This is a genomic window from Variovorax sp. Soil_C_12, assembly GCF_057657375.1.
This window is the reverse complement of the sequence record NZ_JBDGIO010000009.1, coordinates 1-109,555: the sequence shown is the minus strand read 5'-3', so window position 1 is coordinate 109,555 and position 109,555 is coordinate 1. Positions and strand designations below refer to the sequence as shown.

General features: G+C 68.9%; 106 protein-coding genes, 1 tRNA gene, 1 pseudogene and 2 riboswitches (1 of these 110 cut by a window edge). Of the genes and pseudogenes, 42 read left to right on the top strand and 66 right to left on the bottom strand.

Translation table 11 applies throughout. The features are described 5' to 3' along the window. On the top strand, positions 1 to 1,547 hold the 3' portion of the coding sequence (locus tag AC3A6X_RS23295; protein WP_487844430.1) for a M61 family metallopeptidase. The gene continues 247 nt to the left of window position 1, outside the view; only the last 1,547 of its 1,794 coding nucleotides appear in the window; its start codon lies beyond the left edge, outside the window; its stop codon occupies positions 1,545 to 1,547. A 52-nt stretch (positions 1,548 to 1,599) separates the two neighbouring features. After that, entirely contained in the window at positions 1,600 to 2,379 is a 780-nt protein-coding gene (locus tag AC3A6X_RS23290) for an enoyl-CoA hydratase (protein ID WP_487844429.1), read from the top strand. Position 2,380: 1 nt separating this feature from the next. Here the strand turns inward: AC3A6X_RS23290 and AC3A6X_RS23285 are convergent, their stop codons facing one another. Further along, complete coding sequence (locus AC3A6X_RS23285; protein ID WP_487844428.1) at positions 2,381 to 3,535, bottom strand: hypothetical protein; 1,155 nt, start codon at positions 3,533 to 3,535, stop codon at positions 2,381 to 2,383. After that, the gene (locus AC3A6X_RS23280) at positions 3,532 to 4,200 is read right to left on the bottom strand and encodes a sigma-70 family RNA polymerase sigma factor (RefSeq protein WP_487844427.1); all 669 of its coding nucleotides are present in this window, start codon (positions 4,198 to 4,200) and stop codon (positions 3,532 to 3,534) included. The genes AC3A6X_RS23285 and AC3A6X_RS23280 overlap by 4 nt, the downstream gene beginning before the upstream one ends. A gap of 134 nt (positions 4,201 to 4,334) precedes the next feature. Between AC3A6X_RS23280 and AC3A6X_RS23275 the strand changes: the two genes are divergently transcribed. The 5 genes from AC3A6X_RS23275 (at position 4,335) to AC3A6X_RS23255 (ending at position 7,305) form a co-directional block, all read left to right on the top strand. Continuing rightward, positions 4,335 to 5,909, top strand: coding sequence for a vWA domain-containing protein (locus AC3A6X_RS23275; RefSeq protein WP_487844426.1), 1,575 nt, complete (start codon positions 4,335 to 4,337; stop codon positions 5,907 to 5,909). 33 nt (positions 5,910 to 5,942) lie between these two features. Further along, positions 5,943 to 6,019, top strand: a tRNA-Met gene (locus AC3A6X_RS23270). Positions 6,020 to 6,220: 201 nt separating this feature from the next. Then, positions 6,221 to 6,667, top strand: coding sequence for a hypothetical protein (locus AC3A6X_RS23265; protein WP_487844425.1), 447 nt, complete (start codon positions 6,221 to 6,223; stop codon positions 6,665 to 6,667). A gap of 111 nt (positions 6,668 to 6,778) precedes the next feature. Beyond that, positions 6,779 to 7,018 (top strand): hypothetical protein, encoded by a 240-nt coding sequence (locus AC3A6X_RS23260; RefSeq protein ID WP_487844424.1) that lies wholly within the window; start codon positions 6,779 to 6,781, stop codon positions 7,016 to 7,018. Positions 7,019 to 7,101: 83 nt separating this feature from the next. Then, positions 7,102 to 7,305 (top strand): hypothetical protein, encoded by a 204-nt coding sequence (locus AC3A6X_RS23255; protein WP_487844423.1) that lies wholly within the window; start codon positions 7,102 to 7,104, stop codon positions 7,303 to 7,305. A 10-nt stretch (positions 7,306 to 7,315) separates the two neighbouring features. Here the strand turns inward: AC3A6X_RS23255 and AC3A6X_RS23250 are convergent, their stop codons facing one another. From AC3A6X_RS23250 to ruvB, 4 genes are all read right to left on the bottom strand, one after another. Then, positions 7,316 to 8,533: a glycosyltransferase gene (locus AC3A6X_RS23250; protein WP_487844422.1), complete on the bottom strand. Its 1,218-nt coding sequence runs from the start codon at positions 8,531 to 8,533 to the stop codon at positions 7,316 to 7,318. Continuing rightward, the gene (locus AC3A6X_RS23245) at positions 8,530 to 9,408 is read right to left on the bottom strand and encodes a UDP-2,3-diacylglucosamine diphosphatase (protein ID WP_487844421.1); all 879 of its coding nucleotides are present in this window, start codon (positions 9,406 to 9,408) and stop codon (positions 8,530 to 8,532) included. Before AC3A6X_RS23245 ends, AC3A6X_RS23250 begins: the two co-directional genes overlap by 4 nt. 88 nt (positions 9,409 to 9,496) lie before the next feature. Then, complete coding sequence (gene dmeF, locus AC3A6X_RS23240; protein ID WP_487844420.1) at positions 9,497 to 10,453, bottom strand: CDF family Co(II)/Ni(II) efflux transporter DmeF; 957 nt, start codon at positions 10,451 to 10,453, stop codon at positions 9,497 to 9,499. A 12-nt stretch (positions 10,454 to 10,465) separates the two neighbouring features. Beyond that, complete coding sequence (gene ruvB, locus AC3A6X_RS23235) at positions 10,466 to 11,521, bottom strand: Holliday junction branch migration DNA helicase RuvB (protein ID WP_309967657.1); 1,056 nt, start codon at positions 11,519 to 11,521, stop codon at positions 10,466 to 10,468. Positions 11,522 to 11,629: 108 nt separating this feature from the next. Between ruvB and AC3A6X_RS23230 the strand changes: the two genes are divergently transcribed. From AC3A6X_RS23230 to AC3A6X_RS23195, 8 genes are all read left to right on the top strand, one after another. Continuing rightward, positions 11,630 to 12,268, top strand: coding sequence for a CDP-alcohol phosphatidyltransferase family protein (locus AC3A6X_RS23230; RefSeq protein WP_487844419.1), 639 nt, complete (start codon positions 11,630 to 11,632; stop codon positions 12,266 to 12,268). Beyond that, a complete protein-coding gene (locus AC3A6X_RS23225; protein ID WP_487844418.1) occupies positions 12,265 to 14,028 on the top strand; it encodes a bifunctional alpha/beta hydrolase/class I SAM-dependent methyltransferase in 1,764 nt (587 codons plus the stop codon). The genes AC3A6X_RS23230 and AC3A6X_RS23225 overlap by 4 nt, the downstream gene beginning before the upstream one ends. Then, a complete protein-coding gene (locus tag AC3A6X_RS23220; protein ID WP_487844417.1) occupies positions 14,025 to 15,350 on the top strand; it encodes a phosphatase PAP2/dual specificity phosphatase family protein in 1,326 nt (441 codons plus the stop codon). The genes AC3A6X_RS23225 and AC3A6X_RS23220 overlap by 4 nt, the downstream gene beginning before the upstream one ends. After that, positions 15,343 to 15,777 carry a hypothetical protein gene (locus AC3A6X_RS23215; protein WP_487844416.1) on the top strand — a complete coding sequence of 145 codons (435 nt, stop codon included), beginning with the start codon at positions 15,343 to 15,345 and terminating at the stop codon, positions 15,775 to 15,777. The genes AC3A6X_RS23220 and AC3A6X_RS23215 overlap by 8 nt, the downstream gene beginning before the upstream one ends. 26 nt (positions 15,778 to 15,803) lie before the next feature. Continuing rightward, positions 15,804 to 16,499, top strand: a complete 696-nt coding sequence (locus AC3A6X_RS23210; protein ID WP_487844415.1) for a lysophospholipid acyltransferase family protein — start codon at positions 15,804 to 15,806, stop codon at positions 16,497 to 16,499. After that, positions 16,496 to 17,449 (top strand): phosphatidate cytidylyltransferase, encoded by a 954-nt coding sequence (locus AC3A6X_RS23205; protein ID WP_487844414.1) that lies wholly within the window; start codon positions 16,496 to 16,498, stop codon positions 17,447 to 17,449. The genes AC3A6X_RS23210 and AC3A6X_RS23205 overlap by 4 nt, the downstream gene beginning before the upstream one ends. 90 nt (positions 17,450 to 17,539) lie before the next feature. Continuing rightward, the gene (locus AC3A6X_RS23200) at positions 17,540 to 17,815 is read left to right on the top strand and encodes a type II toxin-antitoxin system Phd/YefM family antitoxin (protein WP_487844413.1); all 276 of its coding nucleotides are present in this window, start codon (positions 17,540 to 17,542) and stop codon (positions 17,813 to 17,815) included. Then, positions 17,815 to 18,156, top strand: coding sequence for a type II toxin-antitoxin system RelE/ParE family toxin (locus AC3A6X_RS23195; protein WP_487844412.1), 342 nt, complete (start codon positions 17,815 to 17,817; stop codon positions 18,154 to 18,156). The genes AC3A6X_RS23200 and AC3A6X_RS23195 overlap by 1 nt, the downstream gene beginning before the upstream one ends. Positions 18,157 to 18,239: 83 nt before the next feature. Here the strand turns inward: AC3A6X_RS23195 and ruvA are convergent, their stop codons facing one another. Next, positions 18,240 to 18,812, bottom strand: coding sequence for a Holliday junction branch migration protein RuvA (gene ruvA / locus AC3A6X_RS23190; RefSeq protein ID WP_106557730.1), 573 nt, complete (start codon positions 18,810 to 18,812; stop codon positions 18,240 to 18,242). Between the two features lie 34 nt (positions 18,813 to 18,846). Between ruvA and AC3A6X_RS23185 the strand changes: the two genes are divergently transcribed. Together AC3A6X_RS23185 and ybeY are read left to right on the top strand one after the other, a co-directional pair. Beyond that, positions 18,847 to 19,794 (top strand): PhoH family protein, encoded by a 948-nt coding sequence (locus AC3A6X_RS23185; RefSeq protein ID WP_309967683.1) that lies wholly within the window; start codon positions 18,847 to 18,849, stop codon positions 19,792 to 19,794. Then, positions 19,794 to 20,246: an rRNA maturation RNase YbeY gene (ybeY, locus tag AC3A6X_RS23180; protein ID WP_487844411.1), complete on the top strand. Its 453-nt coding sequence runs from the start codon at positions 19,794 to 19,796 to the stop codon at positions 20,244 to 20,246. Before AC3A6X_RS23185 ends, ybeY begins: the two co-directional genes overlap by 1 nt. On the opposite strand, the gene dtd is transcribed toward ybeY, so the two are convergent. Both dtd and AC3A6X_RS23170 read right to left on the bottom strand, forming a co-directional pair. Then, positions 20,240 to 20,680, bottom strand: coding sequence for a D-aminoacyl-tRNA deacylase (dtd, locus tag AC3A6X_RS23175; protein WP_487844410.1), 441 nt, complete (start codon positions 20,678 to 20,680; stop codon positions 20,240 to 20,242). The genes ybeY and dtd overlap by 7 nt on opposite strands. Continuing rightward, positions 20,677 to 21,612 carry a cation diffusion facilitator family transporter gene (locus AC3A6X_RS23170; RefSeq protein ID WP_487844540.1) on the bottom strand — a complete coding sequence of 312 codons (936 nt, stop codon included), beginning with the start codon at positions 21,610 to 21,612 and terminating at the stop codon, positions 20,677 to 20,679. The genes dtd and AC3A6X_RS23170 overlap by 4 nt, the downstream gene beginning before the upstream one ends. Positions 21,613 to 21,758: 146 nt before the next feature. Between AC3A6X_RS23170 and AC3A6X_RS23165 the strand changes: the two genes are divergently transcribed. Together AC3A6X_RS23165 and AC3A6X_RS23160 are read left to right on the top strand one after the other, a co-directional pair. Beyond that, complete coding sequence (locus tag AC3A6X_RS23165; protein ID WP_487844409.1) at positions 21,759 to 22,232, top strand: FecR family protein; 474 nt, start codon at positions 21,759 to 21,761, stop codon at positions 22,230 to 22,232. Then, a complete protein-coding gene (locus tag AC3A6X_RS23160) occupies positions 22,232 to 22,843 on the top strand; it encodes an OmpA family protein (protein ID WP_487844539.1) in 612 nt (203 codons plus the stop codon). Before AC3A6X_RS23165 ends, AC3A6X_RS23160 begins: the two co-directional genes overlap by 1 nt. 7 nt (positions 22,844 to 22,850) lie before the next feature. Here the strand turns inward: AC3A6X_RS23160 and tyrS are convergent, their stop codons facing one another. Continuing rightward, on the bottom strand, positions 22,851 to 24,083 hold the full coding sequence (tyrS, locus tag AC3A6X_RS23155; protein ID WP_487844408.1) for a tyrosine--tRNA ligase: 1,233 nt from the start codon (positions 24,081 to 24,083) through the stop codon (positions 22,851 to 22,853). Positions 24,084 to 24,240: 157 nt separating this feature from the next. Here tyrS and AC3A6X_RS23150 point away from each other — a divergent pair, with 157 nt between their 5' ends. Both AC3A6X_RS23150 and AC3A6X_RS23145 read left to right on the top strand, forming a co-directional pair. Further along, positions 24,241 to 25,590 carry a peptidoglycan DD-metalloendopeptidase family protein gene (locus AC3A6X_RS23150; RefSeq protein ID WP_487844407.1) on the top strand — a complete coding sequence of 450 codons (1,350 nt, stop codon included), beginning with the start codon at positions 24,241 to 24,243 and terminating at the stop codon, positions 25,588 to 25,590. Positions 25,591 to 25,611: 21 nt separating this feature from the next. After that, positions 25,612 to 26,727 (top strand): anhydro-N-acetylmuramic acid kinase, encoded by a 1,116-nt coding sequence (locus AC3A6X_RS23145; protein WP_487844406.1) that lies wholly within the window; start codon positions 25,612 to 25,614, stop codon positions 26,725 to 26,727. Here the strand turns inward: AC3A6X_RS23145 and AC3A6X_RS23140 are convergent. From AC3A6X_RS23140 to rplM, 5 genes and pseudogenes are all read right to left on the bottom strand, one after another. Beyond that, positions 26,724 to 27,104, bottom strand: a pseudogene (locus AC3A6X_RS23140) (MFS transporter); the annotation flags it as partial. The gene AC3A6X_RS23145 and the pseudogene AC3A6X_RS23140 sit on opposite strands and share 4 nt — an antisense overlap. Further along, entirely contained in the window at positions 27,017 to 27,262 is a 246-nt protein-coding gene (locus AC3A6X_RS23135; protein ID WP_487844547.1) for a hypothetical protein, read from the bottom strand. The gene AC3A6X_RS23135 and the pseudogene AC3A6X_RS23140, both read right to left, overlap by 88 nt. A gap of 64 nt (positions 27,263 to 27,326) precedes the next feature. Beyond that, positions 27,327 to 27,692, bottom strand: a complete 366-nt coding sequence (erpA, locus tag AC3A6X_RS23130; protein ID WP_487844405.1) for an iron-sulfur cluster insertion protein ErpA — start codon at positions 27,690 to 27,692, stop codon at positions 27,327 to 27,329. 131 nt (positions 27,693 to 27,823) lie between these two features. Then, on the bottom strand, positions 27,824 to 28,216 hold the full coding sequence (gene rpsI / locus AC3A6X_RS23125; RefSeq protein WP_106557717.1) for a 30S ribosomal protein S9: 393 nt from the start codon (positions 28,214 to 28,216) through the stop codon (positions 27,824 to 27,826). Between the two features lie 12 nt (positions 28,217 to 28,228). Next, the gene (gene rplM, locus AC3A6X_RS23120) at positions 28,229 to 28,660 is read right to left on the bottom strand and encodes a 50S ribosomal protein L13 (protein ID WP_028249522.1); all 432 of its coding nucleotides are present in this window, start codon (positions 28,658 to 28,660) and stop codon (positions 28,229 to 28,231) included. Positions 28,661 to 28,844: 184 nt separating this feature from the next. On the opposite strand from rplM, the gene AC3A6X_RS23115 reads away from it, so the two are divergent. Then, positions 28,845 to 29,747 carry a 23S rRNA (adenine(2030)-N(6))-methyltransferase RlmJ gene (locus tag AC3A6X_RS23115; protein WP_487844404.1) on the top strand — a complete coding sequence of 301 codons (903 nt, stop codon included), beginning with the start codon at positions 28,845 to 28,847 and terminating at the stop codon, positions 29,745 to 29,747. Positions 29,748 to 29,760: 13 nt separating this feature from the next. Here the strand turns inward: AC3A6X_RS23115 and AC3A6X_RS23110 are convergent, their stop codons facing one another. The 4 genes from AC3A6X_RS23110 to ahcY are packed head-to-tail and all read right to left on the bottom strand — an operon-like array spanning position 29,761 to position 33,493. Then, positions 29,761 to 30,441, bottom strand: a complete 681-nt coding sequence (locus tag AC3A6X_RS23110; RefSeq protein ID WP_487844403.1) for a septal ring lytic transglycosylase RlpA family protein — start codon at positions 30,439 to 30,441, stop codon at positions 29,761 to 29,763. Continuing rightward, entirely contained in the window at positions 30,438 to 31,271 is an 834-nt protein-coding gene (gene metF / locus AC3A6X_RS23105) for a methylenetetrahydrofolate reductase [NAD(P)H] (RefSeq protein ID WP_487844402.1), read from the bottom strand. Before metF ends, AC3A6X_RS23110 begins: the two co-directional genes overlap by 4 nt. Continuing rightward, positions 31,249 to 32,046 carry a TlyA family RNA methyltransferase gene (locus tag AC3A6X_RS23100; protein WP_487844401.1) on the bottom strand — a complete coding sequence of 266 codons (798 nt, stop codon included), beginning with the start codon at positions 32,044 to 32,046 and terminating at the stop codon, positions 31,249 to 31,251. Before AC3A6X_RS23100 ends, metF begins: the two co-directional genes overlap by 23 nt. 19 nt (positions 32,047 to 32,065) lie before the next feature. Continuing rightward, positions 32,066 to 33,493: an adenosylhomocysteinase gene (gene ahcY, locus AC3A6X_RS23095; RefSeq protein WP_309967725.1), complete on the bottom strand. Its 1,428-nt coding sequence runs from the start codon at positions 33,491 to 33,493 to the stop codon at positions 32,066 to 32,068. Positions 33,494 to 33,555: 62 nt separating this feature from the next. After that, a riboswitch (S-adenosyl-L-homocysteine riboswitch) is annotated at positions 33,556 to 33,623 on the bottom strand. A gap of 95 nt (positions 33,624 to 33,718) precedes the next feature. Between ahcY and AC3A6X_RS23090 the strand changes: the two genes are divergently transcribed. From AC3A6X_RS23090 to AC3A6X_RS23080, 3 genes are all read left to right on the top strand, one after another. After that, positions 33,719 to 35,347 carry a peptide chain release factor 3 gene (locus tag AC3A6X_RS23090; protein WP_487844400.1) on the top strand — a complete coding sequence of 543 codons (1,629 nt, stop codon included), beginning with the start codon at positions 33,719 to 33,721 and terminating at the stop codon, positions 35,345 to 35,347. A 208-nt stretch (positions 35,348 to 35,555) separates the two neighbouring features. After that, complete coding sequence (locus AC3A6X_RS23085; protein WP_487844399.1) at positions 35,556 to 36,386, top strand: HAD-IIB family hydrolase; 831 nt, start codon at positions 35,556 to 35,558, stop codon at positions 36,384 to 36,386. 172 nt (positions 36,387 to 36,558) lie between these two features. Further along, positions 36,559 to 37,983, top strand: a complete 1,425-nt coding sequence (locus tag AC3A6X_RS23080) for an FAD-binding oxidoreductase (protein ID WP_487844398.1) — start codon at positions 36,559 to 36,561, stop codon at positions 37,981 to 37,983. A 6-nt stretch (positions 37,984 to 37,989) separates the two neighbouring features. Here AC3A6X_RS23080 and AC3A6X_RS23075 read toward each other — a convergent pair whose 3' ends face one another. Continuing rightward, complete coding sequence (locus AC3A6X_RS23075) at positions 37,990 to 38,826, bottom strand: DUF4399 domain-containing protein (protein ID WP_487844397.1); 837 nt, start codon at positions 38,824 to 38,826, stop codon at positions 37,990 to 37,992. A 119-nt stretch (positions 38,827 to 38,945) separates the two neighbouring features. Then, entirely contained in the window at positions 38,946 to 39,383 is a 438-nt protein-coding gene (trxC, locus tag AC3A6X_RS23070; protein ID WP_487844396.1) for a thioredoxin TrxC, read from the bottom strand. 75 nt (positions 39,384 to 39,458) lie between these two features. Here trxC and AC3A6X_RS23065 point away from each other — a divergent pair, with 75 nt between their 5' ends. Together AC3A6X_RS23065 and hmpA are read left to right on the top strand one after the other, a co-directional pair. Continuing rightward, the gene (locus AC3A6X_RS23065; RefSeq protein WP_487844395.1) at positions 39,459 to 40,304 is read left to right on the top strand and encodes a GNAT family N-acetyltransferase; all 846 of its coding nucleotides are present in this window, start codon (positions 39,459 to 39,461) and stop codon (positions 40,302 to 40,304) included. A 101-nt stretch (positions 40,305 to 40,405) separates the two neighbouring features. Then, on the top strand, positions 40,406 to 41,620 hold the full coding sequence (gene hmpA / locus AC3A6X_RS23060) for an NO-inducible flavohemoprotein (protein WP_487844394.1): 1,215 nt from the start codon (positions 40,406 to 40,408) through the stop codon (positions 41,618 to 41,620). 68 nt (positions 41,621 to 41,688) lie between these two features. Here the strand turns inward: hmpA and AC3A6X_RS23055 are convergent, their stop codons facing one another. The 3 genes from AC3A6X_RS23055 to uvrA form a co-directional block, all read right to left on the bottom strand. Further along, positions 41,689 to 42,645 (bottom strand): tripartite tricarboxylate transporter substrate binding protein, encoded by a 957-nt coding sequence (locus tag AC3A6X_RS23055; RefSeq protein WP_487844393.1) that lies wholly within the window; start codon positions 42,643 to 42,645, stop codon positions 41,689 to 41,691. A gap of 95 nt (positions 42,646 to 42,740) precedes the next feature. Continuing rightward, a complete protein-coding gene (locus AC3A6X_RS23050; protein WP_487844392.1) occupies positions 42,741 to 43,787 on the bottom strand; it encodes a histone deacetylase family protein in 1,047 nt (348 codons plus the stop codon). Continuing rightward, entirely contained in the window at positions 43,787 to 49,927 is a 6,141-nt protein-coding gene (gene uvrA, locus AC3A6X_RS23045) for an excinuclease ABC subunit UvrA (RefSeq protein ID WP_487844391.1), read from the bottom strand. The genes AC3A6X_RS23050 and uvrA overlap by 1 nt, the downstream gene beginning before the upstream one ends. Before the next feature lie 167 nt (positions 49,928 to 50,094). Here uvrA and AC3A6X_RS23040 point away from each other — a divergent pair, with 167 nt between their 5' ends. Further along, positions 50,095 to 51,204 carry an ABC transporter substrate-binding protein gene (locus AC3A6X_RS23040; protein ID WP_487844390.1) on the top strand — a complete coding sequence of 370 codons (1,110 nt, stop codon included), beginning with the start codon at positions 50,095 to 50,097 and terminating at the stop codon, positions 51,202 to 51,204. A gap of 23 nt (positions 51,205 to 51,227) precedes the next feature. Here the strand turns inward: AC3A6X_RS23040 and AC3A6X_RS23035 are convergent, their stop codons facing one another. The 18 genes from AC3A6X_RS23035 to AC3A6X_RS22950 form a co-directional block, all read right to left on the bottom strand. Continuing rightward, positions 51,228 to 51,404 carry a hypothetical protein gene (locus tag AC3A6X_RS23035; protein ID WP_487844389.1) on the bottom strand — a complete coding sequence of 59 codons (177 nt, stop codon included), beginning with the start codon at positions 51,402 to 51,404 and terminating at the stop codon, positions 51,228 to 51,230. A 92-nt stretch (positions 51,405 to 51,496) separates the two neighbouring features. Next, positions 51,497 to 53,191, bottom strand: coding sequence for an MFS transporter (locus tag AC3A6X_RS23030; RefSeq protein ID WP_487844388.1), 1,695 nt, complete (start codon positions 53,189 to 53,191; stop codon positions 51,497 to 51,499). 140 nt (positions 53,192 to 53,331) lie between these two features. Next, entirely contained in the window at positions 53,332 to 53,976 is a 645-nt protein-coding gene (locus tag AC3A6X_RS23025; protein WP_487844387.1) for a 2-hydroxychromene-2-carboxylate isomerase, read from the bottom strand. Continuing rightward, entirely contained in the window at positions 53,973 to 54,230 is a 258-nt protein-coding gene (locus AC3A6X_RS23020) for a DUF1289 domain-containing protein (RefSeq protein WP_487844386.1), read from the bottom strand. The genes AC3A6X_RS23025 and AC3A6X_RS23020 overlap by 4 nt, the downstream gene beginning before the upstream one ends. Further along, entirely contained in the window at positions 54,227 to 54,718 is a 492-nt protein-coding gene (locus tag AC3A6X_RS23015; protein WP_487844385.1) for a YbaK/EbsC family protein, read from the bottom strand. Before AC3A6X_RS23015 ends, AC3A6X_RS23020 begins: the two co-directional genes overlap by 4 nt. Beyond that, positions 54,718 to 55,638: a hydroxymethylglutaryl-CoA lyase gene (locus tag AC3A6X_RS23010; protein ID WP_487844384.1), complete on the bottom strand. Its 921-nt coding sequence runs from the start codon at positions 55,636 to 55,638 to the stop codon at positions 54,718 to 54,720. The genes AC3A6X_RS23015 and AC3A6X_RS23010 overlap by 1 nt, the downstream gene beginning before the upstream one ends. Positions 55,639 to 55,665: 27 nt before the next feature. Beyond that, positions 55,666 to 56,595, bottom strand: coding sequence for a 2-hydroxyacid dehydrogenase (locus AC3A6X_RS23005; RefSeq protein ID WP_487844383.1), 930 nt, complete (start codon positions 56,593 to 56,595; stop codon positions 55,666 to 55,668). 10 nt (positions 56,596 to 56,605) lie between these two features. Next, positions 56,606 to 58,603, bottom strand: coding sequence for an acetyl-CoA carboxylase biotin carboxylase subunit (locus AC3A6X_RS23000; RefSeq protein ID WP_487844382.1), 1,998 nt, complete (start codon positions 58,601 to 58,603; stop codon positions 56,606 to 56,608). 32 nt (positions 58,604 to 58,635) lie between these two features. Continuing rightward, positions 58,636 to 59,637 (bottom strand): biotin synthase BioB, encoded by a 1,002-nt coding sequence (gene bioB / locus AC3A6X_RS22995; RefSeq protein ID WP_487844381.1) that lies wholly within the window; start codon positions 59,635 to 59,637, stop codon positions 58,636 to 58,638. A 26-nt stretch (positions 59,638 to 59,663) separates the two neighbouring features. Continuing rightward, a complete protein-coding gene (bioD, locus tag AC3A6X_RS22990) occupies positions 59,664 to 60,356 on the bottom strand; it encodes a dethiobiotin synthase (protein WP_487844538.1) in 693 nt (230 codons plus the stop codon). Between the two features lie 2 nt (positions 60,357 to 60,358). Continuing rightward, on the bottom strand, positions 60,359 to 61,591 hold the full coding sequence (gene bioF, locus AC3A6X_RS22985) for an 8-amino-7-oxononanoate synthase (protein ID WP_487844380.1): 1,233 nt from the start codon (positions 61,589 to 61,591) through the stop codon (positions 60,359 to 60,361). Further along, the gene (locus AC3A6X_RS22980) at positions 61,575 to 62,969 is read right to left on the bottom strand and encodes an adenosylmethionine--8-amino-7-oxononanoate transaminase (RefSeq protein WP_487844537.1); all 1,395 of its coding nucleotides are present in this window, start codon (positions 62,967 to 62,969) and stop codon (positions 61,575 to 61,577) included. The genes bioF and AC3A6X_RS22980 overlap by 17 nt, the downstream gene beginning before the upstream one ends. Before the next feature lie 187 nt (positions 62,970 to 63,156). After that, positions 63,157 to 63,819, bottom strand: a complete 663-nt coding sequence (locus AC3A6X_RS22975; RefSeq protein WP_487844379.1) for a DUF4126 domain-containing protein — start codon at positions 63,817 to 63,819, stop codon at positions 63,157 to 63,159. Between the two features lie 18 nt (positions 63,820 to 63,837). After that, positions 63,838 to 64,626, bottom strand: coding sequence for an enoyl-CoA hydratase/isomerase family protein (locus AC3A6X_RS22970; protein ID WP_487844378.1), 789 nt, complete (start codon positions 64,624 to 64,626; stop codon positions 63,838 to 63,840). Beyond that, the gene (locus tag AC3A6X_RS22965) at positions 64,623 to 65,132 is read right to left on the bottom strand and encodes a DinB family protein (RefSeq protein ID WP_487844377.1); all 510 of its coding nucleotides are present in this window, start codon (positions 65,130 to 65,132) and stop codon (positions 64,623 to 64,625) included. Before AC3A6X_RS22965 ends, AC3A6X_RS22970 begins: the two co-directional genes overlap by 4 nt. A 16-nt stretch (positions 65,133 to 65,148) precedes the next feature. Further along, positions 65,149 to 66,762 (bottom strand): carboxyl transferase domain-containing protein, encoded by a 1,614-nt coding sequence (locus AC3A6X_RS22960; protein ID WP_487844376.1) that lies wholly within the window; start codon positions 66,760 to 66,762, stop codon positions 65,149 to 65,151. Further along, positions 66,759 to 68,462 carry an AMP-binding protein gene (locus tag AC3A6X_RS22955; protein WP_487844375.1) on the bottom strand — a complete coding sequence of 568 codons (1,704 nt, stop codon included), beginning with the start codon at positions 68,460 to 68,462 and terminating at the stop codon, positions 66,759 to 66,761. Before AC3A6X_RS22955 ends, AC3A6X_RS22960 begins: the two co-directional genes overlap by 4 nt. Before the next feature lie 57 nt (positions 68,463 to 68,519). After that, the gene (locus AC3A6X_RS22950; protein ID WP_487844374.1) at positions 68,520 to 69,692 is read right to left on the bottom strand and encodes an isovaleryl-CoA dehydrogenase; all 1,173 of its coding nucleotides are present in this window, start codon (positions 69,690 to 69,692) and stop codon (positions 68,520 to 68,522) included. A gap of 133 nt (positions 69,693 to 69,825) precedes the next feature. On the opposite strand from AC3A6X_RS22950, the gene AC3A6X_RS22945 reads away from it, so the two are divergent. Together AC3A6X_RS22945 and AC3A6X_RS22940 are read left to right on the top strand one after the other, a co-directional pair. Then, a complete protein-coding gene (locus AC3A6X_RS22945) occupies positions 69,826 to 70,890 on the top strand; it encodes an AraC family transcriptional regulator (protein WP_487844373.1) in 1,065 nt (354 codons plus the stop codon). Between the two features lie 74 nt (positions 70,891 to 70,964). Beyond that, positions 70,965 to 71,162 carry a hypothetical protein gene (locus tag AC3A6X_RS22940; RefSeq protein WP_487844372.1) on the top strand — a complete coding sequence of 66 codons (198 nt, stop codon included), beginning with the start codon at positions 70,965 to 70,967 and terminating at the stop codon, positions 71,160 to 71,162. Positions 71,163 to 71,261: 99 nt separating this feature from the next. Here the strand turns inward: AC3A6X_RS22940 and AC3A6X_RS22935 are convergent, their stop codons facing one another. From AC3A6X_RS22935 to AC3A6X_RS22915, 5 genes are all read right to left on the bottom strand, one after another. Beyond that, complete coding sequence (locus tag AC3A6X_RS22935; RefSeq protein ID WP_487844371.1) at positions 71,262 to 71,954, bottom strand: HAD family hydrolase; 693 nt, start codon at positions 71,952 to 71,954, stop codon at positions 71,262 to 71,264. A 32-nt stretch (positions 71,955 to 71,986) separates the two neighbouring features. Then, on the bottom strand, positions 71,987 to 73,873 hold the full coding sequence (thiC, locus tag AC3A6X_RS22930; protein ID WP_487844370.1) for a phosphomethylpyrimidine synthase ThiC: 1,887 nt from the start codon (positions 73,871 to 73,873) through the stop codon (positions 71,987 to 71,989). A 77-nt stretch (positions 73,874 to 73,950) separates the two neighbouring features. Continuing rightward, a riboswitch (TPP riboswitch) is annotated at positions 73,951 to 74,057 on the bottom strand. A 27-nt stretch (positions 74,058 to 74,084) separates the two neighbouring features. Beyond that, a complete protein-coding gene (locus tag AC3A6X_RS22925) occupies positions 74,085 to 75,065 on the bottom strand; it encodes a VTT domain-containing protein (RefSeq protein WP_487844369.1) in 981 nt (326 codons plus the stop codon). Positions 75,066 to 75,067: 2 nt separating this feature from the next. Next, the gene (locus AC3A6X_RS22920; RefSeq protein ID WP_487844368.1) at positions 75,068 to 75,913 is read right to left on the bottom strand and encodes a DUF3047 domain-containing protein; all 846 of its coding nucleotides are present in this window, start codon (positions 75,911 to 75,913) and stop codon (positions 75,068 to 75,070) included. A gap of 186 nt (positions 75,914 to 76,099) precedes the next feature. Continuing rightward, complete coding sequence (locus AC3A6X_RS22915; RefSeq protein WP_487844367.1) at positions 76,100 to 76,528, bottom strand: YchJ family protein; 429 nt, start codon at positions 76,526 to 76,528, stop codon at positions 76,100 to 76,102. Positions 76,529 to 76,628: 100 nt separating this feature from the next. Between AC3A6X_RS22915 and AC3A6X_RS22910 the strand changes: the two genes are divergently transcribed. Then, positions 76,629 to 77,363 (top strand): helix-turn-helix transcriptional regulator, encoded by a 735-nt coding sequence (locus AC3A6X_RS22910; protein ID WP_487844366.1) that lies wholly within the window; start codon positions 76,629 to 76,631, stop codon positions 77,361 to 77,363. A 7-nt stretch (positions 77,364 to 77,370) separates the two neighbouring features. Here the strand turns inward: AC3A6X_RS22910 and iaaH are convergent, their stop codons facing one another. From iaaH to AC3A6X_RS22870, 8 genes are all read right to left on the bottom strand, one after another. Further along, positions 77,371 to 78,894 (bottom strand): indoleacetamide hydrolase, encoded by a 1,524-nt coding sequence (gene iaaH, locus AC3A6X_RS22905; protein WP_487844365.1) that lies wholly within the window; start codon positions 78,892 to 78,894, stop codon positions 77,371 to 77,373. Between the two features lie 91 nt (positions 78,895 to 78,985). Then, positions 78,986 to 80,116 (bottom strand): acyl-CoA dehydrogenase family protein, encoded by a 1,131-nt coding sequence (locus AC3A6X_RS22900; RefSeq protein ID WP_487844364.1) that lies wholly within the window; start codon positions 80,114 to 80,116, stop codon positions 78,986 to 78,988. 19 nt (positions 80,117 to 80,135) lie between these two features. Continuing rightward, positions 80,136 to 81,383, bottom strand: a complete 1,248-nt coding sequence (locus AC3A6X_RS22895; RefSeq protein WP_487844363.1) for a glutamate carboxypeptidase — start codon at positions 81,381 to 81,383, stop codon at positions 80,136 to 80,138. A gap of 135 nt (positions 81,384 to 81,518) precedes the next feature. Beyond that, positions 81,519 to 82,037 (bottom strand): hypothetical protein, encoded by a 519-nt coding sequence (locus tag AC3A6X_RS22890; protein ID WP_487844362.1) that lies wholly within the window; start codon positions 82,035 to 82,037, stop codon positions 81,519 to 81,521. A 106-nt stretch (positions 82,038 to 82,143) separates the two neighbouring features. Beyond that, on the bottom strand, positions 82,144 to 83,328 hold the full coding sequence (locus AC3A6X_RS22885) for an acetyl-CoA C-acyltransferase (protein WP_487844361.1): 1,185 nt from the start codon (positions 83,326 to 83,328) through the stop codon (positions 82,144 to 82,146). Positions 83,329 to 83,352: 24 nt separating this feature from the next. Then, positions 83,353 to 85,164, bottom strand: coding sequence for a bifunctional isocitrate dehydrogenase kinase/phosphatase (aceK, locus tag AC3A6X_RS22880; protein ID WP_487844360.1), 1,812 nt, complete (start codon positions 85,162 to 85,164; stop codon positions 83,353 to 83,355). A gap of 16 nt (positions 85,165 to 85,180) precedes the next feature. After that, positions 85,181 to 85,897: a carbonate dehydratase gene (gene can / locus AC3A6X_RS22875; RefSeq protein ID WP_487844359.1), complete on the bottom strand. Its 717-nt coding sequence runs from the start codon at positions 85,895 to 85,897 to the stop codon at positions 85,181 to 85,183. A 38-nt stretch (positions 85,898 to 85,935) separates the two neighbouring features. Continuing rightward, a complete protein-coding gene (locus AC3A6X_RS22870; RefSeq protein ID WP_309967846.1) occupies positions 85,936 to 86,331 on the bottom strand; it encodes a MerR family transcriptional regulator in 396 nt (131 codons plus the stop codon). A gap of 97 nt (positions 86,332 to 86,428) precedes the next feature. Between AC3A6X_RS22870 and AC3A6X_RS22865 the strand changes: the two genes are divergently transcribed. The 6 genes from AC3A6X_RS22865 to AC3A6X_RS22840 all read left to right on the top strand — a co-directional run bounded on the left by AC3A6X_RS22865 (position 86,429) and on the right by AC3A6X_RS22840 (position 93,152). Next, positions 86,429 to 87,490, top strand: coding sequence for an MBL fold metallo-hydrolase (locus AC3A6X_RS22865; protein WP_487844358.1), 1,062 nt, complete (start codon positions 86,429 to 86,431; stop codon positions 87,488 to 87,490). A 56-nt stretch (positions 87,491 to 87,546) separates the two neighbouring features. Continuing rightward, positions 87,547 to 88,872, top strand: coding sequence for a leucine-rich repeat-containing protein kinase family protein (locus AC3A6X_RS22860; RefSeq protein WP_487844357.1), 1,326 nt, complete (start codon positions 87,547 to 87,549; stop codon positions 88,870 to 88,872). A 13-nt stretch (positions 88,873 to 88,885) separates the two neighbouring features. After that, complete coding sequence (locus AC3A6X_RS22855; protein WP_487844356.1) at positions 88,886 to 89,779, top strand: pseudouridine synthase; 894 nt, start codon at positions 88,886 to 88,888, stop codon at positions 89,777 to 89,779. Positions 89,780 to 89,879: 100 nt separating this feature from the next. After that, entirely contained in the window at positions 89,880 to 90,512 is a 633-nt protein-coding gene (locus tag AC3A6X_RS22850; protein WP_164255391.1) for a response regulator, read from the top strand. Beyond that, a complete protein-coding gene (locus AC3A6X_RS22845; protein ID WP_487844355.1) occupies positions 90,505 to 92,325 on the top strand; it encodes a hybrid sensor histidine kinase/response regulator in 1,821 nt (606 codons plus the stop codon). The genes AC3A6X_RS22850 and AC3A6X_RS22845 overlap by 8 nt, the downstream gene beginning before the upstream one ends. A 56-nt stretch (positions 92,326 to 92,381) precedes the next feature. Next, entirely contained in the window at positions 92,382 to 93,152 is a 771-nt protein-coding gene (locus tag AC3A6X_RS22840) for an SDR family oxidoreductase (RefSeq protein WP_487844354.1), read from the top strand. Positions 93,153 to 93,159: 7 nt separating this feature from the next. Here the strand turns inward: AC3A6X_RS22840 and AC3A6X_RS22835 are convergent, their stop codons facing one another. From AC3A6X_RS22835 to AC3A6X_RS22790, 10 genes are all read right to left on the bottom strand, one after another. Next, on the bottom strand, positions 93,160 to 94,044 hold the full coding sequence (locus tag AC3A6X_RS22835; protein WP_487844353.1) for a M48 family metallopeptidase: 885 nt from the start codon (positions 94,042 to 94,044) through the stop codon (positions 93,160 to 93,162). A 12-nt stretch (positions 94,045 to 94,056) separates the two neighbouring features. Then, the gene (locus tag AC3A6X_RS22830) at positions 94,057 to 94,812 is read right to left on the bottom strand and encodes a lysophospholipid acyltransferase family protein (protein WP_487844352.1); all 756 of its coding nucleotides are present in this window, start codon (positions 94,810 to 94,812) and stop codon (positions 94,057 to 94,059) included. Further along, positions 94,812 to 95,387: a D-glycero-beta-D-manno-heptose 1,7-bisphosphate 7-phosphatase gene (gmhB, locus tag AC3A6X_RS22825; protein WP_487844351.1), complete on the bottom strand. Its 576-nt coding sequence runs from the start codon at positions 95,385 to 95,387 to the stop codon at positions 94,812 to 94,814. Before gmhB ends, AC3A6X_RS22830 begins: the two co-directional genes overlap by 1 nt. A gap of 13 nt (positions 95,388 to 95,400) precedes the next feature. Continuing rightward, the gene (gene glyS, locus AC3A6X_RS22820; protein ID WP_487844350.1) at positions 95,401 to 97,554 is read right to left on the bottom strand and encodes a glycine--tRNA ligase subunit beta; all 2,154 of its coding nucleotides are present in this window, start codon (positions 97,552 to 97,554) and stop codon (positions 95,401 to 95,403) included. Positions 97,555 to 97,557: 3 nt separating this feature from the next. Further along, the gene (glyQ, locus tag AC3A6X_RS22815) at positions 97,558 to 98,463 is read right to left on the bottom strand and encodes a glycine--tRNA ligase subunit alpha (RefSeq protein ID WP_487844349.1); all 906 of its coding nucleotides are present in this window, start codon (positions 98,461 to 98,463) and stop codon (positions 97,558 to 97,560) included. 128 nt (positions 98,464 to 98,591) lie between these two features. Beyond that, positions 98,592 to 99,662: a type II asparaginase gene (locus tag AC3A6X_RS22810; RefSeq protein ID WP_487844348.1), complete on the bottom strand. Its 1,071-nt coding sequence runs from the start codon at positions 99,660 to 99,662 to the stop codon at positions 98,592 to 98,594. 142 nt (positions 99,663 to 99,804) lie between these two features. Further along, a complete protein-coding gene (gene lnt, locus AC3A6X_RS22805; RefSeq protein ID WP_487844347.1) occupies positions 99,805 to 101,385 on the bottom strand; it encodes an apolipoprotein N-acyltransferase in 1,581 nt (526 codons plus the stop codon). Next, positions 101,382 to 102,260 carry a CorC family transporter gene (locus AC3A6X_RS22800; RefSeq protein WP_106557658.1) on the bottom strand — a complete coding sequence of 293 codons (879 nt, stop codon included), beginning with the start codon at positions 102,258 to 102,260 and terminating at the stop codon, positions 101,382 to 101,384. The genes lnt and AC3A6X_RS22800 overlap by 4 nt, the downstream gene beginning before the upstream one ends. An 84-nt stretch (positions 102,261 to 102,344) precedes the next feature. Beyond that, positions 102,345 to 103,073, bottom strand: a complete 729-nt coding sequence (locus AC3A6X_RS22795; RefSeq protein WP_487844346.1) for an N-acetyltransferase family protein — start codon at positions 103,071 to 103,073, stop codon at positions 102,345 to 102,347. A gap of 110 nt (positions 103,074 to 103,183) precedes the next feature. Beyond that, positions 103,184 to 103,657 carry an Lrp/AsnC family transcriptional regulator gene (locus AC3A6X_RS22790; RefSeq protein ID WP_487844345.1) on the bottom strand — a complete coding sequence of 158 codons (474 nt, stop codon included), beginning with the start codon at positions 103,655 to 103,657 and terminating at the stop codon, positions 103,184 to 103,186. 154 nt (positions 103,658 to 103,811) lie between these two features. On the opposite strand from AC3A6X_RS22790, the gene hppD reads away from it, so the two are divergent. From hppD to phhA, 3 genes are read left to right on the top strand one after another with little or no spacing between them, the layout of a single operon-like run. Further along, positions 103,812 to 104,939 carry a 4-hydroxyphenylpyruvate dioxygenase gene (gene hppD / locus AC3A6X_RS22785; protein WP_487844344.1) on the top strand — a complete coding sequence of 376 codons (1,128 nt, stop codon included), beginning with the start codon at positions 103,812 to 103,814 and terminating at the stop codon, positions 104,937 to 104,939. Between the two features lie 27 nt (positions 104,940 to 104,966). After that, entirely contained in the window at positions 104,967 to 105,779 is an 813-nt protein-coding gene (locus AC3A6X_RS22780) for a transporter substrate-binding domain-containing protein (protein WP_487844343.1), read from the top strand. A 22-nt stretch (positions 105,780 to 105,801) separates the two neighbouring features. Continuing rightward, positions 105,802 to 106,671 carry a phenylalanine 4-monooxygenase gene (gene phhA / locus AC3A6X_RS22775; RefSeq protein ID WP_487844342.1) on the top strand — a complete coding sequence of 290 codons (870 nt, stop codon included), beginning with the start codon at positions 105,802 to 105,804 and terminating at the stop codon, positions 106,669 to 106,671. A 12-nt stretch (positions 106,672 to 106,683) separates the two neighbouring features. Here phhA and AC3A6X_RS22770 read toward each other — a convergent pair whose 3' ends face one another. Continuing rightward, positions 106,684 to 107,571, bottom strand: a complete 888-nt coding sequence (locus AC3A6X_RS22770) for an esterase/lipase family protein (RefSeq protein WP_487844341.1) — start codon at positions 107,569 to 107,571, stop codon at positions 106,684 to 106,686. Between the two features lie 104 nt (positions 107,572 to 107,675). On the opposite strand from AC3A6X_RS22770, the gene AC3A6X_RS22765 reads away from it, so the two are divergent. Both AC3A6X_RS22765 and AC3A6X_RS22760 read left to right on the top strand, forming a co-directional pair. After that, positions 107,676 to 109,367, top strand: a complete 1,692-nt coding sequence (locus AC3A6X_RS22765) for an AMP-binding protein (RefSeq protein ID WP_487844340.1) — start codon at positions 107,676 to 107,678, stop codon at positions 109,365 to 109,367. Next, positions 109,364 to 109,555, top strand: a 192-nt coding sequence (locus tag AC3A6X_RS22760; RefSeq protein ID WP_487844339.1) for a hypothetical protein, incomplete at its 3' end; no start/stop codon positions are given. The genes AC3A6X_RS22765 and AC3A6X_RS22760, both read left to right, overlap by 4 nt.

Below are 109,555 nucleotides of genomic sequence, written 5' to 3'. Positions count from 1 at the left end.
GCAAGCCGCTGGAGCTGCGCTACCAGGTCTGCGCCTTCGACAACTCGGTGCGCACCGCCTGGCTGGACGGCGCGCGCGGCTTCTTCAACGGCACCAGCCTGTGCCTGCGCGTCGAGGGCCAGGCCGATGAGCCGCACGGCATCGAGATCGTCGCGCCCGCTCGCTCGCCGAATGAAGAGCGCTGGTCCTGCGCTACCGCGCTGAAGCCCGCCAAGACCGACCGCCAGGGCTTCGGCAGCTACCTCGCCGCCAGCTACGACGAGCTGGCCGACAGCCCGGTCGAGATGGGCGCCTTCTGGAGTGCCGAGTTCGAGGCCTGCGGCGTGCCGCATCGCTTCGTGATCGCGGGCGCGCCGCCCTCCTTCGACGGCGAGCGGCTGATCGCCGACACGCGCGCCATCTGCGAGACGCAGATGCGCTTCTGGCACGGCGCCAAGGTCGGCAAGCGCGGCGGGCCCAAGCCGCCGCACGACCGCTACGTCTTCATGCTCAACGCCGTGGACGACGGCTACGGCGGGCTAGAGCACCGCCATTCGACCGCGCTGATCTGCACGCGGCGCGACCTGCCGCAGCTCGGCATCAAGAAGCAGGCCGAGGGCTACACCACGCTGCTGGGCCTGGTCAGCCACGAGTATTTCCATACCTGGAACGTGAAGCGGCTACGGCCGGCCGAGTTCGAACGCTACGACTACGGCCAGGAGAACTACACGCAGCTGCTGTGGCTGTTCGAGGGCTTCACCAGCTACTACGACGACTTGCTGCTGCGCCGCGCCGGCCGCCTGGATGACGCGGGCTACCTGCGCCTCGTCAACAAGACCGTCAACCAGGTGCTACAGGCGCCGGGCCGCCATGTGCAGTCAGTGGCGCAGGCCAGCTTCGACGCCTGGGTCAAGTACTACCGGCAGGACGAGCAAACGGCCAACACCACCATCAGCTACTACACCAAGGGCGCGCTGGTCGCGCTGTGCTTCGATCTGACGCTGCGCGCCGAAGGCCAGGCCTCGCTCGACGACGTGATGCGGCTCCTGTGGAAGCGCAGCGGCGGCGGCCCGGTGAGCGAGGCCGACTTCGCCGCGGCGCTCGAAGCCGTCGGCGGCCGCTCGTACGCCGATGAGATCGCGCGCTGGGTCCATTCGACCGAGGAGTTGCCGCTGGCCGAGCTGCTCGGCCGGCACGGCGTCGTCGCCAACGAGGATCCGGCGCAGCGCGCCCAGGAACTGGGCCTGCGCGTGGCGGAGGCCGGCGGCAGCGTGCAGGTCAAGATGGTGCTGCGCGGCGGTGCGGCCGAGCAGGCCGGCTTCTCGGCGAACGACGAATGGATCGGCATCGAGCTGGCCGCCGCCAAGGGCCGTCCGGCACAGGGCTGGCGCATCGCCCGGCTCGACGACCTGGGGCTTTATCTCGGGCCGCTCAAGAAGATCACCGCGATGGTGGCGCGCGACCGGCGGCTGCTTCGGTTGCCGCTCACGCTGCCGACCGGCGTCACCACCTGGCGGCTGGCCGCGCAGGATCCCGCGAAGATCGCGCGCTGGCTGGCACCGCAGTAAAACAGCGCGTTTGACGCGCCGTTCCCGCTTTGTTCCCTTCAAGGAGACCCCCATGAGCTACGAGAACATCGAAGTCCGCACCGAAGCCGGCAAGGTCGGCATCGTGACGCTGAACCGGCCGAAGGCCCTGAACGCGCTCAACGATGCGCTGATGACCGAGCTCGGCGACGCGCTCAAGGCCTTCGACGCCGACCCGGCCATCGGCTGCATCATCGTCACCGGCAGCGAGCGCGCCTTCGCCGCGGGCGCGGACATCGGCGCCATGGCCAGCTACAGCTTCACCGACGTCTACAAGGGCGACTACATCACGCGCAACTGGGAGACCATCCGCAGCGTGCGCAAGCCGGTGATCGCGGCGGTGAGCGGCTTCGCACTGGGCGGCGGCTGCGAGCTGGCGATGATGTGCGACTTCATCATCGCGGCCGACAACGCGCGCTTCGGCCAGCCCGAGATCAAGCTGGGCGTGATTCCCGGCGCCGGCGGCACGCAGCGCCTGCCGCGCGCGGTGGGCAAGGCCAAGGCCATGGACATGGCGCTGACCGGCCGCATGATGGACGCGGCGGAGGCCGAGCGCTCGGGCCTGGTGAGCCGCGTGGTGCCCTACGACAAGCTGATGGACGAGGCGCTGGGCGCCGCGCTCGTCATAGCCGACTTCTCGCAGGTGGCGGTGATGGCGGCCAAGGAATCGGTCAACCGCGCCTTCGAGAGCGGGCTTTCCGATGGCGTGATGTTCGAGCGCCGACTGTTCCACGCGCTCTTCGCCACCGCCGACCAGAAGGAAGGCATGGACGCCTTCGTCAACAAGCGCAAGGCAGCCTTCAAGCACGAATGAGCTAGCGGCTCGGTGCGGCCGGCGCCGTCTCGGGCTCGGCCGGCGGCTGCGGCTTGAACCGCCACTGGGGCGGTGACGATGGCTGCGCCGGCGGCTCCACCGCGTGCTGCAAGGCCTCGCGCAAGGCGGCCAGCGACGACGCCGAGGGCATCCCCGTCGCTGCCGCCCTGCGCCCCTCGCGCCAGCGCACCTGATTGCGACCCAGCTCGAAGGTCGCCATCACATCGCCGTTGCTGCGCTCCAGCGTGACCCGCCATTCGGGCGTGCCCGCCAGTGGCTGCGCGCCGACCGCCGAGATCGCGGCCGATCCCAGCAGGGCGCTGAGGTCCTGCGCCTCCGAACGCGACAGCGTGCGGCTCGCGCCGCCCCGCTGCGTGATGGTGATGCGGCTCCATTGCGAGAGCGCGGAGAAGCTGGGCGGTTCGGGCGATGCAGTGGGCGCGGGTGGCGCAGCGGCAGGCGGAGGCGCGGGCTGGCCTGCGGGCGTGGCGGCTTCCTTCTTTCTCGCCTCCTTCGCGGCTGCGGCGGTGGATGCGGACAGCGCGGCCTCGTCAGCTTGCCGGCGCGCCGGTTCGGAGGGTGCTGGGGTAGGTGCAGGACGTTCCGCCGGACGCGAGGGGCGTGCGCCCTTCGCCGGGGCCGTGGCCGATTCCGCCGGCGCCTCCGGCACAGGCGCCGGCCCACCCGCGATGTCCTGGCTCGATGGCAGTGCGCGCTCTACCGCCTGAGGCGGCGGTGCGGGCGCCGGCGCAGGCGCGGCCGGTGGCGGGGATGCCGGCGCTGCTGGCGCTTCGCTGCGCTGCGCGGGCGCGCTGACCTGCGCCTCTCTGTCGGGCCGCGCGCCGGGCACAGGCTCGCGCTGCCAAAGCACGGTCACCAGCACGCCGATCAGCACGGTCGCAAAGGCGGCGTTCCAGGGCCTGCGCGCACCACCGCCCTGCCCGCCCAGGCCGAGTAAGCGTTGCCACCACGGCCGCGCCGCCGCTTCCGGCTCGGCCGCCGCCGCAAAAGGCGTCACCGCGTCGTGCGCATGGTCGAGGATCGCCTTGCGCAGGCGCCAGTTCGGCGCTGCCGTGTGGTCCGGCGCGTTCAGGAGCGCGCGATGCAGCGCCTCGTCGCGCAGCTCGCCGTTGTCGTCCTTCATCGTGCTGCTCATGCCCGACGCTCCAGCACCACCAGGTAGCGCTCCATGCAGCCGCGCAGCTTCTTGAGCCCGTAGCGCAGGCGGCTGCGGACCGTCTCGAAGTTGATGTCGAGCGTCTGTGCCATCAGCTCCACCGTGAAGCCCTCCTCGTGGTGCAGCAGGAAGGCCGAGCGCTGTTCGTCGGGCAGCTCATCCAGGCAGGCCAGGAGGCGCCGCCCGGCGGCGCGCCAGAAGGCCTGCTCCTCGGCCGAGGGATGCGCGGCATCGGAAGACGCCCCACCCCCGCCCAGGAGGCCGCGGCTGAACAGGCGCGCGGCTTCGAGGCCGTCTCCGTCCTCGTCGTGGGCATAGAAGGCGACTTCGCGCCCGCTCAGGCGCAGGCGGTCCATGGCCAGGTTGTGCGCGATGGTGAAGGCCCAGGTGCGCCAGCTCGCGCCCTGCGGCGAGAAGCCCTGTCGCGCCGCGATGATGCGCATCCAGGTCTCCTGGAACACCTCCTCGACCTCGGACGCCAGCCGCATGCCCATGAGGCGCCGCACGAAGCGGAACAGCGCGCTCTCGTGGCGCGCATAGAGCACGTCGAAGGCGCCCGTGTCGCCATCGGCGTAGGCGAGCATCAGCCGGTCGTCCGGCATGGTGTCGTGGAGGACGGGGTTCGCGGCGGGTGGCGCAAGCATCGGCAGATTTTCACCTCTCCTTCTACGGGCGACGGCGGCGCGCGGGGTTAGCGATAGCTCAAAAAAAATGTCCCGCGTTAACCCGCGGCGCCGGTGCTCGCCGTATCAGCCTGCATCCACAACCGGAGCCGCTGATGACTTCCCGCCCTTCCCACTCTTTCCACTCTTCCCGCCCCTCGCGCCTCTTCCAGCGCTCGCTCGCCGCGCTGCTGTGCGCCCAGCTCCTGCTGAGCGCCTGCAGCGCGACCGAGATCGCGCCCGGTACCGCGCGCTGGCCCACGCCGGCGCCGCAGCCCGAGCCGCCGAGCTTCCCGTCGCAGCAGTGGCCCAGCCCGGTGGTGGCGCGCACGGTGCCGAACTTCGAGGCGCCCTCGGCCACGCACTGCGCGCGCCCGGTCCAGACCTTCGAGACGCCGGGCCGCGTGGCGAGCCAGCGCGACGAAGCGCCGGCCGCGGGTAGCTACGGTACGGGCCGCTCCTCGCTGGCCCGCGAGGAGCGGGCCCGCCGGATGGCGCCCGGCGAGGCTTCGGCGGATGCCGCGGCCGCGATGCCGGCGCCCGCCAGCCCGCCCCCATCCGCCGCCAGGGAAGCGCTGCCCGCCGAGACCGAGGCGGCGCCCCGCTTTGCGCGGCCCGCACCCAGCCCGCAACCCAGCCAGCGCCCACGCCCGGTCCAGGAAATCGTGACTGCCGGCATGGTGGACGACAACGCCGATTTCAGCACCTACCTGGAGTTCCGCCAGCGCACCCAGGTCGCTCATCGTGAACGCGATGTGAGCGAGCGCTACCTGCTGCAGGTGCGCAACCGGCGCGGCGATCCGGTGCCCGATGCCGAGGTGGCGGTGCAGGCCGCGGGCGGTGCCGCCATGTGGGCGCGCACCGACGCGGCGGGCCGCGCCTGGCTGCATCCCCGGGCTTTCGATCCCTCGGGCAGCGCGGTCTATGAGGTGGCCGTGCGCAAGAACGGGCAGCAGGGCACGTCCTTCCTGCGCCGCGGCCAGAAAAGCGCCGTCGAACTCGTGATCGACGAGCCGGCAGCCACGCAACGGGCCCGGCTGGACCTGGTCTTCCTGATCGACGCCACCGGCTCCATGGGCGACGAGATCGGCAAGCTCAAGGCCAGCTTGCGCAGCATCGCCAACGAGGTGGCCCGGCTGCCGAGCCGGCCCGACACCTGCTTCGGCCTGGTGGCCTACCGCGACCGGGGCGATGAATTCCTGGTGCGCCGCCATGATTTCACCAACGACCTGGGCGCCTTCGAGTCCGTGCTCGACGCGCTGCAGGCCAACGCCGGCGGCGACTATCCCGAGGCGATGAACGAGGCGCTGCACGAGACGGTGCATCGGCTGAGCTGGCGCGGCACCGGCGCGACGCGCATGGTGGTGCTGCTGGCGGACGCGCCGCCGCACCTGGACTACGGCGGGCCGCAGTACGACGAGGACATGATGGTCGCGCTCGGCAAGGGCATCAAGGTGTTCAGCGTGGGCGCGAGCGGGCTGGACAAGCAGGGGGAGTACATCCAGCGCCAGATCGCGCAGTACACCGGCGGGCGTTTCGTGTTCCTGACCTACCGGGAGGCGCGCAATCCCGCCAGCGGGCCCGGGCGCGAGACGGTGCACGACGTGAGCAACTATTCGGTGCAGACGCTGGACCGGCTGATCGTGCGGCTGGTGAGCGAAGAACTCGCGAAACTGCCGAAGGCCGGTTGAGGCTTTGGCAAGCCGGGTTATAATTTTGGGCTCGGCTCTTTAGCTCAGTCGGTTAGAGCGATGGAATCATAATCCACAGGTCCGCGGTTCGAGTCCGTGAAGAGCCACCATCCAAAAGAAAGCCTGCTATCAGATCGATAGCAGGCTTTTTTCATGTCGGGGCGTCTGCGGTAGATAGTGCTTGCGCCGCTCGGCGGCTTCGCCCCGGCCCGGTAACCTGGCCATGCTCCGGCAAGCGCCGTGCGCCTTGTCCGACACCCTTTCGCCCGCCGCCTCACACCATCGAACACCGTCATTTGCCGGAGGGCACGATGGATTCCCCCGCACCCGTCCACCACAGCTATCAGCGATTCTTTGCCTGGACTTTCCTGCTGGCGATGGTGCTGGTGTTCGCGCTCGTCTGGATCGAGCTCGCATTCCCGCCATCGCCTGCCCCGCGGCTCACGGCCGTGCCGGCGGCAGCCGCCGGCGAGTTCGACCTGCGTGACCTGCAGCTTCTGCTGACCGTCACGGCGCTGATTGCGGCCTTCGCCTCGCTGACAGGACTGGTCGTGACCACGCCGCTGGCCTGGATCACTCGACGCCGGGCCCGGGTCCGGGCCGCGGTGGAGCTCGCCCTCAAGCGGCAGGATCACATCAACTGGCTGGCGGCCGAACACACGGGCGCCTGGCCGGCGCCCGCCCGGCGCCCACAGTCCCCCGGCAGGCACCGTCGCCACGGCACTTCCGCCCGAAGAGTCCACGGCAACGCGCACTGAACAAGCAGCACAGCGTGAAAAAGCCCGCTCGAAGCGGGCTTCGGAGGCGGGAGCGCCGCACCGGCGCAGGACTATTCCTGGGGACGGAACGCGCTGAGGAACTCGGCGGTCTTGTCCGCCGGCCGCCAAGTCGCCGTCACGGGGGCCGAAACGCCGGAAGCGTTCACCGGCGCGCTGACTGACGGCGCCGTTGCTGCCGTGCCGTTGCTCTTGCAGGCGCTCAAGCCCAGCGCCAAGGCCAGGCTTGCGATTCCCATCCACGCTGTCTTCTTCATGTTTGAGTCCCTCGGTTTCACTCCGCAGCGCGGGCTGCGACTGGCGGCCGATGCTAACCCAAATACTCAAACCTAAGTTCTCTTCTTCGGACAAAATTTAGAAATCAGTATTACTTTTCCGCGTGAGCAATAGCTCGCGATGTAGTTAGTATGTATTACATGATTTTTCGTCGACCGCCCGATGGGGAAGGGTCCCAGGAAGAGTCCGACAGCAGCAGGCTCGCGGCGCTCAACCCCGCGCACCTGACGCACGAGCCGATGCGCCGGAACTGGTCGTGGCTGCGCTTCGCAGTCGGCGTGACGGTGGGCGCCGTCGTGGTCGAGGCGCTCAGGCTGGCGATGGGCCTGGTCCAGGGCGCTTGAGGCGCCCCCCTCAGCGCTGTCCGGACGGCACGGCCGGTTCCGGGATCGGCACCTCGCGAGCCACCCGCGCCTCGGCCTGCGCCAGGATGCCCTGCAGGATGCCCGGCATCTCGAACACCGCACGGTTGTGTACCTTGTCCGTGGCGGCGCGATAACGGTCGAGATCGCGCACCAGTTCCTCGACCGCGCCGGGCACCTTGGCATAGCTCGAGCGCACCAGGCCCACGCCCTGCTCGCGCACCCACTGGGCGTTGTAGCGTTCCTGGGGCAGGGTCCAGCTGTTGCACACCACGATCACCGGCAGATGCAGTTGCACCGCCTCGCTGACGCTGCCGGGCCCCGGCTTGCCGATGAAGAAATCGGACAGCTGCATGTAGTGCGCAACGTCGGGCGTGAAGCCCAGCACCGCCCGCGGCGCCCGCGCCGGCAACGCCCGCAGGGCCTTGGCCAGCGATTCGTTGTGGCCGCAGGCCAGGATCAGCTGCATGTCGGGCAGGCGCTTGGCGATGCCGATCATGGCCTTGGAGCCCTGCCCGCCGAACAGCACCAGGCCGGTCGGGCGGTCCGGGTCCAACCCCAAACGGCGGCGCTCCTCGGCGCGATCGATCGGCTGGGTCTCGTAGAAGGCCGAGCGGATCATCATCCCGGAGGTCGCATGGACGCGGTCTTGCGCATACCCCGCCGCACGCGCCTGCTGCACGGCCTTGGCCGAGCCGCAGACGAAGTACTGGTCCTGCCCCTTCTCGATCCAGAAATGCGGCGGATGGTCGGCCAGGTCGGTGAGCACCGTCACATAGGGCACGCCCGGCAGCGCCGTGGCGACCGACTCGTAGAGCGAGCGGTTGAAGTTGGGGATCAGCGACACGACCATGTCGGGCTCGGTCGCCAGCCAGTGCTGCTGCAGGGGGCGCACCAGCTTCGGCTTGGCCCAGCGGATCACGGCCTGCAGGACCTTGAGCTCGTGCGTCAGTCCCAGCGTCCAGCCGCGGGCGAGCCGCTTGTTGTAGACGTCCTCCGGGTCCATGCCCGTCAGCTTGCGAAAGCCGTCGTTCGGATCGAGCACCTCGCGCAGGTTGACCAGCCGCACGGTCCACGGCAGGCCTGCGCGCTGGATCGCCGCCTCGAGCGCCAGCGCGGAGGCGCGGTGCCCGCCGCCGGCGTTGAAGTACACCAGGTCGACGGTTCGGTGGGCCGCGGAAGGCGGATTCGGCAAGGGCGCCCGCTTCATGCGTGCGCCGGCTCGTGCCGCGAAGCTGCGCGTCCGGCCCGTGTCGTGACCGGCATGTGCTCGGCCCAGTGCAGGATCTCGAGCCTCCCATCGGCATGCTCGGCCAATGCAGTGAGGCTCTCGACCCAGTCGCCGTCGTTGGCGTAGAGGATGCCGTCGATGTCGCGCAGCTCGGCATGGTGGATATGGCCGCACACCACGCCCTGCATGCCGCGCTTGCGCGCCTCGCGCGCCACCGCGCCCTCGAAATCGCCTACGTAGCTGACCGCCCGCTTGACCTTCAGCTTCAGGTACTTCGACAGCGACCAGTAGGGCAACCCCATGCGCGCGCGCAGCGAGTTGAGGTGGCGGTTGAGCTTGAGCGTGAACTCGTAGAGCGAATCGCCCACGTAGGCCAGCCACTTGGCGCACTGGATCACCCCGTCGAACAGGTCGCCGTGCATGATCCAGAGCTTGCGGCCGTCGGCGGTCTCGTGGATCCATTCTTCGGCCACGTCGATGCCGCCGAAGTTGTGGTGCAGGTACTTGCGGGCGAACTCGTCGTGGTTGCCCGGGATGAAGATCACCCGCGTGCCCTTGCGCGCCTTGCGCAGCAGCTTCTGGATGACGTCGTTGTGCGCCTGCGGCCAGTACCAGTGGCGGCGCAGCTGCCAGCCGTCGATGATGTCGCCGACCAGGAACAGCGTCTGGCACTCGGTGTGCTTCAGGAAGTCGAGCAGCGCCTTGGCCTGGCAGCCGGGCGTGCCCAGGTGCAGGTCGGAGATCCAGAGGGTCCGGTAGCGCTGGGGCGGACGCGTGGAGTCGTCCTCCTCCGTACCCAAGGAGGCCTCGGCTGTGTTGCGCCATGCACGAAGAAAAGCGTCATCGCGTTGCATGGGGGGTCATCGTCGCCAGGGCGGATGACGGCGCCATGGCGGCGCAGTGAAGCTTCGGTGACAGGGCCGCGTGCGTTGCGGCGAGGCGTCACGCAGCTGCGTGACAGCGGTGGATCTCGATGGTCGAGTGCCGGATTTCCTCGTGCATCGCGAAGGTGGCCCGCACATCGTCGGGCGTCAGCGTCGACGAATGCGTGACAACGGTGATTGCGCAGGCATAAGCGCCCTGCCCCACGCGCCACACGTGCAGGTCGGCGATGCGGGTCTGCGAATCCGCCAGGCCCTGCTCCACGCCCTCGCGGATCTCCTCGACCACCGGATGGTCCATCTCGCGGTCCAGCAGCACCTTGCCGGTGTCGACCAGCAGGCCGCGCGCCCAGCTCGCGACCAGCACCGCGCCGACGATGCCCATCAGCGGGTCGAGCCAGGCCCAGCCATAGAGCCAGCCGCCGGCCAGCGCCAGGATGGCGAGCACCGAGGTGGCGGCATCGGCCACGACGTGCAGGTAGGCGGAGCGCAGGTTCAGGTCGTGGCCATGGCCGTGCGCGTGCCCGTGATGATGGTGGCCGTGGTCATGCCCGCCGTGGCGATGCGCTCCGCCCAGCAGCCACGCGCAAAGCAGGTTGACCGCCAGCCCCAGCACCGCCACCACGATCGCCTCCCGGTAGTGGATCGGCGCGGGCAACCACAGCCGCTCGAGCGAGCCCACCACCATCAGCACCGCCACGCCGAGCAGGAACAGCGCGCTCGCGAAGCCGCCCAGCACCTCGATCTTCCAGGTGCCGAAGGCGAAGCGCCGGTCGCCCGCGTAGCGCCGCGCCGCCGCATAGGCGAAAGCGCTGAGCCCGATCGCCACCGCGTGCGAGCTCATGTGCCAGCCGTCGGCCAGGAGCGCCATCGAGTTGAACCACCAGCCGGCACCGATCTCCAGCACCATCGCGGCCGCGGTGATCCACATGACGAGCCGCGTACTGCGCTCGGCGGCCCGGTTGTCCTCCTGGAAGCGGTGCTCGTGCTTCCAGCTGCTGAGGTCATGGCTGTGCATGCGGAAGGGCCCTCACTGGCCGAACATGTCGCCGTCGCGCTGCGGCGCGGCGACGCCCAGGTGCCGGTAGGCCGCCAAGGTGGCGATGCGCCCGCGCGGCGTGCGCTGCAGGTAGCCCTGCTGGATCAGGTAAGGCTCGATCACGTCCTCGATGGTGCCCGGCTCCTCGCCGATGCTGGCCGCGATGTTGTCCAACCCGACCGGGCCGCCGTCGAAGCGGTGGATCACGGCCTCCAGCAGCTTGCGGTCCATCAGGTCGAAGCCCTGGGGATCGACGTCCAGCATGGCCAGCGCCTTGTGCGCCAGCGCCTCGGTGATGCGGCCGTCGCCCTTGACCTGCGCGTAGTCGCGCACCCGGCGCAGCAGGCGGTTGGCGATGCGCGGCGTGCCGCGCGAACGGCGCGCGATCTCCAGGCCGCCGGCGTCGTCCGTCGGCACGGCGAGCAGGCCGGCGCTGCGGCGCACGATGCGCGCCAGCTCCTCGGCCGTGTAGAACTCCAGCCGCGCCACGATGCCGAAGCGGTCGCGCAGCGGATTGGTCAGCATGCCGGCACGCGTGGTGGCGCCGACCAGGGTGAAGGGCTGCAGGTCCAGCTTGATGCTGCGCGCGGCCGGGCCCTCGCCGATCATGATGTCGATCTGGTAGTCCTCCAGCGCGGGATAGAGGATTTCCTCCACCACCGGCGAGAGACGGTGAATCTCGTCGATGAAGAGCACGTCGTTGCGCTCGAGGTTGGTCAAGAGCGCGGCCAGGTCCTTCGGCTTCTCGAGCACCGGGCCGGAGGTCTGGCGCAGGTTGACGCCCAGCTCGTGCGCGATGATGTGCGAAAGCGTGGTCTTGCCCAGCCCGGGCGGGCCGAAGAGCAGCACGTGGTCGAGTGCCTCGGCACGGTGCCGCGCCGCGCCGATGAAGATCTCCAGCTGCTCGCGCACCTTGGCCTGTCCCACGTATTCGTCGAGCAGCTTGGGGCGCAGGGCCCGCTCGATCGCCTCTTCGTTGGGCGAGGCAGGTGCGGCGGAGACCACGCGTTGCGGGGCCGGGGCGAAGTCGTCGGTCTGGATGGTCATGGCGTAGGCTGGACGGACAGTTTAGTCGGCCGAACGGCTGGCCGAGGGTTGGCGCAGGGCTTGGGCCGTGCGCCCCTGCGGCAGAATGCGCCACCGAGGAGAGTGAGCGTGTCCATCTACGAGCTGAAGCCGCGATTCCAGGCCCTGCTGCGCCCGCTGGTCCGGCGCCTGCATGCCATGGGCGTGACGGCCAACCAGGTCACGGTCGCGGCTTGCGTGATCTCGGTCGCGCTCGGCCTGTGGCTCTTCTTCGCCGCGCCTTCCGCGGCCGCCTTCGCGCTGATCCCGCTGTGGATGTTCCTGCGCATGGCCTTCAACGCCATCGACGGCATGCTGGCGCGCGAGCACGGCCAGCAAAGCGCGCTCGGCGCCTTTCTCAACGAGCTGACCGACGTGCTCTCGGACGCGGCGCTCTACCTGCCCTTCGCGCTGGTCGCACCCTTCAGCCCCTTCTGGGTCGGCGCCGTGATCGTGCTGGCCGGCCTGTCCGAATTCACTGGCGCGCTGGGCCCCACGGTGGGCGCCTCGCGCCGCTACGACGGCCCGCTGGGCAAGAGCGACCGCGCCTTCGTGTTCGGCGCGCTGGGCCTGTATGTTGCGCTCGGCGGGCCGCTGCCGGCCTGGAGCGCCGGGCTCATGCCGCTGCTGGCCCTGCTGGTGGCATGGACCATCGTCAATCGCATCCGTCGCGCGCTGGCCGAAGCCGGCGCCGCGTCGCGCAGCCGAGGAGACCCGAACCCATCATGAGCGACACCCCCCGCGTGCCACAAGAACACCAATTCCAGACACACGACGGCGTCTCGCTGTTCTACCGGCACTGGCCCGCCACCGGCGGCGCGCGGCGCGGCGCCGTGGTGCTGTTCCACCGCGGCCACGAGCACGGCGCGCGCATGGCCCACCTGGTGGACGAACTGGCCCTGCCCGACTTCGACTTCTTCGCCTGGGACGCGCGCGGCCACGGCCGCTCGCCGGGCCAGCGCGGCTTCAGCCCCAGTTTCGCGACCTCGGTGCGCGACGTGCAGACCTTCATCGAGCACATCGGCAGCGCGCACGGCGTGCCGCCCGAAGACATCCACGTGATCGCGCAGAGCGTGGGCGCGGTGCTGATCGCCACCTGGGCCCACGACTACGCGCCCAGGGTGCGCGGGCTCACCCTCGCCTCGCCGGCCTTCCGGGTGAAGCTCTACGTGCCCTTCGCGCGCCCCGGGCTCGCGCTCATGCACAAGCTGCGCGGCCTCTTCTTCGTCAACAGCTACGTGAAGGCGAAGTTCCTCACGCACGACCCGGAGCGCATCGCCAGCTACGAGAGCGACCCGCTGATCTCGCGGCCGATCGCCGTCAACATTCTGCTGGGCCTCTACGAAGCCGCCGAACGCGTGGTGGCGGATGCCCATGCGATCACGCTGCCAACGCAGCTGCTGATCTCCGGCGCCGACTGGGTGGTGCATCGCCAGCCGCAGCACGACTTCTTCGACCGGCTCGGCAGCGCGGTCAAGCGCAAGCTGGAGCTGCCCGGCTTCTTCCACGACACGCTGGGCGAGAAGGACCGCGGCCCGGCCGTGAAGGCCATCCGCGACTTCGTGCTGGAACTGTTCGACCAGCCCCCGCCGCCGGTGGACCTGCGCGGCGCGCACCTGAGCGGCGCGACCGCCGACGAGTCCCGCGCGCTGGCCGAGCCGCTGCCCGCGCTGTCCCCGCGCGGCGCGTACTGGGGGCTCACGCGCGCGAGCCTGCGCTTCGGCGGCCTGCTGTCGCGCGGCGTCGAGCTGGGCCACAAAACGGGCTTCGACTCGGGCAGCACGCTGGACTACGTGTATCGCAACCAGGCGCAGGGCGCCGGCCCGCTGGGCCGGATGATCGATCGGACCTACCTCGATTCCATCGGCTGGCGCGGCATCCGCCAGCGCAAGCTGCACGTCGAGGAACTGCTGCGCAAGGCCATGGAGCTGCTGGCCGAGCAGCACCGCGAGGTGCGCCTGATGGACATCGCCGCCGGCCACGGCCGCTACGTGCTCGACGCCGTGCTGGCGAGCCCGGTCAAGGCAAGCTCGATCCTGCTGCGCGACTACAGCGACATCAACGTGCGCGACGGCCGCGCGCTGATCGCCGAGAAGGAGCTGCAGGGCAGCGCGCAGTTCGTGCAGGCCGACGCCTTCGACCGCATGAGCCTGGCGAGCGTGACGCCGCGGCCCACGCTCGCGGTGGTCTCGGGCCTGTACGAGCTCTTCCCCGACAACGAGATGGTGAGCCGCTCCCTGGCCGGCGTGGGCGACGCGGTCGAGGACCGCGGCTACCTGGTCTACACCGGCCAGCCCTGGCATCCCCAGCTGGAAATGATTGCCCGCGCCCTCACCAGCCACCGCCAGGGCCAGGCCTGGGTGATGCGCCGGCGCACGCAGGCCGAGATGGACCAGCTGGTCGAGGCCGCGGGCTTTCGCAAGATCGACCAGCGCATCGACGAGTGGGGCATCTTCACCGTCTCGCTCGCGGTGCGCACGGGGCCATGACGAGGCGACCGCGCCCCTGGAAGCGCGCCGCCGCCTGGCTGGCGCTGCTGGGGCCGCTCTTCTACGCCAGCTACGGCTTCGCGAACTGGTGGGCCTCGACCCGCGCCCAGGTGCCGGTGCTGGTCTTCGAGTGGGAACGCAGCCTGCCCTTCTGGCCCTGGACCATCTTCCCCTACTGGACCATCAACGCCTTCTACGCGCTCTCGCTCTTCCTCGCGCGCGACCGCCATGTGCTGGACCGCCACGCGGCGCGGCTGCTGACGGCGCAGGCGGTGGCGGTCGCCTGCTTCATCCTCTGGCCGCTGCGCTTCAGCTTCGGCCAGCCCGCCGTCGAGGGGGCGCCCGCTTTTCTGTTCAACGCGCTGCGCGGCTTCGACCAACCCTTCAACCAGGCGCCCTCGCTGCACATCGCGCTGGCCGTGATCCTGTGGGACTTCTACCGGCGCCTGATCCACGCGCCCTGGGCGCGCATGGTGCTGCACCTCTGGGCCTTCGCGATCTGCGCCTCGGTGCTCAGCACCTGGCAGCACCACTTCATCGACATCCCGACCGGCGCGCTGCTGGGCTTGATTTGCGTGTGGCTCTGGCCGCTGGAGCGCGTGGTGGCGCTGCCGCGTGCGTGGCGGGTCGCGCGCGATCCGCAGCGCTGGAAGCTGGCGGGCTGCTACGCCGCCGGGGCCCTGCTCTTCCTCACCGTCGCGCTGAGCCTCCAGGGCCCGGCGCTGTGGCTGGCCTGGCCGGCCGCGGCACTGGCGCTGGTGGCGCTGAACTACGCGGGCTTCGGCGCCCGCGGCTTCCGGATGGATGGCCATGGCCGCATGCACTGGAGCGCGCGCTGGCTGTTCGCGCCCTATCGCCTCGGCGCCGCCCTCAATGCCCGGCTCTGGACGCGCGGCCTGCCGGGCTCGGTGGAGGTCGCGCCGGGCCTGCGACTGGGCCGGCGGCCCAGCCTGGCCGAATGGGAAGCGGCGGGCCGCCCCCGGCTGCTCGGCCTGTGCGCCGAGCTGCAGTTGCCGCCGGTGCCCCGCGCCCGCTGCGTGCCGATGCTGGACCTCGCGCTGCCGGCCGCCGCGCAGCTGCGACGCGCGGCCGTGGTGATCGAGGGGCTGCGCGGCACCGGCCAGCCCGTCTGGGTCTGCTGCGCGCTGGGCTTCTCGCGCAGCGCGGCCTCGGTCGTCGCCTGGCTGGGCCTGCATGGCGCGGCCGGCAACCTGGCCACGGCGCACGCGGCAGTGCGCCAGGCGCGGCCGCAGATCGTGCTGCGCGCAGGCTGGCTCGCCCTGCTGGACCAGCTGACTTCCGGGAAGGTGCGCCATGAATGACGACGACCGCGCCCTGTGCGCCGCCACCGCCGGCCTGCTCCGGGCCGGCAGCGTGTTGGCCCTGTGGGGCCTCGGGCTCTCTCTGACCTCGGGCCTGGTGCTGGCGCTGACGGGGCGCTCCCTGCCTTCGGCCACCTGGGCCGCCTTCGCCGTCGTCGCGCTGATCGGCCTGCCCGAGCGCTACCTGGCAATGCGCGTGCGTCTCGACGCGGCGCTGTTCGACGGGCTGGCCAGGAGCACGATCGCCTCGGGCCCCGCCATGGACCGCGCACTTGCAACGCTCGGCCTGCGCCGCCGCGCCGACGGCACGCGGCCCCTGGCCGACCGCGTGCTCGGCGCCCGGCAACTCATGCAGCGCCACGGCATCGCGGTGATCGCGCAAACCGTCATCTTCGCCATGGCGCTCGCGATGCAGGACTCGCGCTGAGCCATGGATCGCAAGGAGCCCCGTTCATGAGTTCTTCCGCCCCCGGTCTGCCGCGCCAGGCGGCCGCCGTTGTCTCGGCCTGGCTGATCGTGCTCTTCGCCAAGTTGCTGACCGGCGTACGCGCCATCTGGAGCGGCACGGGCCCCAAGGCCGAGCAGACCCTCTACTTCGCAAACCACACCAGCCACGGCGACTTCGTGCTGCTCTGGGCCACGCTGCCGCCCGACCTGCGCGCCCTCACGCGCCCCGTGGCCGGACAGGACTACTGGGAGGCCTCGGCGCTGCGCCGCTTCATCGGGCGGGACGTGTTCAACGCCCTGATGATCCGCCGCGACGGCAGCGCCGCGCCCGGCAGCGAGGCGGCCCTCAACCCCGTCGACCAGATGACCGAGGCGCTGCAGGCCGGCGACTCGCTGATCATGTTCCCCGAAGGCACCCGCAACATCGGCGAGGACGTGCTGCTGCCGCTGAAGAGCGGCCTCTACCACCTCGCGCGCGCCTGCCCGCAGGTGCGGCTGGTGCCGGTGTGGATCGAGAACCTCAAGCGCGTGCTGCCCAAGGGCATGCTGGTGCCGGTGCCGCTGGCCTGCACGGTGCGCTACGGCGCGCCGATCACGCTGGCCGAGGGCGAAGACAAGGCCGCGTTCATCGCGCGGGCGCGGGCGGCCATGCTCGACCTTCAGCCCGAATACGACCGTGAAGAACCTGATCGATCGCCATGACCGTGACCGCTTCCACCCACGCCACCTGGATGCTGTTCGGCGGCGTCGCCGGCGTCCTGATCCTCGCCTCGGCCATCGGCGCGCTGCTCAAGTGGCGCGTCGCGCAGGGCCAGCCCCATTCGGTGATCGACAACCTCAACGCCCGCGTGAACGCCTGGTGGGTGATGGTCGCCGTGATCGGTGTGGCCTTCGCCCTCGGCAAGGGCGGGGTGATCGTGCTCTTCTACCTGATCTCCTTCTACGCCCTGCGCGAGTTCATGAGCCTGGCCTACACGCGCCGCGGCGACCACCATGCAATCGCGCTGGCCTTCTTCGTCGCGCTGCCGGTGCAGTACTTCCTGATCTGGATCGAGTGGTACGGGCTCTACGCGATCTTCATCCCGGTTTACGCCTTCCTCGTGCTGCCCATCCTCGCGGCCGTGGGCGGCGACACCAAGCGCTTCCTGGAGCGCACGTCCAAGGTGCAGTGGGGGCTGATGGTCTGCGTGTTCTGCATCAGCCACGTGCCGGCGCTGCTGACGCTGCAGATCCCCGGTTTCGAGGGCCGCAACCTGCTGTTGATCGCCTTCCTCGTGATCGTGGTGCAGGGCAGCGACGTGTTGCAGTACGTGTGGGGCAAGCTCTTCGGCAAGCGCAAGGTGGCACCCGAGCTTTCGCCCTCGAAGACCTGGGAAGGCCTGGTCGGCGGCGTCGCCAGCGCCACCGCGCTGGGCGCGGCGCTCTACTGGGCCACGCCCTTCAACCCATGGCAGGCGGCGCTGATGGCGCTCACCATCTGCGTGATGGGTTTCTTCGGCGGCCTGGTGATGTCGGCCATCAAGCGCGACCGCGGCGTCAAGGACTGGGGCACCATGATCGAGGGCCACGGCGGCATGCTGGACCGGCTGGACTCGGTGATCTTTGCGGCGCCGATCTACTTTCATGCGCTGCGGTTCTGGTGGGTCCCCTAGTCCACGCCGCACGCGATGGTGTCAACGTGGCTGAAGACGACCAAAAAAAGACTATATTCAGTCTTGTTTGCCCCCACCCGGAGCTTCGCCATGCGCTACTCGTCTCAAGTCAAGCCGATCAGCTACCTCAAGGCCAATGCGGCCGAGGTTCTCGCCCAGTTGGCCGACCAGCGCGAGCCGCTGGTCATCACCCAGAATGGTGAGGCCAAGGCGGTCCTGCAAGACGTCGCCTCGTTCGAGGAAACCCAGGAAACACTTGCGCTGCTGAAGATCCTGGCGCTGGGCAACCGGGAGGTGGCCGCCGGAAAGGTCAAGCCAGTGGCGGAGGTCGTGGCCCGTCTGCGTGCAAAGCGAGCCAGCGACTGATGGCGGGGAGGCCCTCGCAGTTCGAGGTCCTGCTCACCGAAGGCACCGAGCAGGACTTGGAGTCGATCCACGACTACATCGCACAGTTCGATTGCGTTGCCAGCGCCGACCGCGTGCTGGATCGGTTGATGGAAGTCGTAGAGAAACTGTCGCGTTTCCCGGAACGAGGCAATTACCCCAGAGAACTGCTCGCGCTGGGCATCAGGGAGTACCGGCAGACCTCGTTCAAGCCATACCGCGTGATCTACCGCGTCATCGGCGATCAGGTCATCGTTTACTTGATCGCAGATGGCCGGAGAGACATGCAGTCGGTACTTGCGCGCAGGTTGCTCGGTGCATAGACGCGGGTGCTCCTTCGGAGGGCGATGGCCTCGCCTCCACGTGCACGTCGACCGCCTCCCATCGCGCTTCGACGGAGGCCCTCCTACTTCGCCAGCGCCTTCAACGCCAGCTTGATGCCCTCCCCCACCGCCACGTCCTTCGGCAGTGCCTTGAGCGCCGCCGCCGCCTCGCGATCGCTGTAGCCCAGCGCAACCAGCGCCTGCAGGATGTCGGCCTGCGCATCGGTGGCGGCATGCGCGGGTGCGCCGATGTCGGCGCCCAGCTTGCCCTTGAGCTCGAGCAAAAGGCGCTCGGCGGTCTTCTTGCCGATACCCGGGATCTTCACCAGCCGCCCCGCCTCCTGCAGCGTGACGGCCTGCGCCAGCTCCCCCACGCTCATGCCGCTCAGCAGGCCCAGCGCCGTGCGCGGCCCCACGCCGGAGATCTTGATCAGCTGGCGGAAGGTGGCGCGCTCCTCGGCGGTGCCGAAGCCGTAGAGGATCTGCGCGTCCTCGCGCACCACGAAGTGCGTCAGCAGCGAGACGCGCTCGCCCGTCGAGGGCAGGTTGTAGAAGGTGCTCATCGGCACGTCGACCTCGTAGCCGACGCCGTTGCAGTCCACCACCACCTGCGGCGGATTGCGCTCGGCGAGGATGCCGGTGAGTTTGCCTATCATGGGTGCCCTTTTCGCTTTTGAAAATGAAATCCGCGTGATTCTGCGACACACCTTCGCCCCGCCCAACAACACCCGCCTGGGCCACCTCTGCGGGCCGCTGGACGGGCACCTGCGCCGCATCGAGGAAGCGTTGGACGTCAAGGTCGCGCACCGGCACGAGCAGTTCAAGATCGAAGGCCACAAGGTGAATGCGCAGCGCGCGATGGAGGTGCTGCAGGCCCTCTACGAAATCGCCCAGCGCCCCATCGATGCGGCCGTGGTGCAGCTCACGCTCGCCGGCGACAGCACGCTGGGCGAAGCCGAGGACGGCGCGATCACGCTGGCCACGCGGCGCACCGACTTGCGCGCGCGCACGCCCAACCAGAGCGTCTACCTGCACAACATCGCCGAGCACGACATCACCCTGGGCATCGGCCCGGCCGGCACCGGCAAGACCTACCTGGCCGTGGCCAGCGCGGTCGATGCGCTGGAGCGCAGCGCCGTGCAGCGCATCGTGCTCACGCGCCCGGCCGTGGAAGCCGGCGAGCGCTTGGGCTTCCTGCCGGGCGACTTGACGCAAAAGGTCGACCCCTATCTGCGCCCGCTGTACGACGCGCTCTACGACCTGATGGGCTTCGACCGCGTGCAGAAGGCCTTCGAGCGCAACACGCTGGAGATCGCGCCGCTGGCCTTCATGCGCGGGCGCACGCTCAACAACGCCTTCGTCATCCTCGATGAGGCACAGAACACCACGCCCGAACAGATGAAGATGTTCCTGACGCGCATCGGCTTCGGCGCCAAGGCGGTGGTGACCGGCGACGTGAGCCAGATCGACCTGCCCAAGCAGCAGCTGAGCGGCCTGATCGATGCCGAGCGGGTGCTCAGGCGGGTCAACGGCATCGCCATCACGCATTTCACGAGTGCCGATGTGGTGCGGCATCCGCTGGTGGCCCGCATCATCGATGCCTACGACGGCGCGCGCAAACGCGCGAGCGCCCGCTGATGGCGCTGGCCGACTTGTCGCTCTCGCTGCAGTTCGCGCGCTTTCGCGAGGTGGCCCGCCATCGCGCGGCGCTGCCGCGGCACCGCGTGGCGCGCTGGATCCGCCACGCGCTCGACGCCGACGGCGAGATCACCGTGCGCATCGTCGATGCCGAGGAAGGCCAGCAGCTCAACCGCGAGTTCCGCGGCAAGGACTACGCGACCAATGTGCTGACCTTCGACTATGCGCAGCGCCCGGTGGTGATGGCCGACCTGGTGCTGTGCGCGCCGGTGGTCGCGCGCGAGGCGAAGGAGCAGCGCAAGACCCTCGCCGCCCACTACGCTCACCTGCTGGTGCATGGCACGCTGCACGCGCAGGGCTGGGACCACGAGACGGGCGAGGCCGACGCCGAGGCGATGGAGGCGCGCGAGATCGAGATCCTCGCGGGCCTCGGGATCAAGAACCCCTACTGAATCTGCAGCGGGATGGTGACGGGCCCGTCGTTCACCAGACTGACCTGCATGTCCGCTCCGAACTCCCCCGTGGCGACCTCGGGATGCGCGATGCGCGCCCGGGCAACGAAGTACTCGTAGAGCCGGCGCCCTTCGTCGGGCGGCGCGGCCTGGGTGAAGCTGGGCCGGTTGCCGCCGCTGGCATCGGCCGCCAGCGTGAACTGGCTCACCACCAGCAGGCCGCCGGCCGTGTCCTGCACGCTGCGGTTCATCTTGCCGGCCTCGTCGGAGAAGATGCGCAGCTTCAGGATCTTCGCCAGCATCCGGTCCGCCTGCGCCTCGCCGTCGCCGCGCTCGGCGCACAGCAGCACCAGCAGGCCGGGGCCGATGGCGCCGACGGTCCGCCCCGCGATGTCGACGCGCGCCTCGGCGACCCGCTGGAGCAGCGCCTTCACGAGGGCGTCTCCTCGATCTGCGTCGCGCGCGCCTCCATGCCCAGCGGCAGCAGCTGGATGGTCACGCGCAGCCCGGGCACGGCATCCATCAGCGTCTGCTCGAGGGCGTCACGCAAGCCGGCCGCACGCTGCAGCGTCCAGTCGCCGGGCACATGCATGTGCAGGTCGGCGAAGCGGCGCTGACCGGCCCGGCGCGTGACGATGTCGTCGAAGCGCAGTTGCCGGCCCTCGGGCACGCTGGCGGCGAAATGCTCCAGCGCGGCGTGGAGCAAGGCTTGCGCCTCGGGGTCCAGCGCCTCGTCCATCAGGCCCTGCGACGAGCGCCAGACCAGCTTCACGCCCTCGCGCGCGATGTTGAGCGCCACGCCGATCGCGAGCACCGGGTCGAGCCACAGCCAGCCCGTGAGCCACACTGCGGCGATGCCCACCACCACCCCGGCCGAGGTCCAGACGTCGGCCATCAGGTGCTTCGCATCGGCCTCGAGCGCGATGGAGCGATGGGTGCGCGCGGCGCGGAACAGCGCCAGCGCCAGTACCGCATTCAGTGCCGAGCTCAGCACCGAGAGCGCCAGGCCCCAGCCCAGCTGCTGCAGCGGCTCGGGCGAGAGCAGCCGCACGACCGCCGCCCACAGGATGGCTGCGGCCGCGGCGAAGATCAGGATGCCCTCGAAGCCCGAGGAGAAGTATTCGGCCTTGTGATGGCCATAGGGATGGTCCGCGTCGGCCGGCCGCGCGGCGATCGTGACCATCGCGAGCGCGAACATGGCGCTGGCCAGGTTCACGAAGGACTCCATGGCGTCGGAGATCAGGCCCATGGAATTGGTGAGCCAGCCGGCCACGCCCTTCAACACGATGGTGACCAGCGCGACCGCGATCGAGATGCGCAGCAGCAGTTTCGGGCTCAGCGCCCCGGACGACGGAGAAGGAACCAGGGACGACAAGAAGCGATCAGACAGGGCGCCGCAGCGGGAGGCCGATTATCGGGGCCAGCCGGTGCGGCTCCCGGGTCGCGTACCATCCGCCGGCAAATCGAGCGGTTTTGCTGCAACCCATAATGACTAATAAATGCCTTGCCACGATGCTGTGTGGCCTCCTCCTGACCGCCGCCGGTGCGCTGGCGCAGACGACCCCTGCCGCCGACACGACGGCCACGCCGTCCCTCGACGCGGAGCATGCCGGCATCCTCAAGTCGATACGCGGCACGGTTCTGTTGCTGGGTGCCGACGGCGTCACACGCCCGGCGCAGGCCGGCGATCCCATCGCGCCCATCGAGCGCCTGCAGACCGAGGCCGACTCGGCCGCCAGCCTGGTGCTGCGCGACGGCACGATGATGGTGGTGGGGCCCTCGTCGCGGCTCGATCTCAAGCAGTTCCACTTCGACTCGACCACACGCGAGGGCGGCCTGCTGGTCTCGCTGCTGCGCGGGTCGCTGCGCATGGTCACCGGCCTGATCGGCAAGACGCAGCCCGATGCGGTGCGGGTGGAGACCCAGACCGCCACCATCGGCATCCGGGGCACGGACTTCATCGTGCAGGCGGACGCCACGCCGTGATGGTGCAGCGCCGCCGCCTCGCCCGGCTCGCCACCGCCCTGTCGGCCGTGCTGCTCGCGGCCTGCTCCGCGCCACCCACCACGCGCGTGGTGCTGCTGCCGCAGGCGAACGGCACCCCTTCGTCCGTGGTCGTGCGCGCCAACAACGACGACGAACGGACGCTGTCCGAGCCCTACCAGCGCGCGACGGCCAAGGCCCGCGGCGCCCCGGCGGTCGACCAGGCCGATCCGGCCCGCCTGCGGACCGAGAACCCGGCGCTCTTCGAGCTGCTGCCGCCGCCGGTGCTCAACTACACGATCTACTTCGACATCGGCGGCGCGGTCCTCACCGGCTCCTCGCAGATCGCGATGAACGAGGCGCTCAAGGCGGCGCTGGCGCGCAGCGGCGGCGAGATCGTGGTGACGGGACACACCGACACGATCGGCTCCCCGGCCCGCAACGACGAGCTGTCGCGGCGCCGGGCGGAACAGGTCAGGCAGTTGTTCCTGGCGCGAGGCTTCCCGGCGCATCGGGTCGAGGTGGTGGGTCGCGGCGAGCGCGACCTGGCCATTCCGACGGCCGACGAGGTCGACGAACCCCGCAACCGCCGCGTGGCCATCGAGGTCCGCTGAGGACCGTTCAGCTGAGCGTCACGCGGGCGAACTTGCGCTTGCCGACTTGCACGACGTAGGTGCCGGCATCCAGCTTGAGCCCCTTGTCGCTCACCACGCTGGAGTCCACGCGCACGCCGCCGCCGTCGATCAGGCGGTTGCCCTCGGAGGTCGAGGCCGCCAGGCCCGCCTGCTTGAGCAGCTGCGCGATGCCCAGCGGCGCGCCCGAGAGCGAAAGCTCCGGGATCTCGTCGGGCACGCCGCCCTTGCTGCGGTTGATGAAGTCCTGCTCCGCCGCCTCGGCCGCGGCCGGGCTGTGGAAGCGCGCGGTGATCTCCTTGGCCAGCGCGACCTTGGCGTCCTTCGGGTTGCGTCCGCCCTCGACCTCGGCCTTCAGCGCGGCGATCTCGGCCAGCGAGCGGAAGGACAGCAGCGTGTACCAGCGCCACATCAGCGTGTCCGAGATGGACAGCACCTTGGCGAACATGGTGTTGGGGTCCTCGCTGATGCCGATGTAGTTGTTCTTGCTCTTCGACATCTTCTCGACGCCGTCCAGCCCCTCCAGCAGTGGCATGGTGAGGATGCACTGCGGCTCCTGGCCGTACTCCTGCTGGAGATGGCGGCCGACCAGCAGGTTGAACTTCTGGTCGGTGCCGCCGAGCTCGAGGTCGGATTTGAGCGCGACCGAGTCGTAGCCCTGCATCAGCGGGTAGAGGAACTCGTGCACCGAGATCGACTGGCCGGCCTTGAAGCGCTTGCTGAAGTCGTCGCGCTCCATCATCCGCGCCACCGTGTACTTGGCGGCCAGCTGGATCATGCCGCGCGCGCCCAGCGGGTCGCTCCACTCGGAGTTGTAACGAATCTCGGTTCTCGACGGGTCCAGCACCAGGCTGGCCTGCCGGTAGTAGGTCTGGGCGTTGGCCTCGATCTGCTCGCGGGAGAGCGGCGGCCGGGTGCTGTTGCGTCCCGAGGGGTCGCCGATGGTGGTGGTGAAGTCGCCGATCAGGAAGATCACGGTATGGCCCAGATCTTGCAGTTGGCGCATCTTATTGAGCACCACCGTGTGGCCGACATGGATGTCCGGGGCAGTCGGGTCGAGGCCCAGCTTGATGCGCAGCGGCTGGCCGGTGGCCTCCGAACGCTGGAGCTTCTTCACCCACTCCTCCTGGGGCAACAACTCATCGGTCCCACGAAGCGAAATTTCGAGGGCTCGTCCTACACCATCGGACAGACTTGTGGATGTAACAAAACCCGTTTTCATGAATTATTGCGGCAGTTTTCCGTATGTCAGAAGCTATACTCAGCCCGACTTTTTCAAGCGCCGGATTCTAAGCGGCGCTTCCCGCACCGCCCTGCCGCCCGTCCCGACACGGCCCCTTGCAGCGCGGATTTGCAGAACCTGAGCTGGAATTCGTAGTTTGATCAAGGGCATTTTGGCCGCCGAGGAGGCGCTTGCTTCCCGGGTGGCTTATACATTCCGGACATACCCGCGGCAGATCACGGCGGCCATCGCCGCCCTGCTGCTGTCCGCCGGTGGTGGCGCCTTTGCCGTCGCCTCGCTCGGGCCCGATGCGTCCGAGCTCCCCGTCCAGCAGGTGTTCGAGGCGGTCAAGCCGCTCGCCTTCGCCGACCAGGTGGAAGCGCTCGACACCCATGGCTTCACCCTCTTTCGCACCGAGATCACGCGCTCGAGCGACACCGCCGAGGCGCTACTGCGGCGTCTGGGCATTGCCGACGATGCCGCCGCCGCCTTCGTGCGCGGCAATGCCGAGGCGCGCATGGCGCTGCTCGGGCGCGCCGGCCGCACCGTCACGGCCGAGGCCGCGCAAGACAACAGCCTCCAAAAGCTCAGCGCCCGCTGGATGCCCGACGGCGACGGCGGCTTCAAGCGCGTGGTGGTCGAGAAGGTCGGCAGCAGCTTCCGCGCCCGCACCGAAACCGACGCGCTGACGCCCGGCACCCGTCTGGCCAGCGGCATCGTGCGCAGTTCGCTGTTCGCCGCGACCGACGACGCGCGCATCCCCGATACGGTGGCCAGCCAGCTCGCCGACATCTTCTCGGGCGACGTCGACTTCCGCGCGCTGCGCAAGGGCGACCGCTTCGCCGTGGTCTACGAGACCTTCGACGCCGACGGCCAAACACTGCGCAGCGGTCGCGTGCTGTCGGCGGAGTTCGAAAGCAACGGCAAGCTCCACCAGGCCTTGTGGTTCCAGGAGCCCGGCCAGAAGGGCGCCTACTACCGGCCCAACGGCGACAGCCTGCGCCGCGCCTACCTGAGCTCGCCGGTCGAGTTCACGCGCGTGTCAAGCGGTTTCGCGATGCGCATGCATCCGATCCTCAATAGCTGGCGCCAGCACAACGGCGTCGACTATGCGGCACCCACCGGCACCGCGGTGCGCGCCGTGGGCGACGGTACGGTGGAGTTCGCGGGCACGCAGAACGGCTACGGCAACATCGTGATCGTGAACCATCGCAACAACCAGCAGACGGCCTATGCGCACCTCAGCCGCATCGACGTCAAGGCCGGCCAGACCCTGACCCAGGGCCAGACCGTGGGCGCCGTCGGTTCAACCGGCTGGGCCACGGGGCCGCACCTGCACTTCGAGTTCCGGATCAACGGCGAGTACCACGACCCCTCGACGATCGCCCAGCAGGAAGGCGGAGCACCGATTTCGGCGGGCGCTCGCCCGGCCTTCGAGCGCCTGGCGTTGGCCACCCGCACCGAGCTCGCGGCGGCCTTCTCCGTCGTCCAGGCCAGCGCCGACTAGGCGCATTCACACCGCTGCGGCATGGCTGAAGAACTCTTCATCGGCCTGATGTCCGGCACCTCGCTCGACGGCGTCGACGGCGTCCTGGCCGACTTCTCCGGCGGGCGCATCGCGGTGCGTGCCCATGCGACGGCGAGCTTCCCGGTCTCGCTGCGCGCCGAGCTGATGGCGCTCAACTCCCTCGGCGGCGACAACGAGCTGCACCGCGCCGCGCTGGCCGGCAACGGGCTTGCGCGGGTCTACGCGGGCGTGGTCGAGCAGCTTCTTGCCGACACCGGCACCTCTCCCACGGCCGTGGCCGCCATCGGCGCGCACGGGCAGACCGTGCGGCACCGGCCCGGCGAATTCGACGACGTCGGCTACACCCTGCAGATCAACAATCCCTCGCTGGTCGCGGAGCTCACCGGCATCTGCGTGGTGGCCGACTTCCGCAGCCGCGACCTCGCGGCCGGCGGCCAGGGCGCGCCTCTGGTACCGGGCTTCCACCGGGCGCTGTTCGCCCGCGGCGAGCAGGCGGTGGCGGTGCTCAACATCGGCGGCATCTCCAACCTGAGCCTGCTGCCGGCGGGCGAAGGCACGGTGCTGGGCTTCGATTGCGGTCCCGGCAACGCGCTGCTCGACCACTGGTGCCAGAGCCACATCGGCCAGCCCTTCGACACCGGCGGCCGTTGGGCCGCCACCGGTCGCGTGCTGCCCGACCTGCTTTCGCGCTGCCTGGCCGACGCGTACTTCGCCAAGTCGCCGCCCAAGAGCACCGGCCGCGACCTGTTCAATCCCAGCTGGCTGGCCGCGCGGCTGAGCGGCGCCGCAGCTCAGCCGGCCGACGTGCAGGCCACGCTGGCCGAGCTGACGGCCTTGGTCTGCGCCACCGAGCTGCAGCGCCATGGCGAGGGCATCCGCTTGCTGATCGTCTGCGGCGGCGGCGCGCTCAACGACCATCTGATGACGCGGCTGCGCGCACTGCTGCCTGCGATGCAGGTGCTCTCCTCGGCCGAGCGCGGCCTGCCGCCCCAGCAGGTCGAGGCGGCCGCCTTCGCCTGGCTGGCGCGCAGCACGATGCGCCGCGAATCCGGCAACCTCGCAAGCGTCACGGGCGCGCGCGGGGCACGCGTGCTGGGCGCGATCTACCCGGCCTAGTGCTGGCCCGAGACCTCGGGCTGCTCGGGCTGCACGGTCCGCGCATGCGGCGGCAGATGCCAGAAGATCAGGGCCGAAGCCACGGTGATGAGGCCCATGGTCGTGAAGGTCGCCTGGAAGGCATGCAGCGTCGCCAGGACGCTCGCGCTCCCGAAGACTTCCGAGTAGCCCGCCAGCACCGCGCTGGCAGCCGCCACGCCCAGGCTCATCGCCAGCATCTGCACCATCGATAGCAGGCCATTGCCGCTGCTGGCCATGGCCTCGTCGAGGTCGCGCAAGGTCACGGTGTTCATCGCGGTGAACTGCAGCGAGTTGACCGCGCCGAAGGCCACCAGTTGCAGGATGTGCAGCGCCACCGGCTGTCCGTCAGCGAATAGGCCACCACCACCGACTGGATGCGCAGCGGGCTCTCGCCCAGGCTCGCGGCCATGGCCGGCAGGGCGGTGTTGATGCTCGTGGCGTCCAGCGTCTGCATGAAGAAGCCGACGGCGACCAGCCACAGCAGGCTCTTGCGCGTGGAGACGGAGGTGCTCATGGGAAGAAACGACAGGCAGCAAAAAGCCGCCCGAAGGCGGCTCTTTTGTCTGACGCTCAAGCCATCAGGCGGAGAAGCTGGATCCGCAGCCGCAGGTGCTGGTGGCGTTGGGGTTCTTGATCACGAACTGGGCGCCTTGCAGGTCTTCCTTGTAGTCGATCTCGGCGCCGACCAGGTACTGGTAGCTCATGGCATCGATCAGCAGGGACACGCCGTTCTTGGTCATGGTCGTGTCGTCCTCATTGACGATCTCGTCGAAGGTGAAGCCATACTGGAAGCCCGAGCAGCCCCCGCCCTGAACGAAGACGCGCAGCTTGAGGTCGGGGTTGCCCTCTTCGGCGATCAGGTCGGCCACCTTGGCGGCTGCGCTGTCCGTGAAGACGATCGGGTCGGGCATTTGGGGTTGAACGTTTTCGGCAACGGCACTCATGGAAAGTGGACTCCTGTGGAGGGGCCGAACGGAGCGGCCAACGGGAAGATGCTACTGCAATAACCAAAAAGCCGCCCGAGGGCGGCTTTTTGGCAGTGCGAGCAATAAGCCCAAAGCAATCGGCGGACCGATCAGCGCTTCGAGAACTGCTTGCGGCGGCGTGCCGAATGCAGGCCGACCTTCTTGCGCTCCACTTCGCGGGCGTCGCGAGTCACGAAGCCGGCCTGGCTCAGCACCGGCTTGAGCGATGCGTCGTAGTCGATCAGCGCGCGGGTAATGCCGTGGCGCGTCGCGCCGGCCTGGCCCGATTCGCCGCCGCCTGCCACGTTGACCATGATGTCGAAGGTCTCGACGTTGCCGGTCAGGAAGAGCGGTTGCTTGGCAATCATGATCGAGGTCTCGCGGCCGAAGTACTCGGTGATGTCCTTGCCGTTGACCGTGACCTTGCCGGAGCCTTTTTTCAGAAACACGCGGGCGACGCTGGATTTGCGACGGCCGGTGCCATTGTTCCATTCACCAATCATTCTCAAGGCTCCTTAGAGTTCCAGCACTTTGGGCTGTTGGGCGGTATGCGGATGCTCTGCACCGCCGTACACCTTGAGCTTCTTGATCATGGCGTAGCCCAACGGACCCTTGGGCAGCATGCCCTTGACGGCCTTTTCCAGGGCGCGGCCCGGATGCTTGGCTTGCATGTCGCGGAAGTTGGTGGCCGTGATGCCGCCCGGGTAGCCCGAGTGGCGGTAGTACACCTTGTCAAGCGGCTTGGCGCCGGTGACGCGCAGCTGGGCTGCGTTGATGATGACGATGAAGTCACCGGTATCGACGTGAGGCGTGTAAATGGCCTTGTGTTTGCCGCGCAAACGGAGAGCAACTTCGCTGGCTACTCGTCCGAGGACCTTGTCGGTCGCGTCAATCACAAACCACTCGTGCGTCACGTCAGCGGGCTTGGCGCTGAACGTTTTGGTCATGAGTTTTCCTTGGAAGGAAGTGGTTTGGCGGGCCCTTTTCCACGGTCGGTGTTCCTCTGGTGGGAATCTCTTAGGTGGGGTGACATGCTCCGCCGCGGGGCCGCAAAGCGCTGCGAAGCCCGCGATTATACAAAGAATGACCCAAACGGAGCAACGGCGCGGCCAGGCAGTTACCATCCCCCCCATGTTCAGCTACCGCCACGCCTTCCATGCCGGCAACCACGCCGACGTGCTCAAGCACACGGTGCTGATTGCCGCGCTGGAGCACCTGCTCGAGAAGGACACCGCCCTCACGGTGGTCGACACCCACGCCGGCGCCGGGCTGTACCGGCTCGACGGCGACTACGCCGGCACCAGCGGCGAAGCGGCCGAAGGGGTGCTGCGGCTGGTCTCCGAGACCCAGCCCCAACCCGACCCGGCACCGCTCGCCGACGCCCTGGCGCGCTACCTCGCGGTGGTGCGCGACTTCAATCCCAAGGGCGGCGCGCGCATCTATCCCGGCTCGCCCTTCATCGTGCAGCACCTGCTGCGCGACCACGACAAGCTCAAGCTCTTCGAGCTGCATCCCACCGATTCCCGCACGCTGAGCGCCAACATCGCCCAGCTGGAGGCCGGCCGCCGAATCGTTGTGCTGCACGAGGACGGCTTCGGCAGCGCCACCAAGTTCCTGCCGCCGCCCTCGCGCCGCGCGCTGGTGCTGTGCGACCCGAGCTACGAGATCAAGAGCGACTACGGGCGCGTGCTCGACTTCGTGGCCGAGGCGCTCAAGCGCTTCGCGACCGGCAGCTACGCGATCTGGCACCCGATCATTCCGCGGCCGGAGTCGCACGACCTGCCGCGCCGCCTCAAGACCCTGGCCACCAAGTCCGGCAAGCCCTGGCTGCACGCGACGCTGACCGTCAAGTCGAGCAAGATCCTGACCGACGCGACCGGCGCCACGCACCGGCCGGGGCTGCCCGCGAGCGGCATGTTCCTGATCAACCCGCCGTTCACGCTGAAGGCCCAGCTCGAGGCGGCCCTGCCGCAGATGGCGAAGCGCCTCGCGCAAGACCGCCACGCCGCCTTCTCGCTCGAACACGGCGGCTGAGCCGCACCGGTCTTCAGCGCCGCAGGCGCGGCGGCACCTCGCGGGTACGCCGGGGCGCGGAGTTCCTGGCCGGCTTCGCGGCCACGGCCTCCGGCGGCGGCGCATCGATCACGGCAGGGTCGATCACCGTGTCGCCGCAGCGCGTCGTGTTCTTGTCCGCGATCGACAGCGCCACCTGCTTGATCCCCATCCCCAGCATGCCCAGCGCATCCGCCGCGGCGCGGCTGAGGTCGATGATGCGCCCGGCCGAGTAGGGCCCGCGGTCGTTGATGCGCACCAGCACCTCGCGCCCGTTGACCAGGCTGCGCACGCAGACGCGAGTGTTGAAGGGCAGCGTCTTGTGGGCGGCGGTCATTTCGGTCATGTCGAAGCGCTCGCCGTTGGCGGTCTTGCGCTGGTGAAACTGAATGCCGTACCAGGAGGCGCCGCCGCGCTCGAAGATCTCGCGCGGCCCTGTATCGCCCGGCACGCCGTCGTCCTCCGACGTGCCCGACCCCGCGAGGTCGTAGAGCACCGATGGCACCTGGGAGCGCGGCGGTGCGCCGGGCGGCAGCACGAGCTGGCGTGCCAGCGGGCGCAGGCCGGTCCCGCTTTCGCCGGTCGAAGGTGACGGCGCTGGCGGGGTGGTGCAGGCGGCCAGCGCGGAGGCCGCCAGAACCAGCGCGAGCCCTTTGGCGAGCCAGGCCCCCCTCATCCTTCCCAGCCCAGCCGCTCCAGCAACGCGAGCGTCGCCACCGACTGGTTCATGGTGTAGAAGTGCAGCGCTGGCGCGCCGCCGCTGGCCAGGCGTGCGCAGAGCTCGGTCACCACATCGAGGCCGAAGGCCTTGATCGATGCCGTGTCGTCGCCGAATCCCTGCAGCCGCAGCCGGATCCAGCGCGGGATCTCGGCACCGCAGGCATCCGAGAAGCGCATCAGCTGCGTGGAGCTGGTGATCGGCATGATGCCCGGCACGATCGGCGTGTCGAGCCCCAGCCTGCGGGCCTCCTCGACGAAGCGGAAATAGGCCTCGGGGCTGAAGAAGTACTGCGTGATCGCCGAGTCGGCGCCGGCGTGCACCTTGGCCGCGAAAGCCTGCAGGTCGGCCTCGGGCGAGCGCGCCTGCGGATGCACCTCGGGATAGCAGGCGACCTCGATGTGGAAGTCCCGGCCGGTCTCTTCGCGAATGAAGGCGACCAGGTCGCTCGCGTAGTGAAATTCGCCGCCCATGCCGTAGCCGCTGGGCAGGTCGCCGCGCAGCGCCACAAGCCGCTTGACGCCCATCGCCTTCAGCTCTTTCAGCTGCTCGCGCACCGTGGCGCGGGTCGCGCCAATGCAGGAGAAGTGGCAAGCCGCGTCGACGCCCTCTTCCAAGATTTGGCGCACCGTGCCGAAGGTGCCATCGTGCGTGGAGCCGCCGGCGCCATAGGTCACCGAGCAGAACTCGGGCTGGCGCGCATAGAGCTGCTGGCGCACGGCGCGCAGCTTGGCCGCGCCTTCGGGCGTCTTGGGTGGAAAGAACTCAAAGCTCAACGGAAGGCGCACGGCCGGCTCCTGGTGGGCCGCTCGCGAGAGCGGCATGAATGAAGAATTCGCGGTTGCCGTCGCCACCCGCGATGGGACTGTCGAACCAGCCCCGCACCTGCAGGCCGAGCGCGTCGCAGGCCGTGCGCAGGCGCTGCTCGACCACCGGATAGAGCGAGGCATCGCGCACGATGCCGCCCTTGCCGATCTGTGCCGGCTGCAGTTCGAATTGAGGCTTGACCAGCATCAGAAGTTCGCCCGTCGTGGCGAGCAAGGGTAGCAGGGCCGGCAGCACCAGCGTGAGCGAGATGAAGGACAGGTCGCCGACGATCAGGTCGAACTGCGCGTCTGCCGGCGCTGCCGCGGCCCACGCCGAGGCATCGAGCGCGCGTGCGTTGACGCCCTCGACCGCCGTGACGCGCGCATCGCCGCGCAGCCGCGCATGCAACTGGCCATGCCCGACATCGACACCCACCACATGCGCAGCGCCCTGCTGCAGCAGGCAATCGGTGAAGCCGCCGGTCGACTGGCCGACATCGAGGCAACGCCTGCCGCGCGCATCGATGCCCGCCGCGGCCAGCGCGCCCTCGAGCTTGAGCCCGCCGCGCGACACATAGCGCGCCTCGGCCGCGTCGAGCAGTTGCAGCTCGGCATTCACGGGCAGGTCCTCGGCGTTCTTGGCCACCGTGCGCCAGCTGGTGCCATCGCGCCAGCGCAGGCCGCCCGCGATCAGACGCACGGCCTGCGAGCGCGAGGCCGCCAGGCCGCGTTCGACGAGCAACTGGTCGGCGCGCACGATGCGGCGCGGCTCCCGATCAGTAGCGGTAGGTGTCCGGCTTGTACGGACCGTTCTTGTCCACGCCGATGTAGGCGGCCTGCGCATCCGTCAGCACCGTGAGCTGGGCGCCGAGCTTGGACAGCTGCAGGCGCGCGACCTTCTCGTCCAGGTGCTTGGGCAGCACGTAGACCTTGCCGGCCTGGTAGGCGTCGGGCTTGGTGAAGAGCTCGATCTGGGCGATGGTCTGGTTGGCGAAGGAGGAGCTCATCACGTAGCTCGGATGGCCCGTGCCGCAACCCAGGTTCACCAGCCGGCCCTTGGCCAAGAGGATGATGCGCTTGCCGTCCGGGAAGATCACGTGGTCGACCTGCGGCTTGATCTCTTCCCACTCGTACTTCTCGAGCGAGGCGACCTCGATCTCGTTGTCGAAGTGGCCGATGTTGCAGACGATCGCCTGGTTCTTCATCGCGGCCATGTGGGCGTGCGTGATGACGTCCTTGTTGCCGGTGGTGGTGACGAAGATGTCGGCCTTGTCGGCTGCGTACTCCATGGTCACGACGCGGTAGCCTTCCATCGCGGCCTGCAGCGCGTTGATCGGGTCGATCTCGGTCACCCACACCTGGGCGCTCAGCGCGCGCAGGGCCTGGGCCGAGCCCTTGCCCACGTCGCCGTAGCCGGCCACCAGCGCCACCTTGCCGGCGATCATCACGTCGGTGGCGCGCTTGATGCCGTCCACCAGCGACTCGCGGCAGCCGTAGAGGTTGTCGAACTTGCTCTTGGTCACCGAGTCGTTCACGTTGATCGCGCGGAACAGCAGCGTGCCCTTGGCGCTCATCTCGTTGAGGCGGTGCACGCCGGTGGTGGTCTCCTCGGTCACGCCGATGATCTCGGCCGACTTGCGGGTGTACCAGGTCGCGTCGACGGCCAGCTTGGCCTTGATCGCGGCGTAGAGGATGCGTTCCTCGTCGCTGGTCGGGTTGGCCAGCACGCCCTGGTCCTTCTCGGCCTTCTGGCCCAGGTGCATCAGCAGCGTGGCATCGCCGCCGTCGTCCAGGATCATGTTCGGGCCTTCGCCGGCCGCGCCCTTGGGGCCGAAGTCGAAGATGCGGTGGGTGTAGTCCCAGTAGTCTTCCAGCGATTCGCCCTTGATCGCGAACACCGGCGTGCCGGCGGCCGCGATGGCCGCGGCTGCGTGGTCCTGGGTGGAGAAGATGTTGCACGAAGCCCAGCGCACGGTCGCGCCCAGGGCCTGCAGCGTCTCGATCAGCACCGCGGTCTGGATCGTCATGTGCAGCGAGCCGGTGATGCGCGCGCCCTTCAGCGGCTGGCTCTTGGCGAACTCGTCGCGGATGGCCATCAGGCCGGGCATCTCGGTTTCGGCAATCTTGATTTCCTTGCGGCCCCAGGCGGCAAGGGACAGGTCGGCGATCGCCTGGTCGGCGGTGGATTTGAGAACAGCGCTCATGTTGGCTCCAAACAAGTTTGAATGATGCCGCTGCGGTCGGGGGAAGAACTCACCGCGAGAACAGCGGTTGAGCGTGGTTGCGATGGGATCCGAGCCTCACGCCTGGCGGCGCTGCAACGCTCCTCGGAAGCGGCGGATTTTACCCGAGCGGCGCCCGAACGCCACCGGCATCGATAATTGCGGGTTCGGCCGGCTTCTGCGGCCGCTTTGGATTCCCGCCTCCCCATGTCCTTCGCCTCCGAAACCCGCCGCCGCCGCACCTTCGCGATCATCTCCCACCCCGACGCCGGCAAGACCACGCTGACCGAGAAGCTGCTGCTCTTCTCCGGCGCGATCCAGATCGCCGGCTCGGTGAAGGCGCGCAAGGCCTCGCGCCATGCCACTTCCGACTGGATGGAGATCGAGAAGCAGCGCGGCATCTCGGTAGCCAGCTCGGTGATGCAGATGGTCTACCGCGAGCATGTGATCAACCTGCTCGACACGCCCGGCCACAAGGACTTCTCCGAGGACACCTACCGCGTGCTCACCGCGGTCGACTCCGCCCTGATGGTGATCGACGCGGCCAACGGCGTGGAGGCGCAGACGCGGCGGCTGATCGAGGTCTGCCGCCAGCGCGACACGCCCATCATCACCTTCGTCAACAAGATGGACCGCGAGGTGCGCGAGCCGCTCGACATCCTCGACGAGGTGGAGCGCGAGCTCGGCATGCCCTGCGTGCCGATGACCTGGCCCGTGGGCCAGGGCAAGACCTTCCGCGGGATCATGAACCTGCGCACGCAGGCCATGACGGTGTTCGAGTCGGGCAGCGAGCGCCTGCCGCAGGACTTCGAGACCATCGCGCTGACCGAGCGCGAGACGCTGACCCAACGCTTCGGCACCGACTTCGAGAGCGCCATGGAAAGCATGGAGCTGGCCACCGGCGCCTCGCCCACCTGGGACCGCGAGGCCTTCCTGGCAGGCAAGCAGACGCCCGTGTTCTTCGGCTCCGGCGTGAACAACTTCGGCGTGATGGAAGTGCTCGACGCCCTGGTCGACCTGGCGCCCTCGCCGCGCTCGCGCATCAGCACCACCGTGGTCAACCGCCAGCCGGTGGTGAAGGAAATCCGGCCCGAGGACAAGGATTTCGCGGGCGTGGTCTTCAAGGTGCAGGCCAACATGGACGCCAACCACCGCGACCGCATCGCCTTCGTGCGCATGGCCTCGGGCAAGTACACGCCGGGCATGAAGCTCAAGGTGCAGCGCACGGCGAAGGAACTGCGGCCCACCAGCGTCGTGACCTTCATGAGCCAGCGGCGCGAGGCGGTCGAAGAAGCCTACGCGGGCGACATCGTGGGCTTCACCACGCATGGCGGCGTGCAGCTGGGCGACACCATCACCGACGGCGCGAGCCTGCAATTCACCGGCCTGCCCTTCTTCGCGCCCGAGCTCTTCATGACCGTGATCCTGAAGAACCCGCTGCGCACCAAGCAGCTGCAGCAAGGCCTGGCCCAGCTCGGAGAGGAAGGCGCCATCCAGGTGTTTCGCCCCGAGGTCGGCGGCCCGATGCTGCTGGGCGCCGTCGGCCAGCTGCAGTTCGAAGTGGTGCAGCACCGCCTGAAGGCCGAATACGACGCCGACGTGCGGCTCGAGGGCTGCCAGTACACGGGCGCGCGCTGGATCACGGCCGACACCCCAGCCGAGCTGCGCGAGTTCGTCAACGCCTACCCGGCGCGCATGGCCAAGGACGCGGCCGACACGCTGGCCTTCCTGTGCACCTCCCCGTACGACGTGCGGCTGGCGCAGGAGCGCTTTCCGAAGATCCACTTCCATCCGCTGCGGGAGCACGCAGGGCTGGCGTTGCAGAGCGCCGGCTGACGCAGGCTCAACTGCCCGTCGAAGCGTAGTGGCGCCGCAGCGCGCCCATCACGCCGGGGTCGCGCTCGGAAATGCGGTAGGTCTTGCGGAGCTGGTCGACGAGGATGTGGGGCATGGAAGGGCGCCGCACCGGGCTCGATAGCGCGGCGGGGGCGGGATGCTACACGAAAGCGCCGGTAGGATCGCGACTCCTCGAGGATTCCTTGCCATGACGCCGCAGCTCCCGCCCGCCTCGCCCCAGCACCTGTTGCCGTTGACCCGGTGGGACGCGGCCGCGCGCAGCGCGCTCATCGGCGTGTTCACCGACATCGACGACACGCTGACCACCGAGGGCGCCATCACGCCCGATGCACTCCAGGCCATGGACGCGCTCCACGCGGCAGGCTTGAACCTGGTCGCCATCACCGGCCGGCCGGTCGGCTGGAGCGAGCCTTTCGCGGGCGTCTGGCCGGTCGATGCGATCGTGGCGGAGAACGGCGCCGTCGCGCTGGTGCGCACGGCCGAGGGCCGGATCGAGAAGCGCTACCAGCAGGATGCCGCCACGCGCGCGCGCAACTTCGAGCGCATGCAGGCCGTGCTCGCGCGCATCGAGCGCGAGATCCCCACGGCCCGGCGCGCCACCGACTCGGCCGGGCGGGAATGCGACATCGCCATCGACCACAGCGAGTTCACGCAGCTCGGCGATGCGACCATCGCGCAGGTGGCGGACCTGATGCGCAGCGAGGGCATGCACGCCACCGTCAGCAGCATCCACATCAACGGCTGGTGGGGCGATCACAACAAGCTGGAGGGCGCCCGCTGGATCGTGCGCGAGCTCTGGGCCCGTTCGCTCGACGACGAGACGCAGCGCTGGGCCTACGTGGGCGACTCGACCAACGACGCGCTGATGTTCCAGCACTTCGCCCACAGCGTCGGCGTGGCCAACGTGCGCCGCTTCGAGGCCGCGCTGTCGCATCTGCCGCGCTACGTGGCGCCGAGCGAGCGCGGCGCCGGCTTCGCCGAAGTCGCGGCCGCCATCCTCCAGGCGCGCCGGGCCTGAGAAGCCGAGGCTGGCGGGCGCCATGCCTTCGGGCATTGGACAGCCCCGGGACCACGAACTATTCTGAGCCGAAGGCCCGCCTCGCCAACGGAAGGCTCTGTCTGCATGGACGTCGCAAGAGGCGGTGCGACGCCCGCCCTGCTGCGCGCGTCGCAAGCAAAAGGAGGATTCCATGCCAGACCTGCAACTCAAGTCGCGCGCGGGTGCGAGCGTCAACATCGCCGAATCGGCGCTGGCGGACTTCGGCGCCGCCCTGCGCGGCCGCCTGCTGACGCCGGAAGCACCCGAGTACGACGAGGCCCGCGCCGTCTGGAACGCGATGATCGACCGCCGCCCAGGCCTGATCGTGCGCTGCGCGGGCGCGGCGGACGTGATCGGCGCGGTTCGCTTCGCAAGCGCGCACGATCTGGTCCTGGCGGTGCGCGGCGGCGGCCACAACATCGCGGGCAATGCGGTCTGCGACGGCGGTTTGGTGATCGACCTGTCGGCGATGCGCTCGGTGCGCGTGGATCCGGAGCGCCGCATCGCCCGCGTCGAGCCCGGCGCGACGCTGGCCGACGTCGACCGCGAGGCGCAGGCCTTCGGCCTCGCCACCTCGCTCGGCATCAACTCCACCACCGGCGTCGCCGGCCTCACGCTGGGCGGCGGCTTCGGCTGGCTGAGCCGAAAGCTGGGCCTCACCATCGACAACCTGCTCTCGGCCGATGTGGTGACCGCCGCCGGCGAACTGCTGGAAGCGAGCGACAGCCGCAATCCGGATCTGTTCTGGGCCATCCGCGGCGGCGGCGGCAACTTCGGCGTGGTGAGCTCCTTCGAATTCCGCCTGCATCCGGTGGGGCCGAACGTGCTGTCGGGGCTCATCGTCCATCCGCTGGACGAGGCGCCCGAGGTGCTGCGTTTCTACCGCGACTTCGCTGCCGCGGCACCGGACGAGCTGGCCTGCTGGTTCGTGATGCGCCAGGCCCCGCCGCTGCCCTTCCTGCCGCCCGAGTGGCACGGCAAGGAGATCCTCGCCCTGGCCGTGTGCTACTACGGCGAGCAGGCCGAAGGCGAGCGCCTGCTGAAGCCGCTGCGGGCCGTCGGCCGGCCGATTGCCGACGTGATCGGCCCCACGCCCTTCCTGGCCTGGCAGACCGTGCTCGATCCGCTGCTGGCGCCGGGCATGCGCAACTACTGGAAGTCCCATGACTTCCGGCAGCTCGACGATGGCCTGATCGAGGTCTTCATCGACCACGCGCGGCGCATCCCCGACCCGCAGACGGAGATCGCCTTCGCGCAGTTGGGCGGCGCCGTGAGCCGGGTGGCCCACACCGCCACCGCCTACACCCATCGCGATGCACAGTTCGTGGTCAACGTGCACGGCCGCTGGGCCGACCCTGCCAGGGACGCCGCCTGCGTCGGCTGGGCGCGCGAGCTCTTCAAGGCGGCGACGCCCTTCGCCACCGGCGGCGTGTACGTGAACTTCCTGACGCAGGAAGAGCAGGACCGCGTGCATGCCGCGTACGGCGAGAACTACGCGCGGCTGGTGGCGCTCAAGAACAAGTACGACCCCTCGAACCTGTTCAGCGTCAACCAGAACATCCGGCCCGATGTGTGAGCGCTTTCACGGCACGGTGAAGGCCACCGGCCTGGCGCGTGCCATCGTCGCGCCGTTGCCGTTGTTCAGCAGCTCGACCCGGGCGCTGTAGCTGCCCTTCGGCGGCCGGAGCCAGAGCTCGGTCTGGCCGCCGTCGAGCTCGATGACTTCGGCCTTCTGCCCCGGCCGCTCCAGCGTCAGGCGGAAATGCCCCGTGTCCGGCAGCCTGGGCGCGGCGTGCGAGATGTTGTAGCCGCTCGCGTGCAGCTGGATGCGCAGCGGCAGCTGCACCGTCGTGCGATCGGCCGGGCTCAGCATTTCGATGCGCGACTCGCCCAGCAGGCTGGCCGGGGCGACGCCCTTGTTCTGCCGGCTGACCGTGAGCCGCAGCGGCTTGCTGTAGACGAAGAAGGGAATGTGGCCCTGGTCGGCCAGCACCAGGCGCAGCGAGTAGCTGCCCGGCGGCAGGTCGACCACCGTCTCCATCTGGCCCTTGCCGAAATGGATGTACTGCTCGGTGAAGGGCAGCGGCTTCCTGAAGTCCAGCGGCAGCGGCTGGTTGATCAGCAGGTGGTGATGCCCCGCATGGCCGGCGCTGTGGCCGGCGGGCACGATGCCGCGCATCGACAGCCCGAAGCGCGCCACGAAGGGCGACTCGAGCGTGGCGCCGTCCTTGAGATTGGTGAAATGAGCCTCGGGCGACCAGCTGGGCGGCGGCACCACCCATTTGTGGACCGGGAGCTCGCCGGGCTCGGGCGGGGCTTCGGGCGCCTGCGCGGCAGCACCGCCGGTCAGGAGCACCAGACAGGCCAGCGCGGCCAGGGATCGACTCGCCGGTGCAATCCGACGCATGGAAGCAAACATGCAGGCACCCCCTCCAGGAAGATTGCCGGATTGTCACATCGCCCTCCGAAGCGCGGCGTGTCCGCCGTGTGACGCATGCCACGTTCGCGCGATCTGCGCGAGCGTTCGCGGAAGAAGGCTCAGCCCAGCTGCGCCCGCGTCCAGCGCACGATATCGGCCGTGCCCATCGCGCCGGCCTGGCGGGCGATCTCGCGGCCCCCACGGAACAGGGCCAGGGTCGGGATGCTGCGGATGTTGAAGCGCGAAGCCAGCGCCGGCACGGCCTCGGTATCGACCTTGGCCAGCCGCACCTGCGGTTCGAGCTGCGCCGCTGCCTGCTCGAAGCCGGGCGCCATCTGCAGGCACGGGCCGCACCAGGGTGCCCAGAAATCCACCAGCACCGGGATCTCGTTGCGGCCGATGTGACGCTCGAAGGCCGCCTGGTCCAGCGCGGTCGAGCGGCCGCCGAAGAGCGGGCGGTGGCAGCTGCCGCAATCGGGCGCGCTGCCCAGCTGCGCCTGGCGCACGCGGTTGGTGGTGTGGCAATGGGGGCAGACGATGTGCAGCGATTCGTTCATGGGGGACTCCGGCGCGGTCATTCCGGGGAGCTGGGGCCGGGTGCGGCGAATGCAAGCGGCGCGACAATGCCGCCCATGGAATGCACCATCCGCAACATGCGCCGCGACGAAGTCGCGATGGCGATCGAATGGGCCGCGGACGAGGGCTGGAACCCCGGCCTGCACGACGCCGCCTGCTTCCACGCCGCCGATCCCGATGGCTTCCTGGTCGCCGAATGCGGCGGCGAAGCGGTGGGCTGCATCTCCGCCGTCTCCTATGCCGGCCGCTTCGGTTTCATCGGTCTGTACATCGTGCGGCCCGACTGGCGCGGGCGCGGCATCGGGCTTCGCCTCTGGACGGCGGGGATGGAGCGGCTGTCGGACCAGGTCGTGGGCCTCGATGGCGTGCCCGCGCAGCAGGACAACTATCGCAAGAGCGGCTTCGTGCTGGCCTGGAACAACGTCCGCTTCGCCGGCACGGCCGGTGCCGCAACGCCCGCCGCGGGCGCGCCGATCGTGCCGCTCGCGAGCGTGGACTTCGCCGCGCTGTGCGCCGACGACCGTCGCGTCTTCCCGGCACCGCGCGACGCTTTTCTGCGCTGCTGGACCGCCATGCCGGACGCCACCGGCCTGGCCTGGCTCGCGGAAGGGAAGATCGCGGGATGGGGCCTGATCCGGCGTTGCCGCGAGGGCCACAAGATCGGCCCCCTGGTGGCCGACACCCCCGGGATTGCGAACGCGTTGTACGCCGCGCTGTGCGCCGCCGTGCCGAACGGCGACACGGTGTACCTGGACGTGCCAATGCCCAACGCCGCCGCGGTCGCCCTGGCCCAGGCGTGCGGGCTGCGCAGCGTCTTCGAGACCGCGCGCATGTACGCGGGCCCGGCGCCGGCCTGTGAGTTGCAGCGGGTCTTCGGTATCACGAGCTTCGAGCTCGGCTAGGTGGCTCTCGCCGCGGCGGACAGTGACTTGCCTGCGCGGTGTTGACGCGGCGGCTCGCGCGTCCTATACCGGACGGCTTCGCACCTGAGATGGAGAAATCGATGCTGACGCCATCCACCATTGCAACAGTCAAAGCCACGGCGCCGGTCCTTGCCGAACACGGCTTCACCATCATCCAGCGCTTCTACGAGCGCCTGTTCGAGGCTCATCCCGAGTTGAAGAACCTGTTCAACATGCGCCATCAGGAGCGCGGCGAGCAGCAGCGTGCGCTGGCCGCCGCGGTGCTCGCCTACGCGGTGAACATCGACAACCTGCAGGCGCTCGGTCCCGCGGTCGCTCGCATCACGAACAAACACGCGAGCCTGAATGTGCTGCCCGAGCAATACGCCGTGGTGGGGCAGCACTTGCTGGGCGCCATCAAGGAGGTGCTTGGCGACGCGGCAACCGAAACCATCCTGGGCGCCTGGGCGCAGGCCTATCAGGCACTGGCAGACCTCATGATCGGTGCCGAGGCCGCGCTCTACGACGAGGCAGCGGCACGCCCGGGCGGCTGGCGAGGCTGGCGCAACTTCGTGGTTCGCCACAAGCGGGTTGAAAGCGACGTGATCACGTCCTTCTTCCTCGAGCCGGAGGACGGCCTGGCGCTCGCCGATTTCGAGCCGGGCCAGTACATCAGCATCGTCGTCGATGTGCCGCGCCTGGGTCTGCAGCAGGTCCGCCAGTACAGCCTGTCGGACGCGCCGAACGGAAGAAACTATCGAATCTCCGTGAAACGCGAGAGCGACGGCGACGCGCAGACGGCGGGCTACGTGTCGAACCTGCTGCACGACTTCGTGAAGAAAGGGGACATCGTCAGGATCACGCCGCCCTTCGGTGACTTTCATGTCGACATGAAGGCCAAGACGCCGGTGGTGCTCGTCAGCGGCGGCGTCGGGCTCACGCCGCTGGTGAGCATCATGAAGGCCGTGCTGAAGACCACCGACCGCGAGGTGGTGTTCGTCCATGGAGCGCGCAACGGAAGCGTGCACGCGATGAAGGATCGAGTCAGGGCATCCGCGGACACGAACCCGAAGCTGACGAGCATCGTGTTCTACGACGCGCCGCTGGAGAGCGACGTGCAGGGTTACGACCACGATCATGTGGGCATGGTGGACTTGCGCAAGGTCTCGGATGCCGTCCTCAAGCCGGATGCGGACTACTACGTCTGCGGCCCGCTGCCTTTCATGCGACAGCAGGTGGAGACACTCAAGGCGCTCGGGATCGACGAGGCCAGGGTGCACTACGAGGTGTTCGGCACGGACGTATTCGAGGAATAGGTCCGGGCATCGCGGGGGCCATCGGCAGCGGCTGGGATCGTTGCTTCGAACCCAGCCCCCGCCCGCGCTCACTGCGGCTTGGCCAGCCCCAGCTTCTCGATGAGCGCCTTCTCGCGCGTGAAGGTGGTCTGGGCGAACTTCGTGTAGTCGGCCGTGCTCATGTAGTTGGGCAGCATGTCGTAGCGTCCGAGCGCCGCCACGTAGCTGGGCTCTTCCATCGCCTGCTTGAAGGCGTCGTGCAGCTTCTTCACCACCTCCGGCGGCGTGCCCTTGGGCACGCCGATGCCGAAGGGCGAGCTCTGCACGATGTCGTAGCCCAGCTCCTTCAGCGTCGGTGCATCCGGGAACTTGCCCAGCCGCTTCTCGCCCCAGGTGTTGAGCACGCGCAGCTTGCCGGCCTCCACCTGCGGCGCGAAGCCGGTGCTGTCGGCCGCGGCCATCAGCTGGCCGCTGAGCACCGCCAGCATCAGGTCGGCGCTGCCCTTGTAGGGCACATGCTGCAGCTCGATGCCGGCCTTCTGCGCGACCAGTTCGGTGGTGAGGTGGGGGGTGGTCAGGTTGCCGGTCGAGCCGTAGGTCAGCTTGCCGGGATTGGCCTTGGCATAGGCCACGAAGTCCTTCCAGGTCTTGAACGGACTGTCGGCCGGCACCACGATGCCGAAGGCATAGCCGGTGACGTTGATCACGTAGCTGATGTCCTTCACCGGGTCCCAGGTGATCTTGGTGGTGTAGGGCAGGCGGAACACGCCCAGCGGGGTCTGCCCGACGGTGTAGCCGTCCGGCTGCGCGGTCTGCAGCGCCTGCGCGGGCAGCGTGCCGCCGGCGCCGGGCTTGTTCTCGACCACGATCGGCTGGCCGAGGATCTTCGAGGCGTTGTCGGCCAGCTGGCGCATCGTGATGTCGGTGGGGCCGCCGGCCGGGAAGGCGACCAGGAGCTTGATCGGCTTGGCAGGGAAGCTCTGGGCATGCGCAGCGGCGGCAGCGGCCAGGCCGAGGGCGGCGCACAGGAGGGAACGGCGAAACATGGGACAGCTCCAGAACAGAAGGGAAAGGCCCGCCATTTGGCCGCGAGGCCGTGGTTCGGGCAATCGGGGCCGACCCCTGGCCTGTCGCAGGAGCGTCAGGCCGCCTGCTGCATGAAGCCCTCGAGCACGTTGACCGCGTTGACGCCCACCTCGGCCACCGCATAGCCGCCCTCGAAGACGAACACGGTCGGCAGCCCGGCGCGCGCCAGGTCCGCGCCGATGCGCAGGTAGTCGGTCGTGGCCAGCTTGAAGCCGGCGATCGGATCGCCCTCGAAGGTGTCGAGCCCCAGCGAGACCACCAGTGCGCCGGGCTTGAAGGCGGCAATGCCGGCGAGGGCGGAACGCAGCGCCTCGCGCCACGCTGCGAAGCCGGTGCCGCGCGCCAGCGGCAGGTTGCGGTTGAAGCCCAGCCCGGCGCCGACACCCTGCTCGTCCGCGTGGCCCAGGTAGTAGGGGTATTCGGTGTGCGGGTCGCCGTGGATGCTGGTGAACTGCACGTCGGCGCGCCCGTAGAAGATCGCCTGCGTGCCGTTGCCGTGGTGGTAGTCGATGTCGAGCACCGCCACGCGCTCGACGCCGGCGTCGCGCAGCGCCTGCGCCGCGATGGCCGCGTTGTTGAGGAAGCAGTAGCCGCCGAAGAAATCGGCGCCCGCATGGTGGCCCGGCGGGCGCGTCAGCGCGAAGGCGGCGCGCTCACCCTGCAGCACGTGCGAGGCCGCCGCGAGCGCGCAGCCGGCACCGGCTCGCGCTGCGGCCCAGGTGCCGGCGGTGAGCGGCGTGCCGGCGTCGTAGGAGAACAGGCCCATGCGCGCCGGAAAGCTCGCGGGCAGCACGTCATGGCGGAAGCTGCGGATCGGCCAGTAGGAAGGCAGCGCGTCGCGCTGCGCATTGGCCGGATCGAGGGCGACCCATTCGTCCCACGCACCGGCGAGGAAGTCGAGGTAGCGCGGCGCATGCACGCGGGCCAGCGCGGCCTCGGCGACCTCGGCGGGCGTGTCGATGGCACCGAGTCGGCGCCGCTTCAGTTCCTCCAGCACATAGTCCGCACGCGCCGGCACCTCGAAGCAGGGCACCAGCTCGCCGCGGAACATCTCGACCTTGCCGTGGTGCAGCGCGTGGCGGTCGTTGTAGAAGGTGTGCATCACGCCTCGCGTCGCATCGGCACCGGCGCTGCCTGCACCGGCAGTTGCACCACTTCATGCCGCTGCACGCCGCGCGCCAGCACCGGCGCCAACGCGACCCCCGTGTGCGTGCGCAGCCGCACCACTTCCTCCGGCGGCGCGGCCGCCACCACCCGGCCGCCGCCATCGCCGCCCTCGGGACCGAGGTCGATCAACCAGTCGGCCTCGGCGATGACATCGAGGTCGTGCTCGATCACCACCACGCTGTGGCCGCCGTTGACCAGCCGGTGCAGCACATGGATCAGCTTCTCCACATCGGCCATGTGCAGGCCCACCGTCGGCTCGTCGAGCACATAGAGCGTGTGCGGCGCCTTGTTGCCGCGGCGGGTGACGTCGTCGCGCACCTTGCTGAGCTCGGTCACCAGCTTGATGCGCTGCGCCTCGCCGCCCGAGAGCGTGGGCGAGGGCTGGCCCAGCGTGAGGTAGCCCAGGCCCACGTCCTTCAGCAGCTGCAGCGGATGGCTGATGTTGGGCATGGAGGCGAAGAACTCCACCGCCTCGTCCACCTCCATCTGCAGCACGTCGCCGATGCTCTTGCCGCGCCAGCTCACGGCCAGCGTCTCGGGGTTGAAGCGCGCGCCATGGCAGACCTCGCAGGGCACCTTGACGTCGGGCAGGAAGCTCATCTCGATGGTGCGCACGCCCGCGCCCTCGCAGCCCGGGCAGCGGCCTTCGCCGGTGTTGAAGCTGAAGCGGCCGGGGCCGTAGCCCCGCGCCTTGGCTTCCAGCGTGTCGGCAAAGAGCTTGCGGATGGTGTCCCAGAAACCGATGTAGGTGGCGGGGCAGCTGCGCGGCGTCTTGCCGATGGGCGTCTGGTCGACCTCGAGCACACGGTCGACGGGCTCGTAGCCTTCGACGGCGGCGCAGCCGGTCCATTTGGGGCGCTTGCCGGCAGCGTCGGCGTCGCGGCCGGCCTTGGTCATGCGCTGCACGACGATGGCGTGGACGTTGGCAAGCAGCACGTCGCGCGCGAGGGTGGATTTGCCGGAGCCGCTGACGCCGGTGACGGCGACCAGGCGGTTCAGCGGCAGAGTCACGGTGACGTCCTGCAGGTTGTGCAGGTTGGCGCCGCGAACGGTCAGCCAGCGCAAGTAGTTGACTCCCTCCCCCTCTGGGGGAGGGTTGGGGTGGGGGCGCGCGGCGCTCGTTTTGACGCGCGGTTGCGTAGCGGAGGCCGTGCCCCCACCCCCGCCCTCGCCCGGAAGGGGAGGGAGAAAGACAGTGCGCCTGGGCTGAAGGGGGTGCTTGATGGCATCGCGCAGGTAGCGCCCCGTCTGCGAATCGTGCGCGGCCTCCAGATCGGCCACGCTGCCCTCCGCCACGAGCCGCCCGCCGCGCTTGCCCGCGCTCGGCCCGATGTCGATGATGTGGTCGGCGCGGCGGATGGTGTCCTCGTCGTGCTCCACCACCACCAGCGTGTTGCCCTTCTCGCCCAGCTTGTGCAGCGCGTCCAGCAGGATCTGGTTGTCGCGCGCGTGCAGGCCGATGGTGGGCTCGTCCAGCACGTAGCACACGCCCTGCAGGTTGCTGCCCAGCTGCGCCGCGAGGCGGATGCGCTGGGCCTCGCCGCCGGAGAGCGTGGGCGCGCCGCGGTCGAGGGTGAGGTAGCCGAGGCCGACTTCCTCGAGGAATTCGAGACGGCTCCTGATTTCGGGAACGAGGTCGCGTGCGATCTCGGCCTGGCGCCCGGTGAGCGCGATGTGGTCGAACCAGATGCGGATGTCGGTCACGCTCATCCTCGCGAGCTGCGTGATGGCGATGCCGCCCTCACCCCAGCCCTCTCCCGCAGGCGGGAGAGGGAGCAAATCGGGATCCGTCGCCGCGGCCGCGCGAGTGAGCAAGGCGGGGTCTGCGCCTGCACCCGGGCTTGGCTCCCTCTCCCCTCCGGGGAGAGGGCCGGGGTGCGGGGCATCCCCCCGGGCATCCCCGCCGAACAACACAGCCCGCGCCTTCGGATTGAGCCGCATCCCCTGGCACGTGGGACACGCCACATCGCCCACGTCCTCCACTTCAGGCTCCGCGAAGGTCTGCTCCCGCCCCCGGTTGTCCGCCGCCATCGTCGAATCGTCGTAGACCTTGCGCTGGTCCTTCGTGAGCTTGACGCCGGTGCCCACACAGTCCGGGCACCAGCCATGCTTGCTGTTGTACGAGAACAGCCGCGGGTCCAGCTCGGCATAGCTGGTGCTGCACACCGGGCAGGCGCGCAGCGTGGAGAACACATGAACGCGGCCGATGCCCGCGGTGGCCACGCCCGCCATCATGGCGCCGCGCAGGCCGGTGAGCTCGCTCAGCACATGCACCACGCCCTTGCCGTGCTCCAGCGCGCGCGCCAGGGCCTCGCGCAGCTCGGCCTCCTTCGCCGGCTCCACGTCGAGGCTGGCCACCGGCAGCTCGATGGTGTGCTCCTTGAAGCGGTCGATGCGCGGGAAGCCGGTGGTCGGCAGGAATTCGCCATCCACGCGCAGGTGCGTGAAGCCGCGCGGCCGCGCCCAGTCGGCCAGCTCGGTGTAGACGCCCTTGCGGTTGCTCACCAGCGGCGCCAGCAGGCCGATTTGCTGGCCGCGGAAATTCTTCAGCAGCTGCGCCGCGATGCTGTCGGGCGTCTGCGGCTGCACCGCCGCGCCGTCGTGGATGCAGTGCTGGATGCCCAGCTTGACGTAGAGCAGGCGCAGGAAGTGCCAGACCTCGGTGGTGGTGCCCACCGTGCTCTTGCGCCCGCCGCGCGACAGCCGCTGCTCGATCGCGACCGTGGGCGGGATGCCGTAGACAGCGTCCACCTCGGGCCGGCCGGCCGGCTGCACGATGCTGCGCGCGTAGGCATTGAGCGATTCGAGGTAGCGCCGCTGCCCTTCGTTGAACAGGATGTCGAAGGCCAGCGTGGACTTGCCCGAGCCGCTGACGCCGGTCACCACGCTGAACTTGCCGCGCGGGATGTCCACCGACAGGTTCTTGAGGTTGTGCTCGCGCGCATGGACGATCTGGATCGCATCGCGGCCGGGCGCCTGCTGCTGCAGCGCGCGCGCCGCATACGAGCGCGCGGCGCGCTCCGCCACCTTGTAGGCGCCGGGGCCGATGGCCAGGTCGTAGTCGACCAGCGCGGCGCCGGTCAGCGAGGCGCGGTTCTCGCGCACCTGCTCGGGCGTGCCCACCGCCACCACCTGGCCGCCGCCCTCGCCGCCTTCGGGGCCGAGATCGATCAGCCAGTCGCTGGCACGGATCACGTCGAGGTTGTGCTCGATCACCACCAGCGAGTGGCCGGCATCGAGCAGCTTGCGCAGCGCGCGCATCAGGCGCGCGATGTCGTCGAAGTGCAGGCCGGTGGTCGGCTCGTCGAACAGGAACAGCGTGCCCTTGCGCGCCAGCGGTTGCTTGCTGGCGCTGCCGCTCTTCGCGGCCTCGGCCAGGAAGCCCGCCAGCTTGAGGCGCTGCGCCTCGCCGCCCGAGAGCGTCGGCACAGGCTGACCCAGCTTCACGTAGTCCAGACCGACGTCGACGATGGGCTGCAGCACGCGCAGCACCTCGCGGTCGCCGGCGAACAGCGCCGCGGCTTCGGCCACAGTGAGCTCGAGGATGTCGGCCACGTTGTGGCCGCGTCCGCCGCGCTCGACCTTCACCTCCAGGATCTCGGGCCGGTAGCGCTTGCCGTCGCAATCGGGGCAGCGCAGGTAGACGTCGGAGAGGAACTGCATCTCCACATGCTCGAAGCCCGAGCCGCCGCAGGTCGGGCAGCGCCCGTCGCCGCTGTTGAAGCTGAACTTCGAGGCGGTGTAGCCGCGCTGCCGCGACAGCGTCGCGGTGGCGAAGATCTCGCGGATCGCGTCCCACGCGCCCACGTAGCTCGCGGGGTTGGAGCGCGCCGTCTTGCCGATCGGCGACTGGTCGACGAAGACCACGTCGCTCAGATGATCGGCACCCAGCAGCCGGTCGTGCGCGCCGGGTGACTCGGTGGACCGGCCGAAGTGGCGCATCAGCGCGGGGGCCAGCACGTCCTGGATCAGCGTCGACTTGCCCGAGCCGCTGACGCCGGTCACGCACACCAGCCGCGCCAGCGGGAACTCGACCGTGATGTCGCGCAGGTTGTGCTCGCGCACGCCTTCGAGAATGAGGCGCGCCGTGTTGTCGCTCACCATGCGCTTGAAGCCCATGCCGATCTGCTTGCGACCGCCCAGGTACTGGCCGGTCAGCGTGTCGGCATGGCGCAGCGCGGCGGTGTCGCCGTCGAACACGATCTGCCCGCCGCGTGCGCCGGGGCCCGGGCCCATGTCGATCACGCGGTCGGCGGCCAGCATCACGGCCGGGTCGTGCTCCACCACGACCAGCGTGTTGCCGGCGTCGCGCAGGCGCAGCATGGCCTCGGTGATGCGGTTCATGTCGCGCGGATGCAGGCCGATGCTGGGCTCGTCGAGCACGAACAGCGTGTTGACCAGCGAAGTGCCGAGCGCGGTCGTGAGGTTGATGCGCTGCACCTCGCCGCCGCTCAGGGTGCGGCTCTGGCGGTCGAGGGTGAGGTAGCCGATGCCCACGTCGTGGAGGTAGCGCAGGCGGGTGGTGATTTCCTCGAAGAGGAGCTTGAGGGCCTGGGTCTCCCCTTGTCTTCCTCCCTCCCCCTCTGGGGGCGGGTTGGGGTGGGGGCTCGCGGCGCTTGCAACGCCCGCCTGCCCCCACCCCTGCCCTCCCCCAAAGGGGGAGGGAGTTGCAGCCATGCCATCGAAGAACTGCCTCAATCGCTCGATCGGCAACAGCATCAAGTCATGCAAGCACAGCCCCGGCAGCGCCTCCAGCTGCTCGCGCGACCACTTCACCCCCACCGGCATGAAGCGCTTCGCCGGCGCCAGCACCGCATCCGCGTCCTGCTTGCTGCCGATGCGCCACAGCAGGCTCTCCAGCTTGAGCCGGGCTCCCCCGCAGGCCGGGCAGGGCGTGTAGCTGCGGTACTTGGACAAGAGCACGCGGATGTGCATCTTGTAGGCCTTGCTCTCCAGGTAGCCGAAGAAGCGGCGCACGCCATACCACTGCTGGTTCCACTTGCCGTTCCAGTGCGGCGAGCCCTCGATCACCCAGGCCTGCTGCTCGGGCGTGAGCTTGTTCCAGGGCGTGTCGCGCGGAATGCCCGCCGCCTCGGCATGCCGCATCAGGTCGTCCTGCGCTTCCTTCCAGGCCGGCGTCTGGATGGTCTTGATGGCGCCGGCGCGCAGCGTGAGCTTGTCGTTGGGGATCACCAGGCCCAAGTCCACGCCGATCACCCGGCCGAAGCCGCGGCAGGTCTCGCAGGCGCCCACGGCCGAGTTGAAGGAGAACATCGAGGGGATCGGGTCCGCGTAGCGGATATCGCTCTCGGGGCAGTGCAGGCCGGTGGAGAACTTCCACACTTCAGTCTCGCCGCCTTCCTCCGAGGACAGGGCATGCACGGTCAGCCGCCCGCTGCCGCGCTTCAGCGCCACCTCGATCGCCTCGATCACGCGCGAGCGCTCGGCGCCGGCCATGCGGAAGCGGTCCGCCACCACGTCCAGCACCTTGCGCGGCCCCGTGGGCGTGGCGACCTCGCGCTCGCCCTGCACCCGCGTGAAGCCGCTGGCCGACAGCCATTGCGCCACCTCGTCGGCACTCGTGCCGGCCGGCAGCTCGACCGGAAAGGTCAACACCACGCGCGGATCGCCGACGGCGGCGGCCCTGGCCACCAGCTCGGCATAGATCGAATCCGGCGAATCGTGCCGCACCGGCAGCGCCGTCTCGCGGTCGAAGAGCTGCGCGGCGCGCGCGTACAGCAGCTTCAGGTGGTCGTTGAGCTCGGTCATCGTGCCGACGGTCGAGCGCGAGGAGCGCACCGGGTTGGTCTGGTCGATCGCGATGGCGGGCGGCACGCCCTCCACCTTGTCGACGGCCGGCTTGTCCATGCGGTCGAGGAACTGCCGCGCATAGGCCGAGAAGGTCTCGACGTAGCGCCGCTGGCCCTCGGCATAGAGCGTGTCGAACACGAGGCTCGACTTGCCCGAGCCGCTCGGGCCGGTGACCACCGTCATCTCGCCGGTGCGGATGTCGAGGTCGAGATTCTGGAGATTGTGCTGACGCGCACCGCGTATCCGGATGGAGCCCTGTGTCATGAGTGCCTTGGGGTGGGGCAGACATTCTAGAAACCGGCGCGCGACATCGTGCAAAGGTTCACATGGCCGGCCGTTGGGCAGGGGTTTACGTGGAGAAAACCGGCTGCCAGCGGTGACTAAATGGACGGCGCTTTTGCCTACATCGAACGTATTCAGGAGAAGATTTCATGCACATGCGTCTGCTCTGCGCGGCCGCCCTGTTGGCGCTGGCCAGCGCCCATGCCACAGCCCAGATCCTGGTCGGGCAGACCGCCGGCATCACCGGCTCCGTCGCCACCGGCGTCAACGAGACCATCTTCGGCGCGCAGCTCGCGATCGACGCCGCCAACGCGCAGGGCGGCGTTCACGGCGAGAAGATCGAGATGGTGCGCATGGACGACGGTTTCGACGTCAAGCGCGCCGGCGAGAACGCCCGCGTGCTGATCGAGGAGAAGAAGGTGGTGGCGCTCTTCATGAGCCGCGGCACGCCGCACTCGCAGGCCATCATCCCGTGGATCGACAAGCACGGCGTGGCCCTGATCGGCCCCTCCACCGGCGCCATGGTCCTGCACCGGCCGCTGCAGAAGCATGTGTTCAACGTGCGCGCCACCTACCAGCGCGAGGCCGAGAAGGCGGTGGCGCATCTGCTGACCACCGGCCTCGAGCGGATCGCGGTGGTGCACGTCTCCGACTCCTTCGGGCAGGACGGGCTGGAAGGGGCCATGACCGGCTTCGACAAGGCTAAGGCCAAGCCCGCGGTGGTGCTGTCCGCCGACCGCGACAAGCCCGACTACGCGGCCATCGTGCCGAAGCTCGCGGCCGCCCAGGCCCAGGCCGTGGTGTGGATCGCTTCCAGCACCGTGGTGGCCGAGGGCGTCAAGGCGCTGCGCGCGGCGGGCTCGGCGGCCCAGGTCGTCACGCTGTCCAACAACGCCTCCTCGGGCTTCATCAAGCAGTTGGGCGACACGAGCCGCGGCGTGATCGTGGCGCAGGTCTTTCCCAGCGAGCGCTCCATTGGCCACCCGATGGTCAAGGAGGCGCTGGCGCTGGTGCGCGCCAAGGGCCAGCAGGAGCTGTCGCCGGCCGCGCTCGAGGGCTACGCCTCGGCCAAGGTGCTGGTCGAGGCCCTGCGTCGCGCCGGCCCGAAGCCGACCCGGGCCCGGGTGCTCACGGCGTTGGAGGGCCTGCGCGACTTCGACCTCGGCGGCGGGCTGGTGGTGAGCTACTCGACGCAGGACCACTCGGGCATCGACTTCGCCGATCTTTCGATCATCAGCGACGGGAAGTTCAAGCGCTGAGCGGGCGCGGCGACGCCTTCTCCCTACTTGGATGCGGCGGGCGCCGCAGGCTCCGGCGCGTGCGTGGCATCCCCGCCGTGCTTCTCGCCCGACATGTCAGCCTTGTCCCCCGCCTGCATGAGCACGAAGAGCGAAATGGCGGCGAAGATGACGAAGCCGATGGCTAATTTCCACATGGTCTGAATCTCCTGGATGTTCAACGAAAAAGCCTCGCGCCATGGACACGGCACGAGGCCTCTTTGTTGAACAAAGGGCCGGGGCCCTTTGCTCCGATCAGGCTCGGCAGGCGAGCCTAGTCGTTGGCGTAGATGTCGACGTCCTTGGTCTCGCGGATGAACAGGGTGCCGATCACCAGCGTCATGCCCGCGATGATGATCGGGTACCAGAGGCCGTTGTACATGTTGCCGGTGGAGGCCACGATCGCGAACGCCGTGGTCGGCAGCAGGCCGCCGAACCAGCCGTTGCCGATGTGGTACGGCAGGCTCATCGAGGTGTAGCGGATGCGCGTCGGGAACAGCTCGACCAGCATGGCGGCGATCGGGCCGTAGACCATGGTGACCAGGATCACCAGGTAGGTCAGCAGCACCACCACCATCAGCTTGTTCATCTTGGCGGGATCGGCCTTGGCCGGGTAGCCCGCGGCCTTCAGGTCGTCGGCCACGCCCTTCTTGAAGGCGGCGATCTGCTTGGCCGAGGCTTCGTCGAACTTGTGGTTGACCACGTTGCCGATCGGCGCCTCCACGGTCTTGTCGCCGATCTTGACGACGGCCTTGGAGCCGGGCGCGCCTTCGACGTTGTCGTAGCTCACCGAGTTCTGCACCAGGTAGCGCTTGGCGATGTCGCAGGAGCTCCTGAAGTCGATCTCGCGCGCCACCGGGTTGCCCTGGAAGGAGCATGACTTGGGATCGGCCGTCACCGTCACGCCGGCGCTGGCCTGGGCCTTGGCCAGGTCGGGGTTGGCGTACTCGGTCAGCATCTTGAAGACCGGGAAGTAGGTCACCACGGCCAGCAGGCAGCCGGCCATGATGATCGGCTTGCGGCCGATCTTGTCGGACAGCGTGCCGAAGATCACGAAGAAGGGCGTGCCGATCAGCAGCGCGGCCGCGATCATCAGGTTGGCGGTGGTGACGTCCACCTTGAGCTGCTGCGTCAGGAAGAAGAGCGCGTAGAACTGGCCCGAGTACCACACCACGGCCTGGCCGGCGGTCAGGCCGATCAGCGCCAGGATCACGATCTTGAGGTTCTTCCACTGGCCGAAGGACTCGGCGAGCGGCGCCTTCGAGGTCTTGCCCTCGGCCTTCATCCGCTGGAAGGCCGGCGATTCGGACAGCGACAGGCGAATCCACACCGAGATCGCCAGCAGCGCGATCGAGACCAGGAAAGGCACGCGCCAGCCCCAGGCGCCGAAGGCCTCCTCGCCGAGCCAGGTGCGCACGCCGAGGATCACGATCAGGCTCAGGAACAGGCCCAGCGTCGCCGTGGTCTGGATCCACGAGGTGTAGGCACCGCGCTTGCCGTGCGGCGAATGCTCGGCCACGTAGGTGGCGGCACCGCCGTACTCGCCGCCGAGGGCCAGGCCCTGCAGCATGCGCAGCGCGATCAGGATCACGGGCGCTGCCACGCCGATGGTCGCGTAGCTGGGCAGGAGGCCGACGATGAAGGTCGACAGGCCCATGATCAGGATGGTCACCAGGAAGGTGTACTTGCGCCCGATCATGTCGCCCAGGCGGCCGAACACGATGGCGCCGAAGGGCCGCACCAGGAAGCCGGCCGCGAAGGCCAGCAGCGCGAAAATGAAGGCCGCGCCGGCATCCAGGCCGCTGAAGAACTGCTTGGCGATGATCGCCGCCAGCGAACCGTAGAGATAGAAGTCGTACCACTCGAACACGGTGCCGAGCGACGAAGCGAAGATGACCTTCTTCTCCTCCGCGGACATGGGACGGGGGGCGCTGCGTGGCGCTCCCCGTGAATCAAGTGTGGCTGCCATTGCGTCTTCTCCTAGTTAATCCCACGGCGTGGGGCGTGGTGGATTCTTGGAGCGGCGACTGACCCAGGGCTTTCGCGAAACTGAACCGATGCTGACGATTTAAGGTGAAACCCGCAGCGCGCGTTTCAAGCTGTAAGAAATCAGCGATTGCTGCTGCGCAACAGCGCGGGGCGCCGGGGCGCGCCCTCCCAGTCCGGGCCGTCGAACCAGGTATTGCCGCGCAGATAGTCGCGCAGCATGGCCAGGCCGTCGAAGCCCCAGAACTGGCGGCCGTCGACCTCGCAGGTGGGCACACCAAAGACGCCGCGCGCGATGGCCTCGTCGGTGTTGGCCTTGAGACGGGCCTTGACCTCTTCGCCGCCGGCTTCGCGCTGCAGCCGCAGCCGCGCGGCGAGCGCGGCCAGCCGTGCGGCATCGCCCGCATCGCCACCGCCCTGCCAGACTTCGCGAAAGATCGTCTCGGCGACGTGGCGGTTGATGTCGCCGTCGGTGGTGGTGGCGAGCGCGAGCCGCAGGTGCGGCAGCGGGTCGTAGGGATGGGAGGCCGGCAGCTCGACCGCGATGCCGTGCGCCTGGCCGAGCCACAGCACGTGGCGGTAGGTCCAGGACCGCTTCGCCGGGATCTCGGCCGGCCCGAGCTGGCCGTGGTGCTTCAGCAGCGCGCCCAGCAATACCGGCCGGTAGGCCACGCTGTAGCTCAGCCCTTCGAGCGCCTGCGGCAGCTGCTCGAAGGCCAGGTAGGCGTAGGGCGAGATGAAGTCGAGATGGAAGGTGATGTGCTTCATGGCCGGTCTTCTCCCGCGTTGTTCAAGAAGCCCGCATCCGCGCGCAGCTCGATGGCCCGCCAGACGCTGCGCTTGGTCGCATCGTCCATGCTGCTCCACGCCGCGATCTCGTCGAGGGTGCGCAGGCAGCCTTCGCAGAAGCCGCTGGCCGGGTCCATGCGGCAGATGGAAATGCAGGGCGAGGGCACGTCGCGTGCCGCGTCGCGCGCGGCGACGGCGCGATCGGCCAGGGGATGGAGTGCATCCCCGCTCACACCACGTCCGCGACCGGCGCGCCGGTCAGCGTCTCGAGCTCCTGCGGGCGCAGCTGCACCACCGCATGCGGATGGCCGGCCGCCGCCCAGACTTCGTCGAAGCGGAACAGCTCGCGGTCGATCAGCATCACCGGCGCCGTCGCATGCGCGAAAGGCGAGACGCCGCCGATCGAGAAGCCGGTCGTGCGCTTGACGAAGTCGGCATCGGCGCGGCCCAGCTTGCCGCCGACCAGCGCTTCGACCTTCTTCTCGTCCACCCGCTTGTCGCCGGAAGTCACGACCAGCACCGCCGCCTCGTCGCTCTTGCGGCGGAACACGATGCTCTTGGCGATCTGCGCCACCGAGATGCCCAGCGCATCGGCCGCCTGCTGCGCGGTGCGGCAGGCGTCGTCGAGCATGCGCGGGGCATGGGGATGGCCCCGGTGCTGGAGCAGTCGCGCCACGCGCTGCACGCCTTCGGGAAGGCCGTTGACCTCGGCGCCGCACATCAGCCTGTCCTCTTAATACGGATGGCCTTCGAGACGCGCGAGTTCGGCTCGCGGCCCAGCGCCTGGTTGATGTAGACGCCGGCGTCGATGAGCTTGTCGAGATCGATGCCGGTCTCGATGCCCATGCCGTGCAGCATGTAGACCACGTCCTCGGTCGCGACGTTGCCGGTCGCGCCCTTGGCGAAGGGGCAGCCGCCCAGGCCGCCGACCGAGGTGTCGAACTGCCACACGCCCAGCTCCAGGCTGGCGAGCGTGTTGGAGAGCGCCTGGCCGTAGGTGTCGTGGAAGTGGCCGGAGATGTCGTCGATGCCGTAGTGCGCGAGCGTCGCCTCCAGCGCGCGCCGCACCTTCAGCGGCGTGCCGACGCCGATGGTGTCGGCCACGCCGACGTGCTGCACGCCGATGTCCTTCATCAGCCTCGCCAACATGCCGACCCGCTCGGGCGCGATCTCGCCCTCGTAGGGGCAGCCCACCGTGCAGGACATGGCGCCGCGCACGTAAATGCCCTTCTCGCGCGCCGCCTCGGCCACCGGCCGGAAGCGCTCGATGCTCTCGGCGATCGAGCAGTTGATGTTCTTCTGGCTGAAGGCCTCGCTGGCCGCGCCGAAGACCACGATCTCGTCGGGCCACTCCTCGCGCGGCGCGGCAATCGCGGCCTCGAAGCCCTTCATGTTGGGCGTGAGCACCGAGTAGCGCACGCCGGGCTGGCGCCGGAGGCCGTGCATCACCTCCGCGTTGTCGGCCATCTGCGGCACCCACTTGGGGCTGACGAAACTGGTGACCTCGATCTCCTTGAGGCCGGCCTCCTGCAGGCGATGGACCAGGCCGATCTTGACCTCGGCAGGCACCGCCTGCTTTTCGTTCTGCAGGCCGTCGCGCGGGCCGACATCGACGAGCTTGACGCGGGGTGGGAGTTTCATGGCTTGGCTTCTCGTGAGGGGCAGGTTTCAGTATCCGCGCTTCGGATCGACCACGCCGGCGACGGGCTCACCGCGCTCGATCGCCAGGATCTTGCGGGCGATCTGCGCGACGGAGGCGCCGCGCACCGTGCGTGCCGAACCGTGCGGCGTGACCGTGATCTTCGGATGGCGCCAGAAGGGATGCTCGGCGGGCAACGGCTCGACCTCGAAGACATCGAGGGTCGCGCCGGCGAGCTGGCCGCTGTCGAGCAGCGGAATCAGCTCGGCCTCGACCAGGTGCGCGCCGCGCGCCACGTTGATGAGGTAGCCGCCCGGCTTGCCGCCGTTCAGGCGCGACAGCGTCTGGCGGTTGAGGATGCCGCGCGTGGACTCGGTCAGCGGCAACAGGTTGACCAGCACGCGGGTGGCGCCGAGGAAGGCGTCGAACTGTTCCTCGCCCGCGAAGCAGCGCAGGCCGTCGATCGCCTTGGGCGAGCGGCTCCAGCCGTTGATCGGGAACTCGAACTGCGCGATGGCCTTCGCCACGCGCTCGCCCAGCACGCCCAGGCCCATCACCCCGACGGGGAAGTCCTCGCGCTCCTGCGGCTTGCGAAAGCCCCAGCGGCCCTCGCGCGCATCGGCCTCGTAGAGATCGAACTCGCGGAAATGACGGATCAGCGCATGGCACACGTACTCGGCCATCTGCACCGACATCCCGGCGTCGTCCAAGCGCACGACCAGGGCCTGGGGCGGCAGCCTGAGCTTGAGCAGCGCGTCGACGCCCGCGCCGATGTTGAAGATGCCGCGAAGCCCCGGCTGCTCGTCCATGAAGGCCTGCGGCGGCGACCAGACCACGGCGTGGTCGGCTTGCGGCGCGCCCGGGGTCCAGTTCTGCACGTCGGCGCCGGGCAGGGCTGCGCGCAGGCCCTCGATCCAGGCGTCGGGGCGGTTGTCGGTGAGGCAGACGGTGATTCGCATGCCCGCAAGCTTAAGCCGCAATGCGAAGCAGCTCCGCGCCCTCGGCCACCTGGTCGCCGGGCACGTAGAGCAACTCTTCCACGGTGCCGTCCGCCGGCGCGGCGATGGTGTGCTCCATCTTCATGGCCTCCATCACCGCCAGCGCCTGGCCGCGACTGACCTTGTCGCCGGCCTTGACGGCGAAGGACACGACCTTGCCCGGCATGGGCGCGGTGAGGCGGCCGGCTTCAGCGTGCGTGTCGCCGGCATGGGCCAGGCGGTCCACCGCCACGATGCGGGTCGCGCCCTCGGGGGCGAAGACATGGGTCGCGGCGCCTTCCTCGTACACGTTCAAGGTGCGCCGCAGACCGTTGAACTGGAGCTCGATCTCGCCCGTGGGGAACTGGCCAGTCTCGAGCGCGCCCTCGACGCCGCCGACCTGCAGCCACAGGCTGCCGTCGCGCCGGTAGGTCAGGAGCGCCTGCTGCGCCTCGCCGCGGAACTCGAAGTCGAAGCGGCGCTGGTACTCGCCGAGGCCGCGCCAGCCGTCGCGGCGCGCGTAGGGCTCCGAGGGCGTCGCCGAAGACCGCTCGGCGATCAGCGTGCGCACGATGGAAGACGCCGCCGCCAGCGGGAGACCCAGCGGCTCGCGGTCGAAGAGCACCGCGCGCTCGCGCTCGATCAGCGCGGTGTCGAGCTTGGCATGGGCGAACGAGTCGGTGCGCAGGATGCCTCGGAGGAATTGCACGTTGGTCGCAACGCCCACGATGTGCATCTGCGCCAGCGCCTGGTCGAGCCGCGCCAGCGCTTCCTCGCGTGTCGTGCCGTGCACGATCAGCTTGGCGATCATCGAGTCGTAGAAGGGCGAGATCGGATCGCCCTCGCGCACGCCGTCGTCGATGCGCACGCGGCTGCGCTGGAAGGCCGTGGCGTGAGGCTTGCGGTAGACGCGCAGCGTGCCGGTGGCAGGCAGGAAATTGTTGTCGGGGTTCTCGGCGCAGATGCGCGCCTCGATGGCATGGCCGTTGATCTGCAGCTGCTCCTGCTTCAAGGGCAGCGGCTCGCCGGAGGCCACGCGCAATTGCCACTCGACCAGGTCCAGCCCGGTGATCGCCTCGGTGACCGGATGCTCCACCTGGAGGCGGGTGTTCATCTCCATGAAGAAGAAATTCATGGAGCCATCGTTGCGCTGCTCGACGATGAACTCCACCGTGCCCGCGCCCACGTACTTCACCGCACGCGCCGCGGCCACCGCGGCCTCGCCCATCTCGCGGCGCATGGCGTCCGTCATGCCCGGCGCCGGCGCTTCCTCCAGCACCTTCTGATGGCGCCGCTGCACCGAGCAGTCGCGCTCGAACAGGTAGACGTAGTTGCCCTGCGTGTCGCCGAAGACCTGGATCTCGATGTGGCGCGGGCGCTGCACGTACTTCTCGACCAGCACCGCGTCGTCGCCGAAGCTGTTGATGGCCTCGCGCTGGCAGGAGGCGAGCGCGGCAGCGAAGTCGGCGTGCTTCTCGACCACCCGCATGCCCTTGCCACCGCCGCCGGCGCTGGCCTTGATCAGCACGGGGTAGCCGATGCGCTCGGCCTCGCGCGCCAGCAGCGCCGGGTCCTGGTCCTTGCCGTGGTAGCCGGGCACCAGCGGCACGCCGGCCTTCTCCATCAGCTGCTTGGACTCGGCCTTCAGGCCCATGGCCTGGATGGCCGAGGGCGGCGGGCCGATGAAGACCAGGCCGGCCTCGGCGCAGGCGCGGGCGAAGTCTTCGTTCTCGCTCAGGAAGCCGTAGCCCGGATGCACGGCCTGCGCGCCGGTGGCCTTGGCGGCCTCCAGGATCTTCTCCCAGCGCAGGTAGCTGTCCTTGGGCGCGCTGCCGCCCAGGTACACCGACTCGTCGCAGGCGCGCACATGGTTGGCATGCGCGTCGGCGTCGGAGTAGACGGCGACCGTGCGGATGGCCATGCGGCGCGCCGTGGCGGCGACGCGGCAGGCAATCTCGCCGCGGTTGGCGATCAGGATCTTGTTGAACATGGGCTCGGCTTTCCTTCTTGGGGGGTGGAGGTTCAGGCGTCGCTTCGCATCCCGAGCCGCTCCAGCAGCGCGCGGTCCTTCGCGGCTTGCGGGTTGGCGGTGGTCAGCAGGCGATCGCCATAGAAGATCGAATTGGCACCGGCGAGGAAGCACAGCGACTGCAGCGCCTCGTCCATCTGCTCGCGCCCGGCCGACAGGCGCACCATGCTCTTGGGCATGGTGATGCGGGCGACGGCGATGGTGCGCACGAATTCGAAGGGGTCGAGCGGCTCGGTGCCGGCCAGCGGCGTGCCCTCGACCTGCACCAGGTTGTTGATGGGCACCGACTCGGGGTATGGGTCGAGGTTGGCCAGCTGCGCGATCAGGCCGGCTCGCTCCAGCCGCGATTCGCCCATGCCGACAATGCCGCCGCAGCACACATGCAGGCCGGCGTCGCGCACATGGCCGAGGGTGTCGAGGCGGTCCTGGTAGGTCCGGGTCGTGATGATCTTGTCGTAAAACTCGGGGGCGCTGTCGAGGTTGTGGTTGTAGTAGTCCAGGCCCGCGTCCGCCAGGCGCTGCGCCTGCTCGGCCTCGAGCATGCCGAGGGTCACGCAGGTCTCCAGGCCGAGCGCCTTGACGCCGCGCACCATCTCGATGACGGGCTCCAGGTGCCGTTCCTTCGGGCTGCGCCAGGCCGCGCCCATGCAGAAGCGGGTGGCGCCGTGGTCCTTCGCGGCCTGGGCGGCGGCGAGCACGTCGTCCAGCGCCATGAGCTTGTCGGCCTTCAGGCCGGTGTCGTGGTGCGCGCTCTGCGGGCAGTAGTCGCAGTCCTCCTCGCAGCCGCCGGTCTTGATCGACAGCAGGGTGGAGAGCTGCACGGTGTTGGCGTCGAAGTTCGCGCGATGCACCTGCTGCGCGCGGAACAGCAGGTCGTTGAAGGGCAGCTCGAAGAGGGCCGCGACGCTGTCGACGCGCCACTCGGCGCCGGTGGGAAGGGCGTGCTGCTGCGAGGCCGTGGCCTTGCGGTCGATGAAGCTGATGCTGTGTTCCATGAGCAAGAAAAGTTTCTGTGTCCGGTTCAGGCGGCCAGCGCCGCGGTGCTGCGCAGCGCGCCCAGGTCGAGATGGCGCGCAGCGAGGGCCGCCTGGGGCGAGGCCAGATGCGGCACCACGCCGAGCAGCGGCGCATCCAGGCGCGCGCGCAGGGTTAGCAGGTTGTCGTCGAAGGCCAGCATGCGCGGATCGATGGCGCTGCCGACCCAGCCGGCGAGCACGAGGCCGCGCGCGCGAATGGCCTCGGCCGTGAGCAGCGCATGGTTGAGGCAGCCGAGCCGCAGCCCCACCACGAGCACCACGGGCAGCCCCAGGGCCACGGCGAGATCGGCACTGTCGAAGTCGTCGGCCAGCGGCACGCGGAAGCCGCCCACGCCTTCGACGACCACCGCATCGGCCTGCCGTGCGAGCTGCGCGTAGGCCGAGAGCAGGGGTTGCAGGGCGATGCGCACGCCTTCGTTCTGGGCCGCCAGGTGCGGTGCCATTGGGGCGCGCAACAGATAGGGGCAGCGCAGCGCGAGCGGGGCTTCGACATTGCCGGCGGCCTGCAACCGCTCGACATCGTCGTTGCGCCAGGTGCCGTCGATGAGGTCCAGGCCCGCCGCCACGGGCTTCATGCCGACTGCGCGCAGGCCCGACGCCGTTAACGACGACAGCATCGCGCTGGCGACCAGCGTCTTGCCGACACCGGTGTCGGTGCCGGTGACGAAGCAGTGCATCGTCATGCGGCCTCCTTCCAGGGCTGGGCCAGCACCTGCCCCAGCGCATCGACCAGTCGCGCGACGTCGCCTTCGCCATGGCTGGCCGACAGCGCGATACGCAGGCGCGCCGTGCCGGCCGGCACGGTGGGCGGCCGGATCGCGCCGACCCGCAAGCCCAGGACGTCGAGCTGCGCCGACAGCCGCATCGCGCGTGCGTTGTCGCCCACGATCAGCGGCTGGATCGCGGTCGGCGAATCCGCCAGCCAGGCGCTGCCGTCGGAGGGCAGCACGCGCTGCAGACCCGTGCGCAGTTGCGCGATGCGCGCGTGCAGCTGCGCGCGGCGCCATGCACCCTCCTCGCCTTCGATCAGGTCCAGGCTGGCGAGCAGCGCATGGGCAATGGCCGGCGGCGCGGCGGTGGTGAAGATGTAGGGCCGCGCACGCTGCACCAGATAGTCGATCACGGTGCGATGCGCGGCCACGAAGGCGCCCGACACGCCGGCCGCCTTGCCGAGCGTGCCGATGAGGACGAGCCGCTCGGAGCGCAGGCCCGCCGCTTCCAGCACGCCGTGGCCTCGCGCGCCCAGCACGCCGAAGCCATGCGCATCGTCCAGCACCAGCCAGGCATCGTGGCGCTCGGCCAGCGCCAGCAGCCCGGCCACCGGCGCGATGTCGCCGTCCATGCTGAACACGGCATCGCTGACGATCAGCTTGACCGGCGCATTGCAGGCCGCGAGCTGCGCATCGAGCGCCTGCACGTCGCAGTGCGCATAGCGCTCCACGCGCGCCTTGGCCAGGCGCGCGCCGTCGATCAGCGAGGCATGGTTGAGCGTCTCCGAGAAGATCACCGCCTCGGTGCCGCCCAGCGCGGACAGCACCGCGAGGTTGGCCATGTAGCCGGTGCAGAAGAACAGGCTCTGCGCCTCGGGGATGTGCGGCACCATCCAGTCGGCCAGGCGCTCCTCCAGCTGCGCATGCGCGCGCGAGTGGCCGAGGATCAGGTGCGAGCCCCCGCTGCCCGCGCCGTAGCGCGACGCGCCTTCGGCCAGCGCGGCCGCCAGGGCCGGATGCGCGGCCAGGCCGAGGTAGTCGTTGCTGCTGAAGGCCAGCATGCTGCGCGGCGCCGCAGCGCCAGCCAGCGTGAGAAGCTGCTCGGGGGCGCAGGGCGTCTCGGCGATCAGCCGGCGGCGGCGCAGGGCGTGCGCGTCCAGCGTGGCGATCTCGTGCTGGAGGCGGTCAAGCAAGCGCGACATCGCGGGCCTCCCGGGCAGCATGTGGCGCGGCGACCGCGTCCAGGGTGGCGAGCGTGCCCTCGACGAGGCGATCGATCTCGTGGTCAGCGATCGCGTAGGGCGGCATCAGGTAGACGGTGCCGCCGATCGGGCGCATCAGCAGGCCCTGGTCGCGCGCGGCCAGATGGAAGCGCTCGGCGAAACGCTCGCCGGGCTCCCGCACGTCGAAGGCGGTGATCATGCCGCGCTGGCGCAGGTGCGCGACCGGGCGTGTGCCCAGCCCTTGCTGCAGCCGCCGCAGGATGCGCGCAGCCCGGGCGCGATTGCGGTTCAGCACGTCTTCGCGCTCGAACAGCTCGAGTGTGGCCAGCGCAGCGCGACAGGCCAGCGCATTGCCGGTGTAGGAATGCGAATGCAGGAAGCTGCGTGCCACGTCGTCGTCCACGAAGCTCTGGTAGATGGCCTCGCGCGCCATCACCAACGCCAGGGGCAGGTAGCCGCCGCTGATGCCCTTGGACAGGCACAGGAAGTCGGGCCAGATGCCGGCCTGCTCGCAGGCGAAGAAGCTGCCGGTGCGCCCACAGCCCACGGCGATCTCGTCGGCGATCAGGTGCACGCCGTACCGGTCGCACAGGGCGCGCACGAGGCGCAGGTACTCGGGGTCGTGCATCGCCATGCCGGCGGCGCACTGCACCAGCGGCTCGACGATCACGGCGGCGATGCTCTCGTGCTGCTCGGCGAGCAGCGCGCCGAGCGCATCGGCCGCGCGCCGCGCGACGGCGGCGGCGTCTTCGCCCGGCTGCGCGCCGCGCGCGTCGGGCGAAGGCACCAGATGCGCATCGCCCAGCAGCGGCGCATAGGCATCGCGGAAGACGGCGACATCGGTCACATGCAGCGCGCCCAGCGTCTCGCCGTGGTAGCCCTGGCGCAGCGCCACGAAGCGGCGCTTGCCGCCCCGGCCCGCATTGCGCCAGGCATGGAAGCTCATCTTCAGCGCGATCTCCACCGCCGAGGCGCCGTCGGAGGCGTAGAAGCAGTGGCCCAGCGCGCCGCCGGTCAGCGCGCACAGGCGCTCGGCCAGTTCGACCGCCGGGGCATGGGTGCAGCCCGCCAGCATCACGTGCGGCAGCGTGTCGAGCTGCGCCTTGAGCGCGGCATTGATGGCCGGATGCGCATGGCCGAACAGGTTGACCCACCAGGAGCTGGTGGCGTCCAGGTAGCGGCGGCCGTCATGGTCGATCAGCCAGACGCCTTCGCCGCGCGCGATCGGCAGCGGCGGCACGGCTTCGAGGCGGATGCTCTGGGTGCAGGGGTGCCACACATGGCGCCGGCTGCGCTGCTGCCAGTCGGCATTGCGCGATACGGCGGGTGGCGGATGGGACGGAGAAGCAGGACTCAGCACGGGTACGTTCCTCGTTCGATGGGGCTCGGGCCGCGCATCGTAGGCAGGCCGGCGTACCACCGCAATGCGGCGGTTGCCTGCGAGATGCACGCCGCTTGCGCGACGTTCGCTGCCGTACGAATCATCTTTGCCTCAACGTCGCGCAACGGTCCGGCTTCTTGCCGCCCGTGCTGTTACAAAAAAATCAAAGCTGCCCGTCCTCGCGCCTGCTCAGGCGAAAGGCCGGCGTCACGCCGGGATCGGGGCGGCCGCTGAAGATGCTCGCCAGGCGGCCGAAGAGCGCGCGCAGGAAGCGCCAGCTCTTGCGGATCAACCAGACGGAGAGCGCCAGCAGCACGACGAACAACAGCAGGAACACGAGCGGATGCGCCACCGCCAGCCACAGGCCCGCCGGCACCAGGCCGTCCTCGACCAGCGAGGCGCCCACATTGCTGAAGGGCTCGGGCGAGGTGTTGATGGCGGCGCGCGTGGTGGCCTTGGCCACATGCGCGGTGGCCGCGAAGCTGCCGCCCAGCAGCGCGGCGACGATCGCCATCACCGCATGGTCCGCACCGAACACGCTGGCCGCCAGCGCGGCGCCCGCGGGAATGCGGATCACCGTGTGGACCATGTCCCACAGCGAGTCGAGGCCGGGGATCTTGTCGGCGAAGAACTCGATGAAGACCATGAAGCCGCTGGCCGCGATCACCACCGGATGCGCCAGCATTTGCAGCCCGCCCGGCAGCGGCACCCAGCCCAGGTAGCCGGCCAGGCCGGTCAGCAGCACGACCAGGTACAGGCGCACGCCGCTGGCCCAGCCGATGGCGGCAGACAGGGCGAGCAATTGGGGCAGGTTGAGGGTGTCCATGGTGCGGCGCCGAAGGGCTCAGCCGGAGATCCAGGAGGGCTTGCGCTTCTGCAGGAAGGCCTGGACGCCTTCGCGGCCTTCCTCGCTGGCGCGGATGTCGGCGATGCCCTGCACGGTCTTCTCGATGAGCGCATCGTCGATCTCGCGGCCCGCGACGTCGGCGATCAGCTGCTTGCAGGCGCGCACCGCCGCCGGGCTGGCGCCGGTGAAGGCCTTCACGATCTCGGCCACCTTGGCATCGAGCGCATCGGCCGCCACCACCTCATGCACGAAGCCGATGCGATGCGCCTCGGCCGCGCTGAAGCGCTCGCCGGTCAGGAAGTAGCGCTGCGCGGCGCGCGTGCCCATGGCGCGCAGCACGTAGGGACTGATGGTCGCGGGGATCAGGCCGATCTTCACTTCGCTCAAGCAGTACCAGGCGGTGTCGACGCTCACCGCGACATCGCAGGCGGCCACCAGCCCCATGCCGCCGGCATACGTGTCGCCCTGCACGCGCGCGATCACCGGCTTGGGGCTCTCCTGGATGGTGCGCAGCATCTCGGCCAGGCCGCCCGCATCGGCGAGGTTTTGCTCGTGGGTGAACTCGGCCGCGCGGCGCATCCAGTTGAGGTTGGCGCCGGCGCAGAAGGCCGGGCCGTTGGCGCCCAGCACGATCACGCGGACCTCGCTCGCGGCGCCCGCCTGCGAGAAGGCCTCGCTCAGCTCGTGGATGACGACCTCGTCGAAAGCGTTGCGCAACTCGGGCCGGTTGAGCCAGATGCGCGCGACGGCGCCTTCGAAGACGAGCTCCAGCGTGGTGAACTTCATTGCTTTGCTTCCTGTTGAAGGAGGTAGACCCAGTCGAGCTCGGGCCCGGGCTGGACCATGCCGGTGAGCGCGGCCGTGACCTGGCCGCGATGGTGGGTCGCGTGGTTGAACACGTGGCCGAGCGCCGGCGCGAAGGGAATGTGCACCTGCTCGCCGTTGTTGCGCGTGTAGGCCAGCTCGCCGTCGTAGCGCTCGGGCGCGAGCGTGGCGAGCCAGGGGCTCCACCGCGTGACCGCCTGCGCCAGCGCCTCGCACACGGCCACGCGGTCGGTGTGCAATTCGGTGTCGAGCGGGATGCGCGGGGAGCGGCCTTCGGCGAAGCGCGCATACCAGAGGTTGTCGGCCACCAGCAGGTGGTTGAGCGTGCCGTGCACCGAGCGGAAGAAGAGGCCGCAATCGCGGCGCCAGTCGGCGTCCGACAGGTTCTTCAGGTTCGACGCGAGCAGCTTGTTCGTGGCCCACACGTGGTAGCGCCCCAGGCTCGCGAAGTAGTTCGGCAAGGACATGCTCGTCTCCTCGGTGTCACATGCGAAAGATGCCGAAGCGCGGCTCGGGCACGGGCGCATGGCGCGCCGCGGCCAGGCCCAGCGCCAGCACGCGGCGCGTGTCGGCCGGGTCGATGATGCCGTCGTCCCACAGCCGCGCGGTGGCGTAATAGGGGTGGCCCTGCTGCTCGTACTGCTGGCGGATCGGCGCCTTGAAGCCTTCTTCTTCCTCGGCGCTCCAATGCCCGCCCTTGGCCTCGATGCCGTCGCGCTTGACGGTGGCCAGCACGCTTGCGGCCTGCTCGCCGCCCATCACGCTGATGCGCGCGTTGGGCCACATCCAGAGGAAGCGCGGCGAGTAGGCGCGGCCGCACATGCCGTAGTTGCCCGCGCCGAAGCTGCCGCCGATGATGATGGTGAACTTGGGCACGTTGGCGGTGGCCACGGCCGTCACCATCTTGGCGCCGTGGCGCGCGATGCCCTCGTTCTCGTACTTGCGCCCGACCATGAAGCCGGTGATGTTCTGCAGGAACACCAGCGGGATCTTGCGCTGGCAGCACAGCTCGATGAAGTGCGCGCCCTTCTGTGCCGACTCGGAGAACAGGATGCCGTTGTTGGCCACGATGCCCACCGGCATGCCTTCGATCTCGGCGAAGCCGCACACGAGCGTCGCGCCGAAGCGGGCCTTGAACTCGTGGAACTCGCTGCCGTCGACGATGCGGGCGATGATCTCGCGCACGTCGAAGGGCTTGCGGGTGTCGGTGGGGATCACGCCGTAGAGTTCTTCGGGCGCGAAGGCGGGCGCGCGGATCTCTCCGGGCTCGCCGGCCGCGGCCTGGCTGTTCCTCGCGTTGAGGTTGGCGACGGCCGTGCGTGCCAGCGCCAGCGCATGCAGATCGTTCTGCGCCAGGTGATCGGCCACGCCCGACAAGCGCGTGTGCACGTCGCCGCCGCCCAGGTCCTCCGCCGTCACCACCTCGCCGGTGGCCGCCTTCACCAGCGGCGGGCCGCCCAGGAAGATGGTGCCCTGCTCCTTGACGATGATCGACTCGTCGCTCATCGCCGGCACGTAGGCACCGCCTGCCGTGCAGGAGCCCATGACCACCGCGATCTGCGCGATGCCCTGGGCGCTCATGTTGGCCTGGTTGTAGAAGATGCGGCCGAAGTGATCGCGGTCGGGGAAGACCTCGTCCTGGTTCGGCAGGTTGGCGCCGCCCGAGTCCACCAGGTAGATGCAGGGCAGCCGGTTCTGCTCGGCGATCTCCTGCGCACGCAGGTGTTTCTTGACGGTCATCGGGTAGTAGGTGCCGCCCTTCACGGTCGCGTCGTTGCACACGACCATGCAGTCCACCCCGCTCACGCGGCCGATGCCGGCGATCAGGCCCGCGCCGGGCGCCGCGCCGTGGTACATCGCATGGGCGGCGAGTGGCGCGATCTCGAGGAAGGGCGTGCCCGGGTCCAGCAGCTGCGCCACGCGCTCGCGCGGCAGCAGCTTGCCCCGCGCGGTGTGCTTGCTGCGCGCGGCCTCGCCGCCGCCGGCCTCGACCTTGGCGAACTGCGCGTGCAGGTCCTCGACCAGGGCACGCATGGCGGACGCATTGGCCTGGAACTCGGCCGAGCGCGCGTTGAGTTTGGTTTCGAGTTTGCTCATGCTGTCTTTTCTTCTCCAAGGCCGAGCTGCTGCTTCATCGCCTCGCGGATCTTGAACTTCTGGATCTTGCCGGTCACGGTCATCGGAAACTCCTTGACGAACTCGATGTAGCGCGGAACCTTGTAGTGCGCGATCTGGCCCTTGCAGAACTCGCGCACTTCGTCGGCCGTGAGGGCCTGGCCCGGCTTGGGGATGATCCAGGCGCACAGCTCCTCGCCGTACTTCTTGTCGGGCAGGCCGACCACCTGCACGTCCTGGATCTTCGGATGGCGGTAGAGGAATTCCTCGATCTCGCGCGGGTAGATGTTCTCGCCGCCGCGGATCACCAGGTCCTTGATGCGGCCAACGATGTTGACGTAGCCCTCGGTGTCCATGGTGGCGAGGTCGCCGGTGTGCATCCAGCCCTCGGCGTCGATGGCCTCGCGGGTCTTTTCCTCGTCGTCCCAGTAGCCGTGCATCACCGAATAGCCGCGCGTGCAGAACTCGCCCGAGACGCCGGGCGCGACGATGGCGCCGGTCTCGGGGTCGACGATCTTGATCTCGAGGTGCGGCTGCACCTTGCCGACGGTGGAGACGCGCTTGGAAAGCGGCGTGTCGGTGGAGCTCTGACAGCTTACCGGGCTGGTCTCGGTCATGCCGTAGGCGATGGTGATCTCGGAGAGGTGCATCTGGTCGACCACCCGCTTCATCACCTCGGTGGGACAGGGCGAGCCGGCCATGATGCCGGTGCGCAGCGTCGAGAGATCGAACTCCTTGAAGCGCGGATGGTCGAGCTCGGCGATGAACATGGTGGGCACGCCGTGCAGGCCGGTGCAGCGCTCGGCCTGCACCGTCTGCATCACGGTCAGCGGGTCGAAGCCGTCGTTGGGGTAGACGATGGTGGCGCCATGCGTGAGGCAGGCCAGGTTGCCCAGCACCATGCCGAAGCAGTGATAGAGCGGCACCGGGATGCAGAGCCGGTCTTCGGGCGTGAGCTTCATGCACTCGCCGATGAAGAAGCCGTTGTTGAGGATGTTGCGGTGGGTCAGCGTCGCGCCCTTGGGGAAGCCGGTGGTGCCGCTGGTGAACTGGATGTTGACCGGGTCGGTGGCCTTCAGGGTCTTGGCGATCGCGGGCACGCGCGGGTCGTCGGGCTGGCCCTTCTCGAGCAGGGCAGAAAAGCGCATCAGGCCCGCCAGTTCCTCGCCCTCGCCGGCCTTGTCGATCCAGGCCACCGTGCGCAGCTGCGGCAGGCGTGCGGCCTGCAGCGCGCCGGGCTGCGCGCTCGCGAGCTCGGGCGCCAGCTCGCGCAGCATGCCGACGTAGTCGCTGGTCTTGAAGCGCTGCATCGTGACCAGCGCCCTGCAGCCCACCTTGTTGAGCGCGTATTCGAGTTCGGAGGTGCGGTAGGCGGGGTTGATGTTGACCAGGACGATGCCGACCTTGGCGGTGGCGAGCTGCATCAGGACCCACGCCACGTTGTTGTGCGACCAGATGCCGACGCGGTCGCCGGGGCCGAGGCCCAGCGCCAGCAGCGCGCTGGCGAGGCGGTCGGCTTCGCGCTGCAGTTCGAGGTAGCTCAGGCGCCGCTGCTCGTGCGCGCTGACCAGCGCATCGCGATCGCCCTGGCGCCGCGCCATGTCGTCGAAGAAGTCGCCGATGGTCTGCTCGATCAGCGGAACATCGGTGGGGCCGCGGTCGAGGCTTTGGGTCAATGGCATGTACGGTCTCCTTGTCTTTGCTCCCTCCCCCGGAGGGGGAGGGAATGAAGTCCAACCCTAGGCCGTTTCCGCGAACAGTTCGCGGCCGATCAGCATGCGCCGGATCTCGCTGGTCCCCGCCCCGATCTCGTACAACTTGGCATCGCGCCACAGCCGCTCGACCGGAAACTCCTTGGTGTAGCCCACGCCGCCCAGCGCCTGGATCGCCTCGCCGGCCATCCAGGTCGCCTTCTCGGCCGAATAGAGAATGGCACCGGCCGCGTCCTTGCGGAAGGTGCGCGCATGGTCCTTGCGGTCGCAGGCCTTGCCCACCGCGTAGACGTAGGCGCGGGTGGCCTGCCAGGTCGAATACATGTCGGCCAGCTTGCCCTGCATCAGCTGGAACTCGCCGATGCTCTGGCCGAACTGCTTGCGTTCGTGGATGAAGGGCAGCACCGCGTCCATGCAGGCGGCCATGATGCCCAGCGGGCCGCCGGAGAGCACCGCGCGCTCGTAGTCGAGGCCGCTCATCAGCACCTTGGCGCCCATGCCCTCGCCACCCATCACGTTCTCCTCGGGCACCTCGCAGTTGTCGAAGAAGAGCGGGAAGGTGTTGGAGCCGCGCATGCCCAGCTTGTCGAGCTTGGTGCCGGCCGAGAAGCCCTTGAAGCCCTTCTCGACGATGAAGGCCGTCATGCCGCGCGCGCCCATCTCGGGCTCGGTCTTGGCGTAGATGACCAGCGTGTCGGCGTCGCCGCCGTTGGTGATCCACATCTTGCCGCCGTTGAGCACGTAGCGGTCGCCCTTCTTCTCGGCGCGCAGCTTCATGCTGACGACGTCGGAGCCGGCGTTGGGTTCGCTCATGGCCAGCGCGCCCACGTGCTCGCCGCTCACGAGCTTGGGCAGGTATTTCTTCTTCTGCGCCTCGCTGCCGTTGCGGTGGATCTGGTTGACGCAGAGATTGGAATGCGCGCCGTAGGACAGGCCCACGGAGGCCGAGGCCCGCGACACCTCCTCCATGGCCACGATGTGGGCCAGGTAGCCCAACTCGGTCCCGCCGTATTCCTCCTTCACCGTCATGCCGTGCAGACCCAGCTCGCCGAGCTTCTTCCAGAGGTCATGGGGGAAGAGGTTCTCGCGGTCGATCTCGGCGGCGCGCGGCGCGATCTCGTGGGCGGCGAAGTCGGCCACCGCGTCGCGCAGCGAATCGATGGTCTCGCCGAGGTCGAAATTGAGGCCGGGATCATGCATGGGTGTCTCCTTGGATGCGGGTTCGACTCGTGCGCCGGAAAAATCCCGCGCGGGCAGTCGCAGCTTACGCCGGCCTCCGTTGCAATTGGCGTCACAATGGTTGCATATTGCGCCATCTGCTTCGCGCCCTTTCATGAGCTCCTCGCCCCTCAAGCCGGCCGCTCGCGCGGCCACGCCCATGGCCTTCGTCCGAGCGATCGTGCGGGGCTACGAGCGCTACGGAAAGGACCCTTCCCGGGCGCTGGCACAGGCACAGATTGCGCCGCAAGAGCTGGAAAACGAGCAGGCCCGCGTGACCGCCGCCCAGTTCGAAACGCTGTCGGGCTACGCGATGCAGGAACTCGACGACGAGGCGCTGGGCTGGTTCAGCCGCCGCCTGCCTTGGGGCACCTACGGCATGCTGTGCCGCGCCTCGCTGAGCTCGCCCGACCTCGGCGTGGCCATCCGGCGCTGGTGCCGCCACCACCGCCTGCTGACCGAGGACATCGGCCTCGAGCTCAAGGTGGCGGGCGGCGTGGCCACCGTCTCGATCCGCGAGCATGTGGCGCTCGGCGCGCTGCGCGAGTTCTGCCTGGTCTCCAACCTGCGCTTCCTGCACGGCTACGCGTCCTGGGTCATCGATTCGCGAGTGTCGCTGCGCGCGGCCAGCTTCCCCTTCGAGGTGCCGCCGCATCGCGATGCCTATCCGCTGATGTTCGGCGGCGAGCTGCATTTCGGCGCCGAGGTTGCCAGCTACAGCTTCGACGAGCGCTACCTGGCGCTGCCGCTGCGGCGCGACGAGCAGGCGCTGCGGACCATGCTGCGGCGCGCGCTGCCGCTGACGGTGCTGCAGTACCGGCGCGACCGGCTGCTGGGCCAGCGCGTACGCGAGCTGCTGCGGGCCCAGGGCCGGCAGGGGGCCACGGCCGAGTCGCTGGCGCAGATCCTGAACGTGTCGGCCCGCACGCTGCACCGCCAGCTGCTGGAGGAAGGCGTCTCGCTGCAGCAGCTCAAGGACACGGTACGCCACGAGCAGGCGGCCGAGCAATTGCGCCGCACCGAGCGGCCGATCAAGAAGATCGCGCTGGCGGTGGGCTTTCGCAATGAGAAAAGCTTTTCGCGGGCCTTCCGGGCCTGGGCCGGCGTGACGCCCGGCGCATTCCGGCGCGCAGGCGCAACAGTCGCCACGCACGGCTTGCCGGGCGAGGACAATCCGTGACAAAGTTCGGCGCTGCTGCGACCGCCACTCATCCCGAGGGCTCCGGGCGCGCTTTCTCGCCCTAGGATCGAGGCATGCACATTCCCGACACCGACACTTCCGAATACGCGGCGCTGATCGAGTTCGCCGCCACTTCGGGGCGCTCGTGTATCCACCCCAACGTCGAAAAGAACGCCGGCCAGCTCATCGCCCGTTTCTGGTCCGCACGCGCCCAGGCCATGACCCAATCGCTGACCGCGCTGGCCAAGGCCGCGACCCAGCGTCGCGACTGACCCCTGTCTTGCTCCCTCCCCTACGGGGGAGGGTTGGGGTGGGGGCACCGGACGTCTCCATGACGAACGGACAGCAAACAGCAGCCATCCCCTCCCGCCTCAACCCGAAGCGCCGCGCCACCCCGCCAGCAGCGCCGGCAACTCCGCCATGTCGCTGAACACATGGGCCACCCCCACCGCACGCAGCGCCTCGGGCCCGCTGTGGCCCAGGTCTGAGGGGCTGTAGCCGAAAACCGTGGCGCCAGCGGCAACGCCGGCCGTGGCACCGGTCACCGTGTCCTCCACTACCGCGCAGCGGGCCGGGTCCACGCCCAGCGCCGCGGCCGCGGCCAGGTAGACGTCCGGCGCCGGCTTGGAGCGCGGCGTTTCGTGGCCGCTGAAGATGCGCTCCTCGAAGGCGTCGAGCAGGCCGATCTTCTCGAGCTGCAGCCGCACCTTGTACCGGTCGGCGCCCGAGGCGCAGGCGATGCGGCCGGCAGTGCTCGCGTGCAGGCTGCGCACCGCGGCGGGCGCGCCGGCGATCTCGACCAGTTCGCGGTCCAGCGCCGCATTGCGCCGCTCCCGGAACTCGGCGAGCCAGTCGGGGGTGACGGTGAAGCCGGTCATGGTCTCGATCAGCGCGGTCTCGTCCTTGACGGCCTTGCCGGTGAAGGTGCGCATCGCCTCCTCCAGCGTGAGCTGCCAGCCGAGCTCGCCGAGCATCTCGGCGAGCACGCGGTTGGTGATGGGTTCGGAGTCGACGAGCACGCCGTCGCAGTCGAAGAGGACGGCATCGAAGGGGATGGAGGGCATGGGGGCGATGGTAAAGCCCTCCGTTCCCCCTCTTATGCAGCCGGCTGGATCGGGATGTACATCTCCCCGCCCGCCGCCTTGAACTCGGCCGACTTGCCCGCCATGCCGTCGACCACCGCCTCTTCCGCGGCCAGGCCGCGCGCAGCCGCGTACTCGCGCACTTCCTGCGTGATCTTCATCGAGCAGAACTTCGGGCCGCACATGGAGCAGAAATGCGCCACCTTGCTGGAGTCCTTGGGCAGGGTCTCGTCGTGGAATTCGCGCGCGGTGTCGGGGTCCAGGCCGAGGTTGAACTGGTCCTGCCACCGGAACTCGAAGCGCGCCTTGGACAGCGCGTCGTCGCGCGCCCGCGCGCCCGGATGGCCCTTGGCCACGTCGGCGGCATGGGCCGCGATCTTGTACGCGATGATCCCCTGCTTCACGTCCTCGCGGTCGGGCAGGCCCAGGTGCTCCTTGGGCGTGACGTAGCACAGCATCGCGGTGCCGGCCCAGCCGATCATCGCAGCGCCGATGGCGCTGGCGATGTGGTCGTAGCCTGGCGCGATGTCGATGGTCAGCGGGCCCAGGGTGTAGAAGGGCGCCTCGTGGCAGTGCTTGAGCTGCTCGTCCATGTTGGCCTGGATCATGTGCATGGGCACGTGGCCGGGGCCTTCGATCATGGTCTGGACGTCGTGCTTCCAGGCGATCTGCGTCAGCTCGCCCAGCGTGCGCAGCTCGGCGAACTGGGCTTCGTCGTTGGCGTCGGCGGCGCAGCCGGGGCGCAGGCCGTCGCCGAGCGAGAAGCTCACGTCGTAGGCCTTCATGATCTCGCAGATGTCCTCGAAGTGGGTGTAGAGGAAGCTCTCCCGGTGATGCGCGATGCACCACTTGGCCATGATCGAGCCGCCGCGCGAGACGATGCCGGTGCGGCGGTCCGCGGTGAGGTGGATGAAGGGCAGGCGCAGCCCCGCATGGATGGTGAAGTAGTCGACGCCCTGCTCGGCCTGCTCGATCAGCGTGTCGCGGTAGATCTCCCAGGTGAGGTCTTCCGCCACGCCGCCGACCTTTTCGAGGGCCTGGTAGATCGGCACCGTGCCGATGGGCACCGGGCTGTTGCGCACGATCCAGTCGCGGGTGGTGTGGATGTTGCGGCCGGTGGAGAGGTCCATCACGTTGTCGGCGCCCCAGCGGATCGCCCACACCAGTTTTTCCACCTCTTCCTCGATGCTGGAGGTGACGGCCGAGTTGCCGATGTTGGCGTTGATCTTCACCAGGAAGTTGCGCCCGATCGCCATCGGCTCCACCTCGGGGTGGTTGATGTTGGCCGGGATGATGGCGCGGCCGCGCGCCACCTCGTCGCGCACGAACTCGGGGGTGATGAGCTTGGGGATCTGCGCGCCCATCGGGTTGCCGGCGAGCCGCTTCTCGCGTGCGGCGTCGGCCATGTACTCGGCCATCCATTCGCGCTTGCCGTTCTCGCGCAGCGCCACGTACTCCATTTCGGGCGTGACGATGCCGCGGCGCGCGTAGTGCATCTGGCTCACGTTGCGGCCGGGCAAGGCGCGGCGCGGCTGGCGCTGCAGCCCCGAGGCGGCGGCGCGCAGCTCGGCGAGCTTCTGCGCATCGCGGTCGGCGTGGGTGGCGCCGTCGTCGAGCATCTGGCGGATGCGGCCGATGTAGGCCTCGGTGTCGTTGCGCTCGGCAATCCAGCCGCCGCGCACGCTGGGCAGGCCGCGGCGCACGTCGATGTCGGCCGACGGGTCGCTGTACGGGCCCGAGGTGTCGTAGAGGGAGACGGTTTCGCCGTTGGTCAGGCGCACGTCGCGCACCGGGACTTGGATGTCGGGGCGTCGCGGGCTCGCGATGGCGCTCTTGGTGGAAGCGGGGAAAGGCTCGCGCGTCAGCGTAAGCAGCGAGGCGAACTTGTCAGGGGCATTCATGCGGGGCACTCCTTCGGTTGGATGGGTGCTCCGCGATCGCTCCGGATCGGCGCGGCGGAAATGGGAGGGTTCCGTGGCCGGGGAGTCGCAGCTCTTCTTACGCTGGTATGAACCAGATCAAGTTCGCGGGTTCGGCCGCTTGGCCATCTCAGTACGCATCGCGCGTGCACCCCGGAGCGGGACCGATTCTAGGCCCCGTGCCCGAAAGGGATCAAGCGGGATGCGCGGCGACGTCCCGCGGCACGTCGGCGTCGAGCGGGGCCGGCTGCGAATCCAGCGCCTCGGCAGCAGCCCAGGCCGCGATGCCGCCGGCCAGCACGCGCACGCGCGGCAGGCCGGCCTTGGACAGCAGTCGCGCGGCGGCGATGGCGGTCTCGTCGTTCGGGCAGTCGCAGAACACCACCAGCTCGCGCGCGGCCTGCAGCTCGGCCAGGCGATCGTCCAGTTCACCATAGGTGATGCCGACGGCGCCTGGCACGGTCCGGTCGTCGATCTTGCGCGTTTCGGCGGAGCGCAGATCGACCACCACGAGGCGCGCGCCGATCGCCAAAGCCTCGCGCAGCGCGGCGACCTCGACGTGCTCGATATCCTCGATCTGCCGCGCGATGCGCCGCTCGCGGTAACGCCAGGCGACGAAGACGGCCAGCAGCAGTGCGCCAACCAGCGTGGCCGTGAGGCCGACGCTGGACATCACCGCCAGCACGTCCTGGATCGCAGCATGGAACACTCCGCCGAGCGCCAGGAAGCCCAGCGACCAGATCAGCGCCGCGAGCGTCTCGTAGGTCAAGAAGCGCGTGTTCGACATGCCCAGGGCACCCGCCATCGGCGGCGCCACCACCGAGACGCCCGGCACGAACTTGGCCGCGATCAGCGACAGCCCGCCCCAGCGGCCGAGGATGGACTCGCTGCGCCGCACGCAGGTGTCGGCCGACAGCGAGATGCGGCAGAGGAAGCGCATCACGCGGTAGCCCCAGCGGCGCCCGGCCAGGAACCAGGCGCCGTCGCCGAGGATGTTGCCGAGCACGGCGGCCAGCAGCACGGCGATGAAGGACAGCTGTCCGCCGACGGCGAGCCCGCCGGCCACGACGAGAAAGGGCGCTGCCGGCACCGGCGCGCCCAGGCGGGTCGCCAGCGTGGCCAGGAAGACCACGGCGGCGCCCTGCGCGGAGAGAAGAGCGACGAGATCGTTCATCGCTATTCCGCCGAGCCGGCGCGCGCCGGCGGTAGCACGAACCCGGCGCTGCGCGTCGTCGCGAAGCCGCGCAGGTCGATGTCCGTGAAATAGGCCAGGCCGTGGCCCTGAGTGTTGTCCGCGTCGGCCGAGACCGCGACCGCCACCACGTCGGGCAGCGTGTCGCCGGCCTCGTCGCCGAAGGCGCGCTTGTAGTCGGCCAGCAGGTTGCGGCGCTCGCTCACGAAGGCGGCCTTGTCGGCCGCTGGGCCGGACTCGAGCACCACCATGCGCATGCGCTGGGTGAAGGCGTTGACGAGCGAGGTGCCCTTGGCTTCCTTCTTGTCCCACACGTAGCACAGCGCTTCGCTGGGCACCTCTTCGCCGGTGGTACGGCGCGCCAGCGCCAGGCGGGTGCGTTCGCCGAAGGACAGGCGCTCGGCCGGAAAGTCGAAGAAGACGCAGAGCTTGGCGGCGCCGTCGTCGCCGGCACGGGTGCGCAGGTTGGCATCCTCCACGAAGCTGTCGACGCGCCAGCGCCAGGCCAGGGTGGTAGAGGGGTTGAGCGGCACGCGGGTGGCATGCACGAGGTTGCCGTAGGACTGGTCGGCCTCGACCTTCAGCACCTTCTGCGCGCCCTCCTGGATCACCTCGAAGCGGGTGGGCGTCTTGTTGGGCAGGCTCGTGAAGCGCCAGGGCTGGGGCGCCTGGGCACCGCGAGCGCTGGAGAAGGGGGTGACCGTGAGTTCGTCGGCATGGGCAGCCGGCGCGGCCAGCCAGAGGGCACAGGCGGCGATCGGCGCGGCCAGCATCGCGCCGATCCTGCGGGATGCGGTCGGGATGGTGATCGTGCTGTACTTCGTTGCCATGGTGCCCTCGGTGCGGTATTTCTCTGAGACTGGAAGGAGTGTGGGGCCCGAGGCGCCGCGGATAAAGTAGCCAAAAGGAATCGGACTGTCTCCGATTCGCGCACAATGCGCCGCCTTGCTATCGAATCAGTAGCAAGGATGCCAGGCTCGATCAGCCAGTCCGAGTATTGGAAGCGCGGCGGCGATTCAGCGCATCACCCCGTCGAGGTAGTACCAACGGAGGAGGCCGCCCTCCCCCTCCTCGCGCACGAAGCGGCTGCGCTCCGCAAGACGGGTGGCTGCGCCGGAGCGGCTGCGCTGGCGGGCCACGAACTGGACTTCGGCATGGAGGGCATCGCGCTCGACATGGGCGCGCACCTCCAGGCCCAGCCATTTCGCGCCGGGCTCGAAGTCCAGGTGCTCCGGGCGATACGAGGGATGCCAGGTCGCCAGCAGGTAGTCGGCCCGCTCCCGCACGAAGGCGGTGTAGCGCGAGCGCATCAGCGTTTCGGCGTCTGGAGCCGGCGTGCTTGCGAAGTCGTCCAGGTAGCGGCCGCAGCAGCCGGCATAGGCAAGCACGGCGCCGCGGGGGTCGCGGCGGCCGCAGGGGCAGGGATCGGGTGCGGATCTGGGCATCGAGGGCTTCGGCGGGTGCGCGCATTGTGCAACCCCTGAATCGCCCGGTGGCGCGATGCTTGCTCGCGGCCTAGGCTCGGCAAGGACGAGGAGAACGGCCATGTATCTGAAGGCTTCGGAACAGCAGGCGCTTCGCGGCATCTTCGCGCTGCTCGCACAGGACCAGGGCGAGCGCGAAATCCGCGAACGCATGGGCTGGGCACTGCTGGATCTGCTGCGGGCGGACCAGTTCGCCTCCTTCGTGTGGGATGCGGAAAGCGGGACTTTCGGGAAGCGGGTCGCGCTGAACATGGAGGCCGACAACCTCGACCGCTATGCGCAGTGGCACCAGCACCACGACCCTATCACCTTCGTGCTGCAATCGCGCCGCCATGCCACCCGCGTGACCGAGGTGATGCCGCAGCGCGCGCTGATGCGCACCGCATTCTTCAACGACTTCCTGTCGCGCGACGGCCTGCACTGGGGCATGAACCTGCATGCCTTCGACGGCGAGCGCGCACTGGGCGACCTTCGGATCTGGCGGAGGCGCGGGCGCGGGGACTTCGGCGCGCACGAGGCCGAGTTGCTGGATCTGATCGAGCCGGCCTTCATCGGCGCCTTGCAGCGCGCGCAGCGAAAGGCCTCGCCCGCTGACGCACGCGAGGCGGCGTGGGCCAGCCTGAGCGCGCGTGAGCAGCAGGTGGCGCACGCGGTGTGCGAAGGGCTGACCGACAAGGAGATCGCGCGGCGCGCGGGCGTCGGCGTGCCGACGGTGCGCACCTACCTGCGGCGCATCTTCGCCAAGCTGGGCATCGAGCGGCGCTCGGCGTTGGCGGCGTGGGTGCCGGGGCGTTGAGCTGCCCCTATTTGGCCGGCGCAGGCAGCCGGCCCAGCACCCCTTCGACCGCCAGCCCCACCGCCAACAACCGGCGATCGCTGCCCGCGGGCCCGTCGAGCTCCAGCCCCACGGGCAGGCCGCTCGCGGCGCCCAGCCCGGCGGGCAACTGCAGGCCGGGGATGCCGGCGTTGCTGCCGGGGTCGGTGTTCTGGATCAAGAGGCCGAAGTTCTCGATGCTGCTGGACTCGGGCGTGGCGGCCAGCGCCACGCGCGGCACGGTGGGAAAGACCAGCGCGTCGAGCCGGTGCTTCTTGAAGGTGTCGCGATAGAGCTTCTGCAGCGCCGGCCGCGCCTTGCGCATCGCGTTGTCGTAGGCCGGCTTGGCATCGACCACGCCTTGCGCCGCCGGCAGCTTGCGCGCCAGCACCAGGCCTTCGAAGGTGCCCTTGACGTCGGGACTGGCGATGCCCGCGGCCACCTGGCGGATGTCGACGCCGGCGCGGTATTTCTGCAGGTAGGCCGCGAGGTCGTCATGGATCTCGTAGAGCGCGACGGGGAAGCTGACGGCGCCATTGAGCTCGGCCAGCTTCGGCATGTCGACGTCGACCAGCGTGACGCCCGCGCCGCGCAGCTTCGCCAGCGCCGCATCGGTGGCCGCGCGCGTGTCCTCGTCGAGGTTGGCGTAGAAGCCCTTGGCGACGCCCAGCCGCACGCGCTTGAGGTCCGCCGGCACCACCGGCGCGCCGCCGGCGATGACGCGGTCCAGCAGCGCCAGGTCAGCCACCGAGAGCGCCATCGGCCCGGCCGTGTCGCGCGTGTGCGAGATCGGCACGATGCCCTGCTGGGAATAGCGGCCCACGGTGGGACGCAGCGCGGCGCAGCCGTTGAAGGCGCAGGGAATGCGCACCGAGCCGCCGGTGTCGGTGCCCAGCGCGGCCGGCGCCATGCGCGCACCCAGCGCCGCGCCGTTGCCCGAGGAGGAGCCGCCGGCGACGCGCGTCGCATCGTAAGCATTGCGCACACCCACGTCGGGCCCGGTCTGGAAGGCCGGGTTGTAACCGCTGACGCCGAAGGCCAGCTCGTGCATGTGGGTCTTGCCCAGCACCACGGCGCCGGCCGCGCGCAGCTTGGCGACCACCGGCGCGTCGGCGCTCGCCACGAAGCCCTTGAGCGCGGGCGTGCCGGCGCTGGCCGGCAGGCCCTGGACCTGGATGTTGTCCTTGATCGCCACCGGCAGCCCGCCCAGCGGCTTGCAGGGGCCGCCGCGCCGGCGCGCCGCATCGGAGGCCCGCGCGGCCTTCAGGGCGCCGGCCTCGTCCAGCGTGATGAAGGCATTGAGCTGCGGCTTGGCCTTGGCCTGGGCGAGGTAGGCCGTCACCAGCTGCTCGCTGGTGAGCGAGCCGGCGCACAGGCGCTGCGCGGCTTCGCTGGCGGTCAGCGTGTCAATGTCCAGCGGCGCGCCCTGCGCACTCGCGGACGAAGCAAAGGCGGCAGCGCACAACGCGAGCACTGCGGCGCGGACGGACGGAACGCGGGGGTCGATGGGCATGGCGGGACGCTTCAATGGAACGAAGGCTCCATGGTGCGGCGCCATGCCGCGCTTGTCTGTCATCCGTATCGATGACAGCCGCAGCAGCGCTTCAGGCCAGCGCTCGCTGGATCAGGAGCTTCTGGATGTCGGACGTGCCTTCGTAGATCTGGCACACCCGCACGTCGCGGTAGATGCGCTCCAGCGGGAAGTCGTTGACGTAGCCGTAGCCGCCGAGCGTCTGGATGGCGGCGCTGCAGACGCGCTCGGCCATCTCGCTGGCGAACAGCTTGGCCATGGCCGCTTCCTTCAGGCAGTGCAGCCCGGCGTCGCGCAGGCTGGCCGCATGCCAGATCAGCTGGCGCGCGGCCTCGAGCTGGGTCGCGCAGTCCGCCAGCCTGAAGCCCACGGCCTGCTGCTCGAAGATCGGGCCGCCGAAGGCCTGGCGCTCCTTGGCATAGGCCAGTGCCGCCTCGAAGGCGCTGCGCGCCATGCCCACGCTCTGCGCGGCGATGCCGATGCGGCCGCCCTCCAGCGCGCCGAGCGCGATCTTGTAGCCCTCGCCTTCCTGGCCGATCAGGTTCTCGGCCGGGATGCGGCAGGCGTCGAAGTTGATCTGCGCGGTGTCGCTGGAATGCTGGCCCAGCTTGTCCTCCAGGCGCGCCACGGTGTAGCCCGGCGCGTCGGTGGGCACGATGAAGGCGCTCATGCCGCGCTTGCCGGCGCCCTTGTCGGTGACGGCGATCACGATCGCCACCTGCCCGTTCTTGCCGCTGGTGATGAACTGCTTGACACCGTCGATCACCCAGCCGTCCGCATCCTTGCGCGCGGTGGTGCGCAGCGAGGAGGCATCGCTGCCGGCCTGCGGCTCGGTCAGGCAGAAGGCGCCCAGCATCTGCCCCTGCGCCAGCGGCTGCAGCCATTGCTTCTTCTGCTGCGCGTTGCCGTAGCGCATGAGGATGGCGTTGACCGGGCAGTTGGTGACGCTGATGGCGGTGCTGGTGCCGCCGTCGCCGGCCGCGATCTCTTCCAGCACGAGGGCCAGCGTGAGGTAGTCGAGGCCGGCGCCGCCGTCCTCTTCCGGCACGCAGATGCCGTAGGCGCCCAGCGCCGCCAGGCCCGCGTGAGCTTCCTTCGGAAAGAGGTGCTCGCGGTCCCAGCGCGGCGCGTTCGGCCAGAGCTCGGCCTGAGCGAAGGCGCGCACCGCGTCGCGGATCGCTTCCTGGTCGGGGGTCAGCAGCATGGCGATTCCTTGAGGGCGGTTACTTCGAAGCGCCCAGGTCCATGATCAGCTTGCTGGCCATGTACAGGCGGCGCGGAATGGCGTCGATCATCACGTACTCGGCCAGGTCGCTGTGGTAGCCGAAACCGGGCAAGCCCAGGCTCTCGATCACCGGCTTGCCCGAAAGCGCGGCGTACGCGGCGTCGGTGCCGCCGCCGGTGCGCTCCTCGATGCCCAACGTGCCGCCGGCCTCCTTGTAATAGGCCACGGCCTTGTCGACCAGCTTCCTGCCGCCCTCGCCCGCATTGAATGCCGGGCGCCCCCGGGTGACCAGCACCTTGACCTCGGCGTCCTTGAGCTTCTTCTTCTGCGCGCGTTCCTCCAGCGTCTTCATCGCGGCGTCGAGATCCTCGTTGCGCGCATAGCGCACGTCGGCGTTCAGGCTGGCGCTGTCGGGGATGATGTTGGAGACGGCGCCGGCCTTGGCGATGGTCCAGTTGAAGCGCAGGTTCTTCTCCTTGTCGTCGAGGTCCATGGTGCGCAGCACCAGGTCGGAGGCCTCGACCAGCGCGTTGACGCCGAGCTCGGGCGCGGCGCCCGCATGCGAGGCCTTGCCCTTGATGTTGACCTGCAGGTAGGCGATGCCCGAAGTGCCCAGCGAGAGCTTCTCGGACTCGGCGCTGGTGGGCTCGAAGGACAGCACGTAGTCGCTGGCCTTGGCCTCTTCCTGGATCAGGTCGCGCGAGCCGAAGGACCCTTTTTCCTCGTCGGTGTTGAAGAGCACCGTGATCGTGCCGAAGTCCTGGAAGCCGCGCGCCTTCAGCAGCTTGAGCGTATGCAGGATCACGGCATTGCCACCCTTGTCGTCGGCGATGCCGGGACCGTAGGCCTTGTTGCCCTCCACGCGGAAGGGCGCCTTGGCCAGGATGCCCTTCAGGTAGACGGTGTCCATGTGCGCCATCAGGAGGATGTTCTTGCCGCCCTTGCCCTTGAGCTTGCCGACGATGTTGTCGCCGACCACGATGCCGGCCGACTTGCTGCGCGTGACGGTGAAGCCCAGGGCCTTGAGCTCGTCCTCGAGGTACTTGCCGGCCGCGGCCAGGCCTTCGGCGTCGCCAGTGCCGGTCTCGATGTTGACCAGCCGCTCCAGCGTCTTGACCACCGCGGGCTGCTCGGCCGTGGCGGCACTGAACAACGCGTCGTCACGCGTCTGGCTCCAGGCTGCGGGGGTGAGGGAAGCGGCGGCGAGCAGCGCGGCAAGCGCGTTGCGATGAACGGCCAAGTGCATGAAGGGTGTCTCCGAGAGTAGGGAATCCACCATTCTAGGGAGCGCTCGCCCTGCCCGACCCGCGCCCGCCGCTGGCCAAGAAATGTCACAGGCCGCCGAAAAACGGCAAAAAGTGTCAGCCCGTACGGGATTACGTCAGGCGGCCAGCAAGGCCGCGGCGGCCCGGGCGATGGCCCTTGCATTCAGCTGCGCCGAGGTGCGCAGTACGCCCTGCCAGTAGCGCTCGACCGCCTCGAGGCCGCCGGCCTTCTCCTGTTGCTCGAAGGGGATGTGAAGCGACCAATCGTTGAGGCCGAGGAAATGAGCGCGAAAGACCTCACCATGGAATTCGGCAGTCTCCTCCGCAGTGACGTCGCGGGTGACCAGGGGCCCTCGATCGAACTGCAAGGCCAGGGTGTCGAGGTAGCCACAGCCCATGGCGAGCCGGATTTGCGTGAGCTCGCTCGCCTTCAGGCCCTGCGCCGTTTCCAGGCGCAGGCCCGGCACCGTGCCAACCCGCAGCTCGGCCGGCGAACTGCCATCGACCTCGCCGGCGGCCCAGCATGCGTAGTAATAGCCGCGATCGGCCAGGTAGCTGTAGACCGAACCGACGCGCCCTTGACCCAACAGCAGGCGAAGCTTCTTGAACTGGGCCTGCGAGATCGGTGAGGGCATAGACAAAAACTCCAGCATCGGCAAGTTGCGCATCGAACGACGGCGCCCCTTGCCGATGGTCAGCGCCTTCGCGGTGCTGTATCTGCAGTTATCGTGCCCGCCTGTTTCAGACCAGTTCGAGCGCGATCGCCGTGCCCTCGCCACCACCGATGCACAGGGTGGCGACGCCGCGCTTCTTGCCCTTTTGCTGGAGCGCATGGATGAGCGTGACCATGATGCGCGCGCCGCTGGCGCCGATGGGATGGCCCAGCGCGCAGGCGCCCCCATGCACGTTGACCACTGCGTGCGAGACGTCGAGCTCGTGCATCAGCGCCATCGGCACGACGGCGAAGGCCTCGTTGACCTCCCACAGGTCCACGTCCTTCACGCCCCAGCCGGTCTTCTTGAAGAGCTTGGCCACTGCACCCACCGGCGCGGTCGAGAACCACTCCGGCTGCTGCGCGTGAGTGGCATGGCCGAGGATGCGGGCGATGGGCTTGGCGCCCAGTTTTTTCGCGGTGCTCTCGGTCATCATCACCAGCGCGGCGGCGCCGTCGTTGATCGAGGAGCTGGAGGCGGCGGTGATGGTGCCGCCTTCCTTCTTGAAAGCCGGCTTGAGGCTGGGAATCTTGTCGAGCTTGACCTTGCCCGGACCCTCGTCGATCTCGACCAGGGTGTCGCCACCGCGACCCTTGACCAGAACCGGCGCGATCTCGGCCTTGAAGGCGCCCGAAGTGGTGGCGGCCTTGGCGCGCTCCACGCTGGCGATCGCGAAAGCATCCTGCTGCTCGCGCGTGAACTTGTACTTGGCCGCGCAGTCCTCGCCGAAGGTGCCCATGGAGCGGCCGGGCTGGTAGGCGTCTTCGAGGCCGTCGAGCATCATGTGGTCGAAGATGCGGTCGTGGCCCATGCGGTAGCCGCCGCGGCCCTTGAGCATGAGGTAGGGCGCGTTGGTCATGCTCTCCATGCCGCCGGCGACCATCACCTCGTGCGTGCCCGCGAGCAGCAGGTCGTGCGCGAGCATTGCGGCCTTCATGGCCGAGCCGCACATCTTGCTGAGCGTGACGGCGCCCGCGCTGTCGGGCAGGCCGCCCTTGTAGGCCGCCTGGCGCGCGGGCGCCTGGCCCTGGCCGGCCATCAGGCAGTTGCCGAACAGCACCTCGCCGACCGTGTCGGGCGCGATACCCGCGCGCTCGACGGCGGCCTTGATGGCCACGCCGCCCAGGTCGTGCGCGGCAAGGGAAGAAAAGTCGCCCTGGAAGCCGCCCATGGGGGTGCGGGCGGCGCCGACGATGACGATGGATTCGGACATGGAGTGCTCCTTTTCAAGTGGATTTCAAAAGTACGGCGCGTGGCCATCGTGCTGAAAGCGATGCGCCTCGTCATAGGGGAAAACATCGAGCATCTGCCCGGCCTGGATGCGCTCCTTGTGGCTCTGCCAGAAGGCGGCGTCGAGCAGGTCGGCATGGTGGGCCATGAAGGCCTCTCGCACCGCCTGGTTGCCGAGCAGGAAGGGGCCGAAGGTCTCGGGGAACACGTCTTTCGGGCCGACCGAGTACCAGACTTCGCCGCTCAACTCGTCCTCCTCGTGGACCGGGGTCGGCACGCGGCGGAAGTTGCAGTCGGTGAGGTACTCGATCTCGTCGTAGTCATAGAACACCACCTTGCCGCCGCGCGTGACGCCGAAGTTCTTCCACAGCATGTCGCCGGGGAAGATGTTCGCCGCAACCATGTCCTTGATGGCATTGCCGTACTCGATGACCGCGTGCTCCAGCTGCTTGCCCGCCCGGTGGGCATGCTCGGGATGCTCCAGCTGGTCGAAGGCCTCCTGCAGGTAGATGTTGAGCGGGATCATGCGGCGCTCGATGTAGACATGCTTGAGCACCACCTCCATCTCCCCGTTGCCGTCGCGGTCGCCGATCTCGAGCTGGCTGGGCGCGAATTGCTTGATCTCCTCGATCAGCGCGGGCTCGAAGCGGTCCAGCGGGAAGCCGACGTCGCTGTACTCCAGCGTGTCGGCCATGCGGCCCACGCGGTCGTGCTGCTTGACCAGCATGTACTTGCTCTTGATCTGCTCGCGCGTGGTGTCCTTCTGCGGCGGATAGAAGTCCTTGATCAGCTTGAACACGTAGGGGAAGGAGGGAAGGTCGAACACCAGCATCACCATGCCCTTGATGCCGGGCGCGGTGCGGAACCGGTCCGTCGAGTAGTTCAGGTGATAGAGGAAGTCGCGGTAGAAGAGCGTCTTGCCCTGCTTGGCCAGCCCGAGGGCGTTGTAGATCTCGGCGCGCGGCTTGCGCGGCATCAGCGAGCGCAGGAACTGCACATAGGCCGATGGCACCTCCATGTCGACCATGAAGTAGGCCCGCGCGAAGCTGAAGAGCATCTGCAGGTCTTCCTCGCCGAAGAGCGCCGCGTCGATGTAGAACTTGCCGGCGCGGTCGTGCAGGATCGGCAGCGCGAAGGGCAGCTCGAGGAAGCCGTTGATGATCTTGCCCACCACGTAGGCGCCCTTGTTGCGATAGAACAGCCCCGACAGCACCTGCAGCTGGAAGTTGGCGCGCAGCTTGACCTGGTGGAAGCGCCCGAGGATGGCCGCGGCCACGCGCTCGGCATCGCGCCGGATGTCGGCGTAGCGGCCCTGCAGCGCGTAGTCCTCGAGCAGCTGGCCGACCGTGTCGGCCAGCGTGAGCTGCTGGGGATAGTAGGCGCGGTAGGTGGGCGCGCCGCGCGGCTCGATGTACTCGGTGCTGATGGCCGGCCGCACGAAGATGAAGTCGTTCTGGAAGTAGGCGCGGTGCAGGATCTTCGTGGTGACCGAATTGAAGAAGGTCTCGGCCAGCTCGGGCTGGTGGTGGTCGACCAGGAGGCCGATGAAGTGCAGCTTGACCTGGTGCCACACGTCCATGGGCTGCTCGCCGGCCTTGAACTCCTTCTCGAGCCGGGCCACGGCTTCGCTCACCCGCAGGTCGTAGAACTCGATGCGCTCGCGCTGCGCCCGCTGCTGGCCGTGCCAGTCCGCGGTCTCGAAGCGGTGCTTGGCGCGCGCCGACTCGGCGCGGAAGAGGCGGTAGTGGCGATCGAAGCCGTCGCGCATCGCCTTGGCGATGTCATAGGCGAGCGGGGAATCGAGGCGCTGCGGGAACATGGGCGGGGCTCAGGCCTCAGGGCTCGGCCTGCGCGGTGTCGGCATCGGTCTGGGGCTCCTCGGCCCGCTTGCTCCACTTGTAGCGGATGCGCTGCACCGCAGCCTTGTATAGGGACTCGACCGGCTTGATGCCGTTGATCGTCATGCCCAGGTCCTGCAGCAGCCCGTCGTGCACGCCGAAGGCCCAGCCGTGGATGGACACGGCCTGCCCGCGGCTCCAGGCATCCTCCATCACGGTGCTGACCGCGACGTTGACCACCTGCTCCGTGACGTTGAGCTCGCACAAGGCATCGGCGCGCAGGTCTTCGGGCAGGGAATTGAGCAGCACGCGGTGGCGGTCGCGCACGTCCTGGATGTGGCGGATCCAGTTGTCGGCCAGGCCGATGCGCGCGCCCTCGAGCGCCGCCTTGACGCCGGCGCAGCCGTAGTGGCCCACCACCATGATGTGCTGGACCTTGAGCCGCTCGACCGCGAACTGGATCGCCGACAGCGCGTTGAGGTCGGAGTGCACCACGATGTTGGCGACGTTGCGGTGTACGAACACTTCGCCCGGCTCCAGCCCGGTGATCTGGTTGGCGGGCACGCGGCTGTCGGAGCAGCCGATCCACATGTACTTGGGCGTCTGCTGCTTCACCAGGCTGGTGAAGAAGCCGGGACGATCGCGCTCCATGCGCGCCGACCAAGTGCGGTTGTGGGCAAAGAGATCCTCCAGGTTGTCGGGCGTGTTGTCCATGGTGTTCCGGGATGGTGATTGAAATGATGCGTGGCTGCTCAGCGGATCTTGGGCTTGCCGGCGCGCGCCAGCGCTGCGCGAGCCTGCTTCTCCTGCGCGCGGACCTCGGCGAGGTTTGCTTGTAACTCCTCGAGCTGCGCCTCGAGCTGGGCCCGGTGACCGCCCAGCACGCCCAGGAAACGCTGCAGCTGCGCCACGGTGTCGCGCGGGCTGTCGTACATGTCGAGGATTTCCTTGGCCTCGTTGAGCTTGAGGCCCAGGCGCTTGGCGCGCAGCGTGAGGGTCAGGCGTGCCCGGTCGCGCGCGGTGTAGACGCGCTGCTGCCCGGCGCGCTCGGGGGCGAGCAGGCCCATGTCCTCGTAGAAGCGGATCGCCCGCGTGGTGAGGTCGAATTCCCTGGCGAGTTCGCCGATGGTGAAGGTCTGCGAGGACATGCGTTCGGTTGGGATTGCGCGGGTGACAGCAGCTTCGGGCCTGACTGCCTACAATGATGGGTCTTCCCCATGACGTTTACGTTAACGTCAATCCTACATGAACTTGCTCGAACGCGAACTCCACTACCCCTACGGTGACACGCTGCCGGCTCCGGGCCGGACCTTCGAGGTGGCGCCGGGCGTGCGCTGGCTGCGCATGGCACTGCCCTTCGCGCTCGACCATATCAACCTCTGGCTGCTGCGCGACAGCATCGACGGCGTGGAGGGCTGGACGGTGGTGGACTGCTGCATCGCGCACGAGGCCTCGCGCGCGCAATGGGAGCAGGTCTTCGCGAACGAGCTCGAGGGCCTGCCGATCCTGCGCGTGATCGTGACGCACATGCACCCCGACCACATCGGCCTGGCCGACTGGCTGTGCCAGCGCTGGAACGCGCCCCTGTGGATCAGCTCGACCGACTACCACGTCGCGCGCGTGCTCACCAGCAGCGGCGACACGCTGGCCGGCGGCGAAGCGGCTGCGGACTTCTTCGTCTCGCACGGCCTGGCCGATGCCGAGGCGCTGGCCGTCATCCGCGGGCGCACCAACTACTACGCCAACATGGTGCCCTCGGTGCCGGCGCGCTTCGTGCGCATGCTCGACGGCGACGAAGTGCGCATCGGCGGGCGCGCCTGGCGCTGCATCAGCGGCTACGGCCATGCGCCGGAGCACATCTCGCTGTACTGCGAAGAGCTCAATGCCCTGCTGGGCGGCGACATGATGCTGCCGCGCATCTCCACCAACGTGAGCGTGCATGCGGGCGAGCCCGAGGCCAACCCGCTGCGCCTGTTCCTCGACAGCATCGACCGCTTCAAGGCGCTGCCGCCCGACGCACTGGGCCTGCCCTCGCACGGCAAGCCCTTTACCGGCATCCACCAGCGCGTGAAGCAGCTGCAGGACCACCACCGCGACCGCCTGGCCGAGCTGCTGGAGGCCGGCACGGTCCGGCCGCTGAGCGGCGCCGAGGGGCTGCCGATCCTCTTCAAGCGTGCGCTCGACGTGCACCAGACCACCTTCGCCCTGGGCGAGACCGTGGCGCACCTGCACCTGCTGTGGTTCGAGGGACAGGTGCAACGGCGCAAGGGCGAAGATGGCGTCTGGCGCTTCGGCGTCTTTGCATGAGACGCCAGGCCGCTCTCAAGTCGAATAGCACCGCAGCCGAAGGCGAAGGTACTCCAATGAACACCGTGGCCCAGCTGCGCAGCGGGCAGCTGGCGGGCGCGCGACGGCTTGCGCTGCGCTGCGGCCTCACCGAGTTTCCGCGGGAGATCTTCGGGCTGGCCGACACGCTGGAGGAGCTCGACCTCTCGGGCAATGACCTGTCGGCGCTACCCGAGGACCTCGCCCGCCTGCACCGCTTGCGCGTGCTCTTCTGCTCGAACAACCGCTTCACCGAGCTGCCCGCTGCGCTGGGCCGGTGCAGCAGCCTCGACATGGTCGGCTTCAAGGCCAACCGCATCCGGACGGTGCCGGCCGAGTCGCTGCCGCCTGCACTGCGCTGGCTGATCCTGACCGACAACGAGATCGACGCACTGCCACCCGCCATCGGCCGCTGCACGCGGCTGCAGAAGCTGATGCTGGCCGGCAACCGCCTCCAGGCCCTGCCGGCCGAGCTGGCCGCCTGTCGCGCGCTGGAGCTGCTGCGCATCTCGGCCAACCGCCTCGAGGCCCTGCCCGACTGGCTGCCCGCCCTGCCCCGCCTCGCCTGGCTGGCCTTCGCCGGCAACCCCTTCGACGACCGGGCCGAGACGGCCGCGGTGGAAGCGGCGGCCATTGCGGCGGTCGAGTGGCGGCGCCTGTCGTTGCACGACAAGCTGGGCGAAGGCGCCTCCGGCGTCATCCACCGCGCCGATTGCGCGCAGCAAGACGGCAGCGTTCGGCCCGTGGCCGTGAAGCTGTTCAAGGGCGCGGTGACCAGCGACGGCTGGCCGCACAGCGAGATGGCCGCCTGCATCGCCGCCGGCGCGCATCCGAACCTGATCGCGGTCGAGGGCCGCATCCAGGACCACCCCGAAGGCACGTCCGGCCTGGTGCTGGCCCTGGTGGACCCGCGCTTTCGCAACCTGGCCGGGCCGCCCAGCCTGGGCTCCTGCACCCGCGACGTCTATGCCGAAGAGGCCGCCTGGCCGCTGGCGACCGCCCGGCGCCTGGCATGCGGCATCGCCTCGGCCGCCGCGCAGCTGCATGCCCACGGCATCCTGCACGGCGACCTCTACGCCCACAACATCCTTTGGGACGGCGAGGGCAACGGCCTGCTGGGCGACTTCGGCGCCGCCTCCTTCCTGCCACCGGACGAACCGGACCAGGCGCTGGCGCTGCAGCGCATCGAGGCGCGCGCCTTCGGGCTGCTGCTGGAGGAGCTGCACTCGCGCTGCCAGCCTTCGGACGGTTCGGAGAGCGCCACGCTGGCGCGATGGGCAGACCTCCAGGCGCGCTGCACCCAGCCCGAAGCCGGCGGGCGCCCCCTTCTGGCCGAGATCGCCGCGGCCCTGGCCGCCGCCTGAGGCCCCGCCCGCCATGGCCGCCGCGCCGCTTCCCACCCGCGACGGCGTCGGACCGAGCCGCGTCGCGCTGCCGACGGGCCCCTGGCCCACCATCGCCGAATTCCTGGTCCAGCGCTTCACGGCCATCCCGCGCGCCACCTGGGAAGCGCGCATCCGGGCGGGCGAGGTGGTGGACCAGCACGGCATCCCCGTCACGCCGACGCGGCCCTACCAGCCGCGGCTGCACGTCTTCTACTACCGCTCGCTCGACAGCGAGCGGGCCGTGCCCTTCGAGGAGACGGTGCTGTTCCGCGACGAGCACCTGCTCGTGGTGGACAAGCCGCATTTCCTGACCGTGGCGCCGGTCGGCAAGTACGTGCAGCAGAGCCTGCTGGTACGCCTGCAGCGCAAGCTGGGCCTGGACCAGCTCGCGCCCCTGCACCGCATCGACCGCGAGACCGCCGGCGTGGTGCTGTTCTCGGTGCAGCCGGCCACGCGCCATGCCTACCACGCGCTGTTCGCCGAGCGCGCCGTCGTCAAGCACTACGAGGCCATCGTGCCCTGGCGCGGCACGCCGACCCTGCCCGCCGCGCGCTGCAGCCGCCTGGTGGACGACACGCATTTCATGCGCATGCGCGAGGTGGAAGGCGAGCCCAATGCCGAGACCCGCTTCGAACTGCTGGAGGCCCGCGACGGCTGGGCCCGGCTGCGTCTGTCGCCCGTGACCGGCCGCCGCCACCAGTTGCGCGTGCATTGCGCCGCGCTGGGCCTGCCGATCCGCGACGACGCCCTCTACCCCACGCTGCTGCCCGAGGGCACCGAGGACTTCGACCGGCCGCTGCAGCTGCTGGCCAAGTCGCTGGCTTTTCGCGATCCGCTCGACGGGAGGCCGCGCGCCTTCGAAAGCCCCCGCTCGCTCGTCCTGTGAACGAGTCCTCGTCGCTCCCGACAAACCCGCTTCGACCAAAGTCTTAGCCCGTTCAATCCGGGCCTGTTCTGATGAATACTCGGTCCCGATGAACGTACTGATGATCGATGACCACGTGATGTTCCTGCAGGGCATGAAGAACCTGCTGAGCGTCCTGGTGCCCGAGCTGCGCGTGGAAACCGCCGGCGAAATGAGCAATGCCATCAAGCTGGTGGAACTGGCCGAGTTCGACCTCGTGCTGCTGGACTGGCACCTGGCCGACTGCAACGGCGAGGAATCGATTCGCCGCCTGCGCGACGCCGGCTGCATGGCGCGCATCGTGGTGCTGTCGGGCGACACCAACGCCACCATGATCCGCAACACCGTGGACCTGGGCGCGGCCGGCTTCATCCCCAAGAAGTACAGCTCGGAAATGATGGTCGCGGCCCTGGAGCAGGTGCTGGCCGGCCGCATCTTCCTGCCGCTGGAGACGCTCAATGCGGCGCCCCCGCCGGCGGTGGAAAGCACCGCAGCGGCGGGCCATGACCCGCGGCTCGCCGGCCTCACCCCGCGCCAGATGGACGTCTACCGCGCGGCCGCGCGCGGCCTGCCCAACAAGCTGATCGCGCGCCAGCTCGACATCGCCGAATCCACCGTCAAGGCCCACCTCACCGCCGTCTACACGGCCCTGGGCGTGCGCAACAGGACCGAAGCCGCCTACCAGGCCTCGCGCGAGGGCGTGCGAATTGACTGAGACCTCCGCATCGGCGCCGATGCCGCTGGCCGGGGCCTCGCGCGAGGCGCGGATCGGGAGGCGCATCCTGGAGCGCCGGCTGCAGCTGATCCTCGAGTACTCGCGACGCCTGCCGCTCAACTACCTGGGCTACATCCTGGTGGCCTTCATCGTCTGGCGCCAAGGCGTGGAGCTCTGGCCGTGGATCTGGCTGGTGCTGACCGGCGCCGTCATGGTGTATCGCTGGCGCCTGGGCCTGGCGGTGGAGCGCGTCGAGCCCGAGGTCCAGCTGCAGTACCTGCCGCGGCTGCTGCGCGGCTTCGACTTCAACGGCGTGTCGACCGCGAGCATCGTCCCCTTCGCCTTCTATGCGCCCGGCGACTTCGCGCCGATGGCCGTGGCCGCCGTGCTGATGGCCGGCTGCACCATCGGCGCGGCCTCGGTCGCCGGCTCGCAGCGCGCCTTCGTCGGCTTCTGCACCCTCACCTTCTGTTGTCTCGCCGGCGGCTGGGCCTGGCGCGGCAGCGCGGTGGGCTACATGTTCGCGGCCGGCATCGTGCTCGTGTATTTCATGCTGCTCGCCACCGTCCGGGACCAGGGCCGCATGCTGCACAAGCTCATGAACGTGCTCGACGACAACGCCCTGTTGTCCGAGGTCGTGCGCCAGGAGCGCGACCGCGCCACAGCCGCCAGCGAGGCCAAGACCCGCTTCTTCGCAGCCGCCAGCCACGACCTGCGCCAGCCGCTGCACGCGCTGTCGATCAACGCGACCACGCTGGACATCCTGGCACGCCGCTCGCCCGATCCGCTGCTCAAGGAGGTGAGTCGCGGCATCGGGAGCGCGCTGCGCCAGAGCAGCGGTCTGCTCGACGGCCTCTTGGACATCTCGCGCCTCGACGCCCACACCATCGAGGCCAAGTTCGCGCCGCACGACATCGGCGCGGTGCTGCGCGCCTCGCGCGACGAGTACGCCGCGCTGGCGGCGCAGCAGGGGCTGTTCCTGAAGGTCGCGGCGCCGGAGACGCCGCTGTGGGGGCTGACGGACGCCGACCAGTTGATCCGCATCGTCGGCAATCTGGTGAACAACGCGATTAAGTTCACCACCCGCGGCGGCGTGACGCTGTCGGCCGAAGCCGCCGCCGACGGCCGGGTGCTGGTGCGGGTGAGCGACACCGGCCCCGGCATCCCGGAGAGCGAGCGCGAGCGGGTGTTCGAGGAGTTCTACCAGATCGGCAACCCCTCGCGCGACCGCAGCCAGGGCCTGGGCCTCGGCCTGGCGATCGTGCGGCGCACGGCCGATCTGCTGAAGATCGAGATCGGACTGGACAGCGAGCCGGGCCGCGGCACCACCTTCGCCCTGTACATCGCCCCTGCCGCACCAATGGACGAAAGCCATCCGGCAGTCTCGACCGCCCTGGCGCGCTCCTTCGACGGCACCCGCCTGGCGGTGCTCCTGGTGGACGACGAGGCCGAGGTGCTGTCCGCAATGTGTACCTACCTGCACCAGCTGGGCTGGTCGGTCAAGGGCGTGGCGAGCGGCGCCAAGGCGGAACAGGCGTTGGCCGAGGGCTTCGAGCCCGACGTCATGGTGGTGGACTACCGCCTGCGCGAGGAAACCGGCCTGGATGTGATCGAGCGCGTGCGCTGGCGCCGCCCGTTGCTGCCGGCGGTGATCGTGACCGGCGAGACCGCGCCCTCGCGCTTTCGCGAGTTTTCGACCGTGGCGGCGCGCATCCTGCACAAGCCGCTGGACGGCGACCGGCTGGCGCGCACGCTGCAGGAGGTGGTGCTGGCGCTGGACGAGGAAACATCTGACGCAGTGGCGCCTAAGTGACGCCCGACGGTGCCCATGCGCACTAAGCTTGTCTCGCACCTCTGGAGACAACCCGCATGGACACCACCCGACTCTTCTCTCTCGCGGGCCGCACGGCCCTGATCACCGGCGGCTCGCGCGGCATCGGCCGCATGATCGCCGAAGGCTTCCTGGCCCAGGGCGCGCGCGTCTACATCTCGGCGCGCAAGGCCGAGGCCTGCGACCGGACGGCGAAGGAGCTCTCGGCCTTCGGCCCTTGCGTCTCGCTGCCGGCCGACGTGTCGACGGTCGAAGGCGCGAAGGCCCTGGTCGCCGCCTATGCGAAGCACGAAGGCACGCTGGACATCCTCGTCAACAACGCCGGCGCCGCCTGGGGCGCGCCCTACGACGAGTTCCCCGAGAGCGGTTGGGACAAGGTGGTTGACCTCAACCTCAAGACACCCTTCTTCCTGACCCAGGCGCTGACGCCGATGCTCAAGAAAGCGGCCACGGATCACCTGGCGAAGGTCATCAACATTGCCTCGATCGATGGCATCTCGGTCAATCCGCAGGAAACCTATTCGTATGCGGCGAGCAAGGCCGGCCTGATCCAGCTCACGCGCCGCATGGCGCTGCGCCTGGCACAGGAGCGCGTCGTCGTCAGCGCGATCGCGCCGGGCGCCTTTGCCTCCGACATGAACAAGGACGCACGCGACCACGGCGAGGAAATCAAGGGCCGCATCCCGGCTGGGCGAATCGGCGAGCCGGAGGACATGGCGGCGGCGGCCATCTACCTGGCCTCGCGGGCGGGGGACTATGTGATGGGGTCGACGCTGGTGGTCGATGGAGGCGTGACGCACGCGCGATAGCGCGCGCTCACCACTTGGGCACCGGCTGGTCCTTGAGCTGCTGCCGCAAATCCCCATAGTCCGGCACCACGCTCTCCACCGTTTCCCAGAAGCGCGGGCTGTGGTCCATCACGCGCAGGTGGGCCAGTTCGTGCGCGACCACGTAGTCGATCACCGGCAGCCGGAAATGCACCAGGCGCCAGTGCAGGCGGATCGCGCCGTCGACGCTGGCGCTGCCCCAGCGCGTCGAGGCGTTCGACAGGGTCAGCTTGTGCCAGGTCACGCCCAGGCGCGGCGCGAAGTGGTCCAGGCGCTCGGTGAAGATGCGCCGCGCCTGGCGCATCAGCCAGGCCTGCGCGGCATCGCGGATCTGGGTCGCGCCGGCGTTGTTCGCGAGCGCGAGGCGCAGCACGCGCGTCTTCCCGCCCGCGCCCACGTCGAGCATGGCGCCCACGCCCTCGAAGCCGTGATGCGGATCGAGCTGCACCACCACCGGCTCGCCCAGGAAAGGAAAGCTCACCCCGTCACGCCACTCGATGCGTGCCGCCTCCAGCTTGGCATGGCGCTGCTGCGTTTCGGCGAGCTTGCGCAGGATCCAGTCGGCCTTCTCCTTCACCGCCGCATCGACGTCGCGCAGCGGCACCCAGCGCGGCGCGCGCACCGTCAGACCCTCGGCGCCGACGATGAAGCCGATGGTGCGCCGCTTGCCGCGATTGAACTCGTACGCCACGCGGGCGTTGCCCAGCGTGAGCTCGCGCGTGGCGCGCGGATGGACGAAGCTGGCCGGGCTCATGGCGTCGGCCAGGGGAATTGCGGGCGGCGCTGTGCTGTCTGCAGGCGCGGGCACGGGCGGCGCCGGCGGCGGCACCGGCGCGTCGAACAGGTCGAGCGTGAACTGCAACAGGTTGCGCATGGTGTTCGAGCCTCAGGCCGACACCGTCTCCGCCGAAACGTAGGCCTCGGGGTCGAGCCGGCGCATCTCGGCCTCGATCCAGGCTTCGACCTCGCGCATCAGCTCGTCGGGCTTGCGCCCCACGCTGGAGATCGCGGGGCCGATCGAGACATCGACCACGCCGGGATGCTTGACGAAGGCCTTGCGCGGCCAGACCTTGGCCGAGGTCACGGCGATCGGGATCACAGGCACGCCGGTCTCGCAAGCCAGCCTTGTGCCGCCGCTCTTGTAGATGCCCTGCTGCCCGCGCGGGATGCGCGTGCCCTCCGGGAACATGATGATCCAGATGCCCTGGGCCAGCAGGGCACGGCCCTGCGCCACCACCTTGTTGAAGGCCTGGGTGCGCTGGCTGCGGTCGATGTGGATCATGTCCAGCCGCGCCATGGCCCAGCCGAAGAAGGGCACGTAGATCAGTTCCTTCTTGAACACATAGGCCAGCGGATGCGGCATCAGCGTGGGCATCAGGAAGGTCTCGAAGGTCGACTGGTGCTTCACCAGCAGGACGCAGCCGGCGAGCTTGTCCTGGGGCAGGTTTTCCATGCCGGTGACGCGCGTTTCGATGCCCAGCAGCACCCGGGCGCCGCCGATCGCCCAGCCCAGCCAGCGCGCGGCCATCCAGTACAGCGGCACGCCGCGCTTCCACAGCGAGCTGACCACCATGATCAGGCCCCATGGCACCACGGTGACGAGCATCCACAGGGCGTGGACGATGGATCGGAGGAGGGACATCAGACGGCCAGGTTCAGTGCGTTGCGCTCTTCGCGCTCCAGCAGAAAGTCGACGAAGGCCGCCAGGTCTTCGTGCACGCGGGTGTTCGGCGGGTATTCGGGCGGCAGGGGGATGCCGCGGCAGGCCGCGCCCATGCCGGTCAGCAGCAGGTGCGGCTCGCAGCCGGCGGCGGCGCCGGCCTGCATGTCGCGCAGGCTGTCGCCGGCCGTCGGCACATGAGCGAGGTCCACGCCATAGCGCTCGGCGATCTGCAAGAACAGTCCCGGCTTGGGCTTGCGGCATTCGCAGTTCTCGTCGGGGCTGTGCGGGCAGTAGAACACCGCATCCACGCGGCCGCCGACGGCTGCCAGCATCTTGTGCATCTTGGCGTGCATGGCGTTGAGCGAAGCCATGTCGAACAACCCGCGCCCCAAGCCGGACTGGTTGGAGGCGATCACCACATGCCAGCCCGCATGATTGAGCCGCGCCACCGCCTCCAGCGCGCCGGGCAGGGGCGTCCATTCGATGTCGCTCTTGACGAAGTCCTCGCGGTGCACGTTGAGCGTGCCGTTGCGGTCGAGGATGACGATTTTCATGGGGATGCCTCGATCAGGCGGCCAGCCGCTCCAGCTGCGCCACCCGGTTCATGGCCCGGTGCAGCAGCATCAGCAGCCCCAGGCGGTTGAGCCGCAGGTCGGACTGCTCGGCATTGACCATCACGTCGTCGAAGAAGGCATCGACCGGCTCGCGCAGCGCGGCCAGCGTCTGCAGCGAGGCGGTGTAGTCGCCGGCGTCGAACTGCGAATTGGCCGTGGGCACGACCTTCTGCATTGCGGCGTACAGCGCCTTCTCGGCCGGCTCCTGCAGCAGCAGCTCGCTCACATGCGCATCGGCCTCGGGCGATTTCTTGAGGATGTTGCCGATGCGCTTGTTGGCCGCCGCCAGCGCCGGCGCCTCGGGCAGGGCAGCGAAGGCGCGCACCGCCGCCAGGAGCTTGGGCACCTCGCCCAGGCGCTGCGGCGCGGGCGCGAGCACCGCCTCGACCTCCTGGGCACTGGCGCCCTGCTCGCGCAGGCTTCCGGCCAGGCGGTCGTAGATGAAGGCCTCCAATGCATCGGTCGGGTCGGCCAGCGGATGGTCGCCGGCCTTGGGCGCGCCGAAGGCGGCGTGGGCCTGGCCGATCAGGGCGCGCAGGTCCAGCGGCAGGTGGCGCTCGGTCAGCATGCGGATCACGCCCAGCGCATGGCGGCGCAGCGCGAAGGGGTCGCGGTCGCCGGTCGGCAGGTTGCCGATGCCGAACATGCCCACCAGGGTCTCCAGCTTGTCGGCCAGGGCGACCACGATGCCTACCGGGCCGCGCGGCAGCGCGTCGCCGGCGAAGCGGGGCTTGTAGTGGTCCTCGACGGCGTCGGCCACGGCGTGGTCGAGGCCGTCGTGCAGTGCGTAGTAGCGGCCCATGATGCCCTGCAGCTCGGGGAACTCGCCGACCATGTCGGTCACCAGGTCGGCCTTGGCGAGCTGCGCGGCCTGCACGGCATGTGGGGCCAGCGCGGCATCGCCCGTCGCCGTGCCCAGCTGCTCGCCGATGGCGTGGGCGATGCGCATCACGCGCTCCACGCGTTCGCCCTGCGTGCCGAGCTTGTTGTGATAGATCACCTTGCCCAGCGCCTCGACGCGCGAGGCGAGCGACTTCTTGCGGTCCTGGTCGAAGAAGAACTTGGCATCGGCCAGGCGCGGGCGCACCACGCGCTCGTTGCCGCCGATCACCGCGCTGGCATCGTCCGGACGGATGTTGCTGACCACCAGGAACTTGTTCGTGAGCCGGCCGGCGGCGTCGAGCAGCGGGAAGTACTTCTGGTTGGCCTTCATCGTGAGGATGAGGCATTCCTGCGGCACGCCGAGGAACTCGCGTTCGAATTCGCAGACCAGCACGTTGGGGCGCTCGACCAGCGCGGTGACTTCGTCGAGCAGTGCGTCGTCGTCGATCGGCTGCGCGCCGGCACCGACCGACAGCGCCGCCTCGGCCAGCTGGCGCGCGATCTCGAAGCGGCGCGCCTCGAAGCCGGCGATCACCGCGCCGTCTTCTTCCAGTTGCACCGCATAGCTGTTGGCATCGCGCAGCACGATCGGGTCGCGCTGGGCCTCGAAACGGTGGCCGTGGGTTTCGCGCCCGGCCTGCAGGCCCAGGGCTTCGACCGGCACCACGGCATCGCCATGCAGCGCGACCAGTCCGTGCGCCGGCCGCACGAAGCTCACGCTGGTCCAGCCGGGCAGCGCGCAGCCGGATTCGAGCTGGTAGCTCATCACCTTGGGGATGGGCAGCTTCGCGATGGCCTCGGCCAGCGCCTTCTGCAGGCCCTCGGCCAGTGTCGCGCCCTTGGCGCTGCTGTCGAAGAACAAGGCCTCGGCCTTGCCGTCCATCGCGCGGCGCAGGCCGGACACGGCCGCGGCGTCGGCGCCCAGCGAAGCCAGCTTCTTGAGCAGCGCCGGCGTCGCCTGGCCGGCCGCATCCAGCCCGACAGCCACCGGCATCAGCTTCTGCGAGACCGCGCGATCGGCGGCCTGCGTGGCGACGTGGGTGAGATGCGCCGCCAGGCGGCGCGGGGACGCATAAGCCGTCAGCACGGAGCCCGCATCGACCAGGCCCTGGGCCGCCAGCTGGTCGCGCAGCACGCCGGCAAAGGCGTCGCCCAGCCTCTTGAGCGCCTTGGGGGGCAGTTCCTCGACGAAGAGCTCGACGAGCAGGTTGTTAGGAGTACTCATCGCTCAGGCCGCCTTCTTCGTCATCTCGGCCACCCACTCGCGCGGCGCCATCGGGAAGCCGAGGCGCTCGCGGCTCTCGTAGTAGCTCTGCGCCACGCTGCGCGCGAGGTTGCGGATGCGGCCGATGTAGGCGGCGCGCTCGGTCACGCTGATCGCGCCGCGCGCATCCAGCAGGTTGAAGCTGTGGGCCGCCTTGAGCACCTGCTCATAGGCGGGCAGCGCGAGCTTCTGCTCCATCAGGTGCCTGGCCTGCTTCTCGTGCGCGGCGAAGGCGGTGAAGAGGAAATCGGCGTCGCTGTGCTCGAAGTTGTAGGTCGACTGCTCGACCTCGTTCTGGTGGTAGACGTCGCCGTAGCTGATGGCGGGCGCCCATTCCAGGTCGAAGATGCTTTCCTTGCCCTGGATGTACATGGCCAGCCGCTCGAGCCCGTAGGTGATTTCGCCCGTGATGGGCCGGCAATCGATGCCGCCCACCTGCTGGAAGTAGGTGAACTGCGTCACCTCCATGCCGTTGAGCCAGACCTCCCAGCCCAGCCCCCAGGCGCCGAGCGTGGGGTTCTCCCAATCGTCCTCGACGAAGCGGATGTCGTTCTTCTTGAGATCGAAGCCCAGCGCCTCGAGCGAGCCCAGGTAGAGCTCGAGGATGTTGGCCGGCGCCGGCTTGAGCACGACCTGGTACTGGTAGTAGTGCTGCAGGCGGTTCGGGTTCTCGCCGTAGCGGCCGTCCTTGGGCCGGCGGCTGGGCTGCACGTAGGCGGCCTTCCAGGGCTCGGGGCCGAGCGCGCGCAGGAAGGTTGCGGTGTGCGAGGTGCCGGCCCCCACCTCCATGTCGTAGGGTTGCAGCAGCGCGCAGCCCTGGGCATCCCAGTAGGACTGCAGCTTGAGAATGATTTGTTGGAAGGTGAGCATGGGTGGGCTTTGGGGCCGATCGAGTCCTCGACGCGGCGAACCGGGCATTTTAAGAGCGCGCGGACATGACAACGGCCGCAGGGCTTGCGCCGCTGCGGCCGTCGAGGGGAAGTGGGAAGCCCCGGGGCTCAATACTCCCAGAAGATCCGTTGCAGTTGCTTCGGGTCGTTGGTCTTCGTGAGCGCCACCATCGCCAGGATCCGCGCCTTCTGCGGCTTCAGGTCATGCGCCACCACCCAGTCGTACTTGTCGTCGGGCTGCTCGGCGTTGCGGATCACGAAGCCGTCCGACACGCGCGAGCTGCGGATGATCTGCACGCCGTCGCTGCGCAGCTTCTGCAGCACGGGCACGATGCGGTCGGCCACCGAGCCGTTGCCGGTGCCGGCGAGGACGAGCGCCTTCGCACCGCTCTTGCCGAAGGCATCGATCGCCGTGGCGGGCACGTTGCCGTAGCCGTAGACGATGTCGACCGCCGGCAGCGCCGTGATCTCGTCGATGTTGAACTCGGACTGCGTGGTGTGGCGCTTCACCGGCGCGCGGAACCAGTAGTTCTTGCCCTCGACGATCATGCCCAGCGGGCCCCACTGGCTCTTGAAGGCCTCGGTCTTGATGTTGACCACCTTGCTGACGTCGCGGCCGCTCTGGATCTCGTCGTTCATGGTCACCAGCACGCCCTTGCCGGACGCGTCTTTGCTGGCGGCGACGTTGACGGCGTCGTACAGGTTGAGCGCGCCGTCGGCCGACAGGGCGGTGCCCGGGCGCATCGAGCCGACCACCACGATCGGCTTGGAGGTGCGCACCACCAGGTTCAGGAAATAGGCGGTCTCTTCCAGCGTGTCGGTGCCGTGGGTGATGACGATGCCGTCCACGTCGGCCTGCTTGGACAGGGCCGAGACGCGCTTGGCCAGCACCATCAGGTTGTCGTTGGTAAAGCTCTCGGAGGCGATCTGGAACACCTGCTCGCCGCGCACGTTGGCCACCTTGGAGATCTCGGGCAGGCCGGCGATCAGCTTGTCGACCGGCACCTTGGCGGCGGCGTAGGTGGCGCTGTTGGCGGCCGAGGCGCCGGCGCCGGCGATGGTGCCGCCGGTGGCCAGGATCACGACGTTGGGCAAGGCCTGCTGGGCATGGGCGATGGCTGCGGCGGCAGTCAGCGCCGCGACGGCCGCGAAGGCACGGAAGCGGGGGGCAAAGAACATGGAGGCTCCTGTTGGCGTGAAGAATTTCACGAAGCGCAGGGACGATACCGGAAGCCCGGGCCGCCGTCACAGGCCTGAAATGCTTCCTGCGCATGCGGCGATGCCGGCGGCCGGACGCCCGCGTTCCGCCGACGCTTTTTGATCAGACGTCAGCCGGCGGCCGGGTGGCCCGCCGCCGCTTGAAAAGAGGCGCGGCCGCCATGATCGCCAGCGCCAGGCCCCACAGCGGCCACAATCCGAAGCGCGAGACCCAGAACGCATAGGGCGTGAGCCCGGCGCGCCCTTCGACGCTTGCCACCAGCACGCCGCGTGTGAGGCGCGGCAGGGCGTGCGTGACGCGGCCGAGGTGGTCGATCACCGCGGTGGCGCCGGTGTTGGTGGCGCGCACCATCGGCCGCTGGAACTCGAGCGCCCGCATGCGCGAGATGGCCAGGTGCTGGTCGATCGCGACCGTGTCGCCGAACCAGGCGATGTTGCTGACGTTGAGCAGCACGGTGGGCGCCTGCGCCTCGTCGCGGAAGTTGGCGCCGATCTCGTCGCCGAACAAGTCCTCGTAGCAGATGTTGGGCGCGATGCGCTGGCCCTGCCAGACCAGCGGCGGCTGCGCGAGGCCGCCGCTCTGGAAGTCGCCGAGCGGGATGTTCATCATGTCGGTGAACCAGCGGAACAGGCCGGGCACGAATTCGCCGAAGGGCACCAGGTGGTGCTTGTCGTAGCGGTAAGGCGTGCTGCGCCCGGGCCCGAAGCCCAGCACCGTGTTCGTGTAGACGCGGCCATCGCCCAGCGGCAGGCCCACGATGGCGGTCTGCTTGCTGTTGGCGTAGCGCGCCGCGATGGCGTCGAGCAAGCCGGGCGGTAGCTGCGTGGGCAACAGGGGCAGCGCGGTCTCGGGCGTGATCACCAGCGGCGCGGTGGCGCGCTGCAGTTGCTCGCCGTACCACTGCAGCGCGGTGGCGATGCCGCCGCTGGGGATGAACTTCTCGTCCTGCGGGATATTGCCCTGCAGCAACGCGACCTCCAGCCGGCCGCGCGAAAGTGCCGCCTCGTCGGGTGCGCTGCGGACGGCGGCGACAAGCGTGGGCGCACCGAGGAGGACCAGCGCCAGCGCCAGCGCGAACGCCATCGCCCGCTTCCCGCCCCGTGCGGCGCGCAGCACAACTGCAACGAGCGCCGCGATCGCCGCCGCGACCGCGCCCACGCCGTACACGCCCAGCCACGGCGCATAGCCTGCGAGCGGGCCTTCGACATGGGCGTAGCCGCCCGCGCCCCAGGGAAAGCCGGTAAACAAGCTGTTGCGCAGCAGTTCGGCGAAGGTCCAGGCCGCGGCAAACAGGAGGACCGCGCCGGCCCGATGCACGGGCGCGAAGGCCACGTAGAAGGCTGCGGCAGCGGCGTAGTAGAGCGACAGGGCCGCGGACAGCGCCAGCACGGCGACCGCGGCCAGCGGCGCAGCGAGCCCGCCGTAGGTGTGCATCGAAACGAAGAGCCACCAGAAGGTGCCGCACAGCCAGGCGGTGGAGAACAACCAGCCGTAGAGCGCCGCGCTTCGCCACGCGGGCCGCGGCTGCGAGCGCTCCCGCAGCGCGTCGAGTTGCCAGGCCAGCAACGCCAGCGAGATCAGCTGCAGCCACCACAGGGGCTGACCGTTCCAGGGAGCCGCGATCGACGCGGCCTGCGCGAGCCCCGCGAGTCCGAAGCCCAGCGCGCGCGCCAGCGTTTTCAATCGGCCGCGTCGTCGCCGCGCGCCGGCGAGACCTTGAACCAGCGCACGGCGCCGCCCTTCGTGTGGAGCACGACGAAGTCGAAGGCGCCCAGCGCATAGTGCTCGCCGCGCTTGGGCACATGGCCCATCTCGTGCGCGATCAGGCCGCCGATGGTGTCGAAGTCCTCGCTCAACATCTCCTCGTCGAAGACGATGCCGAAGGCCTCAGCGACGCGCTCGATCGGCGTGTCGCCGGAGACGCGGTAGGTGCGGTCGGCCAGCCCGAAGATGTCGCCCTCGTCCTCGGCGATGTCGAATTCGTCCTCGATCTCGCCGACGATCTGCTCCAGCACGTCCTCGATGGTGATGAGCCCGGCCACGCGGCCGAACTCGTCGATCACGATCGCGAGGTGGTTGCGGTTGCCGCGGAACTCGCGCAGCAGGTCGTTCAGGCCCTTGCTCTCGGGCACGAAGGTGGCGGGACGCAGCAGCGCGCGGATGTTCAGCCCCGGGGCGCGCTGCAGCTTGAGCAGGTCCTTCGCCATCAGAATGCCGATGATGTTTTCCTTCTCGCCCTCGTAGACCGGGAAGCGCGAGTGCGCGGTGTCGATCACCAGGTTCAGCAGCGATTCGAAGGACGCGTCGATGTTGATCAGGTCCATGCGCGGCGCGGCCACCATCACGTCGCCGGCGCTCATGTCGGCCATGCGCAGCACGCCTTCGAGCATGACGCGGGACTCGGCGCCGATCACGTCGTTGTCCTCGGCATCGGCGAGCGTTTCGATCAGCTCGTCGCGCGAGTCCGGTCCGGGATGGATGAACTCGGCGAGCTTCTGCAGAAAACTGCGCTTGTCTTCGCGTTCAGCGGGCACGCGTTCGGGGTGAGGGTCAGCCACTGCGGGAGGGCGGAGTTGGGGGATCACAAGGATACCGGAACCCGCCGGTGACGCGTGCGCCCGCCGGTCGCCTGCCGCGGGGGCTCAGGGCGAGGACTGCTCGCGGGCGGCGCGCACCCCGCTGCGGATCTCCTGCACGGTAGCCAGGAAGGCCCAGAACTGCTTGGCGCGCGTCTTGAGCTGGAAATCGACCTCGGCGTAGTGCTCCAGCGCGATTTCGCTCATGCGGCTGTCGAAGGTGGCGTCGGGCAGCTGCAGGTGGGCTTCGGATTCGGAGCCGCTGCGCACCACGGTGGCGCCGGCATTGCGCGCGATCTTGAGCATGGCCGTGTTCTCGCTGAGCGCGTGGATGAAGAGCATCCCCACGCCCTCGTTGCGTGCCATCACCACCGCGCGCTCGAACAGGCGTGCGCCATAGCCGCGCCCGCGGGCGTGCTCGGCCACCGAGACGCCGAATTCGGCGCAATCCTTGAGCTGGTCGTCAGGGGCGAAGGCCAGATGGGCCATCGCGATCAGATCGAGACGGCGGTTGTAGATGCCGAAGAGTTCGTCGCGGTCGAAATCGAGGCCGTCGACGTAGCGCTGGATCTGCTCGTCGGAGGCGGCATAGCCGAAACGCAGGTAGCGGTCGTGGGGCTTGAGGGCCAGCAGGTGCTGGGCGATGCGCTCGCGCTCGCGCGGGCCGATGGAGCGGATCGGCACCATCACGGGGGCAGGAGCGGGCGCGCGACGCGGCTGGGCTTCAACCATGGGTGCTTTCAGGAAGGAACCGATGCCGAGCGAGGCTTTGAAGAGGGCCTTGGCGGTATGCATGGGTCCAATATAAGGGTTTCCCCTTAATCAACAAGCGGACAAGGGCTAAAAAGTAATCCATAAGAATACATTTTGTAGCATGCCACGGGCAAAAATAGGCGCGCCCGTTGTTATATCGGCACGGCCGTCGTGGCCTTGACCCGGTCCAGCACGAAGCTGGTCTTGCAATCTTGCACGCTGGGGTGCTTGAGCAGCGTGTCCATGATGAACCGGCTGTAGTGCGCCATATCGGCGACAACGACACGCAACAAATAGTCCATTTCTCCCGTCAGCGCGGCGCATTCCACCACCTCCGGCCAGGTCTGGACGCTGGCGCGGAACAGGTCCATGGGGTTGCGCTTATGGGTTTCGGTGTGCTTTTCGAGTCGGACGTTGAGATAAGCCGTGAGGCCCAAGCCCACTGCCTCTGGCTTGACCAACGCCACGTAGCGGTCGATGACGCCGCTTTCCTCCAGGCGCCGGACGCGCCGCAGCACCGCGCTCGGCGACAGGCTGACCTCTTCGGCCAGTTGGTCATAAGTGGCGCGCCCGTCGCTTTGCAGCGTGCGCAAAATCAATCGATCCAGCTTGTCGAGTGCGTTCATTTCTCGATTTTTACAGTTTTCATGCGTTTCACGGTCACCTTAGGCCTGATAACGCTGAAATCATGAGGGGCTGCGCTCTTACAGTTCCACACGTGGCCGGCGCAGCCCGAGCGCCACACTGAACATCCCCCGCCCACCTTCCCTGGAGACACCCATGAGCACCGCCGACGCCCCCGCCTTCACCCCTTGGGACAACCCCATGGGCACCGACGGCTTCGAATTCATCGAATACGCCGCCCCCGATCCGGCCGCCATGGGCGAGGTGTTCGAGCGCATGGGCTTCAAGGCGGTGGCCAAGCACCGCCACAAGAACGTGCTGCTGTACCGCCAGGGCACCATCAACTTCATCGTCAACGCCGAGCCGGATTCCTTCGCCCAGCGCTTCGCGCGCCAGCATGGCCCCAGCGTCTGCGCCATCGCGTTCCGGGTGCAGGACGCCAAGGCCGCCTACGAACGCGCCATCTCGCTCGGCGCCTGGGGCTTTGCCGACAAGGCCGGGCCCGGTGAACTGAACATCCCCGCCATCAAGGGCATCGGCGACAGCCTGATCTACCTGGTCGACCGCTGGCGCGGCAAGAACGGCGCGCAGCCCGGCGACATCGGCAACATCGGCTTCTACGACGTGGACTTCGAGGCGCTGCCCGGCTTGACGGCGCAGCAGGCGCTGGCGCCGGAAGGCAACGGCCTGACCTATATCGACCATCTGACGCATAACGTGCACCGCGGCCGCATGAACGAATGGGCTGACTTCTACGAGCGCCTCTTCAACTTCCGCGAGATCAAGTACTTCGACATCGAAGGCCAGGTGACCGGCGTGAAGAGCAAGGCGATGACCAGCCCCTGCGGCAAGATCCGCATCCCGATCAACGAAGAAGGCAAGGAACAGGCCGGCCAGATCCAGGAGTACCTGGACCTCTATCGCGGGGAAGGCATCCAGCACATCGCGATGGGCTCGGACGACCTCTACAAGACGGTCGATGCGCTGCGCGCCAGCGGCGTCAAGCTGCTCGACACCATCGACACCTACTACGAACTGGTGGACAAGCGCATCCCGGGCCACGGCGAAAGCATCGACGAACTGCAGAAGCGCAAGATCCTGATCGACGGCAAGAAGGACGCGCTGCTGCTACAGATCTTCAGCGAGAACCAGCTGGGGCCGATCTTCTTCGAGTTCATCCAGCGCAAGGGTGACGACGGCTTCGGCAACGGCAACTTCAAGGCGCTGTTCGAAAGCATCGAGCTCGATCAGATTCGCCGCGGGGTGTTGAGCGCCGCACAATAGTTGGCCCATCACACACAGGAGTAAGGAATGCGTCGTCTCGGCTTTTGGATTCGCTCGTCATCGATCGCGGCTGCGGTCCTCGCTCTGGTCGGCTGCGCGATGAATGCGCAGCAGCCGCCGCCGCAGAGCACGGCTGCATCGCATCTCGATGCGGTGCAGAAGGCGGGCGTGCTGCGCGTCTGCACGCCGGGCGACTACAAGCCCTTCAGCTTCCAGAAGACCGATGCGAGCTATGAAGGCATCGACGTCGACCTGATGACGAGCTTCAGCGGCAGCCTCAATGCGAAGCCGGAGTGGATCAAGACGACCTGGGCCAACCTGCTGCCCGACCTCGCCGCGGGCAAGTGCGATCTCGCAGTGGGCGGCGTGTCGGTGACCACCGAGCGTCAGAAGCGCGCCTTCTTCAGCGCGCCCTACATGGTCAACGGCAAGACGCCGATCGCGCGCTGCGCCGATGTCGCCAAATACGAGAGCGTGGCCGCCATCGACAAGCCCGAGGTGCGGGTGATCTTCAACCCCGGCGGCAGCAACGAACGCTTCGCGCGCGCCAACTTCAAGCGCGCCAAGCTCACGATGCACGGCGAGAACGTGACGATCTTCGACGAGATCCTCGCCAATCGCGCCGATGTTTTCGTGACCGAGGCAGCGGAGGCGATCACCCAGCAGAAGCTCAAGCCGGGCCTGTGCGCGGTGAATCCCGACAAGCCGCTGCAGTACGGGGAGATGGCCTGGATGCTGCCTCGCGACGATATCGCCTTCAAGGCCTACGTCGACCAGTGGCTGCACCTGGCGCAAGCCGGCGGCGAGTTCCAGCGCGTGATGGACCGCTGGCTCAAGTAGCAACCTTTTTTTGGAGCTTTCCATGGAGACGCCTTCAGGTGCGGTCATGCCCGCCGTCTACGGCCAATCGGACCGGCCGCCGCGCGGCGACTATTCGCGCGGTGGCGCGGTGCTGGCCGATTACACCTGCCCGCAGGACTGGGGCAGCTACACGCCCGCCGACCATGACACCTACCGGCGCCTCTATGAACGGCAGGCCGCGCAGCTGACGGGGCTGGCCTGCGATGCCTTCATCACGTCGCTGCCCCTGCTCGGCATCAAGGACCGCATCCCGCGCTTTGACGAGATCAACGAGCGGCTCTACAAGGCCACACGCTGGGAGATCGTCGCAGTGCCGGGGCTGATCCCGGAGCTGCCCTTCTTCACGCTGCTGGCGAACCGCAAGTTCCCGGTCACGGACTGGATCCGCAAGCCCGAGGAGTTCGACTACATCGTCGAGCCCGACGTGTTCCACGATCTCTTCGGCCATGTGCCGATGCTCTTCGACCCGACCTTCGCGGACTACGTGCAGCGCTACGGGCAGGGCGGCATCAAGGCGCATGACCTGGGCGCCGGCGAAAAGCTCGCGCGGCTTTACTGGTACACGGTCGAGTTCGGGCTCATCCGTCAGGCGGAGGGCGTGCGTGCGTACGGCGCAGGCATCCTGAGTTCCGTCGGCGAGCTGCGGCACGCGGTGCGCAGCGAGGAGCCACTGCGCTTGCCGCTCGATCTGCTGCGGGCCATGCGCACGCGCTACAAGATCGACACCTACCAAGCCAATTACTTCGTGATCGACAGCTTCGCTCAACTGTTCGAGATGACAGCGCCGGACTTCACGCCGGTCTACGAGGCGCTCGCCACGCGGCCGGACATCGAGCCCGGCGTGCTCCTGCCGGGCGAATCCTCTCTCTGACCTGCGCGCTCCTCAGTCCTCGAGCAGGGCGAGGGTCTGCTGTCGCAAGCCTGGGACGAAGGCCATCTCCACATGCCCACGACCCGGCGCGAGCCGGTTGTCGGCATCGGGGAGTGTCGCCGTCGAGGTGGGGAACACGATGTTGTCGCAGTTCGAGTACCAGCAGGTGAACGGGACTTGGCGCGTGCTGCCGCATTCGCTCTCCATCTGCCGCATCCATTCGCCATCGATTCGCATCTGGCGCCCGCTGGCGGTACGGCCGAAGCGCGCGAGCCAGGTTCCCCGGTGCGGCGTGCCGATGGTCACGATGCGATGCACGCGCGTCGCATCGGCACCGCGCAGCCAGGCGCGAGCCGCCAGGCCGCCCATACTGTGGCAGATCAATACGGGGGGCTGCCCCGTGGCTGCAGTCACACGCGAGATCGCTTCGTCGATGGTCTGCACATAGTGCTCGATCGGGCCGAGGACCGGCTCCAGATTGACAGCCACGAAGGCATGGTTCCTCGCACGCAATGCACGTAGCCAGGGGTTCCAGAAGCCACGGTTGCACAGGAAGCCGTGAATCAGCACCACGCCGCGATGGCGGCTGCCCTCCGGCAGATGATCGGGCACGGCGCTCGAGCGGAATGGCTGCTGCCAGCAGAACACCTGCAGAGCCGTCCGGCTTTCCGCGAGCCAGGCCCGCATGCATTGCATGACCGTGGCGCGGCTCAAGGGATCCCGGCCGCTGACGTGGTAGCTGGCCATGAGCTCCAGCGCCAGGAAGACGGCATGGCCCAGGCCCAGGACCAGCAGCCCGCCTGCCGCCACGAAGGGCGAGTGTGGCCACCAGGCGCTGGTCCATGCGATCGCGGCCAGCAGCCAGGCCAGCACGATGCATTGTTGTAGACGCGCGACCATGCGGCCGACTATCGCATGCGCGACAGGATCGGGCGCGACCCTAGGACAAGCCCGCTGGTGGCATCGCCAAGCTCGCTTCGACAATCCGCGCCAGAGGAGATCGCATGCAATCAGCCGTTTTGAAGAGCTATCCGCCCGGTGTGCCGCACGAGGTTCATCCGGAGCAGTACCGTTCGCTGCGCCATATGTTCGAGGAGTCCTTCCAGCGCTACGCAAGTCGGCCGTTCTCGGTCTGCATGGAACGGTGGATGAGCTACGCGGAGCTCGATGAGCTGTCCGGAGCGCTCGGTGCCTGGCTCCAGTCGCGAGGTCTGGAGCCAGGCGCGCGTGTGGCCATCATGCTGCCCAACGTGCCGCAGTTCGCCGTGACGATGGCAGGGGTGCTGCGCGCGGGGTACACCTGCGTCAATGTCAATCCGCTGTACACGGCACGCGAGCTCGAGCACCAGCTGAAGGACTCCGGCGCGACGGCGATCATCATCCTCGAGAACTTCGCCGCCACGCTCGAACAGGTGATCGAGCAGACACCGATCAAGCATGTGGTGGTCGCGTCGATGGGCGACCTGCTCGGCGGACTCTACGGCACCTGGATCACGCTGGCGGTGCGGCACCTTGCGAAGATGGTGCCGCCCTACAAGCTTCCGCTCGACAAGGGCCGGACCGTGACGCCCTTTCCCAAGGCAATTGCGGAAGGCAAGGGGCGCACGCTCGGGCCCGACACCAGCACACTGGATTCGATCGCTTTCCTGCAGTACACCGGCGGCACCACCGGGCTCTCGAAGGGGGCCGTGCTGACGCACCGCAACATCGTCGCGGCAACGCTGCAGGCCGAGGCATGGTTCACGCCGGCGCTGGAGCGGGCGGGCGACCTGTCGAAAGTTAACAGCATTGCGGCGCTGCCGCTGTATCACATCTTCGCGCTGACGCTGTGCCTGCTCGCCATCCGGCAGGGTTCGCATCTCACGCTGATCCCCAATCCGCGCGACTTCGACAAGTTCATCGCCGTGCTCAAGAAGCGGCCCTTTCACATGCTGCCGGCGGTCAACACCTTGTTCAACGCACTGTTGATGCATCCGGAATTCAAGACCGTCAACTTCTCCACGCTTTTCGTCTCCCAGGCCGGCGGCATGGCCGCTTCCGAAGGCACGGCCCGCAAGTGGCTCGAAGCCACGGGCTGCCCGATGATCGAAGGCTGGGGCATGAGCGAGACCTGCGCGATCGGCACGAACAATCCGGTCTCCAACACCGCCTTCACCGGCACCATCGGCCTGCCCCTTCCGAGCATCGAGATCGCTATCAAGGACGACGAAGGGCGCTCCTTGCCACCCGGCGAGGCGGGCGAGCTCTGCATCAAGGGGCCCAACGTGATGGTCGGCTACTACAACCAGCCCGCGGAGACCGCGGCGGCGTTCACCGCCGATGGTTTCATGCGCACCGGCGACATCGCGGTCATGCAGGAGGACGGCTACAGCCGAATCGTCGACCGCAAGAAGGACATGATCCTGGTGAGCGGGTTCAACGTGTTCCCCAACGAGCTCGAGAACGTCATCTCCTTGTGCCCCGGCGTGGTCGAGTGCGCGGCGATCGGGGTGCCGGACGAAAAGCAGGGCGAGGCGATTAAGGTCTTTGTGGTGCGCAGGGATCCCACGTTGACCGAGGATGCCGTGATGCGTTACTGCAATGACCAGCTGACCGGTTACAAGCGGCCGAAGCACATCGAGTTCAGGGACAGCCTGCCAAAGACGAACGTCGGCAAGATCTTGCGGCGGCAGCTGCGTCCCGGCGCGACGGCTTGAACACGCTCGCCGCGCAGTTGCGCGCGAGCGCGGCATCGACAATTCCCACAGACTGCCGCGATCAACAAGCCCTGTCAGGTGTTGCCCGCGCGGCGCTTTGCATTCCAAAGGCAAAAAGCCCAACCATTTCTGGTTGGGCTTTTTGGGGCTGTAAGAGCCTGACGATGACCTACTTTCACACGGGAACC

What these genes read in the sequence shown, in the direction of transcription:
- AC3A6X_RS23290 (WP_487844429.1), top strand. Translation starts at nt 1,600, where the DNA reads ATGAGCTACGAGAACATCGAAGTCCGCACCGAAGCCGGCAAGGTCGGC.
- AC3A6X_RS23285 (WP_487844428.1), bottom strand. Translation starts at nt 3,535, where the DNA reads ATGAGCAGCACGATGAAGGACGACAACGGCGAGCTGCGCGACGAGGCG.
- AC3A6X_RS23280 (WP_487844427.1), bottom strand. Translation starts at nt 4,200, where the DNA reads ATGCTTGCGCCACCCGCCGCGAACCCCGTCCTCCACGACACCATGCCG.
- AC3A6X_RS23275 (WP_487844426.1), top strand. Translation starts at nt 4,335, where the DNA reads ATGACTTCCCGCCCTTCCCACTCTTTCCACTCTTCCCGCCCCTCGCGC.
- AC3A6X_RS23265 (WP_487844425.1), top strand. Translation starts at nt 6,221, where the DNA reads ATGGATTCCCCCGCACCCGTCCACCACAGCTATCAGCGATTCTTTGCC.
- AC3A6X_RS23255 (WP_487844423.1), top strand. Translation starts at nt 7,102, where the DNA reads ATGATTTTTCGTCGACCGCCCGATGGGGAAGGGTCCCAGGAAGAGTCC.
- AC3A6X_RS23250 (WP_487844422.1), bottom strand. Translation starts at nt 8,533, where the DNA reads ATGAAGCGGGCGCCCTTGCCGAATCCGCCTTCCGCGGCCCACCGAACC.
- AC3A6X_RS23245 (WP_487844421.1), bottom strand. Translation starts at nt 9,408, where the DNA reads ATGCAACGCGATGACGCTTTTCTTCGTGCATGGCGCAACACAGCCGAG.
- dmeF (WP_487844420.1), bottom strand. Translation starts at nt 10,453, where the DNA reads ATGCACAGCCATGACCTCAGCAGCTGGAAGCACGAGCACCGCTTCCAG.
- ruvB (WP_309967657.1), bottom strand. Translation starts at nt 11,521, where the DNA reads ATGACCATCCAGACCGACGACTTCGCCCCGGCCCCGCAACGCGTGGTC.
- AC3A6X_RS23225 (WP_487844418.1), top strand. Translation starts at nt 12,265, where the DNA reads ATGAGCGACACCCCCCGCGTGCCACAAGAACACCAATTCCAGACACAC.
- AC3A6X_RS23220 (WP_487844417.1), top strand. Translation starts at nt 14,025, where the DNA reads ATGACGAGGCGACCGCGCCCCTGGAAGCGCGCCGCCGCCTGGCTGGCG.
- AC3A6X_RS23215 (WP_487844416.1), top strand. Translation starts at nt 15,343, where the DNA reads ATGAATGACGACGACCGCGCCCTGTGCGCCGCCACCGCCGGCCTGCTC.
- AC3A6X_RS23210 (WP_487844415.1), top strand. Translation starts at nt 15,804, where the DNA reads ATGAGTTCTTCCGCCCCCGGTCTGCCGCGCCAGGCGGCCGCCGTTGTC.
- AC3A6X_RS23205 (WP_487844414.1), top strand. Translation starts at nt 16,496, where the DNA reads ATGACCGTGACCGCTTCCACCCACGCCACCTGGATGCTGTTCGGCGGC.
- AC3A6X_RS23200 (WP_487844413.1), top strand. Translation starts at nt 17,540, where the DNA reads ATGCGCTACTCGTCTCAAGTCAAGCCGATCAGCTACCTCAAGGCCAAT.
- AC3A6X_RS23195 (WP_487844412.1), top strand. Translation starts at nt 17,815, where the DNA reads ATGGCGGGGAGGCCCTCGCAGTTCGAGGTCCTGCTCACCGAAGGCACC.
- ruvA (WP_106557730.1), bottom strand. Translation starts at nt 18,812, where the DNA reads ATGATAGGCAAACTCACCGGCATCCTCGCCGAGCGCAATCCGCCGCAG.
- ybeY (WP_487844411.1), top strand. Translation starts at nt 19,794, where the DNA reads ATGGCGCTGGCCGACTTGTCGCTCTCGCTGCAGTTCGCGCGCTTTCGC.
- AC3A6X_RS23165 (WP_487844409.1), top strand. Translation starts at nt 21,759, where the DNA reads ATGCTGTGTGGCCTCCTCCTGACCGCCGCCGGTGCGCTGGCGCAGACG.
- AC3A6X_RS23160 (WP_487844539.1), top strand. Translation starts at nt 22,232, where the DNA reads ATGGTGCAGCGCCGCCGCCTCGCCCGGCTCGCCACCGCCCTGTCGGCC.
- tyrS (WP_487844408.1), bottom strand. Translation starts at nt 24,083, where the DNA reads ATGAAAACGGGTTTTGTTACATCCACAAGTCTGTCCGATGGTGTAGGA.
- AC3A6X_RS23145 (WP_487844406.1), top strand. Translation starts at nt 25,612, where the DNA reads ATGGCTGAAGAACTCTTCATCGGCCTGATGTCCGGCACCTCGCTCGAC.
- AC3A6X_RS23135 (WP_487844547.1), bottom strand. Translation starts at nt 27,262, where the DNA reads ATGAGCACCTCCGTCTCCACGCGCAAGAGCCTGCTGTGGCTGGTCGCC.
- erpA (WP_487844405.1), bottom strand. Translation starts at nt 27,692, where the DNA reads ATGAGTGCCGTTGCCGAAAACGTTCAACCCCAAATGCCCGACCCGATC.
- rpsI (WP_106557717.1), bottom strand. Translation starts at nt 28,216, where the DNA reads ATGATTGGTGAATGGAACAATGGCACCGGCCGTCGCAAATCCAGCGTC.
- rplM (WP_028249522.1), bottom strand. Translation starts at nt 28,660, where the DNA reads ATGACCAAAACGTTCAGCGCCAAGCCCGCTGACGTGACGCACGAGTGG.
- AC3A6X_RS23115 (WP_487844404.1), top strand. Translation starts at nt 28,845, where the DNA reads ATGTTCAGCTACCGCCACGCCTTCCATGCCGGCAACCACGCCGACGTG.
- AC3A6X_RS23110 (WP_487844403.1), bottom strand. Translation starts at nt 30,441, where the DNA reads ATGAGGGGGGCCTGGCTCGCCAAAGGGCTCGCGCTGGTTCTGGCGGCC.
- ahcY (WP_309967725.1), bottom strand. Translation starts at nt 33,493, where the DNA reads ATGAGCGCTGTTCTCAAATCCACCGCCGACCAGGCGATCGCCGACCTG.
- AC3A6X_RS23090 (WP_487844400.1), top strand. Translation starts at nt 33,719, where the DNA reads ATGTCCTTCGCCTCCGAAACCCGCCGCCGCCGCACCTTCGCGATCATC.
- AC3A6X_RS23085 (WP_487844399.1), top strand. Translation starts at nt 35,556, where the DNA reads ATGACGCCGCAGCTCCCGCCCGCCTCGCCCCAGCACCTGTTGCCGTTG.
- AC3A6X_RS23080 (WP_487844398.1), top strand. Translation starts at nt 36,559, where the DNA reads ATGCCAGACCTGCAACTCAAGTCGCGCGCGGGTGCGAGCGTCAACATC.
- AC3A6X_RS23075 (WP_487844397.1), bottom strand. Translation starts at nt 38,826, where the DNA reads ATGTTTGCTTCCATGCGTCGGATTGCACCGGCGAGTCGATCCCTGGCC.
- trxC (WP_487844396.1), bottom strand. Translation starts at nt 39,383, where the DNA reads ATGAACGAATCGCTGCACATCGTCTGCCCCCATTGCCACACCACCAAC.
- AC3A6X_RS23065 (WP_487844395.1), top strand. Translation starts at nt 39,459, where the DNA reads ATGGAATGCACCATCCGCAACATGCGCCGCGACGAAGTCGCGATGGCG.
- hmpA (WP_487844394.1), top strand. Translation starts at nt 40,406, where the DNA reads ATGCTGACGCCATCCACCATTGCAACAGTCAAAGCCACGGCGCCGGTC.
- AC3A6X_RS23055 (WP_487844393.1), bottom strand. Translation starts at nt 42,645, where the DNA reads ATGTTTCGCCGTTCCCTCCTGTGCGCCGCCCTCGGCCTGGCCGCTGCC.
- AC3A6X_RS23050 (WP_487844392.1), bottom strand. Translation starts at nt 43,787, where the DNA reads ATGCACACCTTCTACAACGACCGCCACGCGCTGCACCACGGCAAGGTC.
- uvrA (WP_487844391.1), bottom strand. Translation starts at nt 49,927, where the DNA reads ATGACACAGGGCTCCATCCGGATACGCGGTGCGCGTCAGCACAATCTC.
- AC3A6X_RS23040 (WP_487844390.1), top strand. Translation starts at nt 50,095, where the DNA reads ATGCACATGCGTCTGCTCTGCGCGGCCGCCCTGTTGGCGCTGGCCAGC.
- AC3A6X_RS23030 (WP_487844388.1), bottom strand. Translation starts at nt 53,191, where the DNA reads ATGGCAGCCACACTTGATTCACGGGGAGCGCCACGCAGCGCCCCCCGT.
- AC3A6X_RS23025 (WP_487844387.1), bottom strand. Translation starts at nt 53,976, where the DNA reads ATGAAGCACATCACCTTCCATCTCGACTTCATCTCGCCCTACGCCTAC.
- AC3A6X_RS23015 (WP_487844385.1), bottom strand. Translation starts at nt 54,718, where the DNA reads ATGTGCGGCGCCGAGGTCAACGGCCTTCCCGAAGGCGTGCAGCGCGTG.
- AC3A6X_RS23010 (WP_487844384.1), bottom strand. Translation starts at nt 55,638, where the DNA reads ATGAAACTCCCACCCCGCGTCAAGCTCGTCGATGTCGGCCCGCGCGAC.
- AC3A6X_RS23005 (WP_487844383.1), bottom strand. Translation starts at nt 56,595, where the DNA reads ATGCGAATCACCGTCTGCCTCACCGACAACCGCCCCGACGCCTGGATC.
- AC3A6X_RS23000 (WP_487844382.1), bottom strand. Translation starts at nt 58,603, where the DNA reads ATGTTCAACAAGATCCTGATCGCCAACCGCGGCGAGATTGCCTGCCGC.
- bioB (WP_487844381.1), bottom strand. Translation starts at nt 59,637, where the DNA reads ATGGAACACAGCATCAGCTTCATCGACCGCAAGGCCACGGCCTCGCAG.
- bioD (WP_487844538.1), bottom strand. Translation starts at nt 60,356, where the DNA reads ATGCACTGCTTCGTCACCGGCACCGACACCGGTGTCGGCAAGACGCTG.
- bioF (WP_487844380.1), bottom strand. Translation starts at nt 61,591, where the DNA reads ATGTCGCGCTTGCTTGACCGCCTCCAGCACGAGATCGCCACGCTGGAC.
- AC3A6X_RS22975 (WP_487844379.1), bottom strand. Translation starts at nt 63,819, where the DNA reads ATGGACACCCTCAACCTGCCCCAATTGCTCGCCCTGTCTGCCGCCATC.
- AC3A6X_RS22970 (WP_487844378.1), bottom strand. Translation starts at nt 64,626, where the DNA reads ATGAAGTTCACCACGCTGGAGCTCGTCTTCGAAGGCGCCGTCGCGCGC.
- AC3A6X_RS22965 (WP_487844377.1), bottom strand. Translation starts at nt 65,132, where the DNA reads ATGTCCTTGCCGAACTACTTCGCGAGCCTGGGGCGCTACCACGTGTGG.
- AC3A6X_RS22960 (WP_487844376.1), bottom strand. Translation starts at nt 66,762, where the DNA reads ATGAGCAAACTCGAAACCAAACTCAACGCGCGCTCGGCCGAGTTCCAG.
- AC3A6X_RS22955 (WP_487844375.1), bottom strand. Translation starts at nt 68,462, where the DNA reads ATGCCATTGACCCAAAGCCTCGACCGCGGCCCCACCGATGTTCCGCTG.
- AC3A6X_RS22950 (WP_487844374.1), bottom strand. Translation starts at nt 69,692, where the DNA reads ATGCATGATCCCGGCCTCAATTTCGACCTCGGCGAGACCATCGATTCG.
- AC3A6X_RS22945 (WP_487844373.1), top strand. Translation starts at nt 69,826, where the DNA reads ATGAGCTCCTCGCCCCTCAAGCCGGCCGCTCGCGCGGCCACGCCCATG.
- AC3A6X_RS22940 (WP_487844372.1), top strand. Translation starts at nt 70,965, where the DNA reads ATGCACATTCCCGACACCGACACTTCCGAATACGCGGCGCTGATCGAG.
- AC3A6X_RS22935 (WP_487844371.1), bottom strand. Translation starts at nt 71,954, where the DNA reads ATGCCCTCCATCCCCTTCGATGCCGTCCTCTTCGACTGCGACGGCGTG.
- thiC (WP_487844370.1), bottom strand. Translation starts at nt 73,873, where the DNA reads ATGAATGCCCCTGACAAGTTCGCCTCGCTGCTTACGCTGACGCGCGAG.
- AC3A6X_RS22925 (WP_487844369.1), bottom strand. Translation starts at nt 75,065, where the DNA reads ATGAACGATCTCGTCGCTCTTCTCTCCGCGCAGGGCGCCGCCGTGGTC.
- AC3A6X_RS22920 (WP_487844368.1), bottom strand. Translation starts at nt 75,913, where the DNA reads ATGGCAACGAAGTACAGCACGATCACCATCCCGACCGCATCCCGCAGG.
- AC3A6X_RS22915 (WP_487844367.1), bottom strand. Translation starts at nt 76,528, where the DNA reads ATGCCCAGATCCGCACCCGATCCCTGCCCCTGCGGCCGCCGCGACCCC.
- AC3A6X_RS22910 (WP_487844366.1), top strand. Translation starts at nt 76,629, where the DNA reads ATGTATCTGAAGGCTTCGGAACAGCAGGCGCTTCGCGGCATCTTCGCG.
- iaaH (WP_487844365.1), bottom strand. Translation starts at nt 78,894, where the DNA reads ATGCCCATCGACCCCCGCGTTCCGTCCGTCCGCGCCGCAGTGCTCGCG.
- AC3A6X_RS22900 (WP_487844364.1), bottom strand. Translation starts at nt 80,116, where the DNA reads ATGCTGCTGACCCCCGACCAGGAAGCGATCCGCGACGCGGTGCGCGCC.
- AC3A6X_RS22895 (WP_487844363.1), bottom strand. Translation starts at nt 81,383, where the DNA reads ATGCACTTGGCCGTTCATCGCAACGCGCTTGCCGCGCTGCTCGCCGCC.
- AC3A6X_RS22890 (WP_487844362.1), bottom strand. Translation starts at nt 82,037, where the DNA reads ATGCCCTCACCGATCTCGCAGGCCCAGTTCAAGAAGCTTCGCCTGCTG.
- AC3A6X_RS22885 (WP_487844361.1), bottom strand. Translation starts at nt 83,328, where the DNA reads ATGTCCGAATCCATCGTCATCGTCGGCGCCGCCCGCACCCCCATGGGC.
- aceK (WP_487844360.1), bottom strand. Translation starts at nt 85,164, where the DNA reads ATGTTCCCGCAGCGCCTCGATTCCCCGCTCGCCTATGACATCGCCAAG.
- can (WP_487844359.1), bottom strand. Translation starts at nt 85,897, where the DNA reads ATGGACAACACGCCCGACAACCTGGAGGATCTCTTTGCCCACAACCGC.
- AC3A6X_RS22870 (WP_309967846.1), bottom strand. Translation starts at nt 86,331, where the DNA reads ATGTCCTCGCAGACCTTCACCATCGGCGAACTCGCCAGGGAATTCGAC.
- AC3A6X_RS22865 (WP_487844358.1), top strand. Translation starts at nt 86,429, where the DNA reads ATGAACTTGCTCGAACGCGAACTCCACTACCCCTACGGTGACACGCTG.
- AC3A6X_RS22860 (WP_487844357.1), top strand. Translation starts at nt 87,547, where the DNA reads ATGAACACCGTGGCCCAGCTGCGCAGCGGGCAGCTGGCGGGCGCGCGA.
- AC3A6X_RS22855 (WP_487844356.1), top strand. Translation starts at nt 88,886, where the DNA reads ATGGCCGCCGCGCCGCTTCCCACCCGCGACGGCGTCGGACCGAGCCGC.
- AC3A6X_RS22850 (WP_164255391.1), top strand. Translation starts at nt 89,880, where the DNA reads ATGATCGATGACCACGTGATGTTCCTGCAGGGCATGAAGAACCTGCTG.
- AC3A6X_RS22840 (WP_487844354.1), top strand. Translation starts at nt 92,382, where the DNA reads ATGGACACCACCCGACTCTTCTCTCTCGCGGGCCGCACGGCCCTGATC.
- AC3A6X_RS22835 (WP_487844353.1), bottom strand. Translation starts at nt 94,044, where the DNA reads ATGCGCAACCTGTTGCAGTTCACGCTCGACCTGTTCGACGCGCCGGTG.
- AC3A6X_RS22830 (WP_487844352.1), bottom strand. Translation starts at nt 94,812, where the DNA reads ATGTCCCTCCTCCGATCCATCGTCCACGCCCTGTGGATGCTCGTCACC.
- gmhB (WP_487844351.1), bottom strand. Translation starts at nt 95,387, where the DNA reads ATGAAAATCGTCATCCTCGACCGCAACGGCACGCTCAACGTGCACCGC.
- glyS (WP_487844350.1), bottom strand. Translation starts at nt 97,554, where the DNA reads ATGAGTACTCCTAACAACCTGCTCGTCGAGCTCTTCGTCGAGGAACTG.
- glyQ (WP_487844349.1), bottom strand. Translation starts at nt 98,463, where the DNA reads ATGCTCACCTTCCAACAAATCATTCTCAAGCTGCAGTCCTACTGGGAT.
- AC3A6X_RS22810 (WP_487844348.1), bottom strand. Translation starts at nt 99,662, where the DNA reads ATGTTCTTTGCCCCCCGCTTCCGTGCCTTCGCGGCCGTCGCGGCGCTG.
- AC3A6X_RS22795 (WP_487844346.1), bottom strand. Translation starts at nt 103,073, where the DNA reads ATGCATACCGCCAAGGCCCTCTTCAAAGCCTCGCTCGGCATCGGTTCC.
- AC3A6X_RS22790 (WP_487844345.1), bottom strand. Translation starts at nt 103,657, where the DNA reads ATGAACGCACTCGACAAGCTGGATCGATTGATTTTGCGCACGCTGCAA.
- hppD (WP_487844344.1), top strand. Translation starts at nt 103,812, where the DNA reads ATGAGCACCGCCGACGCCCCCGCCTTCACCCCTTGGGACAACCCCATG.
- AC3A6X_RS22780 (WP_487844343.1), top strand. Translation starts at nt 104,967, where the DNA reads ATGCGTCGTCTCGGCTTTTGGATTCGCTCGTCATCGATCGCGGCTGCG.
- phhA (WP_487844342.1), top strand. Translation starts at nt 105,802, where the DNA reads ATGGAGACGCCTTCAGGTGCGGTCATGCCCGCCGTCTACGGCCAATCG.
- AC3A6X_RS22770 (WP_487844341.1), bottom strand. Translation starts at nt 107,571, where the DNA reads ATGGTCGCGCGTCTACAACAATGCATCGTGCTGGCCTGGCTGCTGGCC.
- AC3A6X_RS22765 (WP_487844340.1), top strand. Translation starts at nt 107,676, where the DNA reads ATGCAATCAGCCGTTTTGAAGAGCTATCCGCCCGGTGTGCCGCACGAG.